Origin of the sequence: Paenibacillus nicotianae, assembly GCF_042681745.1 — a bacterium.
Classification (GTDB): domain Bacteria; phylum Bacillota; class Bacilli; order Paenibacillales; family Paenibacillaceae; genus Saccharibacillus; species Saccharibacillus nicotianae.
In genome coordinates this window covers 173,014-288,356 of sequence record NZ_JBHUGF010000010.1, presented here as the reverse complement: position 1 = coordinate 288,356, position 115,343 = coordinate 173,014, and the positions used below count along the sequence as shown (strand labels likewise).

General features: G+C 38.1%; 101 protein-coding genes, 1 pseudogene and 1 riboswitch (2 of these 103 only partly in view). Of the genes and pseudogenes, 35 read left to right on the top strand and 67 right to left on the bottom strand.

Annotation, left to right across the window (positions count from 1 at the left end; genetic code table 11):
* The 4 genes from ACFSGI_RS05550 to ACFSGI_RS05535 form a co-directional block, all read left to right on the top strand.
* A protein-coding gene (locus ACFSGI_RS05550; RefSeq protein WP_204823187.1) for a right-handed parallel beta-helix repeat-containing protein crosses the window boundary here: on the top strand, positions 1-1,435 show its 3' portion. It extends 1,016 nt beyond the left edge of the window; 1,435 of the gene's 2,451 nt are visible here — the last part of the coding sequence; the start codon falls outside the window, past its left edge; it ends in the stop codon at positions 1,433-1,435.
* Between the two features lie 324 nt (positions 1,436-1,759).
* Positions 1,760-4,075 (top strand): right-handed parallel beta-helix repeat-containing protein, encoded by a 2,316-nt coding sequence (locus ACFSGI_RS05545; RefSeq protein WP_204823186.1) that lies wholly within the window; start codon positions 1,760-1,762, stop codon positions 4,073-4,075.
* Between the two features lie 184 nt (positions 4,076-4,259).
* The gene (locus tag ACFSGI_RS05540; protein WP_204823185.1) at positions 4,260-5,051 is read left to right on the top strand and encodes an SDR family oxidoreductase; all 792 of its coding nucleotides are present in this window, start codon (positions 4,260-4,262) and stop codon (positions 5,049-5,051) included.
* Between the two features lie 232 nt (positions 5,052-5,283).
* Positions 5,284-6,354, top strand: coding sequence for an SDR family oxidoreductase (locus ACFSGI_RS05535; protein ID WP_204823184.1), 1,071 nt, complete (start codon positions 5,284-5,286; stop codon positions 6,352-6,354).
* Between the two features lie 158 nt (positions 6,355-6,512).
* Here the strand turns inward: ACFSGI_RS05535 and ACFSGI_RS05530 are convergent, their stop codons facing one another.
* Entirely contained in the window at positions 6,513-6,881 is a 369-nt protein-coding gene (locus ACFSGI_RS05530; protein WP_379282658.1) for a winged helix-turn-helix transcriptional regulator, read from the bottom strand.
* 189 nt (positions 6,882-7,070) lie between these two features.
* Here ACFSGI_RS05530 and ACFSGI_RS05525 point away from each other — a divergent pair, with 189 nt between their 5' ends.
* The 4 genes from ACFSGI_RS05525 (at position 7,071) to ACFSGI_RS05510 (ending at position 13,656) form a co-directional block, all read left to right on the top strand.
* Positions 7,071-9,380, top strand: coding sequence for a right-handed parallel beta-helix repeat-containing protein (locus ACFSGI_RS05525; RefSeq protein WP_204823183.1), 2,310 nt, complete (start codon positions 7,071-7,073; stop codon positions 9,378-9,380).
* Positions 9,381-9,421: 41 nt separating this feature from the next.
* Complete coding sequence (locus ACFSGI_RS05520; RefSeq protein ID WP_379282656.1) at positions 9,422-9,550, top strand: hypothetical protein; 129 nt, start codon at positions 9,422-9,424, stop codon at positions 9,548-9,550.
* 189 nt (positions 9,551-9,739) lie between these two features.
* Positions 9,740-12,415: a right-handed parallel beta-helix repeat-containing protein gene (locus ACFSGI_RS05515; protein ID WP_204823182.1), complete on the top strand. Its 2,676-nt coding sequence runs from the start codon at positions 9,740-9,742 to the stop codon at positions 12,413-12,415.
* A 266-nt stretch (positions 12,416-12,681) separates the two neighbouring features.
* Positions 12,682-13,656: a ring-cleaving dioxygenase gene (locus ACFSGI_RS05510; protein ID WP_204823181.1), complete on the top strand. Its 975-nt coding sequence runs from the start codon at positions 12,682-12,684 to the stop codon at positions 13,654-13,656.
* A 69-nt stretch (positions 13,657-13,725) separates the two neighbouring features.
* Here the strand turns inward: ACFSGI_RS05510 and ACFSGI_RS05505 are convergent, their stop codons facing one another.
* The 10 genes from ACFSGI_RS05505 to ACFSGI_RS05460 all read right to left on the bottom strand — a co-directional run bounded on the left by ACFSGI_RS05505 (position 13,726) and on the right by ACFSGI_RS05460 (position 27,425).
* The gene (locus ACFSGI_RS05505; RefSeq protein ID WP_204823180.1) at positions 13,726-14,787 is read right to left on the bottom strand and encodes an LLM class flavin-dependent oxidoreductase; all 1,062 of its coding nucleotides are present in this window, start codon (positions 14,785-14,787) and stop codon (positions 13,726-13,728) included.
* Between the two features lie 3 nt (positions 14,788-14,790).
* A complete protein-coding gene (locus ACFSGI_RS05500) occupies positions 14,791-15,363 on the bottom strand; it encodes a GNAT family N-acetyltransferase (protein WP_204823179.1) in 573 nt (190 codons plus the stop codon).
* 130 nt (positions 15,364-15,493) lie between these two features.
* On the bottom strand, positions 15,494-16,084 hold the full coding sequence (locus tag ACFSGI_RS05495; RefSeq protein WP_379282652.1) for a nucleotidyltransferase family protein: 591 nt from the start codon (positions 16,082-16,084) through the stop codon (positions 15,494-15,496).
* Between the two features lie 14 nt (positions 16,085-16,098).
* The gene (locus ACFSGI_RS05490) at positions 16,099-16,920 is read right to left on the bottom strand and encodes an aminoglycoside adenylyltransferase domain-containing protein (protein WP_379282650.1); all 822 of its coding nucleotides are present in this window, start codon (positions 16,918-16,920) and stop codon (positions 16,099-16,101) included.
* Between the two features lie 141 nt (positions 16,921-17,061).
* Complete coding sequence (locus tag ACFSGI_RS05485; RefSeq protein ID WP_379282648.1) at positions 17,062-19,887, bottom strand: S-layer homology domain-containing protein; 2,826 nt, start codon at positions 19,885-19,887, stop codon at positions 17,062-17,064.
* 325 nt (positions 19,888-20,212) lie between these two features.
* On the bottom strand, positions 20,213-21,106 hold the full coding sequence (sdaAA, locus tag ACFSGI_RS05480) for an L-serine ammonia-lyase, iron-sulfur-dependent, subunit alpha (protein ID WP_204823177.1): 894 nt from the start codon (positions 21,104-21,106) through the stop codon (positions 20,213-20,215).
* Between the two features lie 24 nt (positions 21,107-21,130).
* Positions 21,131-21,796, bottom strand: coding sequence for an L-serine ammonia-lyase, iron-sulfur-dependent subunit beta (gene sdaAB / locus ACFSGI_RS05475; RefSeq protein WP_204823176.1), 666 nt, complete (start codon positions 21,794-21,796; stop codon positions 21,131-21,133).
* 161 nt (positions 21,797-21,957) lie between these two features.
* Positions 21,958-22,069: riboswitch (glycine riboswitch) on the bottom strand.
* Positions 22,070-22,285: 216 nt separating this feature from the next.
* Positions 22,286-23,077 carry an SDR family oxidoreductase gene (locus ACFSGI_RS05470; protein WP_204823175.1) on the bottom strand — a complete coding sequence of 264 codons (792 nt, stop codon included), beginning with the start codon at positions 23,075-23,077 and terminating at the stop codon, positions 22,286-22,288.
* A gap of 137 nt (positions 23,078-23,214) precedes the next feature.
* Positions 23,215-26,010: a PAS domain-containing sensor histidine kinase gene (locus ACFSGI_RS05465; protein ID WP_204823174.1), complete on the bottom strand. Its 2,796-nt coding sequence runs from the start codon at positions 26,008-26,010 to the stop codon at positions 23,215-23,217.
* A gap of 32 nt (positions 26,011-26,042) precedes the next feature.
* Positions 26,043-27,425, bottom strand: coding sequence for a sugar phosphate nucleotidyltransferase (locus tag ACFSGI_RS05460; RefSeq protein ID WP_204823173.1), 1,383 nt, complete (start codon positions 27,423-27,425; stop codon positions 26,043-26,045).
* Between the two features lie 356 nt (positions 27,426-27,781).
* On the opposite strand from ACFSGI_RS05460, the gene ACFSGI_RS05455 reads away from it, so the two are divergent.
* Complete coding sequence (locus ACFSGI_RS05455) at positions 27,782-28,477, top strand: response regulator transcription factor (protein WP_204823172.1); 696 nt, start codon at positions 27,782-27,784, stop codon at positions 28,475-28,477.
* A 23-nt stretch (positions 28,478-28,500) separates the two neighbouring features.
* Here ACFSGI_RS05455 and ACFSGI_RS05450 read toward each other — a convergent pair whose 3' ends face one another.
* The 3 genes from ACFSGI_RS05450 to ACFSGI_RS05440 form a co-directional block, all read right to left on the bottom strand.
* Positions 28,501-32,934, bottom strand: a complete 4,434-nt coding sequence (locus ACFSGI_RS05450; RefSeq protein ID WP_204823171.1) for a UbiA prenyltransferase family protein — start codon at positions 32,932-32,934, stop codon at positions 28,501-28,503.
* 82 nt (positions 32,935-33,016) lie between these two features.
* Positions 33,017-34,753 carry an ATP-binding protein gene (locus tag ACFSGI_RS05445; RefSeq protein ID WP_204823170.1) on the bottom strand — a complete coding sequence of 579 codons (1,737 nt, stop codon included), beginning with the start codon at positions 34,751-34,753 and terminating at the stop codon, positions 33,017-33,019.
* Complete coding sequence (locus ACFSGI_RS05440) at positions 34,750-35,199, bottom strand: hypothetical protein (RefSeq protein WP_204823169.1); 450 nt, start codon at positions 35,197-35,199, stop codon at positions 34,750-34,752. The genes ACFSGI_RS05445 and ACFSGI_RS05440 overlap by 4 nt, the downstream gene beginning before the upstream one ends.
* 45 nt (positions 35,200-35,244) lie before the next feature.
* Between ACFSGI_RS05440 and ACFSGI_RS05435 the strand changes: the two genes are divergently transcribed.
* Positions 35,245-35,937, top strand: coding sequence for a response regulator (locus ACFSGI_RS05435; RefSeq protein ID WP_204823168.1), 693 nt, complete (start codon positions 35,245-35,247; stop codon positions 35,935-35,937).
* Here the strand turns inward: ACFSGI_RS05435 and ACFSGI_RS05430 are convergent.
* Genes ACFSGI_RS05430 through ACFSGI_RS05415 form a run of 4 tightly spaced genes read right to left on the bottom strand, consistent with a single transcriptional unit; the run spans position 35,921 to position 40,431 of the window.
* Positions 35,921-36,835 (bottom strand): glycosyltransferase family A protein, encoded by a 915-nt coding sequence (locus ACFSGI_RS05430; RefSeq protein ID WP_204823167.1) that lies wholly within the window; start codon positions 36,833-36,835, stop codon positions 35,921-35,923. The genes ACFSGI_RS05435 and ACFSGI_RS05430 overlap by 17 nt on opposite strands.
* Positions 36,798-38,012 carry a glycosyltransferase family 4 protein gene (locus ACFSGI_RS05425; protein WP_204823166.1) on the bottom strand — a complete coding sequence of 405 codons (1,215 nt, stop codon included), beginning with the start codon at positions 38,010-38,012 and terminating at the stop codon, positions 36,798-36,800. Before ACFSGI_RS05425 ends, ACFSGI_RS05430 begins: the two co-directional genes overlap by 38 nt.
* Positions 38,013-38,024: 12 nt before the next feature.
* Complete coding sequence (locus tag ACFSGI_RS05420) at positions 38,025-39,308, bottom strand: MATE family efflux transporter (protein ID WP_204823165.1); 1,284 nt, start codon at positions 39,306-39,308, stop codon at positions 38,025-38,027.
* A 1-nt stretch (position 39,309) separates the two neighbouring features.
* The gene (locus ACFSGI_RS05415; protein WP_204823164.1) at positions 39,310-40,431 is read right to left on the bottom strand and encodes a glycosyltransferase family 2 protein; all 1,122 of its coding nucleotides are present in this window, start codon (positions 40,429-40,431) and stop codon (positions 39,310-39,312) included.
* A gap of 370 nt (positions 40,432-40,801) precedes the next feature.
* On the opposite strand from ACFSGI_RS05415, the gene ACFSGI_RS05410 reads away from it, so the two are divergent.
* Positions 40,802-41,755 (top strand): DMT family transporter, encoded by a 954-nt coding sequence (locus tag ACFSGI_RS05410; RefSeq protein WP_204823163.1) that lies wholly within the window; start codon positions 40,802-40,804, stop codon positions 41,753-41,755.
* An 8-nt stretch (positions 41,756-41,763) separates the two neighbouring features.
* The gene (locus ACFSGI_RS05405) at positions 41,764-41,886 is read left to right on the top strand and encodes a hypothetical protein (protein WP_379282639.1); all 123 of its coding nucleotides are present in this window, start codon (positions 41,764-41,766) and stop codon (positions 41,884-41,886) included.
* A 250-nt stretch (positions 41,887-42,136) separates the two neighbouring features.
* On the opposite strand, the gene ACFSGI_RS05400 is transcribed toward ACFSGI_RS05405, so the two are convergent.
* Both ACFSGI_RS05400 and ACFSGI_RS05395 read right to left on the bottom strand, forming a co-directional pair.
* A complete protein-coding gene (locus ACFSGI_RS05400; RefSeq protein ID WP_379282637.1) occupies positions 42,137-42,769 on the bottom strand; it encodes a restriction endonuclease in 633 nt (210 codons plus the stop codon).
* Positions 42,770-43,071: 302 nt separating this feature from the next.
* Entirely contained in the window at positions 43,072-43,605 is a 534-nt protein-coding gene (locus ACFSGI_RS05395; RefSeq protein ID WP_204823162.1) for an NAD(P)H-dependent oxidoreductase, read from the bottom strand.
* Between the two features lie 212 nt (positions 43,606-43,817).
* Here ACFSGI_RS05395 and ACFSGI_RS05390 point away from each other — a divergent pair, with 212 nt between their 5' ends.
* The gene (locus ACFSGI_RS05390; RefSeq protein ID WP_204823161.1) at positions 43,818-44,198 is read left to right on the top strand and encodes a winged helix-turn-helix transcriptional regulator; all 381 of its coding nucleotides are present in this window, start codon (positions 43,818-43,820) and stop codon (positions 44,196-44,198) included.
* A 122-nt stretch (positions 44,199-44,320) separates the two neighbouring features.
* Here ACFSGI_RS05390 and ACFSGI_RS05385 read toward each other — a convergent pair whose 3' ends face one another.
* The gene (locus ACFSGI_RS05385) at positions 44,321-46,099 is read right to left on the bottom strand and encodes an acid phosphatase (RefSeq protein ID WP_204823160.1); all 1,779 of its coding nucleotides are present in this window, start codon (positions 46,097-46,099) and stop codon (positions 44,321-44,323) included.
* A 188-nt stretch (positions 46,100-46,287) separates the two neighbouring features.
* On the opposite strand from ACFSGI_RS05385, the gene ACFSGI_RS05380 reads away from it, so the two are divergent.
* The gene (locus tag ACFSGI_RS05380; protein ID WP_204823159.1) at positions 46,288-47,175 is read left to right on the top strand and encodes a sulfurtransferase; all 888 of its coding nucleotides are present in this window, start codon (positions 46,288-46,290) and stop codon (positions 47,173-47,175) included.
* An 81-nt stretch (positions 47,176-47,256) separates the two neighbouring features.
* Here ACFSGI_RS05380 and ACFSGI_RS05375 read toward each other — a convergent pair whose 3' ends face one another.
* The 4 genes from ACFSGI_RS05375 to ACFSGI_RS05360 form a co-directional block, all read right to left on the bottom strand.
* Positions 47,257-48,186: a VanZ family protein gene (locus tag ACFSGI_RS05375; protein ID WP_379282633.1), complete on the bottom strand. Its 930-nt coding sequence runs from the start codon at positions 48,184-48,186 to the stop codon at positions 47,257-47,259.
* Between the two features lie 369 nt (positions 48,187-48,555).
* Positions 48,556-49,020, bottom strand: a complete 465-nt coding sequence (locus tag ACFSGI_RS05370; protein WP_204823157.1) for a hypothetical protein — start codon at positions 49,018-49,020, stop codon at positions 48,556-48,558.
* 149 nt (positions 49,021-49,169) lie between these two features.
* Positions 49,170-49,604 (bottom strand): DoxX family protein, encoded by a 435-nt coding sequence (locus ACFSGI_RS05365; RefSeq protein ID WP_204823156.1) that lies wholly within the window; start codon positions 49,602-49,604, stop codon positions 49,170-49,172.
* A gap of 40 nt (positions 49,605-49,644) precedes the next feature.
* The gene (locus tag ACFSGI_RS05360) at positions 49,645-50,256 is read right to left on the bottom strand and encodes a TetR/AcrR family transcriptional regulator (protein ID WP_204823155.1); all 612 of its coding nucleotides are present in this window, start codon (positions 50,254-50,256) and stop codon (positions 49,645-49,647) included.
* A 285-nt stretch (positions 50,257-50,541) separates the two neighbouring features.
* On the opposite strand from ACFSGI_RS05360, the gene ACFSGI_RS05355 reads away from it, so the two are divergent.
* Entirely contained in the window at positions 50,542-51,756 is a 1,215-nt protein-coding gene (locus ACFSGI_RS05355; protein WP_204823154.1) for an FAD-dependent monooxygenase, read from the top strand.
* A gap of 245 nt (positions 51,757-52,001) precedes the next feature.
* On the opposite strand, the gene ACFSGI_RS05350 is transcribed toward ACFSGI_RS05355, so the two are convergent.
* The 9 genes and pseudogenes from ACFSGI_RS05350 to ACFSGI_RS05310 all read right to left on the bottom strand — a co-directional run bounded on the left by ACFSGI_RS05350 (position 52,002) and on the right by ACFSGI_RS05310 (position 58,082).
* A complete protein-coding gene (locus ACFSGI_RS05350) occupies positions 52,002-52,484 on the bottom strand; it encodes a GNAT family N-acetyltransferase (protein WP_204823153.1) in 483 nt (160 codons plus the stop codon).
* The gene (locus ACFSGI_RS05345; protein WP_204823152.1) at positions 52,485-53,135 is read right to left on the bottom strand and encodes an RNA-binding protein; all 651 of its coding nucleotides are present in this window, start codon (positions 53,133-53,135) and stop codon (positions 52,485-52,487) included.
* 68 nt (positions 53,136-53,203) lie between these two features.
* The gene (locus ACFSGI_RS05340) at positions 53,204-53,989 is read right to left on the bottom strand and encodes a class I SAM-dependent methyltransferase (protein ID WP_204823151.1); all 786 of its coding nucleotides are present in this window, start codon (positions 53,987-53,989) and stop codon (positions 53,204-53,206) included.
* Positions 53,990-54,170: 181 nt separating this feature from the next.
* Entirely contained in the window at positions 54,171-54,674 is a 504-nt protein-coding gene (locus ACFSGI_RS05335) for a hypothetical protein (protein WP_204823150.1), read from the bottom strand.
* 257 nt (positions 54,675-54,931) lie between these two features.
* The gene (locus tag ACFSGI_RS05330) at positions 54,932-55,576 is read right to left on the bottom strand and encodes a FusB/FusC family EF-G-binding protein (protein WP_204823149.1); all 645 of its coding nucleotides are present in this window, start codon (positions 55,574-55,576) and stop codon (positions 54,932-54,934) included.
* 269 nt (positions 55,577-55,845) lie between these two features.
* Positions 55,846-56,376: a DNA topology modulation protein gene (locus tag ACFSGI_RS05325; RefSeq protein WP_204823148.1), complete on the bottom strand. Its 531-nt coding sequence runs from the start codon at positions 56,374-56,376 to the stop codon at positions 55,846-55,848.
* Positions 56,377-56,527: 151 nt separating this feature from the next.
* Positions 56,528-56,942: pseudogene (locus ACFSGI_RS05320) on the bottom strand (shikimate kinase); the annotation flags it as partial.
* A gap of 45 nt (positions 56,943-56,987) precedes the next feature.
* Positions 56,988-57,518 carry a hypothetical protein gene (locus ACFSGI_RS05315; RefSeq protein ID WP_204823147.1) on the bottom strand — a complete coding sequence of 177 codons (531 nt, stop codon included), beginning with the start codon at positions 57,516-57,518 and terminating at the stop codon, positions 56,988-56,990.
* 135 nt (positions 57,519-57,653) lie between these two features.
* Positions 57,654-58,082: an oxidoreductase gene (locus ACFSGI_RS05310; protein WP_204823146.1), complete on the bottom strand. Its 429-nt coding sequence runs from the start codon at positions 58,080-58,082 to the stop codon at positions 57,654-57,656.
* A 155-nt stretch (positions 58,083-58,237) separates the two neighbouring features.
* Between ACFSGI_RS05310 and ACFSGI_RS05305 the strand changes: the two genes are divergently transcribed.
* Positions 58,238-59,002 carry an SDR family oxidoreductase gene (locus tag ACFSGI_RS05305; RefSeq protein WP_204823145.1) on the top strand — a complete coding sequence of 255 codons (765 nt, stop codon included), beginning with the start codon at positions 58,238-58,240 and terminating at the stop codon, positions 59,000-59,002.
* 283 nt (positions 59,003-59,285) lie between these two features.
* Here the strand turns inward: ACFSGI_RS05305 and ACFSGI_RS05300 are convergent, their stop codons facing one another.
* The 5 genes from ACFSGI_RS05300 to ACFSGI_RS05280 all read right to left on the bottom strand — a co-directional run bounded on the left by ACFSGI_RS05300 (position 59,286) and on the right by ACFSGI_RS05280 (position 65,301).
* A complete protein-coding gene (locus tag ACFSGI_RS05300; protein ID WP_204823144.1) occupies positions 59,286-60,314 on the bottom strand; it encodes an NAD(P)/FAD-dependent oxidoreductase in 1,029 nt (342 codons plus the stop codon).
* A gap of 1 nt (position 60,315) precedes the next feature.
* A complete protein-coding gene (locus ACFSGI_RS05295) occupies positions 60,316-61,290 on the bottom strand; it encodes an ABC transporter substrate-binding protein (RefSeq protein ID WP_204823143.1) in 975 nt (324 codons plus the stop codon).
* Positions 61,291-61,401: 111 nt separating this feature from the next.
* The gene (locus ACFSGI_RS05290) at positions 61,402-63,021 is read right to left on the bottom strand and encodes an ABC transporter substrate-binding protein (RefSeq protein WP_204823142.1); all 1,620 of its coding nucleotides are present in this window, start codon (positions 63,019-63,021) and stop codon (positions 61,402-61,404) included.
* 175 nt (positions 63,022-63,196) lie between these two features.
* Positions 63,197-64,051, bottom strand: a complete 855-nt coding sequence (locus ACFSGI_RS05285) for an SDR family oxidoreductase (protein WP_204823141.1) — start codon at positions 64,049-64,051, stop codon at positions 63,197-63,199.
* Between the two features lie 206 nt (positions 64,052-64,257).
* Entirely contained in the window at positions 64,258-65,301 is a 1,044-nt protein-coding gene (locus tag ACFSGI_RS05280; protein ID WP_204823140.1) for a LacI family DNA-binding transcriptional regulator, read from the bottom strand.
* 337 nt (positions 65,302-65,638) lie between these two features.
* Here ACFSGI_RS05280 and ACFSGI_RS05275 point away from each other — a divergent pair, with 337 nt between their 5' ends.
* The 6 genes from ACFSGI_RS05275 to ACFSGI_RS05250 all read left to right on the top strand — a co-directional run bounded on the left by ACFSGI_RS05275 (position 65,639) and on the right by ACFSGI_RS05250 (position 73,889).
* On the top strand, positions 65,639-66,694 hold the full coding sequence (locus ACFSGI_RS05275) for a 2,3-butanediol dehydrogenase (RefSeq protein ID WP_204823139.1): 1,056 nt from the start codon (positions 65,639-65,641) through the stop codon (positions 66,692-66,694).
* 379 nt (positions 66,695-67,073) lie between these two features.
* Positions 67,074-68,372, top strand: coding sequence for a hemolysin family protein (locus ACFSGI_RS05270; protein ID WP_204823138.1), 1,299 nt, complete (start codon positions 67,074-67,076; stop codon positions 68,370-68,372).
* Between the two features lie 75 nt (positions 68,373-68,447).
* Positions 68,448-69,521, top strand: coding sequence for a hemolysin family protein (locus ACFSGI_RS05265; RefSeq protein ID WP_204823137.1), 1,074 nt, complete (start codon positions 68,448-68,450; stop codon positions 69,519-69,521).
* Between the two features lie 167 nt (positions 69,522-69,688).
* Positions 69,689-71,341 (top strand): DUF6138 family protein, encoded by a 1,653-nt coding sequence (locus ACFSGI_RS05260; RefSeq protein ID WP_204823136.1) that lies wholly within the window; start codon positions 69,689-69,691, stop codon positions 71,339-71,341.
* 270 nt (positions 71,342-71,611) lie between these two features.
* Entirely contained in the window at positions 71,612-73,147 is a 1,536-nt protein-coding gene (locus tag ACFSGI_RS05255; RefSeq protein ID WP_204823135.1) for a methyl-accepting chemotaxis protein, read from the top strand.
* A 196-nt stretch (positions 73,148-73,343) separates the two neighbouring features.
* Positions 73,344-73,889: a DUF1697 domain-containing protein gene (locus ACFSGI_RS05250; protein ID WP_204823134.1), complete on the top strand. Its 546-nt coding sequence runs from the start codon at positions 73,344-73,346 to the stop codon at positions 73,887-73,889.
* Between the two features lie 64 nt (positions 73,890-73,953).
* Here the strand turns inward: ACFSGI_RS05250 and ACFSGI_RS05245 are convergent, their stop codons facing one another.
* From ACFSGI_RS05245 to ACFSGI_RS05205, 9 genes are all read right to left on the bottom strand, one after another.
* A complete protein-coding gene (locus tag ACFSGI_RS05245; RefSeq protein ID WP_204823133.1) occupies positions 73,954-75,027 on the bottom strand; it encodes a leucine-rich repeat domain-containing protein in 1,074 nt (357 codons plus the stop codon).
* 16 nt (positions 75,028-75,043) lie between these two features.
* Complete coding sequence (locus ACFSGI_RS05240; RefSeq protein WP_204823132.1) at positions 75,044-75,481, bottom strand: DUF6678 family protein; 438 nt, start codon at positions 75,479-75,481, stop codon at positions 75,044-75,046.
* Between the two features lie 58 nt (positions 75,482-75,539).
* Positions 75,540-76,343 carry a hypothetical protein gene (locus tag ACFSGI_RS05235; RefSeq protein WP_204823131.1) on the bottom strand — a complete coding sequence of 268 codons (804 nt, stop codon included), beginning with the start codon at positions 76,341-76,343 and terminating at the stop codon, positions 75,540-75,542.
* A complete protein-coding gene (locus ACFSGI_RS05230; protein WP_379282622.1) occupies positions 76,336-76,704 on the bottom strand; it encodes a DUF4274 domain-containing protein in 369 nt (122 codons plus the stop codon). Before ACFSGI_RS05230 ends, ACFSGI_RS05235 begins: the two co-directional genes overlap by 8 nt.
* Positions 76,705-76,740: 36 nt before the next feature.
* A complete protein-coding gene (locus tag ACFSGI_RS05225) occupies positions 76,741-77,046 on the bottom strand; it encodes an ankyrin repeat domain-containing protein (RefSeq protein WP_379282620.1) in 306 nt (101 codons plus the stop codon).
* Between the two features lie 66 nt (positions 77,047-77,112).
* Positions 77,113-77,886 carry a hypothetical protein gene (locus tag ACFSGI_RS05220; RefSeq protein ID WP_204823130.1) on the bottom strand — a complete coding sequence of 258 codons (774 nt, stop codon included), beginning with the start codon at positions 77,884-77,886 and terminating at the stop codon, positions 77,113-77,115.
* Positions 77,887-78,062: 176 nt separating this feature from the next.
* The gene (locus ACFSGI_RS05215) at positions 78,063-79,688 is read right to left on the bottom strand and encodes a DUF1593 domain-containing protein (protein ID WP_204823129.1); all 1,626 of its coding nucleotides are present in this window, start codon (positions 79,686-79,688) and stop codon (positions 78,063-78,065) included.
* A gap of 229 nt (positions 79,689-79,917) precedes the next feature.
* Positions 79,918-80,637, bottom strand: coding sequence for a TerC family protein (locus ACFSGI_RS05210; protein WP_379282617.1), 720 nt, complete (start codon positions 80,635-80,637; stop codon positions 79,918-79,920).
* Between the two features lie 513 nt (positions 80,638-81,150).
* A complete protein-coding gene (locus ACFSGI_RS05205) occupies positions 81,151-81,561 on the bottom strand; it encodes a DoxX family protein (protein ID WP_379282615.1) in 411 nt (136 codons plus the stop codon).
* A gap of 216 nt (positions 81,562-81,777) precedes the next feature.
* Here ACFSGI_RS05205 and ACFSGI_RS05200 point away from each other — a divergent pair, with 216 nt between their 5' ends.
* Both ACFSGI_RS05200 and ACFSGI_RS05195 read left to right on the top strand, forming a co-directional pair.
* Complete coding sequence (locus ACFSGI_RS05200) at positions 81,778-82,308, top strand: helix-turn-helix domain-containing protein (protein WP_204823127.1); 531 nt, start codon at positions 81,778-81,780, stop codon at positions 82,306-82,308.
* 160 nt (positions 82,309-82,468) lie between these two features.
* Positions 82,469-83,098, top strand: a complete 630-nt coding sequence (locus tag ACFSGI_RS05195; RefSeq protein ID WP_204823126.1) for a YfbR-like 5'-deoxynucleotidase — start codon at positions 82,469-82,471, stop codon at positions 83,096-83,098.
* 65 nt (positions 83,099-83,163) lie between these two features.
* Here ACFSGI_RS05195 and ACFSGI_RS05190 read toward each other — a convergent pair whose 3' ends face one another.
* The 4 genes from ACFSGI_RS05190 to ACFSGI_RS05175 form a co-directional block, all read right to left on the bottom strand.
* Positions 83,164-83,625: a hypothetical protein gene (locus ACFSGI_RS05190; protein WP_204823125.1), complete on the bottom strand. Its 462-nt coding sequence runs from the start codon at positions 83,623-83,625 to the stop codon at positions 83,164-83,166.
* A 42-nt stretch (positions 83,626-83,667) separates the two neighbouring features.
* Positions 83,668-84,990, bottom strand: a complete 1,323-nt coding sequence (locus tag ACFSGI_RS05185; protein WP_379282612.1) for a PQQ-binding-like beta-propeller repeat protein — start codon at positions 84,988-84,990, stop codon at positions 83,668-83,670.
* 138 nt (positions 84,991-85,128) lie between these two features.
* Entirely contained in the window at positions 85,129-85,431 is a 303-nt protein-coding gene (locus ACFSGI_RS05180; RefSeq protein ID WP_204823123.1) for a hypothetical protein, read from the bottom strand.
* A 178-nt stretch (positions 85,432-85,609) separates the two neighbouring features.
* Positions 85,610-86,251 carry a cell wall hydrolase gene (locus ACFSGI_RS05175; protein ID WP_204823122.1) on the bottom strand — a complete coding sequence of 214 codons (642 nt, stop codon included), beginning with the start codon at positions 86,249-86,251 and terminating at the stop codon, positions 85,610-85,612.
* A 340-nt stretch (positions 86,252-86,591) separates the two neighbouring features.
* Between ACFSGI_RS05175 and ACFSGI_RS05170 the strand changes: the two genes are divergently transcribed.
* Positions 86,592-87,470, top strand: a complete 879-nt coding sequence (locus tag ACFSGI_RS05170) for a PhzF family phenazine biosynthesis protein (RefSeq protein WP_204823121.1) — start codon at positions 86,592-86,594, stop codon at positions 87,468-87,470.
* Here the strand turns inward: ACFSGI_RS05170 and ACFSGI_RS05165 are convergent.
* Complete coding sequence (locus ACFSGI_RS05165; RefSeq protein ID WP_204823120.1) at positions 87,454-88,131, bottom strand: alpha/beta hydrolase; 678 nt, start codon at positions 88,129-88,131, stop codon at positions 87,454-87,456. The genes ACFSGI_RS05170 and ACFSGI_RS05165 overlap by 17 nt on opposite strands.
* A gap of 143 nt (positions 88,132-88,274) precedes the next feature.
* Here ACFSGI_RS05165 and ACFSGI_RS05160 point away from each other — a divergent pair, with 143 nt between their 5' ends.
* The 3 genes from ACFSGI_RS05160 (at position 88,275) to ACFSGI_RS05150 (ending at position 91,448) form a co-directional block, all read left to right on the top strand.
* Entirely contained in the window at positions 88,275-89,063 is a 789-nt protein-coding gene (locus tag ACFSGI_RS05160) for an exodeoxyribonuclease III (protein WP_204823119.1), read from the top strand.
* A 64-nt stretch (positions 89,064-89,127) separates the two neighbouring features.
* Positions 89,128-90,333 carry a PstS family phosphate ABC transporter substrate-binding protein gene (locus ACFSGI_RS05155; RefSeq protein ID WP_204823118.1) on the top strand — a complete coding sequence of 402 codons (1,206 nt, stop codon included), beginning with the start codon at positions 89,128-89,130 and terminating at the stop codon, positions 90,331-90,333.
* A 131-nt stretch (positions 90,334-90,464) separates the two neighbouring features.
* Complete coding sequence (locus tag ACFSGI_RS05150) at positions 90,465-91,448, top strand: iron-hydroxamate ABC transporter substrate-binding protein (protein ID WP_204823117.1); 984 nt, start codon at positions 90,465-90,467, stop codon at positions 91,446-91,448.
* 88 nt (positions 91,449-91,536) lie between these two features.
* On the opposite strand, the gene ACFSGI_RS05145 is transcribed toward ACFSGI_RS05150, so the two are convergent.
* The gene (locus ACFSGI_RS05145; protein ID WP_204823116.1) at positions 91,537-93,018 is read right to left on the bottom strand and encodes a family 43 glycosylhydrolase; all 1,482 of its coding nucleotides are present in this window, start codon (positions 93,016-93,018) and stop codon (positions 91,537-91,539) included.
* A gap of 181 nt (positions 93,019-93,199) precedes the next feature.
* On the opposite strand from ACFSGI_RS05145, the gene ACFSGI_RS05140 reads away from it, so the two are divergent.
* Positions 93,200-94,546, top strand: coding sequence for an amino acid permease (locus tag ACFSGI_RS05140; protein WP_204823115.1), 1,347 nt, complete (start codon positions 93,200-93,202; stop codon positions 94,544-94,546).
* Between the two features lie 70 nt (positions 94,547-94,616).
* Positions 94,617-95,762, top strand: a complete 1,146-nt coding sequence (locus ACFSGI_RS05135; protein ID WP_204823114.1) for a VanZ family protein — start codon at positions 94,617-94,619, stop codon at positions 95,760-95,762.
* A gap of 22 nt (positions 95,763-95,784) precedes the next feature.
* Here the strand turns inward: ACFSGI_RS05135 and ACFSGI_RS05130 are convergent, their stop codons facing one another.
* Entirely contained in the window at positions 95,785-96,594 is an 810-nt protein-coding gene (locus ACFSGI_RS05130; RefSeq protein WP_204823113.1) for a metallophosphoesterase family protein, read from the bottom strand.
* Positions 96,595-96,717: 123 nt separating this feature from the next.
* On the opposite strand from ACFSGI_RS05130, the gene ACFSGI_RS05125 reads away from it, so the two are divergent.
* Positions 96,718-97,476 carry a YdcF family protein gene (locus ACFSGI_RS05125; RefSeq protein WP_204823112.1) on the top strand — a complete coding sequence of 253 codons (759 nt, stop codon included), beginning with the start codon at positions 96,718-96,720 and terminating at the stop codon, positions 97,474-97,476.
* A gap of 86 nt (positions 97,477-97,562) precedes the next feature.
* Here ACFSGI_RS05125 and ACFSGI_RS05120 read toward each other — a convergent pair whose 3' ends face one another.
* From ACFSGI_RS05120 to ACFSGI_RS05110, 3 genes are all read right to left on the bottom strand, one after another.
* Positions 97,563-98,210, bottom strand: a complete 648-nt coding sequence (locus ACFSGI_RS05120) for a nitroreductase family protein (protein ID WP_204823111.1) — start codon at positions 98,208-98,210, stop codon at positions 97,563-97,565.
* Between the two features lie 43 nt (positions 98,211-98,253).
* Positions 98,254-98,676, bottom strand: a complete 423-nt coding sequence (locus ACFSGI_RS05115; RefSeq protein WP_204823110.1) for a MarR family winged helix-turn-helix transcriptional regulator — start codon at positions 98,674-98,676, stop codon at positions 98,254-98,256.
* Between the two features lie 268 nt (positions 98,677-98,944).
* Positions 98,945-100,240, bottom strand: coding sequence for a hypothetical protein (locus ACFSGI_RS05110; RefSeq protein WP_204823109.1), 1,296 nt, complete (start codon positions 100,238-100,240; stop codon positions 98,945-98,947).
* 150 nt (positions 100,241-100,390) lie between these two features.
* Here ACFSGI_RS05110 and ACFSGI_RS05105 point away from each other — a divergent pair, with 150 nt between their 5' ends.
* Complete coding sequence (locus ACFSGI_RS05105) at positions 100,391-101,299, top strand: FUSC family protein (protein ID WP_204823108.1); 909 nt, start codon at positions 100,391-100,393, stop codon at positions 101,297-101,299.
* Between the two features lie 67 nt (positions 101,300-101,366).
* On the opposite strand, the gene aspA is transcribed toward ACFSGI_RS05105, so the two are convergent.
* From aspA to thrC, 5 genes are all read right to left on the bottom strand, one after another.
* A complete protein-coding gene (gene aspA / locus ACFSGI_RS05100; RefSeq protein ID WP_204824911.1) occupies positions 101,367-102,776 on the bottom strand; it encodes an aspartate ammonia-lyase in 1,410 nt (469 codons plus the stop codon).
* A 199-nt stretch (positions 102,777-102,975) separates the two neighbouring features.
* Positions 102,976-104,271, bottom strand: coding sequence for an arsenic transporter (locus ACFSGI_RS05095; RefSeq protein WP_204823107.1), 1,296 nt, complete (start codon positions 104,269-104,271; stop codon positions 102,976-102,978).
* Positions 104,272-104,307: 36 nt separating this feature from the next.
* Positions 104,308-105,624 carry an SMI1/KNR4 family protein gene (locus tag ACFSGI_RS05090; RefSeq protein ID WP_204823106.1) on the bottom strand — a complete coding sequence of 439 codons (1,317 nt, stop codon included), beginning with the start codon at positions 105,622-105,624 and terminating at the stop codon, positions 104,308-104,310.
* A gap of 157 nt (positions 105,625-105,781) precedes the next feature.
* On the bottom strand, positions 105,782-106,195 hold the full coding sequence (locus ACFSGI_RS05085) for an Rrf2 family transcriptional regulator (RefSeq protein WP_204823105.1): 414 nt from the start codon (positions 106,193-106,195) through the stop codon (positions 105,782-105,784).
* 245 nt (positions 106,196-106,440) lie between these two features.
* Entirely contained in the window at positions 106,441-107,841 is a 1,401-nt protein-coding gene (gene thrC, locus ACFSGI_RS05080; RefSeq protein ID WP_204823104.1) for a threonine synthase, read from the bottom strand.
* A gap of 228 nt (positions 107,842-108,069) precedes the next feature.
* Between thrC and ACFSGI_RS05075 the strand changes: the two genes are divergently transcribed.
* Together ACFSGI_RS05075 and ACFSGI_RS05070 are read left to right on the top strand one after the other, a co-directional pair.
* Positions 108,070-109,080 carry a BMP family lipoprotein gene (locus tag ACFSGI_RS05075; protein ID WP_204823103.1) on the top strand — a complete coding sequence of 337 codons (1,011 nt, stop codon included), beginning with the start codon at positions 108,070-108,072 and terminating at the stop codon, positions 109,078-109,080.
* 52 nt (positions 109,081-109,132) lie between these two features.
* Positions 109,133-110,893: a methyl-accepting chemotaxis protein gene (locus ACFSGI_RS05070; RefSeq protein WP_204823102.1), complete on the top strand. Its 1,761-nt coding sequence runs from the start codon at positions 109,133-109,135 to the stop codon at positions 110,891-110,893.
* Positions 110,894-111,010: 117 nt separating this feature from the next.
* Here the strand turns inward: ACFSGI_RS05070 and ACFSGI_RS05065 are convergent, their stop codons facing one another.
* The 4 genes from ACFSGI_RS05065 to ACFSGI_RS05050 form a co-directional block, all read right to left on the bottom strand.
* Entirely contained in the window at positions 111,011-111,868 is an 858-nt protein-coding gene (locus ACFSGI_RS05065; protein WP_204823101.1) for a formate/nitrite transporter family protein, read from the bottom strand.
* Positions 111,869-112,224: 356 nt separating this feature from the next.
* On the bottom strand, positions 112,225-113,244 hold the full coding sequence (moaA, locus tag ACFSGI_RS05060) for a GTP 3',8-cyclase MoaA (protein WP_204823100.1): 1,020 nt from the start codon (positions 113,242-113,244) through the stop codon (positions 112,225-112,227).
* A 67-nt stretch (positions 113,245-113,311) separates the two neighbouring features.
* Positions 113,312-114,139: a formate dehydrogenase accessory sulfurtransferase FdhD gene (fdhD, locus tag ACFSGI_RS05055; protein ID WP_204823099.1), complete on the bottom strand. Its 828-nt coding sequence runs from the start codon at positions 114,137-114,139 to the stop codon at positions 113,312-113,314.
* A 5-nt stretch (positions 114,140-114,144) separates the two neighbouring features.
* Positions 114,145-114,492, bottom strand: a complete 348-nt coding sequence (locus ACFSGI_RS05050) for a Na-translocating system protein MpsC family protein (protein WP_204823098.1) — start codon at positions 114,490-114,492, stop codon at positions 114,145-114,147.
* 501 nt (positions 114,493-114,993) lie between these two features.
* On the opposite strand from ACFSGI_RS05050, the gene fdhF reads away from it, so the two are divergent.
* Positions 114,994-115,343, top strand: the start of a protein-coding gene (fdhF, locus tag ACFSGI_RS05045) for a formate dehydrogenase subunit alpha (RefSeq protein WP_204823097.1). Its footprint extends 2,590 nt past the window's final position; 350 of the gene's 2,940 nt are visible here — the first part of the coding sequence; its start codon is at positions 114,994-114,996; its stop codon lies beyond the right edge, outside the window.

Genomic DNA, 115,343 nt, shown 5'->3' with positions numbered 1-115,343 from the left:
CGATGTCTATACTCCAGCATTTTCGGTTCCAAGTACCAGTGCTACTACGTTCAATGTCACTTCCAATGTATATGGAGTATCGAACGATGATCCTTTTATTCCAGATACAAGTGTTAGCTATCGAGTAGGTACAGGTAAAGAAGAATGGAAAGCTATCAATTATTTAGACGAAATTGATGTTCCTGGCGAATGGGCACTTGATTTTAAAGATGGCAAAATTTATTACTATCCTACAGGTGATCTTACCAAGCAAATTATTACTTTATCTGATAACAAAGCATCCATTATCAAAATGAGTGATGCTTCATATATTCAATGGCTTGGATTTACAGTTGAAGGCGGTATGGGAAACGGAATCGAAATGCAGCGTTCACATCATATGAAAATTGCTGGCAACACAGTCTGTTATGTCACCGGTACAGGAATTGTTGATTACTATGGCAATAACAACCTGATCCAAAGTAATGATGTCTATGAAATTGGAGCAGCAGGGATCTCAATGGGGTACTCTGGAGATCGTACAAATCTAGTCGCAGGTAATTCTAGAATCACCAATAACCATATTTCAAATATCGGCACTTTGATTAGTCTTGAAGGTATCGTTATCCGCGAATCGGTCGGTATTAAGATTGATCATAACTTGATCCATGACACGCCCAAGGCGGCAGTTAAGTATACTTCAGATAACAACTTATTGTTTGAGTATAATGAAATCCACAATACGTCTTTAGTCGAAAGTGATTCAGGTGCTTTTTATACACCACAGGATTGGACTTCTTATGGAAATGTTCTGCGCTACAACTTTATTCATCATAACAAACGCTCTCATGGATTTTATTTTGATGATGGAGATAGCGGTGATGTGGTGAGCAAAAATATTATTCAACAATCTCAGATCGCTTTTATTATGGGCGGTGGACACGACAATCTGGCACAAAATAACCTGATTATCGCTTCCAAAGCCGCAGGGCAGATCGATGATCGCGGAGTTACACGCGGATATACTGCTACAAGTACGTATGCACAGAACTTGATAAGCAAAAACCCAACTTCTGGAGCATGGCTACAATACGGCAAAGATTTGAAAGCTACGTATGGTTATACGACCAATCTATGGGCAGATATTCTTAATCCTGACTGGCATCCTGAATATCCGAATGGTTCTTCGATTTCAGACAATGTATTTGTTCAGACCGGCGCAGTCACTACACCTAAAAAAGGAACATTTACTGTAGCAAACAATGTGATTCTAAATACTATCGCTGATGCTCAATTTTATAATGCCAACACTATGGATTATCGTACAAACAATCCAAGTATTCTTAGTAAATTTACAGATTTGAATACCATTTTCCCACAAATCGGATTAGCGCAAGATGATTACAGAATTCAAGTCGTATCTAGATCAGCTTCAGGCGGAATGAGCAATCACTAAAATGAATAGCTATTTCTAATATATTGTGAATTTTTTATGAATATAGTAGGTATTATCTTTTCTATTATGCTACTTGCGATTCATCTTTTAACCCTATTTCCGGGGATAATTGGTAACTAACCGTCTTAATTATCCCCTTTTTATCAAAAAAAGTCGATTTTTAACTTAAATTAACCAAATTTATCTATAACCATTACAAAATGGGCAAAAGTATCCGACAAAGTATCTAGTGAACCTAATTCGATAATAATAAAAGCAAATATCCACTTCTAATAGATCTGACCTACAGGTAAACCATATTATAGTATGAAGGGATGTTTTATAATGTTTAGAAAGACACCGTTAGCCATGTTAATGGTGATAACTACACTCGTTGTTAGTACTTTGTTATCGCCAAGCTCCGCTTTTGCAGATCGCACAGTTAATGGAAATGTGGTGACCTTGAGTAGTGGAGCCACTACGAATACAGGTCTTAATATCTATGTAGATGGTTCAGTAGCTGCTTCAGGATCTGGTACTAAAGATGCTCCATTCAAAACGATACTTGAAGCCAGAAATGCTATTCGTGCCAAAAAAGGCGTTTTACCAGTAGGAGGAATTACTGTATGGGTCAAGGGCGGCACATACAAATTCACTTCTACACTTGATCTGAATGCTTCCGATTCTGGAGCACCTGGTAAATCAATCGTCTACCGTACGTATCCTGGAGAGAAAGTTATTATTTCTAACGGTACATCTGTAGACCCTACACTCTGGAAACCTTTGAATAGTGAAGCACAAGCAAGAGTAAATCCAAAAATAAGTGCAAGCAAATTGGTTGAACTTGATGTGAAAGCAATGGGACTTACAAATATTAACAGCTTCCCTGGTGGCAATTCATTTTCCGATAAATGGGGCATTATTGATCTGATTGTTGATCATGAACGTCAACCGATCTCTCAATGGCCGAATCCAGGTGAAATGGCGGGTTCCAAGCGTGCAGGTTGGACAACAGCCAATGGTTCTGCTGATGCTAAATCTTTTTACTACGGTGAAAATGGGATCCCAACCGATGGTCAGACCGATGATGAATTGAATGCAGATGGCACGAATCGTTCTGAGCGTTGGGCAGCTTCAGTCAATGCAGGACATGATCTTTATCTTCAAGGCTTCTGGAGAACAGTCTGGAGCCCGGTAACAAGTAAAGTACAAAGTATTGATAATAGCGAAGGAAGTATTTCTTTACTGGATACACCTTCAGGTGGTATGGGTTCTAAATGGAGTAAAGATATTGCTAACTCTAATCCGGTCTACCGTACAGGAGATGGAACAGAAGAATGGCGTGCAGTGAACTATCTTGATGAAATTGATGTTCCTGGTGAATGGGCGCTTGATTTTAAAGATGGTAAAGTATACTACTATCCAGATGGCGATATCAAAACAAAAGATGTTGAGATCGCTGATAATGCTACCCCTATCATCAAAATGTATGCTACTTCTTATCTTCAATTACTAGGCTTTCAATTAGAAGACAGTATGAGTAACGGTATCGAAATGCAAAAAACAAATCATATTACTATAGCAGGAAATACGATTTTGAATGTAAGTGGTGGTGGAATCGTTGATTACTATGGCAGTTATAATTTGATTAAAAGTAATGATATTTATGATACAGGTGAATTTGGAATTAGCTTAGGTTATGCTGGAGATCGCACGACTACTTTTACCAAATCAAACACACGCGTAACAAATAACCATATTCATCATACTGGTCTACTCGCTCATCTTGCAGGTATTATCGTACGTGATTCTAACAATGTATGGATCGATCATAACCTGATTCATGATGTTCCCAAAGATGGTATCCGCTATGTGAACAGTACCAATTTGACGTTTGAATTTAATGAAATTCATAATGCAGCATTAGTAGAAAGTGATACAGGTGCTTTTTATACCGCTCAAGATTGGACTTCATATGGTAACGATCTTCGTTATAACTTTATTCATAACAATGTACGTGCTAACGGATTCTATGTCGATGGTGGCGATGCGGGAGATAACTTCTATAATAATATTATTCAAGGTTCTGATCGTGCGTTCCAATTTAACGGTCATCATAATATTGGACGTAACAATGTCGTGGTCGCTTCTTCCAAAGTACAGATCGAAAACCGTAGCGATGTGCTTACAACCGATGTAGTTGCTAATGCTATTATGACCAAAAGTTACGGTGTAGGTAGTAGCTTTGCAGATGGATTACGTGCCAAAAATCCTTCATCTGGTGCATGGGCAAGCTTTGCAAGTGAACTCAAAACACGTTATGGATATACTGATAATCTGTGGACTGATATCCTCAATGCTAACTGGCATCCAGAATACTCTAACGGTTCTAAATTGGTCGATAATGCTTTGGTTCAAGTGAATAGCATTATCAAACCGAAACTAGGCAATATTACGATTGAGAAAAACAATATTATTCCTAAAGTAGCCGATGCAAGCTTTTTCAATTACAGTCAAATGGATCTACGTACGAACAACAGACAAATTCTCGAAAAATTCCCGAACTTGAATAGCATCTTCCCTCAAATCGGATTGCAACAAGATATGTATCGTATTCGTGTAGTGACTCGTGCTGAGACAGGCGGATTCACCAATCATTAATCTGGATTCACTTTATAAATCATTAGCCGGGCTCTTATAGAGTCCGGTTTTTTGATGTCATGAAAAACCACTATCCCTTCTCTTCTATTTGGATCGATTGATTAGTTGTCAGACTGAACGGGTAAAAGCAATATGAATCCGAACGACACGAAGACGATACAGACTTATACAGGAGGAATTCATCATGTTAGGTAAAAAAACAATTTTTATTACAGGTGCTGGTAGTGGACTTGGTAAAGGTGCTGCTCTAGGACTTGCCAAAAAAGGACATAAAGTGATTGCTTCTGTTGAAATTATTCCTCAAGTTACAGAACTTAGAGAAGAAGCCAAAGCTCAAGGACTTGATATTGAAGTCATCAAATTAGATGTAAACAAACCACTTGACCGTATTCAATTGGAAAAATACGATTTTGATGTATATGTAGCTAATGCAGGTATTGGTGAAGGTGGCCCACTGGCTGAGATTCCAGTTGATAATATCCGCCAAATTTTTGATACAAATGTTTTTAATTCACTAGAAATGGTACAGATCGTAGCACGCCAATTTGTGGCTAAAAAGAAAGGTAAAATTATCTTTGTCAGCTCTATTGCTGGACTTAGTGTAACTCCTTATCTTGGTGCATACTGTGCGTCCAAACATGCTGTAGAAGCGATGGCGCAAGCGCTTAAAGAAGAATTGAAAGAGTTCGGTATTCAAGTTGCTACCATTAACCCTGGCCCATACAAAACAGGCTTCAACGATAATATGTTTGAGCAAAAAGAAAAATGGTACGATGAGAAAACGAACTTTACTAAACGTTCTGATTTGCTAAAAGGTGAAAAAATGCTAGCTCAACAATTCGATCCTCAAGATATGATCGACAAAATGGTAGAAGTCATCGATGCGAAGCACCACCCTTTCCGCAACGTGTATCCTCAGCCATCTGAAGAGCAAGTGAAAGAATACCAAGCTAAAATCTGGGAAGAAACGGTATAACTTTTACCGTACATTTGATCCGGTAAAATACTTTATCCAAAGCACACAGCGCAGGCATAATTACTGCCTCTACTGTGTGCTTTTGCATATCTGCCTGCTGTGTTATCCAGTAGCTAACCGATCACTAAAGTACTTTGAAGTACCTATCGCACTTCAAAGTGCGTACTTCTCAACTGTTGTATTATCCTGCAAGCTAATCATGTAACTTATTATGATTAAAGGAGTGCAACAGATGAATATAGTAACAGATCCTGCTCGTAAAGTAGCGCTGGTAGTAGGTGCGAATGGAGTTATTGGCAGTAATTTAATCAATCATTTATCTACATTACCGGATTGGGAGATTATTGGTTTATCTCGTCGTGGCGGTGTGTCTACAGAGCATATCACTTATGTATCGGTAGACCTTTTTCAGCGTGACGAAATAGATCAAGCTTTACAAGCATTTCCTAATATCACTCATATTTTTTATGCGGCTTATCAAGATCGTCCTACATGGGCAGAATTGGTAGAACCTAATCTGACGATGCTTACGCATATCGTAGAAAGTGTAGAAGCCTGTTCCCCTGCTCTTCAACATGTCAGTCTCATGCAAGGGTATAAAGTATATGGTGCTCATCTAGGCGCATTCAAAACACCTGCACGCGAAGCCGATGCACGTCCAATGCCACCTGAATTTAATATGGCTCAACAACATTATCTGATGAAGCAACAGCAAGGTAAAAGCTGGACATGGTCTGCGCTTCGTCCTTCTGTAGTATGTGGATTTGCTGTAGGTAATCCTATGAATCTAGCGATGGTGATTGCGATCTATGCTACTATTTCCAAAGAACTTCGATTGCCTTTGCGGTTCCCGGGTAAGCGTGGAGCGTATCATAGTATTCTTGAAATGACAGACGCCGGATTGCTTGCCAAAGCTACAGTCTGGGCAGCGACTACCCCTGCTTGTGCGAATCAGGCTTTTAATATTAACAATGGCGATCTGTTCCGTTGGGAAGAGTTATGGCCTACTATTGCTACGTATTTCGATATAGAGACAGCTCCGCCCTTATCTATGAATCTAGAAACGATGATGAAAGACAAAGAAAAATTATGGGATACGATTGTTGCCAAATATGAATTAACTGCTTATACGTATGCAGAGGTATCTTCATGGGCTTTTGGCGATTTTGTATTTTCGTGGGATTATGACTTTTTTGCTGACGGAAGCAAAGCTCGCCGGTTAGGATTTCATGAATACGTGGATACAGAAAAGATGTTTATCGATATTTTTGATGATTTTCGCAAGCGTAAAATTATTGTCTGATCTTGTCGTGTACCACTTATAGAAATAATCGTATATTCCTTTCTTCAAAACAACATTATAAATAAATTACACCATATATGTAGAAATGGATACTTTTCCTCTATATGTATCGTCTATCAAAAGCCGACCTTAGTGATAAGGTTTCGGCTTTTGACGATTTATATCACTTGAGAAGGAGACTCTACAATACGAGCTTGATCGCCATAGTGTCGATGTAGATGAACTTCTCCCCATTTACACATCATATGAAGTAACTCGGTAAGGGTTGTCCCATACTCGGTCAATTCATACTCTACTTTGGGAGGGACAACATTATAAGACGTGCGTAATACGGTACCTGCTTCTTCCAATTCGCGTAACTGCTGGGTCAACACTTTTTGAGTAATCGCCGGGATTAACTTTTTCAATTCACTGGTTCGTTTTTTACCGAACGTCAGATGAAATAAAATAACAGGCTTCCATTTGCCACCGATCACTTCTAATGTTACTTCAACTGCTGTATTATATACTTTCTCTTCGTCTTTCATTATATATCGTCCACCTTTCTTATAGAGTGAGTTCATACCATAACCAAAACAGTTCCTTATAGATCGGCTATGGTCATCTTACTACATTCAATAAGTAGATACACGATATTTGACAGTTGTTAGTGATTCTACCTATACTAATGCCAACTCATTCTATATCAAATCATATATTCATAAGGAGGTGTTCGCTTGAAAGCATCAAGTTCGCGAATAATCCTTTTGGGATTGGTATTATTCGCTGTATTGGCAGGAGTACTCTATTACAGTATTCATACTAAAAAAGAAGCGTATCCGTTAAATAGTGGAGCTGTGAAGGAGTCTGGAGTGAATATTTATATCGCCAAAACAGGCAATGATCAGACTGGAAATGGTAGCAAAACGAAGCCTTATGCCACATTACAACAAGCTCAGAAAAAGATTCGTGCCTATAAAGGTAACCTTCCTCAAGGAGGCATAACGGTCTGGGTCAAGCAAGGGAATTATCTAATGGATTCTAGCTTTCAACTGGATAAAAAAGATTCCGGTACAGCCGCTTCTCCTATTACATACCGTACTTATACAGGGGAACAAGTTACCTTATCTACAGGCAAAACAGTAACGGATTGGCAACCACTCAGTCAGGAAGCTCAAGCTAGAGTTCATCCCAAGATTGATCCCAAGCAGCTAGTAGAATTGGATGTACGCAAATTAGGAATGAAGCATATCAATGGCTTTGCAGGTGGCACTTCATTTACAGAACAATGGGGCATTTTGAATTTATTTGCTAACAATCAAATGCAACCTATTTCCCGCTGGCCGAATACAACAGAAGTCGCTGGTGGACAACGAGCAGGCTGGGCGATTGCTCAAAGCGTTTATAATGCTCAATCTTTTTATTATCAAAAACCAGGTTCAGCCGGCGGTAATATTTTAGATGAAGATGGCACCAATCGCGCCAAACGCTGGCAAAATGCGATCAAAAATGGGCACGCGATCTATTTGCAAGGTTTCTGGCGTACACTTTGGAGTCCAGCCAGTATTCAGATCAGTCAAATCGATCCAGCTCAAAAAACGATTAAGCTTCTTGATACGCCTCAAGGCGGTATGGGTTCCAAATTCAGCGCGATGGTTGCTCCTTCTGCTCTAGCAAGAACAACGAATGAGCAAGATGATAGCAGCAGTGCACCTTCTACTTATCGTGTTGGTGATGGTTCTGAAGAATTTCGAGCGCTTAATCTATTAGAAGAAATTGATACGCCTGGAGAATGGGCGTTAGATTTTAAAGATGGAAAAATCTATTACTATCCTCCTTCTGATATTCATCAATTGCAGACAGTGATTGGTGATCAAGATACACCGATCGTTACGATGGATGGTACATCCTATGTGCAATTTAAAGGCTTTACGTTACAGAACAATATGGGGAATGGCTTTGAAATGAAGAGAAGTCATCATATTACGATTGCAGGCAATAATATTCGTAATGTAAATGGTGGAATCTTAGATGTAGATGGTCATCATAATATGTTCCGTAGTAACAATATTTACGATACAGCAAGCTTTGGGATTAGTCTGAATAGTGCAGGCGATCGAGCTACATTATCATCTGCGAATACACGGATTACCAATAACCATATTCATCATATCGGTAAGCTGATCCATCTTGAAGCGATTATTATTCGAGATTCAGTCGGTGTACGGGTTGATCATAATTTACTGCATGATGTTCCCAAAGATGCGGTTCGCTATGTATTTAGCAATAAGTTGTTACTGGAATACAATGAAGTTCATAATACGTCTCTGATCGAAGGCGATACCGGTGCTTTCTATACCGCTCAAGACTGGTCGTCATATGGAAATGTATTGCGTTATAACTTTATTCACCATAACAAGCGTTCCAATGGTTTTTATGCGGATGGCGGTAGCAGTGGTAATACGTATCAGTACAATATTATTCAAGATACATCACGTGCCTTTTTATTTGAAAATGGGCATCACAATCTAGCGATGAACAATTTATTGATTGATGTACAATCTCTTGAAATTAATGATCGTTCGAGTCAGCTTAATTATAGATTGGATAGTGACAATGCCAATCGTCTGCGAGCACTTCAGCCTTTTACAGGCACATGGAAAAAATATGGTCAGCAACTTGCTGAAAAATACGGATTAAAAGGCAATCTGTGGAGCAGTGTATTAAGTGACAAATGGAATCCTCAATATCCGAATGGCAGTAAGCTCAATCATAATGTGATTGTAGGTACTGGCGGTCAAGTTAAATTACCGAAAAATGGTGATGTCGCAGCCGTAGGTAATACAACGATAAGTAGTACTTCGAACGCAGGATTTTATAATTTAGCGACCCTTGATCTACGCACCAAAAATGCCAAAATATTAGAGAAGTTTCCTGACTTAAATACTATCTTCCCGACGATTGGATTGTACAAAGATGAATATCGCACAAAAGCCTTTAATCGTGCAGATTCAGACGGTCTTTCTAACCATCAATCTACCTCTTAAATCAAAATATAGTTGATATTACTGACTGATCAGTTGTGCTTTTGTACAACGGGTCAGTCACCTTTTTATTTCCAGGTATTGTTGTCGGTGCACTTGACAAGCAATCAATCGGTATGCTCAAATGGTTACAAAAAAGAAACGAAATTATGAATAAATTGAAATTTTATTAAAAAAGTGTGAAAATAGTCTTTGCTAAATATCTATCTGTATTTTATTATATAAAAGCATCCGTTAAATTTACCAAATTATATGTATTTTAGGAGGTGATTAACTAATTAAATCAAAATACTCATCATAGCAGGGATAAATCATCATCCCAACAACATCAATGGATTTTGAAATGGAGGGAATTTATATTTATGAAGAAGTTCCAGAAAATCATATCGCTCACAGCTATGCTTGCTTTAAGTAGTGCGATGGCAGTTCCGTATGCCTCTGCTGACAAAGTAGGTAATCAAGAAGTCATTAATCTTGATAGCGGTGCTGTGACAAAAACTGGTTGGAATCTATATGTGGATACGACCGGAAGCGATACGGATGGGAATGGCACTAAAGAGAAACCATACGCCACCCTGGAAAGAGCACGCGATGCGATTCGCAGTCTGAAAGGCGCCCTCCCCGACTATGGAGTAACGGTATGGGTGAAAGGTGGAGAATATGAATTTGCCAACTTGCAATTTACATCTGAAGATTCTGGTACACCGGATAAACCAATTATTTACCGCACCTATGCAGGTGAACAAGTCACGCTAACCAATGGTATTCGTATTGATGCTTCTGATTGGAAACCGCTTAGTGCAGCAGCCAAAGCGCGTGTTCATCCTGATGTAGATGCCAGTGCCCTTTATCAGTTAGATGTGAAATCACTTGGTCTAAAGCATATCAAACATTTTGAAGGTGGTACTTCATTTACGGAGAAATGGGGCATTATTGATCTGATCTCTAACGGTATTCGTCAACCTATTTCACAATGGCCTAATACGACTGAATCGGTAGATGGACATCGCAAAGGTTGGACGACTGCTAATGGTTCAGCAGATGCCAAATCTTTTTATTATGGTGAAGGTGGTATTCCTGAAAATGGAGATACAACAGATACATTAGATTTAGACGGTACCAATCGAGCCGCACGCTGGCAGAAGTCTTTATCTGAAGGACATGCTCTTTATCTTAAAGGATTTTGGAGAACAGTCTGGAGCCCTTTGACCAGCTCTGTACAATCGATCGATACGAAGCATAATGTGATTACGCTCAAAGATATTCCTGATGGTGGTATGGGTTCCAAATGGAGTGCGGTAGTAACTGACTATGCTTCTGCGACATCTGCAACAGCTAACACATACGGTGATGATTCTCAGGCGGCATCCAGTATGGCTCCTTCTGCTTCAGCTACAAGTGAGCCGGCAGCAGATGATGCTTTACACGATACAGACTCTACCCCGCAATCCTATAAATTGTTTAATGCACAGGGTGAATCTGGATCTGTTCGCTTACAAGAACAACTCACTGAAGATTCTCAATTAACTACAGAAGCAACCGATTCAGAAAATAATCTATCGTTACCTTCTGGCGTTACTGAACATACAGGTAATGATGCAACAGTAACAGAACACAATACGGATTCAGACAAGGTTGCTTCATCTGTCAATAAAGATGTATATCAAACAGCAACAGCGAGTACGTACCTTACACCTAGCTCGTATTCATCCAAAATCAAAGCTCCTTACCGGGTCGGTTCTGGTTCAGAAGAGTGGAAATTGATCAATTATCTGGATGAAATCGATGTTCCAGGTGAATGGTCACTCGACTTCAAAGATGGTCAAATTTATTACTATCCTAAAGGCAGTCTACAAAATCAAACGATTATTGTAGCTGACCAAGAAAATCCAGTCGTATCAATCGATGGAGCTTCTAATCTACAAATGCTAGGATTTACGGTTGAAGGTGGTATGGGTAACGGGATTGAACTTAAAAATACCGACCATATTACAATTGCAGGTAATACTCTTCGTAATCTGGGAAATGGCGGTATTCTCGATGTAGATGGGACAAATAACCTTTTCCAAAGTAATGATATCTACGAAACAGGTGGATTCGGTATTAGTATTAACGATGCAGGAGATCGCAAAACGCTAGAAGCTGCCAATAGTCGTGTCACTAATAACCATATTCATAACGTAGGTGATCTGACTCATCTGGAAGCGATTCTGGTACGTAATTCGGTCGGAGTGAAATTCGATCATAATTTATTACATGATGTTCCTAAAGATGCTGTTCGTTATGTGTACAGCAATAATTTGACCTTTGAGTATAATGAAGTACACAATACGTCCTTGATCGAAGGCGATACCGGAGCATTCTATACTGCTCAAGACTGGGCATCTTATGGTAATGTACTTCAATACAATTTTGTTCATCATAATAAGCGTTCTAATGGATTTTATTCAGATGGTGCAGATAGTGGCGATAATTATCGTTATAATATTGTGCAGGGTTCAACCAAAGGCATTTTGCTCAATGGACATGACAATATCGCTAACAACAATCTAGTGGTCGATTCCAATATGATTCAAGTCGATCAACGGGGCGACAGTAATTCTCATGGTGTGAATAGTATCTATGCCGATCAACTTCGTGAAATGAATCCAACAAGCGGCGTATGGAAAGAATACGGAGCCAAATTACAAAAGATGTATGGGTACGATCATCCGCTATGGAGCAGTATCCTTGATCCGAACTGGCATCCTGAATATCCTAATGGTACAAAAATGAATAACAATGTCATGGTCAACACACCAAATATTGTGGTTCCCAAATTAGGCGACGTAAAAGTAGAAGGTAATCAATTTATCTCTAGTGTTAGCGGTGCAGGATTCTACGATTATAGCAAAATGGACTTACGTACAGACAATAAGACTATTTTAGCGAAATTCCCGAATCTAAATGAAGTTATGCCTAAAATTGGATTGAGCCAAGACGAATATCGCACCAAAGTAGTAACTCGTGCTGAATCTGGTGGATTAACAAATCATTAATTCAATATTCCTTATCTATATTCTTTATCTATTCATCTACACAAGCAGAACCTTTAGATCAGAGAATCATCTCATTGATCTAAAGGTTCTTTTTTATCTACCTATTTCTTTTTTTGTTTACATATTTCTTTTTTACATAGTTACTATATTTTTTTCATGGAAATGACTTGTAATTATTTTTGTCCGTGTTATAATTATCTTAATATTAAGATTTCAAATGTAAAAACATTATAAATAGATATTTCACTTTGAGGAGGATATAAATAATGGAATTATTAGGTATTCATCACGTTTCGATTATGACAGGTAAAGCGGAAAAAAATTACGATTTTTATACTAAAGTTATGGGTATGCGTTTAGTTAAAAAAGGGGTTAATCAAGACGATACTACATCGTATCATCTATTTTATGGAGATGCTGTGGCTTCGCCGGGTACCGAATTGACTTTCTTTGATTTACCGGGTATCGGCCCTAGCTATCAAGGGGTATCCAGTATTTCAGCAACATCATTACGAGTAGCGACAACAGCAGCTTTGCAATACTGGTCTGATCGATTTGATCAATTGAATGTGACGCATGAAGAAATCAAACAACGGGCTGGACGAGATACACTGGCTTTCCAAGACTTTGAAGGTACACGTCTTATTCTTGTAGCAGACAATGGTGAACAAGGTGTCGCTGCTGGAACAGCTTGGGATCAATCTGAAGTACCTGTAGAATACGGGATTCTTGGACTTGGCCCAACGACACTTACTTTAGCTCAACCTGCTTCGACTATCATGATCTTAACTGAAGTGATGGGATTCCGTCATACAGGCTCTTATCCTTCGCTTGCAGGCGATTTTGCAGATATTGAAGTTTACTCTACAGGACAAGGTGGCGCTGGCGCAGAAGTCCATATCGAGACACGTCCTGATCTTCCACATGCACGTCTAGGTCGCGGTGGTGTCCATCATGTGGCTTTCCGTGTACCAAATGAATCAGAATATGATCTATGGTCAGATAAACTGTCCAAATTAGGCATTCCTAATTCAGGCAAAGTAGATCGTCACTATTTCCGCGCTCTGTATTTCCGCGAACCTAATGGCATTTTATTTGAATTATCAACAGACACACCAGGATTCGATATTGATGAGTCTATGGATTCATTAGGTGAAACACTTTCTTTACCTCCTTTCCTTGAAGGCAAACGTGCACAGATTGAAGCTAATCTTCGTCCACTGGTACTGGATGAAGTATAATATCACCAACAGAACCAAACATCATTGAACGATCCATAAATGATAGAATAAATACAAAAAGAGCAACTCTTAGCTGAGCTGCTCTTTTTGTATTTGTTTTTCCCATATTGTACTGGGAATTTCTTTTTTTAATACAGGTGCTACTTCTGTTGCGAATCGTTCGAGCTGTTCTAACTGCTCTGTCTCTGTTAACCCATCGACACTGATACTTAAAGCTTGATGTCCAAATGCTTTGTAATAATCTAGAATCTTCTCGATCACTTGATCAGGGCTTCCAATCAGAGCCGGGCCATTAGAAATATTATCTTCTAAATCTACAAAAGGCGATTGGTTATGCTTGGCAGCATCAGTAGATTGAAAATGATCATAATAAGGACGGTACCGACGAATTGCTTCTTCATTCGTATTTGCTAGATAAAGGCTTCCTGCTCCTGCTCCAACAATAGCTTGAGATGGATCATGACCATAATAAGCTAACCGTTCTCGATAATGATCAATTAATGCTTTATATTTATCCTGTCTATGAAAAGAATTGGATGAAAAAATCGGTTCTCCGTACTTGGCTGCTAATTCTGTAGAAAGTGTACTTGATGCACTTCCATGCCAGATCGGAATCGGAGATTGAAATGGACGCGGTTGACTTGTAAAATCAATCAATGCCGGACGATATTTCCCCTCCCAGTTCACCTTTTCTTGACTCCATAATTGTCGCAACAATTCATATCGTTCTGCTAACGAATCCCACTGTTCTTCTTCAGTAATCCCGAATAATCCATAATGACGCGGATCGTTCCCTTTACCAATAATCAATTCTAAACGTCCATTAGATAAATGATCAAGAGTAGCATAATCTTCTGCCACTCTTACCGGATCAAGCACACTTAATACCGTTACAGTCGTTAACAAACGGATACGTGATGTACGTGCCGCGATAGCAGTTAGTACAATCGCAGGTGAAGAAGACAGGAAAGGTTCTCCATGTCGCTCACCTACACCGTAAGCATCGTAACCTAGACGTTCTGCTAACTCTGCTTGTTGTAGTACATTTTGGAATTTCTGTTGTGCTGTTAAAGTCTCACCTGTTAGCGCATGAGGAAGGTTCGCAATAAGACTGAATACAACAAATTTCATATATTAATTACCTTGAGAAGAAGTTTGTTGAATTTGTTCTGCTTGCTTACGCTCTTGCAAATATGCTTCAAACCGCTCGGGATGAACCACTTTACGCATTAAATGCATAGGGCCTTCTCCTTTGCCTGCATCTCTAGCTCGTATACTTTCATATCCTCTACGCTCATACATAGGCAACAGCCACGGGTGCTTCTCCGCTGTACCGAGTGTCACCGCAGGTGCTCCTACTTCATCACGAATAATATGTTGTTCGACCCAGTTTAACAATTTACTACCTGCGCCGGTTCCTTGTACATTTGGATCAACCGCGAACCACATAATAAACGGCAATCCGGTCTCTGCTGTTAATTCTTTCACTCGTTCAGGATCAGCCAACGTTACTGTAGCAACAATTAATCCATCTTGTTCTAACACATAACATTTATTATGCGTAATATTGTCTTGAATTAATGCTAGATCAGCATGAGCCGCTGGCCATGTTAATCCTAATTCACGAATCGTTACATATGCTTCATAGGTGATATGAAGTACACGCTCTGCATCTTCCAATGTTGCCAAACGATAAATGTCACTCAATTCTGTCACCTCTTTATTCCGACTATATGCATCAGATTATTATATTATAATCTAACATTGATTATACCACTTTTCTAATTGATTTTTTCTATAGGTACTTATGGAGCATATCAATCCTATGTTATAGCGTTTAAGAATCGACAACAGTTAAGCGATCCCATGTATGTTGCCAATTTTTTTGTTGTATTCGCTGTGTATACGTCTCCATATCTCCTCTACCTTGAAGAAAATGTGGATTCACCCGTATATTCATTTCAAACACATCGGTAAGCCCACAAGGAGCAACCAGTATCAACTGATCCTGTTCATCTAATCGAACCCCTAAGGCTGTAGCCGTTTCTGGAAAATAGGATATCGCATCAACAGTAGAATCATAAGGTGCAATCCCATTAACAATATGCATACGTGCTTCATTTTTGACAGACCACGGTAATTCAGGTTGGATACGAGATAGCTGTTGTTCCCACACTTTTTCTGTTTTTTTATCCAGATCAGTAGCATCATAATAGACTACATCGATATCTGTTAGTGGTGTGCGAGGTTCTATCTGATGAAGCTGATCCCAGATTTTTGAACGAACAAATCCAGCACATACCCAACTATCTGGCAGTGACAGACTCCTTACATTGCGCAAAATGTCCATCATCCAACGATCATCTGTAATCCATTTTATAATCGTTTGATACATGAACTGTTCTTGATTGCTAGAGTATGTAGACATATATAGTATCTCCTTTATCCAAATGATTTGAGATCGTCTATCTTTTCGTATGAACGATTCACTTGCTTTTGAATTTCACTTTTCATATACTGAGCAAATTCTTGTAATTGTATCTTAGCGAATTTAGTAGAAGTGTTAACACCTTGATATTGATCAAGGCAAGCTTGAATAAGCTTGGAATAGGTTGCAGGTACATGCGATAATGCCCACTCTCCACCTTCTTGTTTGGAAGAGACTACATTTTCGCTCAGAAAAAATAATATCCGGCATAGATTAAGGGTGTAATATACAGGTGAATCTATAATATCGTCTAATACATGTACAATATCTGCTAAAATGGAGCGAATATAGAACTGAGGATCGATTGGTACAAATACTTCTGTAATTTCTTTACCATACAACGTTAATCCCCGATAATAGGTCACAAAAATATGTGCTGCTATATCGCTATCTGTATATCCTCCGCAAATATAATGCTGATCTGTACGATACTTTTCGCGGTGATAAGCAGAATAATTAAATTCAAATGGAGTCGGATAGATAAAAGGATTCACATCTTTTTGCAATAATATACTCAACTCGAACCCGCTACTATACATTAACTGTTCTTCTAATCTCAAAAGCTTTTGAGCGATCTCTAACTTCACTTGCTGACTGATTACATCTTGCACCACAATTAACAAATCAATATCGCTTTGATCTGGATTGAACCCGCCCATTGCCAGAGAACCATGTAGATAAATACCGATTAGATTATCTGCTAAAGCTATTTTAAATAAATCAACAATGTCGTTAAGCTTATACTTATCATCCGATAGATACGGCTGAGTATTCAATATCGTTTACTCCTTTTTATATATTATGCTACTATCTATATTTCTATGTTCTTCCTTTTCGATGATATCGTCAATCTTAAAGAAATACTGATCAAAAAAAAGCATCCCTAATGATCTAGGAATGCTTTTTGGTATATGATTTTACTGATAATTCACTTCTTCGGTAAAATGAATCTGGTGTAATCGCTCTTGAATCCGTTGAATCTCAGCCGATGTTAGCGGTGCATCAGGCGCAATTTTGTAATTGCGTCCGGTCACATAACTCACTTCTGTATGACTATCAAAAGCATACGGTGTCTGCGGAACAGGCGTTTTGGTATAATCGGTAAAATCGATCACTGACCATGCTTGATCTCCATCTTGTTTACGCAAAATTAGACGCTGATATTGATTCTCTGTCCATAGATAACGAGTATCGGCTGGTGAGTTGTTGTCGTCTATCGCTGTGATATAACCAGATCCTCTAAACATCAGTGTAAATTGCGCTCGATCATTGGTCGATCCTGATTGAGTACGATACGTTTGCCCGAGTTCATTAATCCCTACGATATGCACATTACGTCCTGCTGGAAAATGATCCACAAAGTCTTTCCATCCATTCAGTAAATTATCATGGCGTAACACCCAATTGGTATCGATCACAATAGATAAATAGTTAACAGTGTTCATCATTTGATACGGATTATCTACATATTGCTGTGCTGTATATAGTTGAGGTTCAGCATTTGAATTTTTGACGTACGGATCACCTGGATGAATCGTCCAACGTGAAGACTTTTCAACATAACGTGAACCGATAGGATCGATCGTAACAGGATTCATCAATACAGCCCCGCTATTGTCGACATTGCCCTGTGCAGGCACCAGTGGATTATGCTCATTCGACCAGTAAGGCATCAATGGTGAACCTTCTCCAAATAATTGATTCACATTATACTGTGTAGCTGCCCAACCCATATAGGAAGTAATCTCAAAATGATCTTTGAGCCATGTCACCTGCTCTGGATTAACTGCGAAGCTAGACAAAGAAGTAGGACGATATGCTACGGGAATACTATCGAATACCGAAGGCTGCCCTACTGTACCTGATTCATGCAACTCATTCATAGCATTATAGCGATACATATACAACCACTCATTCATCTCATTGCCCCACTGTGCTAACGTATAATGATTATTGGGATAGCCTGACAAAATGCCAACTTCATCTCCATACAAATCAACATACTGTAATACTTGTTGTAACTGCGGTCGATTGTTTTCTTGAAATACAAAATTATTATCAATCGCCCATGTAATGTGTAAACGAGGATCGATCTGTGCTAGCATACTACGCATTTGTTGCATTTCAGCTAGCGTAGTCGAAGAACCAGCTCCACCCTCTAACATCACCGATACTGCAAAATATTGCTTTTTGCGCTCACCTGGCACTACTTTCAGCTCAAATGCTTTGGTCAGATATACGCTGGTTGAAGGTGACGTGACACTGATCTTGACAGGAACAATACTTCCGACAGGCGGAATATTATGCACATTGATAATATGTCCTTGCTCATCAATAATCCCTGTATCATTTTCAAATCGAATATGCAGATCAGGCGGTAAGTACTCGGGCGCAATCGGTTGACCATAGACATCTTGCAGTACATAACGAATACGCCATGAATCTGAATTTAGTGATACCGATTGATCTAACGTATACGTATCCATATAAACAGAGCGGATAACACGATCCGGCTTAACTTCCGGTTGTTCTACAGGTGGAATCACTGGTGGCGGTGACTTGATAGTGACCATCACCATTGTTTTGATATGAAGATCAAGCTTCGCTTGTGATGATACCAGATGAAGTTGAACCGGAATCAATCCACCTGTTGCAGGAATATGTTCAGGATGAACAATTTTGCCATAGGTATCAAATATATTTAATTCATCTTTAAATTCATACGTAAGATCGGATAATAATTTATCAGGCAAATCAATCTTCTGACCTTGATACCAGAAATAAAATGATAGTCGATATGAATCATACGTTGCCGGATCATTCCACAATACAGGAGCATCGATATTGACACGATCAAATACAAATACAGGCTCAACTGGAGGTGGATTAGGCGTTATCACAGGTGGTACTTCAGGATCAGGTCTGGGATTGTTTTGATTACGGTCTTTGTCTTTAACATTTGCCCGTTTTCCTGTCATTTCAGGTGCTGTTTCTACTTTATCTACTATTGTAGAAGGTGAATTGCCGCCTATCGTCAGTGCAGGTTGAAGGTCTGGCTTTGCTTCTGTATCTGGCTTAGATACAGGCTTTGCTCCTTGTGCTAACAATAGCCTGGCACGCTGGTGTAATTCATCTCCTGATTGCAGTACTCGGTAAGCTACTAATATCGCGGCTTGACGTTGCACAGGCTGTTTTGGTGCAAAAAGATGTTGTTCATTTCCTTGCATTAATCCTAACTGCTCCATCAGCCATACACTGGACTTGGCATAATCGGATATATCTGCTTGATCGGCAAATGTAGCTACGCCTTCTTCAGCTACATTATCGGTTAATCCAAGATAACGAGCATACCAGACAGCTATGTCTTGACGTGTAATCGATTGCTTCACTCCAAATATTTTTTCGCTGATCCCGTTAGTGATTTGATGATGATACAATGCACTAACATACGGAACAGCCCATGGAGATACATCGGTAAAAGGTAATACGGTGTCTGGTTCGGATGTCCAATTCAAGCTTTTGACAAAAACACTTGCCCATTCTTGCCTAGAAATAGAACGTTGTGGCTGAAAGCTGCCATCCTTATAACCTGTAATGACTCCTTGTGCTGATAATGACGTAATTGCATCAAAAGCATACGATTTTTCAATATCCGTAAATGCTTTTGGGCTGGTGGCTGAAACGCTTGTCGCATTAGTACAGAACAGTAATATAATCAGCAAGCAAGCTACATACTGCCTCATGTGTGTTGACCCCACTTTGGATATCATAAGATTATTTAAAGCCTGTTGTTGTAACCAACAAGCTATAACGTTGTATTCACCTCCAAACACATCGCATGAACCTTTATTTCAAAATAAATACAATACTTTAGACCCATTCAAGCATATATTTACTTTTAAAATAGGGTAAAAGTTGAACAACTATACTACTAATTTTTTTACGTATATATCGAATTATACAACAATTTATCGGAATATTAAGGAAAGGATTGAAGAAAAATCGAAAAAAGCCGCTTTATTATAAACGGCTTTTCAGTATTATGCATATAAATGGATAATTTGTTATTTAATTCTTATTTTCTTGTCTACGACGTCTTAGTTCTTCGGTAATTTTACGTCCGGTCGGTGTTTGAGCGAGTCCGCCCCGAGCCGTTTCACGATGTTCACTTGGCATTGAACGTCCGACTTGTAACATTACATCGACCACTTCATCTGATGGAATAGCACTACGTACTCCAGCTAGTCCCATATCTGCCGCTGCTAACGCATTTACTGCACCTAATCCATTACGAACAATACAAGGAATCTCTACTAAGCCTGCTACAGGATCGCAGATTAAGCCAAGTGTATTTTTTAGAGCAAGCCCTACTGCATGCATCGCTTGTTCCGGTGTACCACCTCGCATCTCGACAATCGCTCCGGCTGCCATACCTATCGCTGAACCGACTTCTGCCTGACATCCACCTTCCGCACCAGAGATTGACGAATTGTTAGCAATCACATAACCGATTGCTCCGGCTGCGAACAATCCTTGTACCATATGTGCATCATCCCAACCAAAACGTTCTTGTGAACTGACAAATACGCCTGGAATAATGCCGCATGAACCTGCTGTAGGTGTAGCAATAATCCGCCCCATCGAAGCATTTACTTCGGATACTGCGAGAGCATAAGCCATTGCACGAGTCGCATCGCTACCTGACGATGTATCTCCACTCAACATATAATCATGCACACGACGTGCATCTCCGCCAGTCAGTCCACTTCGTGATACAGTATCTTCTGTAATGCCGCGTTCGACTGCTTCTTTCATAACCTGATAATAGTCTGTCATTTGTTGAATAACTTCTTGCTCGCTTACTCCTGTTTCTTTCACTTGCTCTTCGATCATAAGTGCCGCGATTGTCAGTGAACGTTCTTCACATAACCGGACAATATCTTTCAATGTGCGAAATTGCATATCACACTCTCCTTTGAACTTCGTTTACTTCAAATCAATCACAGCCGCGCGTGTAACATAAGGCAATTGTAAAATCCGGTTCAGCACATGTTGATCCGGTACCGTATCAAGTTCTATCACTGTCATCGCTTCTCCGCTACGTGCTTTGCGATCAACATCCATAAATCCGATATTGAGTTCAGCATCGCTTAGCGTACGTGTAATATCAGCAAGTACCCCTTTACTATCGGTATGTTCTACTGCTAACATCGGATATTGACCGGAACCGCGCACATCGAATCCATTTAATTCATGAATCTCAATATTGCCTCCACCGATCGAAGCTCCTGCCACTTCTGCACGTTCTGTTCCATGTTGTACAATAATACGGACAAAGTTAGGATGCGGATAATTCCCTGTTCCTTTATCAAAAGAAATCGTAATTCCTTGACGGTCTGCTTCTTCTGCTGCATCCGGCAAGCGATCATCATCGGTATCATAATCAAGCAGACCGCCTACTAGAGCAAGGTCTGTTCCATGACCCCAGTACGTCTCAGCAAAAGAACCATACAAAATAATCTGTACATGCTCAGGACATTTACCCAAAAAGTGTCGGGCTGCTCTACCCAAACGAGCTGCTCCTGCTGTATGTGAACTAGACGGCCCTACCATCGCAGGCCCAATAATATTAAATACATTTTTAAACCGCATAACTTCTCTTCTCCCTTATCACTAAAATATGCGCGCACAAAAAAAGACAGTGAATAGCCTGCGCGTGGCCTATTCCTCTGTCCTCGTTACCTGAGAGTTTAGACCGAATACAACAGCTCGGTGGTACTCCTTGGGTGGCTCATATGCTCTCTCCAGAGTTGCATCCAATAGCGGTTCGGGTACCTGAGAGATTCATTAACCATCGCCAAATGATTAAGCTTGCTCCTTCGGTGGTGGATAACATACATCCACAGTCTCTCCCTCTATCTTCATGTGCAGTTATTTAGTTACGTGATTGATCTTGATTCCATTGACGTGAATACGTTCGATATCTTTAGCTTAATTCAGCATACCTGACACTGTCAATTGATAGATTTGAAAAAGAATCAACTTGACGGTAGACACAACAAAATCCTTTCCCGATCTACTCGAAAAAGGATTTTGCTGGATATTTATAGAGCATTTTATCTTATATACTTGTAGATACAACTATCCTCTTAATAGAGATTCAGCGCCATCTACAAATATTTCTGTACCTGTTACATGAGAAGCTTCACTAGATGCTAAAAATAGCACAAGATTTGCGACTTCTTCAATTTTACCTGGTTCACCTTTAAGCGGATGATCGCCTTCAGGGAATTCCATCGGAATCTCTACTTCTTTTAGATCATCACTTGGATACGTATTATCATCGATTTCAGTATCGATCGCTCCCGGACAGATCGCATTGACTCTAATTTTGTAACGAGCCAGTTCCAATGCCGCCATTTTCATAAAAGCCACTTGCGCCGCTTTGGTAGATGCATATGCAGAGAATCCTATATTAGAGAATACACGATTACCATTAATCGAACTTGTAATAATAATACTACCACCATTTTCTTTTAAATGAGGAATAGCATATTTTACAGTCGCAAATGTACCGCGTAAATTAATCTCCATCGTTTGATTCCAATCATCTATTTCCAACGTTTCAATCGGAGCCTTGCTACCATTGATACCAGCGTTAGCAAAAACGATATCCAATTGACCTGCTTCAGAGGCTACTTGCTTCATAGCACTTTCAATCATTTCTGGCTTAGAAATATCACATTCAATCACATATGCTTTACCGCCAGCTTGTTCAATTTCAGCTTTGGTTTTTTCTGCATTTTCAGGAGTACGATCTAACATATATACAACAGCACCTTCTGCTGCAAATCGTATCGCTGATGCTTTACCTATGCCTGATCCGCCACCTGTTACTGCTGCTATTTTACCGGTTAATTTTGTTTCTGCCATGTGGATAAGCCTCCATATTTCAGAATTTGTCTTTTGAAGATAAAGGTTTGGGATCGTTTGGGATCATACTATACCGTTATCTCGTTTCCTATTGTAAGTACCCTAGCAGACAGAGCAGTGAATCAGATGATTGCATATTATTCAGTTTGTTGAATCGAATCATTCTTTTTCGGTTTGGGCAACATTACAGAAAAGACAGAACCTTCATTGGGTCTGGAGACAAAACTCAATTCACCCTGATGATCTTTGACAATCCGCTCTGTAATATATAATCCAAGCCCTGTACCTCTAATTTTGTGTTCAGAAGCCGAACGTGAGCGGAAAAATTTCTGAAAAATACGACTTTGATCTTCCGGTGGAATCCCGATCCCTGTATCTTCTATAGATACAGCAATATGATCTTGTAATTCTTTGATCACAATATGAACCATCGAATCGGATGAAGAGTATTTGAGTGCATTGCTGATTAAATTTCGAAAGACTTGAATCAATCGTTGCTGATCGCCATTAATAAATACTTCATGTAATCCTGCGTGATGAAGGACGATACGGTCTCTTGATTCGGGATTCCATTGATCACAAATACCTTGTAACATTTCGTAAAGCGGAATATATGTCATATGATATTCGGCATAATCAGCTTCGATCCGCTGAATATCTAGAAAATCGTCTATCAAATGAGACAATCGTTGTCCTTCTTGATGAATCGTTTCTATAAATGCATGCCTTTTTTCTATCGACATGTCTTCATAGATCATTAACATTTCGATATAGCCCATCATTGCTGATAAAGGTGTACGTAATTCATGAGAAACAACGCTCATCAATTCATTTTGCATTTGCTTCATATGCTCTTCTTCAGTACGATCTCGAAAAACAAGAATCACACCATGCTCAATCTGTTGTACAGTATCTCTTACAGGTGTTACATAGAGCGACAGAATCTTTTCGTTTTTTAACAAAACGATCTCGCCTTGATTCCATGTATCTTCCCCTTGCAAAAATCGCTCTAACTTTTCGATCCACACAGACGTTCCAGTAGCCAGATAACGTTCGATATCATGCAACAATTGCTCTACCGGATAACCGGTATAATCTTTGATCGGAAATAGCGATAACATCGTTGGATTAATAAATGAAATAACCCCTTGTGAATCGCACATCACAATACCTTCTTGTACCGATTCCAATAAATTACCAGTAATACTTTTTTGCTTTTCGGCGGCGCCTTGTTCTTGTCGCAATCGATCGGTTAGCATTTCCAATTGACGCTCATGTTCATAACGCTCGGCTTGTACTCTTTCTTGTTGTGTCAAGTCATGTATAAAGAACGTCTGAAAAGAAGATTCTTCTGCTAGAATCTCACTGCGTGTTAATTCCACTTGAAAAGTAGTATCATCTGAATGAATCGCTGTGACCGGACAGTTTTTTTCTGCTGCTTGAAAATGATCCAGTATTAATAATTCTGATAACGGCTTGCCGATAACTTGCTCACGTGTATACCCAAACATTTTTTGAGCAGCAGGATTAAACTCTGTTATATTTTGAAGATGATCTGTAGAAATGATGCCATTGATCGCGTATTTAAGAATAGCGCTTTTCTGAGCTTCACTTTCAGCCAGATCAAATGTACGTTCAACGACACGAATTTCTAAATTCTCTTTGTCATGTTGAATTTGCAAAAATTGCTCTTCTAATACCAGAGATACTACTTTGAAATTATCGATCAATGCATGAAACTCTGCAATATTGCTATCAGGCCAATCGATCGGCTTATCTTTACTCAATTTATCGGGAATATTGTTAGATGCTTTGGCTAATTGTAATAACGGTTGGGTAATTTTACGGCTAATAGGCACTGCTAGTAAAATCGCAATTCCAATCACAATTAAAATAGTCATAATACTTTGAATATAAAATATATAAATACGTTCTAAATAAAACGCGGCTGTCAATTTTAAAATTAATCGATAATGATGATCTAGTGGAATATCCATAACAAAGTACGACTCCTGCCATCGCTCGATCAAGGTTAACCGATTTATAGGGAAATGATGAAAAATAGTAGCTCCATCTTTTGTAGTAGAAATGATCAACGATTCATCTATGTTAGATTCTATAAGTTGTTGTGTAGTTTCTCTATTTAGCGTACTATACATCGATTGACCTGACGGGCTGACGACGACTGAATCGATATAAAAGTTTTTTTTATACGTGTTCATTAACGGTTTGGTTTTCCGCATATCTGCCAAACTATGTTGTATATCTTGTTTATACACTTCAGAAGAACGTTCCATATACGAAGAATACAATCCTCGAATATCATAAAATTGTTTATGACTGCTAACTGCTAGTAATAATAACGCTGTAAAGATAACGAAGGCAATTAAATATTTAAAAATAATACGTCCCAATGAAATCGAATAGATCGGCTGATTGCCTATCGCTACCCGACTCATAATACTTTCTAACAAAATAGAAGCGATCAATAAATTAATAATGCTATTAAAACTTTGCTCCAAAAGAATCAATATGATCATTTGAATATTGATAGCTTCCATACGATACTGATAAATAAGGTAAATCAGAGGTAGACCTATACATAACCAAAAAATAACATCGGCTTTGAATAAAACGCCTCTGTTAAATCGTTTGAAATACAAATACAAAAATAAAATCTCCAAACCAAACAAGCCGGTCATAAAAAGATAAGACCCGCCAGATCCAAAAGGTATATTTATAGCGAGTAAAGCAGGCACAGCAAATCGTAATCCATATAACCGGAAAATAATCAGAAGTGCTGCGCTGCCAAGTGCAAAACGTAAATTTAAAGATAAATCCAATTTAAAATAATTGCCTGCTATGCCAAAGATCGTTAAGATGATTGTTCCTATCAAAGGAGATCGGAACCAAAGAAGTATTCTGTATTTCATGACTAACGGTCCTTTCTACCACGGACAGCAGGTTAACCCGAAAGACCTTCTGATAACAAATCATCTGGAGTCACTCCAGGATATTCGTATCTAATGATGTCAGTCTCCGATACAGCTTTGCCTATCTGTGACTCAATAAATTCCAGCTCACCTTCAGAAGCACCAATGCAATGTTTTATCCCTGGTTCTACAACGATGACATCTCCTGGAGAAATCATCGTGATGATTCCATCAAGGCAGATATATCCTATACCTGATATAATCGTCCATACTTCTTTGCGTAATTTATGCTCATGATAACTGATAAAGCGACCGGATGTAATGACTACGCGTTTTGTTACGGTCTCCAGTCCGCCTTCATCTTGACGATGAGAAATAATGGTTTGTTTGCCCCAGAAGCGTTCTTCAAATCGTGGAGCGATTTCTATCTGTCCGACCATCTCTTTAATTCCTGTTGCATCTTCGCGATTGGTGACTAAAATACCGTCAGGTCCTGCTACTACGATAACATTAGGAACATTCCATACACTTACCGGTATATCAAGTTCATTAATAATACGTGTATCTTGAGATAAGGGAGAAATATAACCTGAACCTGTCACATCAAAATCCATTTCACGAATCAATGAATCCCATGTTCCCAAATCTCTCCATTCTCCATGAAAAGGTAATACTGATATATGCTTTGTTTTTTCTACAACCGCTAGATCAAAACTTGTTTTGGGTAATGCTAAATAATGCTTTAACAATTCATTATAGTTAGAGTTCCAACCTTGATGTTCAATATGGTCTAGCAAAAATCCTAAGCGGAATGCGAATACACCACAATTCCACAATGCCCCTTTATGTATTAACGATTGGGCAGTGATCATATCTGGTTTTTCTAAAAAAGAACAAACACCAAAATATTCCTTATCCACCAGTTCAGACATCAATGGTACAATATATCCGTATTTGTCTGAAGGCTCCGTTGGAGATGCACCCATAAGAACCATGTCATCGCCAGACTTCTCCAATATCGATGGAAGCTTACGCAAATGCTCAAAAAATTCGTCACCGGCATAACCGTCTACTGGCATTACTCCTATCATTTCATCACGTGTAGCACCAGCATGATGATATAAATATGAAGCTGCTAAAGCGATTGCCGGAAACGTATCTCTTTGCGCAGGTTCTTCAATAATCGTTGCATCGATACCAATTTGACCGCGAATCAGATCAGCTTGATACCCGCTAGCCGAAAAATAAGCCTGTTCTGACAGACCCGCATCTTGCAACTGTCTCCAGATTCGCTGTAGCATACTTTCAGGCTGACCTTGATAACGAAGAACAGGAAGAAATTGTTTGGGACGATTAACGTTCGATAAAGGCCATAAACGTTTACCTGACCCACCGGACAACAATATCATGCGCATATATGAAACCCTCTTCCGAAAAATGTAGTAAGAACTTTAAAAAACTGTTCATTTTAGCTGTTTCTGCCGAAAATAAATATAGGGAGTCGAATGATACTATAGTCCTATTCCATTTTCTCATGTATATTTTAAGAAAGTTCTCTTTTCCGTATAAAATTTCATGCTAATTGATTCGCATTTTTTTAACATTTGGATTACTTTCATTGTTTTAAACCTGAGATTGCTATGTTTACTTGAAATTCTATTCTTGATCTTTCTATATATTTGCTTAAATATCGTTAGGTTAAGCATGTTATAGAATAGTAAAGGGAGATATTCAACAAGCCTATTATTTTTCATACAGGAGAGTGACAGCGATGTCTATCAAAGTTCTTCTTATTGAAGATGAGAAAAGTCTGGCAGATATGATTGCATTTTTTCTTCAAGAAGAAGGTTACCTTACCGAAATGATTCATGATTCCAAAGATGCTATTCAAAAACTGTTTCATTTCAAACCAGATATTATCGTAACCGATCTTATGCTTCCAGATATGGATGGAAGTGAATTAGTCAGTCAGATCCGCAAACAATCTACCGTACCTGTGTTGATGATATCTGCCAATACGATGCTAAATGAGCGGATCAAGGCACTCGATAACGGTGCTGATGACTTTTTGTGTAAACCATTTAGCCTCAAAGAGCTGGATGCTCGGATCAAAGCATTATTACGGCGCAGTGGTCCGACAATTATCACCGAACCCAAAGTCAATGTATCCAAAGACAAAAAAGGACGCATTTCTGTGAATGATTATCGTCATAGTTTGTTTGTAGAAGAACAAGAAGTTGAAGTGACTCATATCGAATTTGCTATTATGAAAGAACTGTATAATTATCCGGGCAAAGTGTTTACCCGCAATGAATTAATGGATCGTATTAAAGGAGGAGATCGCGCTTATCTGGATCGTACGATTGATGTACATATTTCCAGCTTGCGTAAAAAGATAGAACGCGATCCCAAAAATCCTCAGCATATTCGTACAGTCTGGGGTACAGGATACAAATATGTGATGTAACAGAAATACAGGATTAGATTGTTTTACATTCGCCTTCGCTTTTTCCAGCGTCGATAAGGAAGAATACAAGCGATACCAGCTAGGATCCCTATACCAAACAGTACCCAGCCTATACGGTAAGCAGAAGCTAGAATAATAATAACAGTGCCACTTCCACTACCTTCGGTTATAAAACCAGTGGTCACGCCGTTCACAGCCAGTCTTGCTCGCTGAGTCTCTCCATTCAGGCGCAATTCCCAAAGCGGATTCGGTGATTCAGTTTCACGAATCAGCACTTGATCGTGTTGCGGGTTGTTCAGTACAAAACTTCGTTCCATCGAGTTTTCACGATTAGCTTTGATGGTCGCTTTAAGTGAAGGAACAGTAAAAAATTGATTGATATTTTGACCTTCAAATAACATGAATTGATCGACCATGATCATCGCTTTATACGGAATAATAGAGTAATTTTTGATTTGAAAAGAACCTTTTACTTTCTGATCGGCGTGCGCTAGCATTTGGAACTGCATCATCGCAGTTCCGGCTGGCGCTTTTATAATTTGATCATAGTGATTCCACTTCGTTTTATCCTCTTCTTCCACTTCATTAATATAAGAAGTCTGTAGAATCTGAGAATCAGCGTTCAAAAATACTAATTTCATATGACGCTGTTTGACATGTTGTGAGATCGCATCAAGAGTAACGGAATATTCTTCTAATGGATTAGCTTTCATTTTTTGAGAAGCATAGATATTCCAATCACAAGAATAACTAGGTGCATATTCAATCGACATACCTTGAGCAGATACTACTTTTCGCGTATGACCAGGCTGGATATCTGTCATACATTCGGCTGAATTATTTTGAAGTAAACTTTCGCTCGTCTCTTCACTTGGCAGTACTTTTACTTCATTAGCTTTCATCAAATGAATATCTTGCTCAGTCGTTAAAGAAGGCACCTGACTATCCAATACTAATTTCAATTGATAAGTTCCTTTGGTTAGCAATAGATCATTGAATTGGATACGCCCGTAATTACGAAGTAACCCTGGAATACTTAATTTTTGCTTGGCAAATCCATCTTGATCAGGTAACGTCTCGATCACTGTATTTTTGATATTATTGCTCTCTGCCGATTGAGTATAGGCTTGATCACTTGATATTTGCCGGGAAATAACTTCGCCTGTTTGTTGATTGATCCATTTCATCGTTAAGTTCCCTTGATAACCGGAAGGAATATTGGCTAGAATCGATGCAGAATAGTTGGCTGTTTTGAGAATATCTACTTTTTTCTGCAATGTTCCTTGTTGATAACTGATTCCTCGTCCCATACTTAACAAAGGAAAAGCACGTTCGGTCTGGGTATTGCCTTGTCCTGAAAAATCATTTTCAGCTTCTAATGTAAAAAATAATTTAACTCGTTTGACTGCTTGTTCTACAGGGAACGATAACTTCTCTACTTGATCAGCAGGCACAATCGCCAGTAAGTTGATCGCATTAAATCCTTTTACATTATTAACGGTAATTGCCGAATCTCCTGCGGGAAAATGATGTTCTCCCAGATCGATCCATTCAAACTGATTACTTCCTTCATGTTGAGTAGAAATCTTCACCTGCTTATCAGGCAGTCCAAAGACCAGTTCTCCACCTTGCTTGTTCATAAATATTCTTGCATACACATGCGATGTCTGCTCTTGCTCTAACTTTTTATGCATCGTAAATGTATTTGGCTTACGATATTTCCCTAGATCCAGCAATTGAATATCATGAATCCACCAGTAATTTTTTTGTTCAGGACGCTGCTGTGTTAACAGATCTATCCGCATCCATTTACTGCCTGGCGGTGACACATATTCCCCGTAGAAATTAACACCATTGAAGTTGTTTTCTTCAGAAGGAGCTACTACATAACTCACTCCAAGTTCATCCATATGTTCATCGTAAAATCTCATTTTGACATGCATTTTATTGGTTCCCCGACCGGATGCAGTAATATTGAATTGATACGGATTATTTTCTTTAGCTTCGATCATGCCTGATTTGGCAACTTGCCAGATATTGTTGGCATCACCTTTGATAATTTCTCCATGTAATGTAGGTACATCATTCAATCCTTCCAGAGGATTCGCTTGTACACTGAACATTTGCGGATTATCCGGTGTAAAAAACTTTTCAGTTCGTAATAATGAATCAAAATCGACCACCGTTTTTCCTTCAAGCTTGCTCATCTGATAAGGCTGTACATCTAATTTTTCACTGGCAAAAGTAACCGCTATACCTGCATCCATTTCCATATCAAATGAAAAGTTTTTAATATTTTGCGAAGAAAGATACCAGAGCCAATCATTGGTAGAAGCAAATGTTTTGGACCACTTTAAAAAAGCATTGCCATCTTCGATTGCATCAAATGGGCGTAAATAATCTTCTTCTGGCAATTGCGATAGAAATAGATCATTATACGAAGAAGCTTCCACATAATCGCCTTTGCGAACAGTTTGAATCGTATTAAGCTTAGGATTCAATGTGCTGAACAATACACCGAATTGATTAAAATTAAACCCTGGTTGATGGCTATAACTTTCCAATCGGCTATATCCGTAAGGAGTAACGACTTTGGCAGGCAAAATATTCATATAATCAGGAGCCTGATCCAATTGAAAGATAGAAAAGATCGAATTTTGATACGTTCGCTTCAATCCCGCCTGATCTTCTAACATCGATAATTGAAATTGTTGTCGCTTCTCCTGTCCTTCATATTCGTTATGATAAACAAGCTGATTGATACCAAATGTAGAAAACAATGAACCCATTTTGGAACTCAAACCATTGTCCAACATATACTCCAAAAAGTTCATATAATACGTAATACTCGGATCATTACCTTCATGGTGAAAAATTGTATTTTTGGGCGAAGAATACACTTGAAAATCACCAGTTGCTTTCTGCATCGATGTCTCGCCTTTATTCCAGTAAGGTGTAGCTACACCGTTAAAACTCTGAATCATATTATCTGCTATCGGGAAATATAACGCTTTGCTATCATAACGATCAGGGTCGGTTAACTTGTTCGCCATTTCAGTATATTCTTGAGGCACTGTCACAGGCTTATAATATCCTGCTACAAATTGTGTACGTAAAGGTGTTACATAAATAATCAAACATACAATCACTGCTACAAAAGCAGCATGTTTGATTATTCGCTGTACTTTTGAACTTCCAAACCATTCTAGTAGCTGTATCGTTCCAAACGTTAACAGCACTCCAAAATTCAACGCAATTAGACCGATAAATTTATTGGGATCACGAAATACAGAACCGATTACAGGTGTCTTGGTCACCAAAATTACAAAAAATCCAGCGATCGAAGGAAAAGTAGTTCCGGTAGCAGCAATCAAAAAGAACAACGTCAATAAAGTAAAAATCAAAATAATCGGATTTTTATGTGAACGGGTGATCATCGCATATCCGATAAGCAGTAATAATAATCCACCACCGAGATAAAATACGATCGGTAGGCTGGAAAGTGGAAACATAGGCCACCAGTAACTTAACAAGTAAGCAACATTTTTGAGTGTACTGTTACGACTAAATAACGATAATGTATCTACTACATTGATATTATGTTGTGACGCCTGTGCATCCATTAGAATACTTCCCATATACAGTGACAACCAGTAAAAGCTTAACAAGCCAAAAAAACAGCCAAAAATAAGCCATTTACGTGCAAAATTAAAGTATAAAGGTTTTAAAAATACCCACCCATTCTGTCTATACGTCCATGTTAATTTAATTAATAAAAGAACTGTAAAAAATGCTAAATAGATCATGCCAAAAAAGAAATAGTGAATCGCTGCTGCGCTAATAGTAAATACCGCTGCCAGCATAAAAAGGTCGATCCAATTCCGCTGATATAATTTATGTAGATGATAATGATGAATCTGTTGCTTCTGAAACTTCGGATCAAAGCTACTAAAGAAAAATCGTAATACTAAAGGAAACAGACTATACCCGCACAATAAGTAAATATGTTGAATACGAAAAACAACCCAGGGATTCAGCGCATAAAATAACGCACCAATCACAATCGCAAAAATACGTGTTTTGGTAAAACTAGGCGAATAATACACACTAACTAGCCGCTTAGCAAAAGCATACATCGAAAAAGCAGAGATAAATAATAAACCGGTAATAAACGATTTGAGCAATACCGGCCCACTTTCCCCGAAAGCTAACGATAATAAATAGAAAGGCAAAATATACAAAATACGTGGTGCATTAAATAAAGTAGATGTTGACCAACGTTCATTCCATACCCCTGCAATTTCTTCCAGATAGCGGTGAGAAGTCGCTCCAAACGCAATATCGCTAAAAACAATTTGCCCGGGACTATAAATAGGGAGTAAAAATAACAGGATGGCTGCCAGCATAATCATGACAGCTACGAGATCATAACGATACATTTCGATCCACTTTTTCATACGACAGCCTCCTTTCTACTCCTATATCTAGTCTGCTTATTGATCGTGTTATCTCATTTTACTATGGTAGGATATACCGTAATTAACGTCGTAATTGAATAATCGCTTGTAGTCCGCGATCAGTATTGCGCAATTTGAGTCGTCCACCGATCGTTTTGAGAAATGCATCCATATGATACAGACTGATTGTATCTGCATTGTTATTTTGAGAATAATCTGACTGAAAATAATTCCAGCGCATCTTATCATCAATGCCTCCGCCTGTATCTTCTATCGTAATAACAATTTCTTCTTCTTCCATACGTGAACTGATTTTGAGTGTTTTATTCGGGCGCTTCGATCTTGGCGCAAATACACTTTGCTCATCCATATCTGCGGGGGCTTCATAATGATGTGCCATTGCTTCTACTGCATTTTCGACCAATCCTTGAATGGTACGATATAACATAGCAGACTGAGCAGCGATCGGCGATACAGGCTCTTGCTTGACGATAACTTCAATACCTTTCATATCCAGTGCACGATTCGCCCATTTCAACGATTCTGTAATCACTTCATTCATATCTGCAAAATGGATACCTGCTGCACCGTGCATTTTCTGTTCTAATTCTTCACGCAATTGTTGTACAGATAAAGCAAGTTCTGCAATATAAGCTTCTTGCTTCAATCGTCCCTGGGTAAAATTCTGATTCAGTTCGCGGAAAAATTCAAGTTCAGCTCGTGACGCTGAATCTCCTCGACTGGCAGATGCTTCTAAATTGTCTGCTAAATTATTATAAAATCCTAGCAACTTCAGATCATCTCCACCGGTTAAACGTGTTGTTCGATTCTGTAGTTGTTGTAACTGTTCTTCCATCGATTGCAACATCGGTAAATAATATTTATCTTGTTGCTGTCTTAAATCTTCTTCACGACGTTGATCCCGTACTTGCGTATTGACGGTGTTGTCTTTGATCACCCGTCTACGATAAAAGACCATAACAATCGCCGCAATAAACAAAATCGGTATATAGATCAACAACAGCCGATTTCGGAACTGATTCACATTTTGAACAATATCATTATTCATTCCATGAACAGCGATATATAGAGCATGATCATCATTAATACGACTGAATCCTATCCCGTATTTAAGATTGTTATCTTCTACTATTCCTGTATTACCGTCTAGTAATTTTTTAGTAACTGTTGTAATATCGACTCTACCAATATCTGTAGATGTACGTGATCCTACCACTTTGAATTCTTCATTATAGATTAATGTCTCATAGCGAGTAGGATCAGCTATGATGCGCTGAGTTAACATCGCGGTATCAATCGTACGAACAGCAAATCCGTTTTGATTGGTACCTTTGATCCGGCAGATCATATATTGTACAGGTTGGTTATTTTCTGTAGTAAATCCTGTGATACCACAGCCGTTTTGTAGCGTTTGGATCTGTTTGACAGCGTCTATCATAACTGGATTGTCATGACCACCGATCAGTTCATACTGATTAGTCAGCACATAAAATTCACCTGGATTACGTGTTATTCCATTAGTATAAGATCGTTTGGCATTATCCAATATATTTTTGCCAATCGTGGCTGCTAATTCATTCAGTTCTACTTGCCATGTCTCATACTGGCTATTGATATTAGTGGAAGTCGCTTGCACAATATCTTGCAGACGCGTTTCGCTAATCTCAGTAATCTGTGTCTGATATTCACGAACAGCGAACCATTGAATTGCAAATAGCAATAACGCTGAAATGCCCATAATGACTGTATACAAAATCAGCCGTTGCCATATGGGTCGAATAAAAGCCCAACCTTTCATGACGATTTCTCTCCTTTGCGGTGCTCCAAACTATACAATATCGCTTGCATAAGACATTCCAGTTCAAATGTAACCAATGGCAATCGTGCGCACCACAAGTGCGGCGTTCGGCGTTGCAGTGCTGCAAATCGAACAGCATCTTCAGGTTCTCCGTAGCTAAGAAGCAACAGTTCGCAATGCTTCGCGATATACAGAAGGTCTAATTCTTCTTCCGTATACTCGCGAAGATTCACGATATAAATGTCGTATGATTCATCCATATGTTTGAGTCCACGAGATACTGTTAATGTCAGGTTGGCATGTTGATTTCCTTGATATTGGTGAAATAAACGCATTCCTTTTTCCCATAGTGCATGCTCGGCTGAACTGAATCGTTCACAGAATAAGCGTAATTCGCAAGCAACACTCGTATCTTTCAAAAATGCCAAAATATTGATATTATACATGTAGTTCCTCATTTCTGAACCTATGATTGGAGTTATCCAGAGCTTATGAAAACCCAAAGTATTCTGTTTGTTGACGATAATAAGATGGTATTAACTATTCTTGAACGCTGGTTAGAAGAGGAAAATTTTCACATTCATATGGCTAATAATCCCAAAGAAGCTTTACGGATTATTGAGCAACACCACATCGATGTTGTTGTATCGGATTTGTTAATGCCAGGTATCGATGGGCTTGCTTTTTTAACGATGATGAAAGCAGATTATCCACATGTCGTCCGCATTATTTTATCCGGTCATTTACATACGCAATCGATGCTGGCTGCAATTAACCAAGTAGGGATTTTCAAATTTCTTACCAAACCGCTTGAGCTTACAGACTCGTTGAAGCAGACTTTCTATGAAGCATTACAACAAGCAGAACGCAATCAATTGGCTCACCATGCCGAGCAACAGTTCGCCAATCATTTATCGGCATTTATTATCGATATGATGAAATTAACAGATCAACCGTATGTATTGATCAATCAGGATCATCTGGTTATTGCTAATCATCACTCGATCGCTCCCATGTATGCAGTCGGGCAATCTCTGCTTCATCCAATCCATGATGGTATTCAGCTAGATTCACATTCGTTGTATATTCCTCGGCACGAACTTGAAAATTATCAATCATCGATTTGTAATATCCGCCAATTAACATTTGGAGATACGTTATTGCGTTTTATTTATTTTCATTAATCGGTACTGATCGGGTAGAATGGGAACTGCTACGCAGAATTGCAGTTACCCCGAGCACACTGAGACAAATATACATCCAGATCATTCCGGCTGTTAACAACGGGTGACGTAAATAACGTAGCATGTTAGCGCGTGAATACAATACCGGACGGAAAAAGTACCATCGCTCTAATGCTTTGCGCAATCCTCCTTCTTCTGAAGAAAGAGTACGATCCATCACTGAAAAATAATACGCTTTTTTGCGTAACACGTCACTTAAATACACTTGCTTTTCATCATGATAAATACGTGTACATGTAGCACGACGAATCTCTCCGCCTTCTTCTACATAACGTAATGTCGGTTGAATTTCTTCAAATGCAATTTGATCGGCATTAAATCCGCCTGTTGATTCATAGGCATCAATTCGCCAGAATCTTGCTGCTTCTATCGAACGCTTGCCTAATTGCTCTCCCGCATTATTAATCACATTACGCTCAAATACTTTGACTTTAGAAAAGAAGTTCTGTGCTGTCGAATATGCTTCTTCCGGTACAACCAGCGCACCCACTTCAGGATGTTCCTTCAAAAATAAAGTACATTGACTTACTAGATGGTTCGCCAAAATCATATCAGAATCGATAACAAATATATACTCTGCATTCAATCGCTGTGCTTCCTGAATCGCTGTCACTCGTGCTACGCCACGTTCTCCATGAGGTAACGGTAATACTGTGATCGGAACAATACTTTCTTCGGATAACTGCTGAATCGTCTGAACCGTATTATCGCTAGAACCATCGTCAGCAACAACGATATGCAGAGAAGGATAATCGTGCTGATCGATACAGCTACGCAGACAATCGACTACTGTGTGTTCATTATTGTACGTGGAGAAGAGGATGACGACTTTGTCCATGCTCTTGTGCCTCCTTTACCAGATGGTCGACAAATGTATCGAATGCCGCTCCTGTATGATTAAAGTGGAATTTCAGTGCGTATTCATACGCACGCTTACGCATACCTGCATAATCATCACCGCCCATGGCTGCGCGTTCCATCTGCTCGGATAATCCTTTTACATCGCCATGAAAGCATAGATACCCTGCTTTGCCGAAATCGGTTGCATCAACAAGCCCAGGAGAGTTACTAACGATACTTGGTGTTCCGACCGCCGCCGCTTCTGTGACTGTCAATCCCCATCCTTCACGTAACGATGGAAAGACCAATGCTTGCGCCCGACTCATCAATTCAAGCTTCCGTTCTTCTGAGACAAATCCATGAAAAATCACATCGACTTCAGGATCATTTTCTTTACCATATGTTAATCCATATTGGTTCATAATCGGTAGCAATGCACACTTTACATACTCTTCATTTGTGCGACCGGCGATCCATAATTTAGCCTGCGGAAATTTCTTTTTCAATTCACCAAAAGCTTGAAATACCAGATCAATTCCTTTGTATTTCACAAATCGACCTACATACATAAAAGTAGGCTGTGATTCTTTCGGTAAAAACTGCTCGGGTTGCCAGTGTTCAAATTCGATCCCTTCCGGTAATAAATGAACACGCTTGGCATCAAAACCCAGTTGCAATAAATCATAACGAGTCGACGGTGAGACAGTAATCGTCTGATCTTTTTGTGCTAACTTTAGCATCCACGGCTCTAAAGCATGACCGATATGATTCAGTGGAAAACTAGCATTTTCATACCAGATTTCACGAGTTAATTGATGGATAAAAAAGATACGTTTAGCCGGTTCTACCCAGAATGAAGTAAAAAATTGATGCGTATTGGATTGATTGACCACATAATCAATCTCATTGCGATGTTGACGATAATACCGAATCGCATGACCGATGACACTGTAGATATTACCTTGACGAATATAAGTGACTCCATCGACCTCTTCTTCAGCCGGCAACCCTTCAAATTGAGGAGCAAAATGGATAAACCGATAGCGATTCTGTTGCGAACGTTTTAACATTTCATGAGTAAAAATTTCTGCGCCCCCGCTTTTGGGAGAACGAATATCACGCCATGATAACAGTAGAATAGTGATTTGATCTTTTTTTACATTGATAGAATCCATAATCTTGCTCCTTCAATTCAAAATAGTAGGGTCATGCGACTGAACAGAATTAGAACGAATCGTCTGACGCGGATATAAATACATCCATGCATCGATAATAAAATAAATAGCTAACACACTATATAAGCAAAGTTCAGCATATAAAAAGCTTTGTGGGCTGGTATGCCATGAGCCGAACGAAATCAACAACAATATCGCTCCAGCCAGCATCCCCCACATAAATTTACGCCGACCTATCAATACATGCACATGTACAAAAAAGAGTACAATCGAAAATAACCAGTATACCCAACCGCCAAGTACTAAATATTGTTCTGCCGATTGATAGGTTGCCCCGAATAGTACTGGAATCGATATCGGGAAAATAAATGTTGTTCCGATATATACGCAAATCGCCGCGCAAAACATCAATCCACTATAAATACCGATCAATTGCCGCAATCCTTTTTTGTTGGCACCATTTGCTCCCAATTTGGGTATAAATGCTGCAATCAGACTGTACGAGACATAATAGACAAGTTGACTGTATTTTAGTGCAATCGCATATCCACTGCTTTGTGCAGGAAAATAATGTTGTACTACAATCATATCGATCGAAATAAAAAACAATACGAATAGATTGGTAATCAGGCTATCTGTAAAATCTTGACCGAGTGACTTCCAAATACCTGATAACTGATCGGTAGGTTGAGTTGTAAAAGAATTGCTATACTGGCGGATACTGAATAACCATCCATGAATCAAAGACAATAACATACCTGCACAACTACCTATCAATACCGCTTTTAATGTAAATCCTGAAGCTGCCAGAATAAAAAAGACAGTGAGCTTACCAAGCACTTCAATATAATAATTAATATTGAGTGCTAACATACGTTCTTTGCCTTGCATATCACCACGGGTCATACTCACAATCGTATGCAAGAAAACAAGTATGTAAAGGAGTAATAACGAGCCAGTATCAACACCGAGTATAGAACGCAATACAGGCAAAAGCATCAATAGGATAATACATGAAGCCAGACTTAATATAATCGGTGTTTTGATCAACAGTGACCCTAATGACAATTGCTTGAGCGATAATGTTCGATCTTCTTTTGACACCACTTTGGCAGTTAATAATTGAACCGATAAGCCTAGAACCGACAATAACGCGAACAAAGCTAGCAATGCATTCGCTTGTCCATAAGCAACTCCTGTTAAATACCAGCTAGCCGCAATATGAAAGAAAAAATTGAACCCGTTCAATAACACATTAAAAAAAGGAAAAAAGATAGTACGTATTCGACTGATCATATTAACGCACCCGCCGATCCAGTCGCCAGATATCGATTAAAGATCGCAAAAAGCGAGCTGAATCTTTCCACACTTCAATATGCGAGCCTTCGCGATCTATACATTTGACAGGAATCTGTAACACGCGTAATTGTAATCGTTTGGCAATAAACATCATTTCCAAATCAACGGCTAGCCCAAGCTCTTGTTTTAAATGAGGAAACATTCGCTTTACAGCAACAGAACTCATAATTTTAAGACCTGTCTGTGAATCAATCACACCTGTTGGCAAAAACGGTCTACAAATCTGTCGCTTACAAAAGCTAACTATCGAACGTACCAGTGATCGATTTTCAGCTGTCATATCTTTGGTGCCAATGACTACATCATAGTATCCTTGCCTAACCACATTGATCATTTTGGCAATATCCTCAATAAAAAAGGAATCATCTGCATCCACAAACACATAATAATCAGCTTCAATCGTACGCATCCCTTCTAAATAGGTGCCTGCTTTGCGTGTATTACGCTCTAACTGCTGGGCTTTGAATAGTGGGCTGGCATTACGATTAATACGATTAATTACCATATTTGTCGAATGTTCTAGCGATTCTAAAAGATGCTGTGTTCCATCCAAGCTGCCATCGTCTATCACATAAATAGAACCTTCTACCAGATGACTGCGAATAAACGTTTGTAACCGCTCTGCAAATTTTTTCACATGAATAAACCGCTCTTCTTCGTTGTATACCGACAAAATAAAAGCAATATGCGGACTTTTGGCTGGATATTCGGGATACAATAAACTTTGAATTTCAGAAAGCATTTCTTCACTATGATTATCTTTCCAGTATAATAATCGTAGTCGACCAATGCCTGTAATACGCACGACATGCTGATCACTGACAGGCTGAGAAACATCAGTAATTAACAATAACGCCATTTGTGGAAAATATAGCCTGATCTGATTAGCGGTTTGTACCGTTCGTTCAGGATCTGTATAAGCGATAATACAACAACGTGCCGTCTCATACATTTCCAGTTCATCAGGATGATTACAAAACGATGTTTCGTAGAAATAAATAACATTTTCGTAGTCAATATTTCGGATATGATCCGTAAAAATGGTTATATGCCCATGCATGAAAGTACCCTCCGTTTAGTGCGGATACCTTATTTTGTCTAAAAAGGATTAAAAATGTTTTTACTTTAGTATAAAAGTACTACTTCTATTTTTAATACTTTTTTAATAAAATTACAATAAAACATTGATATAAAAGCATTTTTTCTAAAATAAAAATAAAAATCGACATATTAAGAGTTTTATCTTTAGACCTATTTTTCTTAAAAATTAGAAATAAATGGTTCTTTTTTACTACTACTAAAGATTTTTATTGTGTCAATAGGAAGATTTTCGAGTAATCGTTTCCAGCTTGTAAGCGATAGAGTATAATCATAAAGGCATAATTTTTCAAAATTAAAACAATATTATACTTATATTTAGGAGCGCACCTATGAATCCACATGCAACCTCTAAGAGTCCTGCTATTCCTTTAGAACTTCTTTATGTGATTGGTATTCTGGCTATTTCGTTTTCTTCTATTTTTATTCGCTGGTCAGATGCAGAAGTATCAGTGATCGGGATGTATCGATTGTATTTCACCAATTTACTATTATTACCGCTTGCTATTCGCTATCGAAAAGAACTATTTCAGATCCAACCTAAAACGTGGCTGATGTTAGGCATTTCAGGATTTATGCTTGCTTTGCACTTTTTACTGTGGATGGGTTCACTACGCTTAACGACTGTAGCGAGTTCCACTGTGATCTTGACACTTGAACCGATTATGGTCGTTATTGGCTCCTATTTTCTTTTTCGCACACATACGAATCGATTTATGATTATCGGGATGGGTATGGCTGTTATTGGATCAGTGGCAATCGGTTGGGGTGATTTTGCTCTGTCAGGAACAGCATTACAAGGAGATATTTTATCGTTTCTTGGTACGATTGCAGTTGCTATACATATGCTGATTAGCAAACATATTCGTTCTCATATGGAAGCTTTAATTTATAACTTCTGGGTATTCTTTATTGCAGGTAGTGTTATGGCTCTATACAATCTATTCAATGATATTCCGTTTACCGGGTATGCTGCTAAAGATTGGGGCGTATTCTGGTTACTGGCCATTGTTCCTACCTTATTTGGACATTATTTATTCAACTGGCTTTTGAAATATATGAATGCAGGCGCTGTATCGATGGCAGTATTGGGAGAACCTGTTTTTGCTTCATTGCTTGCTTTCTGGTTACTAGGCGAATCACTTACAGGTATTCAGTTAGGAGCAGGTGTACTGATTTTACTCGGAGTATGGGTATTTATTCGTTTTGGTAAAGACAAGACTGAAGCATTGGTACCGCCTGATCTGATGGCGACAGAGGAAGAAATGGTGGAACGGAAGAACTAAAATCAACTATGATGCGCAAACGATTTGTAATAAATGGAGAGTTCAACACTGCGGGAAAAGAATCGTTCTTATCGTCGCTGTTAAGGATTGATATCTTGATCGACTGCTGGGCAGTCGATATCTGTCCTTAAAGGCGAGCGCTTCGCTCTTTCAGCACGATTCTTTTCCCTCCGTTTCGTGTGGGTTGATCATTTTAAACATTTTTAAAATCTTTAAGAATCTTCAATCTTCAACAAGTATATGAAATTACTAATTCTAAAAGAGTGTTGAGTTTTATTTCTTTAATGTGTTTACTTTTGGCTTCAAAGTAATCTACTTTATTATTAAAGTGAATTAAAACAGATAAAAAAGGCTACTTCCTTATTAGGGAAGATAGCCTTTTTATCTGCTTTTACGGGTGCGCTGAGATTGTCGTTGATTGGTACTTTTTTGCCACGGAGATAATAGAATCACAGGTTCACTTTCAATAATATCCATCGCTTCTTCGTGATCGTTGGATTTGAAATCTTCGATAAGCTGAATCAGATCATTACGATCCAGTAATTTGACGGCATTGACTCCAGCAAGTGTCTCACAAGCTTTGGTAAAATAAGATGAAGTAAGCACAATACATTTGTTTGCTTCATAATAACGCATTGATGAATAAATTTCTTGTACCGCGCTAAGACCAATTTTATTATGTTCTGCATAACATTTGGCCTGTAGCACATTGCGTATTCCTTCTCGATCGGTAAATACCAGATCTGCTCCGAAGTCGCCACTCCCCTGCGTTTTGTATGTATCTTCATATCCCAATTCGGTGAAAAAGCGGTATAAATACCGTTCAAATTCTGACCCTTCCATTTGATCAATATCCTGCATCGTAATACGGTAGGGATCAAGTTGTTGACGGCGTATTCTGGCTCTTCTGCGAGATATACTTTTGATTGTAAGTATGATGATCAACATTATAACTATAGCGATTAGGATATAGATTCCAAACGAATACTGTTCAAACATCTTGTTGATATTCATGATGTGTGGCTCCTCTAATTTATCGTTATCCTGAGTGTAACAAAAAAAGACTTTCCCCGAAATACAAACGTTACACTTGCACGTTTTCGGCTAAAGTCTTTTGCACAAGAAATAGATAAATAGCTATCCACAATAAATAAAAAAGGAGGAACAGAAATCAATAAAAGTAACCCTATCTTGTCATAGGCATAGATTTGTTCTTAATTAAGCTCAAGTAGATCAAATAATATACATATTATATTTTTATCAACAAATCATATTAGTATAAAGCGCCTTTGATTTAGTATTTGTTTGCAATCAGATTAATGCTGATGTTCTACAATATAATCGATATAATCTTTAGCACTTTGATCAATCTGTTGTTCCGTTGCTTGAAACGATGAGCCAAACATCGCGAAATGCGGCAACATAATTCCTCCTACATGTTGCATACTTGCTTGGAATGGAGTGATTAATTGTTCTACAGTAAAAGTGACCGAACCTTCTTTATGATAATTTTCCTGCTTATTCCCAATAGATATCGCTAAACCCATCTTTTTCCCATTAAGCTTATTCCCTTCTGATCCATATGCCCATCCATATAAAAATACATCGTCTAACCACTTTTTAAGTAAAGGTGGATAACTATACCAGTAAAATGGAAATTGTAAAATAATATGATCATGGGCTTCCAGTAATTGTTGCTCCCGAGCCACATCAATATTCCAATCAGGATATTCTTTATATAGCTGATGAATAGTGACTTGATCGGGATGTTGAAGTAATTCCTGATGCCAACGTTGATTGACTTTGGATGTTGCAAGATTAGGGTGCGCTAAGATGATCAATGTTTTCATAAGATATGATTTCCTTTCGTTATGTGAGAATATTGCCATTATGATATAGCTTGACCCAAAAGAAAATACACACAATAAAGTGATGTACTTACTTTAAAGTGTGTATAGACTTTACCGACGATCTGGTGTAACAATAAAGAATCAAGCTTGTTATCAATACGATTCTATAGCTCAATGCTGACAGTAACCTAGCTGAAATGGAGGAAGATCAAATGAAACAATATCATTTAGGTATAGAAGCTACCCTTGAAATAATCGGCGGGAAATGGAAAGCGTTGATCATCTGTTTGTTAATGTTATCAGATACAATGCGTACCAGTGAATTACAACGAAGGATTCAAGGTATTTCGCAAAAAGTACTGATTCAACAACTACGTGAACTGGAACAAGACGGACTGGTAAGCCGATATGTGTATCAGCAAATGCCTCCCAAAGTCGAATACTCTTTAACAGAATACGGTAGAACTGCTAATACTATTGTAGAAATGATGTGTGCATGGGGCACAGAAAATATTAACATCCGTCAGCAACAAGGAGAAGAGATTGAACTGTTAGACGATGAGTTAAAGCAAAATTTTAAATATAGTGTCTAACGATGTCTTGCCATATACGATAAAAAGCACGCTAAAAGCAAAAAGAAAAAGCCATCGATTAGAAGATGACTTTAACCTTATAAACCTACTTATTCTGTTATAAATATGCTTATAAATTCCAATTATTTTTTGCTGACTTTTAATTTTACACTGGTATGACTATAGATCGCTTTGACGCTGTAACCTTTAGGTAAGCCTGTTGTTGTAATAGAAGAGAACTGTCCATGTTGTACAGATTTTTTACTAATCACAATCTTCATACCGTTAGCTGGCACAAAGTTATTCGTAAAGTTCAATTGTAACTTCCCATTATAACTAGCTTTTCCTTTGATTTTCAAAAGATCGGCTTTGCTCTCGATATTCAGTTTCAGTGTGCCTTTAGCGGTTTGTTTGAAGTCACCATCAATTATCCACTTGCCAGCCGTTTGTTCTGCCAGTGTACCTCCTTGATTCGTGAGATTGCCACGTCCAAATGCGGTTGCTGTGGTTCCTTCGAGTGTACCTTGTATAAGTGTTGTATTTCCACTAAATGTGTTTTTACCTTCTAAATAAAGGGTTCCTGTTCCTTTTTTAATCAGACCGCCTTTGCCTGCGATAGCATTACGCCAGTGATCTTCCTGATTGAATCCACCTTTGTACGCATCCATCGTTACGGTAACATTACTCATAAATGCACCATATCCATCGGCTGCGGCAAATAGATTCAACCGTCCCCACCCTTCCGCATCATCCAATACAGGATAACCAGAAGGAATCGCTGTCGTTGCTAATACGGCGCGGCGCTGGTTATCATTTAAATATGGTTGACGCGTCTCTAACAATACCTCTGCCCCTTTCGGTACTGCTACAGGTTGGTCTTTAGCAGACAATTGTGGAAAATGGTATGTTAAGCGCTCGGTGTACATTTTTTGATTTGCTTTGTAATCACTAAAGCGATCTGGTGCTGTTCCGGTTTGTGTCATTAATACTTTTTGCGCTTGTTGGTAGGCTTGCTTTTTCAACTCTTTGTTCGCAGGATCATTCAAAATTGCCGCAGATAAAGCAGTTGCCATTACACGTCCACCCATTACATCAAATGGAGAATGCATCCCTGCTACGATTCGGTTATTTCCAAGTTCAGAAGCACGCGTTAATAGCTCCTGATAACGTTCTGGCATAGCATAAGCCATCGCAAAAGCACTTAAATAGGCTGCATTTGTATGTCCACTTGGGAATCCACCATCAGACGTCGGATCAGACTTAATCTGTGGAACTAATGTTGGAATGACGAGTGCTGGCGAGTCCCAACGGAAAGGACGCTTATAATTGAAAAAGCTTTTGGCTGGATTGCTCGATGAATAATCTCCACGTAACTTATTGACCAGACTTACAACACTTCCTAGACTAGAGTTCGGATCACCGGCATTGTTGCCTTCATCATCATACTTTTGCGTTGTAGCATCTGCGGGAACGTCTGTAATCGTTGTTGTTGCTCCTGCATCTTTGCGATAGATATCTGTCAGTGAACCCAGACCTTCCATCACGCTATAACTCTGGTTACGACGATCATCTAGATAAGCCGCTTGAGCCTGACTTGCTGTACGCTTTTTGGCTATGTCCATGACCATTTGGATATTCTGGTCTAGAATTTTATGATTCACTGCTGTACCAGAATCCCACGTTGTACCCGGTGTCCATAACTTCTCAAATCCAGATAATACCCCGATCACCGGATTCGATGTCACCGACGTATGGTCTTTGGTATTGTTTTTATAATTTTCTACAAAATAACCCCATGCTGGCTTCACAGGAGTCAACACATCTTTAGCTTCTGCTGCATGCGAATAATGTCCACCGACCGTACCTGCTAATACAGATAACGTCAGGGATAGCCCTAGCATTTTAAACTTGGATAATTTCATAATAATGTAAATCCTCCTCAACATTGCGCATCTATGTACTTTCCACATCTTACGGTACTTTTGTTAACGCCATGTCTGCTATTTATATAAAGTTTGTTAAACGTCTTTACTGATTCCAAATAGATACCTGTTGTAATATCATGTACACTATACAAAAAGACATTACAGTATAGAAGGAGCTACATATTATGCAAAATATCGTATCAATGAAATGGCTACTTGCTCGCTTATACGAACCCGATATGGTCATCGTGGATTGCCGTTTTTGGCTCAATGACAAATCTGCGGGAGAGGCGGCTTATCAGGCAGAACATATTCCGGGTGCAGTCTATCTCGATCTGGAAAAAGATTTGTCGGCTCCTGTTACAGCACATGGTGGTCGCCATCCGTTACCGGATGTCGATCAATTCGCACGTACACTTGGCAAAGCAGGAATTAACCAAAATAGTCGTGTCGTAATCTATGACGATAACAAAGGGATGAATGCCGCCAGATTGTGGTGGATGCTTCACTATGTAGGGCATCAGCAAGTGTATGTATTGAACGAAGGATTTACCACTTGGAAAAATGCCAAGTTCCCTGTCACTAGCGATCAACCTGTGGTGATTCCAACGACTTTTGTCGCACGTGTACAACCTGACATGTTAGCAGATGTGGAAGAAGTTCGTCAGGTGTCTCAAGCTTATCGCTCATTCAATCCTACTGATTCGGCTTATGCTGAGAATAAAACGTCTGTACCGATACTTATCGATTCTCGTGAACACAAACGTTATTTGGGACTGGAAGAACCAATTGATCCTAAAGCTGGACATATTCCAGGAGCAGTGAATTATTTCTGGTTAGATACCCGTCATGATAAGGAAGATCGGTATGACGATGTCGAGCAGTTGGAAAAACATTTTGCAGAGCTGGATAAGAATGCTGAGATTATTGTATATTGTGGTTCCGGTGTGTCGGCTTGTCCGAATGTATTGGCGCTCAAAGAAGCGGGATATCAGAATGTGAAGTTGTATAGTGGTAGTTGGAGTGACTGGATTAGTTATGAGGAGAATCCGATTGCGATTGGAAAAGAATAGTAGCATTTTAAAATCATAAAAAAGGAGCAAGCCCAAACCTAGATCAAGGTTCGGACTTGCTCCTTTGCTATTATCTATACTTTATTCCCAGAAATGCTTCATCTCCCGATATCCCACATCCCATGCTTTTTCGTTTCCCTCTATCGTAATGGTAAGCTCGTCCGCTTGTTCGAAATACCAGTCAAATACTTGTGGAGTACGCAATGGATCATCTTTTTCAAAATGGGATAAAAAGATTTGTCTCCCATCCACGGACACACTTATATTTCCTTTCAAATCGTTTTGGTCTGGAATACCGTAGTGCAAATAAAAATAAAAGTCTTTGTCATTAAACTTGTAAGTATATGTTTCTGACTTCTTACCGTTAGTATCGTATACGTTAAATTGAGGAGTGATTTTTTGACCCTTTATTTTGAAAGGAACTAATGTAGTGTTTTTCGATGTGACTCCACTGCTGTTTTCCCATTCGTTTAAAGCAACAAATGATCCCGGATTTTTAGCAATCGCTTTATCGATTCCGACGCCGATTCCCCAGTTCATAATCAATAATAAAAAAATAGAAATGCCTATAGAGAATACGCTTCCCTGAACAGTTTTCGCACGAATGCCAATGCTGTAAGCTACGAACCCGATCACTGCGCCAGATGAGTTTTTCAAAACATCACCTATATCGAAGCTTCCAAGCAAAGTCAAAGCCTGTACGGTTTCAAGCAATAGAATAGACAACATAAACAAAATAATAAATCGGACAAATTTCATCGGATATAATAATGGAATTAAAATGCCAAAAGGAATAAACGCCGCCGTATTTCCTAGACTCACAATATCCATTAACGTTGGGTGTAATAATTCTAACGGATTAGGTAATTTCAAAAAATTATCTGGTACAAAGATAAACGTATAACTATCAGCTACAGAATCGCCTCTGCCGAAAGCAAAAAACATAAAATAAATAATAAAGAGCGTATAAATTATCGTTACAGTAAAAAGAAGCTTACGTTGTTTGGACATCATTATCTCCTTCAGGAAAAACTTTTTTAACAATCTGTATAAAAGACGGACTTTCGTCTTCTTTTGTATACATCTGCTAGAAACCTAGTATTAAATATGTAATCAGCAAAACAAAAATTCTCTTACAATAACAAAAAAGAATTGATCATATATCGTGACCAATCCTTTACATATTTACTATCATATTATTCTTGTTTTCGATTCAGATAAGTATAGATACCCGGCTAAGAGTTATCAGTTACTCCACTGCTTGGTTCCCAAAATTCAATAATCATGACTATATTGTTCAGGAGATTAATAAGATGTTTTGAATACTCTATCCAAGATTTTAATTTTTCAGAAGTTGGATTTCAAGCATGGCTTCTATCGCTAAATCAAAGTATTCTCTTTATGTATAGCTCTACTGGCTTCTATTAATTCATCTTGAGCTTCTAAATATCGTAGTGTTTGTTCAATAATTTCATGGTTGATGTCTTTCACTATAAGTAAATGCCTAATATTAAAACCTAAACAGTCCATTTGCTTTTCAAAATAATCTGCAAGTTTAGAAGGAGTGGTGATCAGACACCATCGCTTACTTCCATCCGAAAACATAAGATCAACTTCTATAAAATCCAATTTCGTTGGATCATTTTCTACCTTCCATTCTTTCAAATAGGGCAATGTGATATCTCCATTTATAAAATGAGCTTTAGCTATCCAAACCAACCTACCATGATTACCAGATATTCTATACTTATCATCATTCTCATTATGCACCATATACTGATTACCTCTTTTAAGTGCATGTTCATATACGCCTACATTACAACAAGTGACGATTGGTTTGTCCATGATATAAATTCACTTCCTTCTGTGGTTCAATATTTTTGATTATTATAGATACTTTAGCACATCACAGAACACTTTGTTTTAGACAGACGTATCGTGCAATGGATGTACAAATTTGCGTATACCCTTTCTCAACCAAATCAAGAAACTCTTTACCCTGCTAATAGCACAACTACAATAAAAAATACTTGTAAAATGCTTCGTAAGAAAAGATTCGGTACAGATTTACCTCCAATCTTCAATTGATTTCGAGAAGCTAGAATGTTTGCTGGAAACATAGCGATAAATAACAGCGCCAATCCAATAGAAGTCACTCGTGATGTAACTGGAAAAATAATTCCGATCGCTCCTACAATTTCAAGAAGTCCCGTAGCAGTCACGATCCAATGTGGACGGTGGAAAACTGCTGGAACCATACGAATCAAGTCTTCTCTTCTAGAACCCCAATGGGCAGAAGCAGTAACTAATAACATCACCGCTACACTTCCTTGGAGTGCAGTATGCCAACCGTCAAAATATGAAAAACCGATCAAACCAAGACCTTTGAATATCAGAAACGATACAATCAACATATAAAAAGGGATCATACCTATCACTCCTTCAAAATAATCTACCAGCATCAAGCCTTTATGCCTTTGGTATTTCTTTAGGCACTTGAAGCATTTCTGTTATCCATTTTGAAAATAGCTGTGCATCAAAAAAGTGCTGTGTATTCGGAATTGAAGCTCGCATGCGTATACCCATCGTCAATAAAACGAACATATCTGCGATTTGATATGAATCGATCGATGGAGATATCACACCATGCTGTTGTCCGATTTCGATCCACTCCTGCGATAAAGCTACAGATTTCTCATAGTATTCTTTCAGTGCTTCTGCGATCATAGGCTGATCTTCCTTACCCAGTAAGTACAAAAGAATCTTGTTCGTTGCATCTTCTGGATTCTCATAAAATGTAATACTTTCTGAGATTCGCTTCATAGGTTCAGTGAAGGACTGTTCTTTCTTATTTACTACGTTTCTAAATTGTCGATTTGTTTCTTCAAGTCGTTCTTGAAGTACCCAGATAAAAAGTTCATCTTTACTTTGTATATAATGAAAAATAGCTCCCTTGGACAACTCTGATCTTTCCATAATGTCTTTCATTGTGATAGAATTACATCCTTTTTCATTGACCAAACTTTTAACAGTATCTAATAACTTTTTTATCGTTTGTTCCCGGCGTTCTTCTTGCTTCAAGTGTAATCCTCCTTCACTGCTAAAAGTTAAATGCAATGTTATTTGATCTCATTATAAAAACAAACCGTCGGTTTGTAAATATTTTTATTTGGCTTATTTACCAAGCTAACCAATATTAATATTAATTATAGTTTCAATCTCCAATCACAGAGGGTAAGGAACATTTAACTGCATCTCTCCACTTTGTACTAAGGGTGAGTTGTGGTTTTTTTATAATTTATGATTGATTTTAACTATGCTAACGTATTCATAATGGCGTATCTACACGTCGAGAGGAGCAACATCATGACGGTTCAAAAAGCGCTGATTTCAGGTGCAAGTATTGCTGGGCTTAGTACAGCGTTCTGGTTGAGCAAAGCAGGTTGGGAAGTTACAGTTATTGAGCGTGCCAGTACTTTTCGTGATGGCGGGCAAAATGTCGATGTACGCGGGGTTGCACGCGAAGTTCTTCAAATGATGGGCTTGGAAGAGCAAGTTCGCAAACAAACGACGACTGAAGAAGGAACTGCATTTGTAAATGAAAAAGGACAAACGGTTGGTGCTTTTCCTGTAGAAGATTCGGATGGAATGACTGCTGAATTGGAAATCCTGCGTGGAGACTTGGCACGTATCATTCTGGATGCGTTACCAGCGCAAGTTCAGGTTCGTTATAGTGATTGGATTGAACACATTGTAGATCACCAAGAACATGTTGAGATCGATCTACATTCAGGCAAAACCGAAATATACGACTTGCTTATTATCGCTGAAGGTGTGCGATCCAGAACGCGGGATAAAGTGTTTGGAGATCGTGTATCTAGACGTGAACTGGGTCTGAATATCGCTTATGGTACGATTGAACGACAAGCTGGGGATGACCGATGGTGGCGTTGGTATACAGCTACAGGTGGTCGCCAAATTTCGCTTCGTCCTGATAATCAGGGAACGATACGTGCGATGCTCGCATTTAAAGATCGTGATCGTAATCTTGCATCTATTCCTTCAGAACAGGCTCGTACAGAACTGAGTACTGTTTTTGCAGGAGCAGGATGGGAAGATCAACGTGTGATTGAAGGATTTGCTACATCACAAGATGTTTATTTTGATTACCTTACACAAATTATGATGTCTACATGGTCGGAAGGCAGAGTATGTGTTACCGGTGATGCGGCATGGTGTGTCACTCCTATCGGTGGAGGTGGATCGTCACTCGCATTGATTGGCGGATATGTTCTTGCGGCATTTCTATCGCAACCTGAATCTAATAAAGCAGAAGGCATACCTATTTGTCTCAACAAGTATGAACAATGGATGCGTCCAATTATCGATAAAGCACAACATTTACCTCCAGGTGCTCCAAATTTCTTTTATCCGCAAACCAAAATCGGCGTTGGCACGATGCAGACATTTATACGGATTGCTAGCTTTGGCCCATTCCGCAAGCTTGCTGCTCGCATCGGTCATGTTGCTCGTACCCAACAACAATTGCCTGATATCAGACTTGTACAGACTACAACATAAGTAATCTTACTCACGAATAGATATACACATAGAAATCCTCACTAGATATATGATCACTTGCTCTTATTCTTGATATACGGATTTTCCTCCTATAAGAGATATAGAAAGTTGCTTTCTTTCTGGTCGATGATAGGAGGAGAATCTATACAACATTGAAGTCTTTACTAATTTATAAGTTGCAATTAAATCTAAATTCATATGTCGCTACAATTTATATAGCAACTCATTCGATATACAAATTAAAATTAAAAATTACTCATAAAGTTTTGTATGACTCTACCTTTTTCTATTCGTTCTGTAAATTTTCCTTTTGTATACTCATTAATTGTTTTATGCCAAAATATCTGAGCCGATGTATTATCTTCAATCTGATAGACTTCCCATCGTCCTTTATGTAAATCAAAAATGCGTGTAGCTACAGCTTTACCGATTCCTTCTTTTCTATATTTTCTAAAAATAAAAAATTCAGCAATAGAATAATAATTTGGCTCTATCGTATCTATATATTTTACTAATACAAACCCTACATGCTTATCTTCTTGTTTAACAATATATGCAAATCTATGATATTCTTCGTTCCAATACTCTTCTAAAGGATATTCATTATATAATCCATCCTCTTCTACATCAAACTTCAAAAACTCTGAAAAATCATATATATAAAATTGCATTAAGTTAGCTAAAATTTCTTTATGTTGTTTTTGTGCTTGAATAATTTCAAAATTCATTCAATATTCTCCTTCATTTGCTTGATGTGTACTAAGCCAATCGATCATAAAGTCAAAAAGTTCTGTAGAATATCTATGGTTATTAGTACAACTTGGTAACTTTCTTCTAATCTTTTCTACATTACCTTCAATATCAACAGATTCGATAAAATGCACTAACCCCGGACAAAACTCATTTAACGCTTTGAAATATCTTAGTTGTGGTTCGATAAATTGTAAATTCATTTCAAACCCTCTTCTTAATCGAGTAGAATCACTTGCTTTTCTGTCTCTTAGATTATGCTCATGAGTATACAGAATAAAATATGTATCCGGGAACCCTAATTTCTTCTGACTTATTAACGGTCGATAAAATCGTTCTACAAAAGCTAAGCTTTGTCCATCAAATAAAGTGAAATCAAAAGACCAGTTGTACCAGAACGGTTGAAATAAATCGATATCGATAATCACTTCTGTATCTGTTTCTTTTTCAATAGCTATATTCCAGCGATCCAGTTGACGCTCAAAAAACCATTCAGGATATTCATGTTCAGGCTTTTCCCACCAACTTGCAACCTCTGGAATATGAAAAGCTTTGTTTGCACTAGCAAGAGCAGATGAAGTAGCTGTCTTTCCGACTGCACTCGCTCCTTCAATACTAATAATAGTCATATAAAATCCTTTCTCTTGTACTCCAGATGATTTCAAGTCATTGAAGATAACCGCCTTAAATACTTATTTTAAAATAGGGAACTGTTACTACGATCTTCCGATTTTCTTGCTTCATATGTAATAATACTCTCTCCATTTTTAGGTGGTGATTTATACTCGTAGTTGGCTGATATTGTGACATCCACAAATCCTATCCTTTCTAATAATAGTTGGAATTCATATATTCCATACCAACTTATAGACAATCGTTGAAGTTCAGTCTGTAACAGGGCTCCATCTTTCCACTTCTCATATTTTAGCAAAGAAATAGTTCGTTGGTTCACTATATCTAATTCAATACGTTTTTCTTCTAACGTAATCACTTCATTTTTGCTATTTTCCCATAAACGCGTTTTCACTGAATGGCTAGTAAAATCGGTCTGTAGTAGTATATCCATTATGATAATACCATCATGTTTTAAATGAGCATAATAACATTTCAATGCATGTATCAGATCTTCTCTCAACTCAATTAATTGAATCGATCCTCCAGGAATAATAATGGTTTCATAAGTTTTATTTAAGTTAAATCTACTCATATTCCTTTCTAATAAAATAGGATTTAGATCTAATTCCTTACATGCTTTTCGACAAGAATCTAGCATGGCTGATGAATAATCTATACCATCGACCTTAAATCCCTTTTGCAATAATGGAATAAGAACTCTTCCAGACCCACAAGCGACTTCAAGCAATTCTTTTTTGTCTATTTGTTGTAGTCTCTCTATATAGTATTTTACGTCCTGATAAGAAAAACCTACAGGCTTACTTATCTCATACACTTCTGTACATAATTCTCCATAGGAATTATACATCGCTTTAACACCTACTTTATATTAAATTGTATTTGGATAGTTTTATTATTACATCTAATATTGAAACAAAAGAGCTGATCTTGCAAGATCAGCTTTTTGAGTTAAATTATCTGTACTGATTATTACTCATTATTAACAATTTAATGCCAATTTTTAAAAGGTGATTCCTAGATACTTTTTATTAGCTAGTCCACTGCTTATAGCCCATCACTGAAAAATTATTATTCGTACTATTCACAACAATACGGAAATTTTTATAATCGTTTTTAGATAATTTTAAATGTTTTTTCTGGATTTTGGAATATGGTTGGAATGGTGTTACAAAGACAGGTTCCCACCCTTTATCTGTCTGAGCTTCTAGACTAAAAATAACGACTTCTTTGTTTTGACCTGCGAAAGGAAACATCGTAAATTGGACATCTGTTATTCCTTCTGCATTGATACCATCCAAAATACGTGGTGTAGAACTAGCCACAAACGTATAAATAATATAATAATCCAGATCAGGTACAGGATCTCCCGGTTGTGGTGGTTCGGGTATAATGATAGGTGCTGCTTGCGCACTGCTAGAAGGTGTTTCTGCAAAAACCGTAGACGATTGACCTGCAAAAGATCCTACAGATACTAGACTTAATGTTAAAGGAATGAACAATAGATTTTTAAAAAAAGGGTTAGTCATTTTCATCATATCTTCCTCTCACTGGTATGATTTTATTTACTTACTGTATATTGCTCTTCTTTTGTGTTTCTTGATCAGCCTCCTTTTCATAGTATTTACATCTAATTAAGCTGTTTAACTAATTTATTTCATCTGAAATATATCATATTTAGAAATAAATGGATATAAAAATAGAAAAATGAACACATTTTATTTCTGATAGACAGTAATAGCCCATAGCAAAAAAAGATCGCTCCAAAGAGCGACCTTTTCTAACACTACTGTTATTTTCCCACCGAGGAAAGAAATTTTTCCAAAGCTGTTGTATCCGCAATATTATGATTACAATCTTCATTATCTACACAAATATACTGACCGACAGAAGCGATATTATCCGGTGATCCACTTGCTTTGATTTTCACATTAAAAAATCCTAGCTCACGATGTCGATTACAAAACATACAAAACCCTTTTTTGTTCGTCGAAGTCATCTGCCCTTCAATCCCAACCATCCGATCTTGATATGGATACACGATATATAGACGATTTGTCGAAATATCTGTCCATCTTAGATACGTCGTATGTGTATAATCAATCGTTTCTAGATCAGGTAGTTTAAGCTTTTTGGCTTTGGGAAAAAGCTTCTGCACCTGCTTCACAGATACTTCTGGAAATGGAATCACATAAGCATCCAGTTCATCTAGATAATGTTCCAGATCATGAGTTGCTTCATAAGTGGATAGCTGTTCTAACAGACTTTTTTGTTCTGGAGTCAAATGTTCAAAAGCTTCTATAATGTTCATAACAGCACTTTCTCTGACCGTTTCTAACACTTTACGATCACCAACGCTACGCATCGTTTTTAACAGAAAGTCTGCCTGTTTTTTAATAAGATTTAATTGATCATTCTGAATAAATGGTGTTTGCATTGCTTTCAGCCCCTTATTTTTATTCTAGCCTTTATAAGGTGCAAAGCCTACGTATACCAAAATACGTGAAAAACCGGGCGATATCATCACATTTTATCGCGCCCTACACAAAGATATGCGCCCCGTTTAGGCTTTGCGTAAGGCCTTTGTAGTGAACGAGCAATCTAGCACTTCTACCAACATTGCCACGGTATGACCCCCAATTCAATAGTATACGAAAAGTATAGCAGTAATTTGAATTTATTGACAAGTTATCATATAGCATTGTTTTAATCTGACTCTTTTTTTACATTACTTAATAATTGCTCTACCAACTCTTCTAATTGCTTCTTATTACGTATAATCATAACTTTTTTATGATTTTTCACTTGCTCCAATTTTTCTAATGTTCTAACTCGATTTCTTTTCTTATAATTCCACACCCATTTTATAAACGCAATATCAAGCTTTTCGGGGCAATCTTTATTAAGATCAGGTCTGGTTCTGCCATGATACTGTATTCTTCGCTTCACAATCCGATACATGCATAACCATCTAGGCATATCCAAAAAGACAATAAAATCGGCTCGCTCGATCCGTATGTCTAATGTTCTGGAGTAATTTCCATCGATAATCCACCGATCGGTAAGCGCAAAATCTGTGACTTTCTGATCCCATGATTCCTGCTCTGTTGCTTGCCAGTTCGCTTGCCAGTAATAACGGTCTAGATGAATAATAGGTAATTGTAATATGTTATGTAACTTTTGCGAAAGAGTCGACTTTCCTGAACCTGAACAACCGATCACTATCACACGATCCATCCTATCACCCCTTTTCTCCTGCAATGCCTTATCGTAAGTTGTTTTTACACAGAGATGAAGCTGTCTCTACAGAAACGATCAAACAAAATATCTAAACAAATAGCAATCAACAGAATCGACCTTAACAGACAGGCTCTTTTAACTAGATAGGCTATGTTAATTTAAACTTTTCGATAATCAGTTCTGTCACTGTATCTGCGGATAGATGAGTGTTTATTGATTCGTACATAATATTGCTCTTGTATCTCACCCGGTAACGAGTTGAGTCGATACATTTGATTCGTTTCAATCAGTTCATTTTCCGACCATTGTGTATCTCGCTTTGTAGGTTTGTGCAATAATCTATGTTCTGTTTTGTTTCTTATTTTGCGTTCTTCTAGATCAGCTTCAAGTTCAACGAAATATACATCTGCCTCTCTAGATCGAAAAAGATTCATAATTTGTTCGATATACTCCCAATCACTTTGCAGATCGAATGCCCATACATATGTAAAAATCAGTCCATCTAGATTACTTTTAGATACTTCTTCAAATATTTCTTGCCTGATCACTTGTACCAACCGCTTGCGGACCAAATATGATTATAAATTTCATAACAATTCTCCTATTCTTCAGGTTTCACTATTACATAGTACACATGCATGACATGTTAAATAAATATCATGATTTTCACACTTGGGATATCCTATTGGAATCGTAGGTCGATCATCACCTTCTTCAATTTCTGTCCACTCTAAATAATTTTTGATGTCAACATGCTCTTGATTAAATACTTCAATCATTGAATAAAACTGCTGTAAACAGCTTATAATGAATTCTTGTTGCGGTTCGTAACTTAGTTTTTCCCAACCTAGTCCGTCGATTGCTTTTAAAATCACTTCTAATATAAACTTTTTTTCTATCAAAAAATGTTCAATCGTCCATGGCATTTCATCAATGTCAAAACTGACTGTTCCTATACCAACAACAGATTGATCTCTTTGTGCTAACCAGATAATCATTTCTTTTTCACGATTAGTTTGAGCTAATATAGAACCACTAATCGATAACACCTCAATAAAAACAGATGTTAAACCATTAGACATACCTATAGATTCAATACTATCATTCAACGCTTGTGGCAACGATATAGAGTTGGACATAGTTGTTCTCCTTTAACTACAGTACTGTAGCCAATTCGTGTATGAACTGATTAAAAGCAATTATTAAATAGCTATTCATTATTTACTTTAATGATTGAATAACCTACTTAACCTATTTTCTCCATAATTTTGTTTTTATCTACTCTTACTTATTAATTGCTTGTATACTTCCCACTCAAAATAAAAAGGGCCAATAGGTATAGTTTTATTATCTGGCTCTAGCTTAAAATCTCTCCATACAATTAAATCCGCTTCTCGTTCTATCAACACAGAGATAAATCCGCATTCTTCATCCCCACACCAGGGACAGACCAATATCGGATATCTATAATATAGATTAGGATGCATCTGTTCTAATAACAAATAATCTAATATTTGTTTTTGATACTCTTCACCTCCCCATCCTAAAGCGGGAATCATATCATATTGTTTCAGCATGTGATAAAGAGATTTGCCATCAATGACAAAATCAATAAATGTCACATTTTTATTTCCTTCTTGCTGAGGATCGAACTCATCGTATCTCTGCGTAATATTTAATTGTAAATGATTGATATTATGCATATATTCTCCTTATTATGTATTCTTTTATTTAGTATATCAGCCATTTTACTAGTTCAACATGCTCTTTTTTGTACAAATAAGAGATAAGAATACTTTTACATCCATTTATTCGATCTCTAATCTTAGCCAAATTTATGAATCAAAGGAGCATAACGATGCAAATGACAGGGAATACAATATTGATTACCGGTGGAAATGCAGGAATTGGGCTTGCTTTTGCAGAGCGTTTTTTGAAGGCAGGCAATAAAGTAATTGTATGTGGACGACGTGAAGAAGTGCTTCAGCAAGCACAAGCACAGTATCCAGAATTAATTACACGTGTATGCGATGTGGAAAAAGAAAGTGAGCGAATCGAGCTATTTGATTGGGTGACTACTCACTATCCAGAAGTCAATGTACTCGTTAATAATGCAGGTATTCAGCAACGCTTAAATGTATTAACAGCAGATGCTAAGAACCATTGGAGCGATTTTAGCAAAGAAATCACGATCAATATTGAAGCACCTGTTCACCTTTCGATATTGTTTGCTTCTTATTTTGTGACTCAACAAAATGCTGCTATTGTTAATGTTACTTCGGGATTAGCTTTTACACCATTTGTGATTGCTCCTATCTATTCAGCAACCAAAGCAGCACTCCATTCCTTTACGATGAGTCTTCGATACCAGTTAGAAGATACATCAATTGAAGTGATCGAAATTGCACCTCCTGCTGTAAATACAGATTTAGGTGGAGCCGGACAACATACTCAAGGCGAGCCACTAGATGCTTTTGCAGATGGTATTTTTGAAGGATTAGCCGCAGGCAAACAAGAAATTGGTTACGGTTCTTCAGTAGATCGCCTACGAATGTCGCGCGATGATATCGATAAGTACACCAAGCAGATGTATGATATGACCAAAGACTTTTTGAAATCATAAAATTTTTACAATCCTAAAAATAGTACAATTACACAATAATCATTCTAATAAAGCCCATACTATTAAATCCAATCATATTTTGTTCTGTATAGTACTCAAAAAAAGAGTCCCTCTGTAGTTTATACAAATGGACTCTTTTTATTTTGTTTTGCTTGTAGTAGTTCTTATTTAATTATAATAATTTATGCGTATTTACATCATTACTTGTATGATATTTTGGATGTATCGTTATTGGGTATACTTATTTCTTAATCAATCATCACGCTACGCTTGCTATGCTAACTTATGAATGAATACTTTTATTTTTTTCATAAAAACGCGCATTGTGAGAAGATACGCCTGCCATATGAGAAGCATCTGGTTCTAGATACAATTTGGCTGCATTGACTGCAAGTACTGCATCATTAAATGCTCCGGCAATCAGTCTGACTTTACTTCCATAAGTGATACAATCTCCTGCTCCAAATACGCCTTGAATATTTGTACGCATACGTGCGTCTACAGATACTCCGTAATCTTCCCGTTCTAGGCCCCATTCCATCAAATTACCGAAATTACGATCGTACCCATGATTGACGATGACTTCATCCACTTCAATATGTTGCAGGTCATCTGTATGCATATGTGCAATTTCTACATATTCGATTTGATCCTTCGCACCATGTAGATGAGCTATTCGATAAGGCGTGTGTACATTGGCAAATGCTTTCATCTGGGCTACAGGTTGTTCGTGTCCTCCAAATTCATCTCTTCGATGAACAACCGTTACCTCTTTCGCTAATCCAGCTAATTCATTTGCCCAATCGACTGCCGAGTCTCCACCACCAGAGATCAATACCCGTTTACCAGCAAAGCGAGAAAGGTCGGTCACTGTATAATGTAAATTAGTAAGCTCATATTGATTCGCTCCCTGAATATCTAGCTTCTGGATCTGAGTCATTCCTCTACCGATACATAATACAATCGTGCGTGTATAATGACGTTCACCGGTTCTGGATGTAAGCATTAATACACCATTTTCAAGACGTTCCAGATGAGCAATTTCCTGACCAAAAACAATTGTAGGTTCAAACGTTTGAGCTTGTTTTTCCAAAGACTGGATAATTTGCTCACACCGGGTAGGCTCAATTCCACCAACATCCCAGACCAACTTTTCAGGATACGTACGCATAAATCCGCCTAATTCATGCTTAGCTTCAATAATCTTAGTACGCATCGCTCGCATGCCACTATAAAATGAAGCATACATGCCTGCCGGGCCGCCACCAATAATCGTAATATCGTAAATATCGAGTGGTTGGGTATTATTCATTTTATTGCACCAACTTTTCGACGATATTATTCATTAGCAATACAGAACCAACAGGGCCTACTCCATGTACAAAATCACTTGTTTTGAGCGGGAAAACATGGTCGTTTTTGACAGCCGTTAGACCTGCCCAGACTTTGTTTTCTTTTAATTTTCTCATTGATTCTGTATTATCATGATCTTTCAAAATCCGATCTTCGACAAAAATATAATCAGGATTCATATCAGGTAAAGCTTCAAGCGATATAGGAGAAAACCAATCGGTCGAGTCTTTAATCGCTTCAGGACTATGTAGACCTAGCGTTTGGTAAAAGAATGCACTACTGTTCGCGGCTTTGGGTCCCATTACACGATAACGTTCTGATTCAACGCGTAAGATCAATACTGTTTTGTCACCAATCGCTTGTTGAATTTGTTCTCTAGCTTGTTTGGCTTTAGCATCGAATGTGGCTAATACCTGTTTAGACACTTCTGTTTTATCGAAAATCGCTGCTAGATCAGGCATGGCTGTTTTCATTTCACTATCTGCATTAATAGCTACAGTTGGTGCAATTTTGGACAACTCTTCATACGTACCTGGTTCCATACCAATACCGATCCCTACGATCAGATCAGGAGACAATGATAATAATTGCTCATAGTTATATTGATATTGCTCAGCTTGAATCATTTGAACATTATTCTTTTTAAAATAAGGAGCACGGTAATCCGGCTCTACTTCAGGCACAAAAATAACCATCTGCGGTGGAACACCCATCTCAATCAAATACTCTGCATAGATTGAACTAAGCACCAATACATTTTTGGGATGCTGTGGAATTGTAACTTCTCCGAAATAATCTTTGACCACTTTTGTAGCGTTATCTTGCTCAGTAGCTTTTGCTGTACTGGCTTCTGTATTGGAACCGCTAGAACAAGCGGATAACAACAAGCTACATATCATAAATAGTATTCCCCAACTTAACAACTTACGCGACATATGTGTATCTCCCCTTATATGATAATGATTATTATTATCATATAGTATCAGACAACATCTTTTCCTGACATGGGGAATCGTGCGTATTGGTTTGAATTATTGTGCACTCTTTTACACATCGCTTGCTAGATGAGTCACAAGTTCATGTAATATCATTTTATATCCTGTGATGCCGCGTCCTTCTACCCACAGACGAGTATCAATATCGAATACATTGTTTTGTTGAACAGCTTTCAACTGTTGCCACACATCACTTTCTAGCAATTTCTGCATACTCTCATCTGTACTGAACTGCTCTATCATTCTTTTCTCAATAAAAAGGTAATCAGGATTGGCTGACAATAACAGCTCTAATGTACAAGGATTGAACCACGACTTACCTTCTTGTAATACTTCGGGTGCACTCAGTTCCAATTGACCATATAGTAACTTTGCCACACCTACAGCATCTACGCCTAGATAACGATACCCGTAAGGCTCTATTCGTAAAATCATTATCGTCTTTTGAGAGTGAATGATAGGCTGTAGTTTTTGTCTGGCGATATCGATCTCTTGTTCTAAATGGATTTGAATCTGCTGTGCTTCTACTTGCTTATGAAATATAGATGCTAGCTGTTGCAGTAAGGTGAGTACATCAATACTCAAATTTGTAATAAAAGGCGCTATTGCACGTAACTGTTGTCTTACCTCTTCTGACCACACGTTACCGATCAATAATTCAGGAAATAGTTGCTTAATCTGGTGCATATCTTGTTCATACTGCGCTATCTCTACAATCTTCACACCATGTTCTTCAAATTGTTGCAATTGATAGGGTGCTAATAGAAGCGGTGTGACCATTACTGCATACGGAACAATACCAAGATTGATCAGCATATCTGCGCAGGTTGCAGAAAGGCATACTATTTTACGAGACGATAGACTTCCTGCATACAGACTTGGAGACACCCCAACAACCTGCTTGAATCGCCGACTAAAATAATGAGTATCTTCAAAACCAGACTTTTTAGCAATTTCTTGCGAGTTGGTCTGTGTAACGATCAATTGCTCTTGCGCCCGATACATACGGAAAGAAGCAAGATAATCAAGTGGTGGCTTCCCATATCTTTCACTAAATTTACGTGAATAATACCAGGGGCTAACTCCGGCAATCTCTGCTAATTGCTTACGGGTAATCACTTGATCATAATGAGTGTGCATATATTCAGCAGAACGGATAATCCCTTGAGTTAGTGTTTGTTGATCATCAGTTATATGCGTATGATCTTGATATATATACTTGAGCAATGTATAGATCACAGATGGATATTTGACCGATAATTCATATTGTAGATCTAAACTATCTTTACTCAACTGCTGACTGATATCAGCGATAACGCCACCTGTTAACTGCACTTTCTGATATGTCCCTTCTACTGGAACAGACCATAGATAAGGATGAAGTGTTGATGTATTTTCAGTCAGAGTATATGTATTAAATTCGATGCACCAACCGGACAGATCAAGTTGACCTCCTTCTAGCACTTCAATTAAGGAGTAGGCTTCGACTGCAATCAATTGACCGAATGATACTTGCATACGTTCACCATTGATTTTCCAGATCGCTTGTCCGTCTATAATAAGAATCAATGCCGGATATATAAAAGAATGTACTGCTCCTACAGACATCCATTGATGTGTTAACGATTGAGTTGATTTCCATTGGACAATCCACTGATTTTGCACTGACATTCCTTATTCCCTCACTATCTTTCGTATAAGCTTACTATTATTTATGATTATTATATGATCTAAGCTCAATCGACTTTTTGTGTATTGTATCATATGCTATCCAAAAATAAGCCTACCTATACAGCAACGTTCACTGTACAAGTAGACTTATTAGTTAATCTATAGGGTGGTTATATTATCCTTGATTCAAAATCTCGCGGAATCCTTCATGAAGCGGTGTATTCGGATGACCCAACACTTTCTGGAAATCTTGACTTTCGACAGCCAGTGAACCTTCGCGAATCGCTGTTTGGATACCTACTACAAAAGGAAGAGCGTCAGCAGGTACGCCTGCTTCTTTCATTACTTGTTCATACGTAGCATCATCTACTTGTTGAACAGGAATATCTTTACCGCTCACTTCTGCCAAGATTGCTGCTAGTTCTTCTTGTGTCAATAGTGGCCCTGATAATTCATAGACTTTATTATTATGACCTTCATTTGTTAACACATTTGCAGCGGCTTCAGCATAATCACGACGAATAGCCCAACCGACTTTGCCTGTTCCAGCAGATGTTAACCAGGGAGCACCTTGTAAAGCAGCTTGAATGGTACCCATTTCATTTTCCAAATACCAGTTGTTACGCAGAATAGCATAATTGATGCCTGAAGCGACCAATGCATCTTCGGTTTGACGATGATCTTCTACCAAAAAGAATGTACTTTCCTGTGCATTCGGTGCACTGGTATACGCGATAAAGCTAACGCCTGCGGCTTTGGCGGCATCGATAGCAGCTTGATGTTCAGCAACACGATTTCCTGGAGATGTAGAAATGATAAGCAATTTATCAATCCCTGCAAAAGCTGAAGGTAACGTTTCAGGACGAGCAAAATCACCTTCTCTAACTTCTACACCTTTGGCGCTCAAATGCTCTGCTTTTTTCGGATCACGTACACTTGCCACGATATCACTAGCAGGAACCGATTGTAATAATTGCTCAACAACAAGTGAACCCAATTGACCTGTAGCTCCGGTAACTAGAATTTTCATAAGTGTAACCTCCATCAAATTTAGAATCGTAGTATGCCTTGTTATCAGCTTGCTTATTCATCATAATCAATAATTGATTTAAATAACATGACATTCAGTGAAATAAAATAATTTTGCTAAAATAGGCTTCAAAATTCATTTTATTTACTTTATGTAAGTTAGTATATTTAAAATACGAAGTTTCGTCAAGTAACTAAATTAAAATATTATTCGTTGTTTTGCGATATATCAGTATGCGAATAATGATGGGAGGCTACACTAGATTCCCGTACGATTAATCTTGGTTCAAATTCTACCCGTTCATACTCTGACAAATTTGATGACTGAATCCGTTTAAGTAGCAATTCTGCGGCTAATCTGCCTACTTCATTCCCCATAATCGATACTGAACTAATTTGCGGTGTTGTTATCGTTGTCCACAAATTGTTATCAATACCTACCACTGCAATATCTTGCGGAACACGCACCCCTAATTCTTTGAAACGATTCACAATACCAATCGCAACCATATCATTCACCGCATAGATCGCATCAGGCATATGTTTTAAATGATAAAAATAATTGGCGGCTTGTCGTCCAGTTTCAAATGTGAAATCTTCGCCAAAATACACGAGTGAAGCATCTACCTGTCTAACCGATTGTTCATACGCTAAATAGCGCTCTTCAATTTTATCTTTCGGTGCACCGGCATAAGCGATTCGGGTACGTCCAATCTGAATAAGATGTTCCATAACCAGCTTGCCTTCTTGTCTGGCGAGACCGACAATATCAGCTTTGAGATCAGGGCTTAATATTTTACTATAATTAATAACCGAGATTGGAATACCTGCTTGATTGATCATACTTTCAAGCGATTTGGGATAAGCCAGTGGCATAATCACTAACCCATCTACATGGAGCTTTTTAATTTCACGTAACGTTTCCAATTCTAATCTGGCATTACCCAGTGTATTAATTTGTACAACCCGATATCCATGTTGCTTGGCGGCTTGCTCTACTGCCCATGCAATATCAGGAATAATAGCGTTGCGAATATCTGGAACAGCCAGAGCTATCTGACGGGTCTGACGGATTTTGAGACTTTGAGCAGATGTATTCGGTGTGAAGCCCATTTCATCAATAATCTGGAGTATTCGTGCTCTAGTCGCTTGGCTGATTCCTGTACTATTATTCAAAGCACGAGATACAGTAGCAATACCTACCCCTGCTTGCTTGGCTACATCTTCGATCGTTACTTTTTTTGAACGCATATATCGATAGTCCTTCCTATTCGGAATCGTTTCCATTATCTTATGAAATATTTCATGATTTACATCCATTATATCATGATGAACACTAGACAAGCTTTATCAGGCTTTGATAGATCATCTTGATGTATGATTTTCGCTGTAAGCATATCTATTATTTGATGAACAATGATATTAGTATGCAAAAAGATCATATTTTTTCAATAATCAGAATCACTTTTTTTAGCTAAATTATTTGACTTTATGTCAATAATGTGACATCATAATTTTCGGAAACGTTTCCTAAATTATTTTATACTTACCTTTGAAATGATATATATATACTAGGGAGATGACTGGAATGCAAGCATTAAGATGGCATGGTGTTAAAGATTTGAGAATAGAAACGATCGAAGAACCACAAGTAACAGCAGGTAAAGTCAAAATCAAAATAGAATGGTGCGGTATTTGCGGTAGCGATCTGCATGAATATGCAGCAGGCCCTATCTTTATTTCTCAAGGAACAAATCATCCGTTAACTCATGAACAAGCGCCTGTTGTTATGGGTCATGAATTTTCGGGACAAGTTGTAGAAGTAGGCGAAGGTGTTACCAAAGTTCAAGCTGGCGACCGCGTAGTCGTAGAACCTATTTTTGCATGTGGCAAATGTACAGCTTGTAAGCAAGGGAAATATAATCTTTGCGAACATATGGGATTTTTAGGGCTTGCCGGCGGTGGTGGCGGTTTCTCTGAATATGTAGCTGCTGATGAACATATGGTTCACAAAATTCCAGATAGTGTGTCCTATGAGCAAGGAGCGCTTGTTGAACCTTCTGCGGTTGCTTTGTATGCTGTTCGTCAAAGTCAATTGAAAGTCGGCGATCGTGCTGTTGTATTTGGTGCAGGTCCTATCGGTCTACTTGTGATTGAAGCACTCAAAGCATCAGGAGCAGCAGAAATCTATGCTGTTGAATTATCAGAGGAACGTCGAAGCACTGCCGAATCATTAGGTGCTATCGGACTTAATCCAGCCGAAGTCGATGTGGTTGCAGAGATTCATCGTCTTACTAATGGCGGTGCAGATGTCGCTTATGAAGTAACAGGTGTTCCTGTTGTGTTAACACAAGCGATTCAATCCACCAAGCTCAGCGGACAGATTATGATTGTTAGTATTTTTGAAAAAGAAGCCCCTATTCACCCGAATCAAATTGTGATGCAAGAACGCAATATAACAGGGATTATCGGCTATCGTGATGTGTTCCCTGCGGTCATTAGTCTAATGAGTCAAGGATACTTTTCATCCGAGAAATTAGTAACCAAACGTATTGCTTTGAATGATATTGTAGAACAAGGATTTGAAGCATTGCTAAAAGAAAAAAATCAAGTCAAAATCATGGTTTCCCCTAACCATTCCTAAATTGATATCGTTATATTTTTTTATTTCTATAGCTTTTATAGGTGTACACACCTTCAATATATAAAGTAGTAAAAGACCTCTTTTTACGGAAAGAGGTCTTTTTGTAATTATTTCTAAAAATGTGGACAAAGTAAGAACCATCACCTTCTACTGTATGCTTGGAGTCAGAACATGATATAATCATAGAAATATCACAAGAGAGGGGGTAGTCCAATTGGGAAGGCGATATTGCAAATGGATCAAGTTGCTCAATTAACAACAAATCATACTGTAATCAAAGTTCTTTGTAGGCTACCTTTTCTATACGGATGTATCACGCAAAAAATGAATAAAGCTTTTTTACACTTCTGGAGGTGAATCCCTTTTTTAAGGGAAATAATTGGACATTATTACGATCATTAATTTACTCATACTTGCTGTCTTAATCGTGTTAACTGCGTTTTTTGTTGCTTCTGAATTTGCTGTGGTTAAGATTCGGATGTCCCGAATCGATCAATTGATTGCAGAAGGTAACAAAAAAGCTCATTTGGCTAAAAAAGTAGCAAGCGATCTAGACTATTACCTTTCTGCTTGTCAGTTAGGAATTACAGTAACAGCACTTGGACTTGGAGCGATCGGTAAACCTGCTGTAGAACGATTAATGTATCCTGTGTTTGATCTGTTGAATGTCTCAGCAGCAACAGCTTCGATTGCTTCGTATGCGATTGCTTTTGCTTTAGTTACCTTTTTGCACGTCGTTATCGGAGAAATGGCTCCCAAAACGCTGGCGATTCAATTTTCGGAAAAATTGACGTTAATGCTTGCTCCTTATTTATACTGGTTCGGTAAAATTATGAACCCGTTTATCTGGGCTTTGAATGGTACTTCGCGCGTGTTGCTTCGCTCTTTTGGTGTCAAGCCAGCAGGTCATGAAGATATTTATTCAGAAAGTGAATTGAAGATTATTATGACTCAAAGTTTTCAAGGTGGCGAGATCAATCAGACCAAGCTAGACTATATGGAAAATGTGTTTTCTTTTGACGAACGTGTCACACGCGATATTATGGTGCCACGTACAGCACTGGTCACACTTGATCTGAATATGACGGAACAACAGATTATTGCTACTCTTGATGAAAATTATTATACACGCTATCCGGTCACTCAATCAGGTGATAAAGACTTGATTCTTGGTGTAGTCAATGTCAAAAAAATGTTGCCTCATATCGTTGCCGGTCGAGAACATCAATTACAACAATTTGTGCGTACTCTTCCTTCTGTACAAGAAGCAACACCTATTCAAGATGCTATGATTCGAATGCAAAAAGAACGTGTGCATATGGCACTGGTTATCGATGAATATGGCGGTACTTCAGGTGTGATTACGATGGAAGATGTATTGGAAGAACTGGTAGGCGAGATTCGAGATGAATTTGATGCGGATGAAGTAGCTGATATTCAATCTATCGATGATACTACTTATTTAATCAATGGACGTACTTTATTAGATGAGCTTGAAAAGCAGTTCGGTATGACTTTTGAAAATGATGAAGAGATCGATACGATCGGTGGTTGGATTCAACATTACAAAGGAACCGATGTACAAGTCGGTGAAGTATTAGAGCAAGATGATTATGTATGGACGGTAACGGAGAAAGACCATTTACAGATCAAACAAGTACGACTTTATCGAGGATAATCGCTAACTATTTTATATGTATTGTTTGCCAAATTATAATCATACGGAGGTGAATCCCTCATCTGAGGGAAGTCATTGGACGGAACAATTGGTTTAAATTTATTTTTAGTAGCTGTGTTTATCGGCTTAACTGCTTTTTTTGTCGGAGCAGAATTTGCTATTTTGAAAGTCAGGATGTCTCGAATCGATCAATTAATTGAAGATGGTAACAAAAAAGCAGTACTCGCTAAAAAAGTAGCACATGATCTCGATTATTATTTATCTGCTTGTCAGTTAGGAATAACGATTACAGCGCTCGTGTTAGGTGCTCTTGGTGAACCGACAGTAGAGAAAATACTGCATCCGGTATTTGATCAGTTACAGGTTCCAGCAGCTCTATCGACTGTGCTTTCGTATGCGATTGCTTTAGCTATTATTACTTTCTTGCATGTGGTTATTGGAGAATTAGCACCCAAAACGTTAGCGATTCAATTTGCTGAAAAAATGACGTTATTGTTAGCTCCTCCACTGTATTGGTTCGGTAAAATTATGTATCCGTTTATCTATATTTTAAATAGTTCGGCAACATTGTTGCTACGTATCTTCGGGATCAAGCCAGCAGGTCATGATTCGGTCTATTCTGAAGAAGAATTACGCTGGATTGTAGATCAGAGTTACGAAAGTGGCGAGATTAACAAAACCGAATTAAGTTATTTACAAAATATATTCACTTTTGATGAGCGGACATTAGAAGAAATTATGATTCCCAAATCTCAAATTGCTACCCTTGCTAAAGAAATGCCTCTTGCCGGGATTATCGAGATATTGGATGAATATGAGTATACTCGTTATCCTGTAATTGACCTTGATAAACCGGAACATTTTATCGGATTTATCAATACCAAAGAATTATTAACAGCAGTCGCCGCAGGTCGCGATTACAAAGTTGCTGATTTTATTCATACGATGCCTCATTTTCCATCGACTTCTTCGGTCAAAGATGTATTGATCAAAATGCAACAAAGTCGTGTGCATATGGCAATCGCTGTTAATGCTTCCGGTCAAACGGTGGGTCTGGTCACGATGGAAGACATTTTAGAAAAAATTGTCGGTGCGATTCGTGATGAAGCGGATACGAGTGATCTTGTATTTGAACCAAAATCGATCTAATTATTATCTATAATCTTGGTACAACAAAAGGTCTCTAGATTGTATAGAGACCTTTTTCTTTATTTATTGATGATATGATGGTGTACAGCATGCTTATCCAACACTGTAAACGGTACATGATATAATAAGCAAATACTAACTAGCCAACTGATCAAGGAGGTTTTACTTTGCATCCACATATTGAACATTTACTATCAGAAACATGGTCACAACTTGAACCGTTATATCTAGCAGAAAAAAAGCGTATCGATGAATTTCCAAGATATAGCGCATTACAAGCAGGATTGCGCGATTATTTCAAAGTCGGTTATCGTAAAGGATCATCCGGTTACAAACAAGGATCATTTTTTATCGAAATCGAAGAACCTTTTTCTTGGAGTGATTCAGCATATACATGGGAAAGCGAAGTCTCTATTGATGCTCTCTCCTCTACGCTGCTACAAGAAGAATATGCACCTGCATTGCAACAACGTCTGCATACTTTATTTATGTCGGATGACTATGGTAGTCACTTTTTCAATTATCGGTTTACACTCTCGTTTGCATTTGAAAATGAACAAGGTGAACCGCTGTATATACATACTGAACAATGGATCAATCCCGGCAAATTACAATCGCTACAACAAGCTTTGAATGATTTTATAGATCGTAAAATCAAGTCTGATCTGCCAGTATTGCCCCACCAACAAGATTTATTCTTTTTCGCTAATCTGATGTTAAATACAGATGTAACGCCAGTCGATGTACAACATATTTCATCGCTATTTGAGCATTTAGATACAAAATTGCATACGTTTCGAGAGTTGTATAGCGAGTGGCAATCGACTTCTACGATGGCATTACGTCACTGGGCGAATGAAATCTTTTTACCGCGTTATTTTGACCAAGAAAGCGAATATAATACAACGTTATACCTCAAATCAGCAGAAACACTTCCTGCTATCGATAAAAATGAATTAGATTTATTGATTTACGCTGCGCTACGTACAGGTAAAAGCGATGCAGATCAACGCAAAACATATCTAGAATATGCAGTTCAGCTACATTCCGATCAAGCCAAACTCTATCTTCAGCAGGGTAGTGGAACGATTGAAAGCGAACGAAAAAATGATCTTTTTCACGGTAAAGCCAATGATATTTTGCAGACGATCGAGATCAAGTTACTTTCAGAAGAGGAATCTAATTATCGTGAAGCATTAACTTATATTTGTGATCTTTTACGTACAGGATTTCCGCATGAATATCAATTGAAATATTCTAGCAAATCCAAAATCTTTTTACCTGTCAAAGGATTAGCTAAATCTCCTTTGCATCGTTTTTTTGCTAATGCATTGCAATATCCAGCATTACATCTATTGATTGCCGAGTATGGAGAACTGGCTATGGAGGAATTTGCCTGGTATAACGACGTAGAACCTGGTGAGAAATCAGTTATGCCAGGAACATACGCTATCTTAGGTCTCGGATTATACAGCACAGAGTATTTCCTTTTGTTAACCCGTTATATGCAAATGGTCGATACAGAACATCAATCGGTACAAGACCATTATGCTGAAGCATTGGTAGAGGCTCATAGGATGGATGCATCACTTGTACCTGTACTTATGTCTATTCTAGTAGCAAGCGGTGAATCGGCTAAACCGATTAAAGGTTGGACAGCATATATGGATCATCCTGAGATCATTTTAGCGTGGGATTACCAGCTTCAGAACGTAGAAGATTACCAACGTGATCAAGTGTTATACCGGTTGTGTGGTAGTGCAGCCAAGCAGAAGTCATTTATACAAAAAGCAGAAAAGCTTCGTTCATCTAAAAACTAAGTTATTCTATAATAAATACTCCTAAAAAGTCTTCTATTTCATGATTATCCCTTGAAATAGAAGGCTTTTGTCTTTTTAATGATTTTTTTCTAACTTAGCTATTTAGCTTTTGCGTATACTATCCGATATACTGTAAGTAGTAGAACTTTTGAACTATAAATATAATGAAAAAGCATACATGAATACTCATTTTTATACATAAAAGTATAAAAGCTTTGGATTACATAGTACTATAGTCGCTACATACTTTATAATAAAGGATGGTTATATATGAGTCGCAATGATGAAATTATCTGGCAAAGAAACAAATTAGTAAGTTATATGTTATGGGCAATTACTGCTATTAGTGCCGCACTAACAGTCCTTGTACCTGATCTACTCTTTTCTACCTTATTATCTGTTCTTGTGACGGGATTAATCACTATCGCTAATATTAGCAAAAAAGGGATTCATACGATTCCATGGGTAGTCACGATTGCGGTAATCGCAAGTGGTATCTATGTTAGTCGAGATACAATAAGTACAGTACAAGGTATTCTAGTAATTGCTCCATTACTATTATATCCAAATAGCAAACACTACAATATTTCATTTGGCGCATTATTAGCCTATTATATTGTCAAATTAATGATGGGTTTACAAGGAGAACCACTTGTATTTTTTAACGATTTAATTAATATTACGATGTTTGTAGTAACAGGTATTATTTTAATTACAGTTTCTCGTATGAACAAACAGTCATTTACAGCTAGTGAACAACGCCGTAATGAAGTAGAACAATCGCAGCTTAAAGTCGAAAATATGTTGCAACATGTAAAAGAAGCTGTCAATGGTCTGACTGTATTTACCGATCAATTTAAGCAAAAAGTGCTAAGTACCGGTTCAATCACGAATGAAGTCACGATGGGATTCAATGAAGTTGCAAAAGGAGTAGAATTTCAAGCAACCAATGTCGCTGAAATCTCTGAATCGTTAGCTATCTCAGATCAACATATTCATGATGTTGCTTCCTATTCATTACAAATGAAAGAAGTATCTGCTCATATGGCAACCAGTACTGCTACAGGTAGTAGTACAATGGAAAGCTTAAATACACAGATGGTTGATCTGTATGAGAAAGTAGATATTACAGCAGAAGATATGAAGAAATTCAGTGAAGAAAGTGCCTCTATGACGGTGATTTTAAATGGAATATCAGATATCGCTCGTCAGACCAACCTATTGGCGCTAAATGCTGCTATCGAATCAGCACGTGCAGGTGAACATGGTAAAGGATTTGCTGTAGTATCTGATGAAGTACGCAAATTAGCAGAGCATTCTGGACAATCTGCTACTGATATTGCTTCAATCTTATCAAGCTTACAACAGCGTACCCATACATTAACCGAACGATTTGATCATATTCGTAGTTCTCTTCAAGAAGGTCGTAATGCTGTACAGACAGCCGCAGAAGTATTCCGTCATGTGAATACCAATTCTCAACAAGTTCTTACACAAGCGACTGATATTGAAAATAGTTCTGCTACAATGAAGCAATCTTCGAACAAAGTGGTGGGAGAAGTTAGCGAAATTTCGAGTCTTACAGAACAATCCAGTGCGGCTACTGAACAAATTCTAGCTAGTATGGAACAACAACATAATCTCACTCAAAATATGGTGTCTAGCTTTGGCGAATTGGAACAACTTATTGTCAGTTTGAACACATTGATATCCGATAGTGATCAAGAGGTAGCACGTACGCCTCTTTCAGCTTCTGTAGACGTTCCGCAATCCACATCTGTCCAGTTAGACAAATTACCAGTTTAATCTGTTATAGCTTCCAGCAAGAGCGTGTACTTTCTTTGATAAAAAGAAGTACATGCTTTTTTTTAGATACATTTTATTCTATATAACTAGAAGTGTCTTTATGTATCACTATTTAACTATTCTCTTGTAACCTTGAGATAACAAGTTACACTATATGTATATTACGATGACCATTTGAATAAAAGGAGCATATCTGATGATCTATATTGCATTGCTACGTGGTATTAATGTAGGTGGTAACAATAAAATCAATATGAAAGCACTCCAAACAACATTTGAACAAGCAGGAATGAGCCATGTTACTACCTATATCAATTCTGGCAATATTATCTTTTCCCACGCTACACTTACTCATCATGAACTGTCCGAGTTACTACAACAAGCTATAGCCAAAGACTTTCATCTACAAATTAAAGTGATGATTCGAGATATCATACAAATTCAAACGGTCGTAGAGCATTTACCTGAATCGTGGAGTAATGATGATCAGATGAAAAGTGATGTCTTTTTTCTCTGGGACGAGATCGATGATGAGTCTATAGTAGAGAAGCTTCCTCTCAAAGCTGGTATAGGTACATTAATATACATACCGGGCGCGGTTCTATTCGCTGTTAGTCGCGGAGATGCTGCCCGAAGTCAGATGAACAAATTGGTAAGTTCCAAATTGTATCCGCTGATGACGATTCGCAATGTAAATACTACCCGCAAAATCCTAGAGTTAATGCAGGCAGTCCAAGAATAACATTATCGTCTACTTCGCTCATCCGCTGATAGAACCTTATGATTCATCATACTTATCTACTTTACTAAGATTCATAAGGAAAAGCAGACCACCAATTTTCATGATGTTGATCACGTTCGTTTAACACATTCTTTTTATCATATTGATGTAACAATTGATCAAATGTAGCCATTTTTTTAGGATTTTTCAAATGAGCATATGCTCTTTGGAGTGAAGAGTTACGCATAAGTGGTGTATAAGATGCCACTTCCATTTCCCATGCTTCGCGATGAACAAATTCAATTAGCACTGGAGCATGTTCAAGCGTCTCCAGACTTTTCAACTTTTTCATGCTGACTAATTCGACTTTTCTTAATTTATTTAACTCTGTGAATATAGGGAGTTCAGTAATATGAGGTAATCCTTCTAAATATAGATACTGTAAGCCATACATCGAAGAGATCGGTTCAATATCATCTAACCCTTTAATTTGGGATAAACGTAAATATTGAATACCGGTCATCTTTTTCAATGCATTCAGATTTCTTGTACCACCCCATATGATGCTAAGAAACAATAACCGATCAAGGTTAGTTACAAAATCCAAATCAGATACTGAAATAGAATGTAATCCTAACCGTTCCAATGTTGTTAATTGCCCGATCACTTCAATATGCTTATGATGACCATAAATAACCAAATCGGTTAAATGAGTAAAGCGTTCTAACACTTGCAGATCAGGTTTGCGAGAAGCTGTTTTACCTAGTGTTAACTTTTCCAGATCAACAGGTATTTGGGCTAAGATATCGAATTGATCAAGCTGGTCTATACGGATATGAAGTTGCTTCAATTGTTGAAGTGTCGCTATCGAATCGATATGAGCTATGTCTCCTGTACATTCAATCGATAACTTATGTACGTCTGGCATTTGTTCGAGAAATTGAAGATCGCATACCTCATCATAGAATCCATATACCCGCAATATAATATCCGAACGCTCAGCAAATAGTAGATCATTTAGTGCTGCATAGGTATCTGCAACTAATGAATGATTATATTGAATAGTATGGAGTTCAGACATGTGTTGAAGTTGCTTTAATTCTGCGGTAGTTAATTCTGTTGTTACTTCAATCACACCTTCTCGAATAGTGCTATACATCGATATTCACCTCAGATTAGTAGTCAAGTTGTTCATATTCTGTTGCTGTTGCATAACCATATATCCAGTAATCATGCTCTTTATGGATATATGGAATACGGAGCCTTTGTAATAGATTGACCCATTCGTCTTCAATACTTAACACATTCGGTGCTGTATACTTGCCTGTATGTTCAAGTAAACGAGGTTTCACTCGCACCCATTCGATATTGTACCAAGCAAAACTCAAGCTTTCCCAATCTCCTAGATAAAAAACATCTTGCTCAAATTCTAATGGAGAAGGTTCAGCATCCAGTATATATTTACTCTGAAATGCAGGCGCAAAAGCAAGTTCACGATAAATAGCTTCTTCCAAACTGTTCCATTTTGTATTATTCATCACTGAAGTCAGTGAGCGTTGTTCTACTTCTGCGATTATTTTTTGCTTATGCCGTTGCTGTGGATCATCTCTCATATCGAGATTCCTCCTTGTTGTTTAGAAATCATTTTCTATCTTGTCACCAATCGTTCCCTTATAGATATTCACCGAAATAATAAGTTAATGCAGAAGAAGAGTACCGATCGTCGCCTTGCCATATCGCAACCGAATTAAAGTCACCAGAACCGCCGCGTAATTTGCGTGGTGTATCCAAAGGAACCAACAAGCCAGCGTATCCCCATATTTCCATAAGCACATCACGTTCATGTTTATTAGCTGGAAAAAGGTCTTTCCATCTTTTTTCTAATTTGCGTGCTCCTTCATTTTCGTCACATTCTTCTATAGCTTGAATCATCTGCTTGAGAATCTGTACATCTTCTGGTGCAACATTGATTGTTGAAGGGGATTGCTCTGTAAATAATTTTAGATCTAACCAGCAATACAGCAAATGATTCAGACGAATACCACCCCACTTGATCCGCTCAAAATTCAATATATTGATATCTTCATTAGTATACTGATCATTTGACATCAATCGATTAAAATTACAATCTCCGCAACTGCTTGTATTCGCATGCACAGCACGTCTTTCTTCATAAGTATGTAGCGGCAAATGGACGGTTAGTGCCCAGCTAGATAATATACTGCGCCATTGAATTTGACGTGTAGACAGACTATGTAAAAAAGCTTGTACTACCTGCTCTTTCGTAATCACCTCTTGATGCCAGCGATAAATATCTTGAACAATAGCATCATGAGTAATCGATAACCGATCAAACATCGTTCCCTGACTTTTGGCATATTCAAAATCTTCACCTGTAAAAGTCTGAGGCGCTGATTTCCATCCTTGTGCTGACCAATACGTTTCCATCAAAATCTTTTTCGCTTTTTTATCCATTGTGTTCTCCTTTACATTCATGATCTAATAATAAAGCCAATTCTTTCCAACGCGGGTATTCTTCATTTTCAGCTAGCTCCTGATCCCCTTTGGCTAGCCAGTAGTCTGCTTCTAGTAATTCGTACATATCTAACTTGGTAATAGGCAGACATAACGGATGCTTAGCAACTGCCAACATCGGTTCTGGGCCATCATCCCAATTGTATTGATGGACTACAGCATGCAATATCACAGAAGAATCCAATTGTTCTATTCGTCTATATACTACCGCCATATCTTCTTCATACACAATAGCATCAAGTTGTTGCTCCTCTTGTTCAAGCAAAACAGATCGTACTGATCCTAGTGTATCCAATAACATATCAGCAATACCAGTATGCTGTTGACGTGCAAAATGCTATGGTGTAAATAAAATCCCCTGCTCTGAATCTAACTTTGCCCCTGCTGCAATCAGCGCAGTTATAGCAGCATTTTGTTTGAATTTAATTGCTTTTTTTAGAGCGGTATGTCCAAGTCTATCTTCTATTTCCAAATCAGGTTGTTGTTCTAATAGTAGTTGAATAGTATCCAAAGATGAGCGATTGGTGATTAACAACATCAGTGGAGTTCGACCGCGTTCATCTTGTTGATTGATATCTAACGTCTGTACGGCTTGACGAAGCTGATCTATATCTTGAAGTTTTATTATCTCTTGCCAATTCAATATAATCATCCTCCTTTTGTTTAACAAAGTATTTCTACGATATATAACATGTAATAGTGTAACGATTTATAGTACCACTGAATTGACAGCAGCTTGAGCGCATTGCAATAGCGCTGTATATAACTGTCCAGAAAGATCACGATATTGTTGCTCTAACTGATGACTATATGCGCTATTCGCCGGGTCATCATTCCATGATCCCATTCCTCCGAATACCCATGCTTTGTACACAGCATTCAACAGAAGATACGCTTCTTTGTCATAGATTTCTGGCAATTCAAAAACAAGCTTAGGTGCATTGGGGGAACCTTGTAATATCGCTATCGCAGGATCAAAAAACTGCTGTTGCCAGAATGTCTGATCAATCTGTTCTGCAAAAATAGAGAGTTGTTGTAGTACCTGTTGTAAATGAGCTATGTATTCGCTCAATGGCTTAAAAGCATGTTGCTCCTGCTTGCTTATCTCATAAGGTTCTCCTGTATATGCTACGTCCCATGTGACTTTAGCAGGGAGCCGATGAACTTGCCAGTTCGGTCTCCATACGATATCAAGTGCAGTACCAATCGTTCTTACGCCTATCGGCTTACCTCCACCTACGAAGCCACTACTTTGCCAGGATGAAGATGGGGCCTGGCTACTAACTAACATCAAGCGCTGATACCCTGCTTCTCGTAAATAATCTAGCCATTTGATCCATGTCCAGCTTTGCTCCTGATCCTTGAATTGAATACTTATACTTTCATGTTGGGTCAGTTCGGGATGAGTAGCATCCATTCCTCGTATTAAATAGGCATTGCCTAATGCTGTAATCAATAATTGTTGATGCAATTCACCATTCATATAGAACCTCCTTCGATGGTTAATACTTTTAAAGTTATTATATATAGATTTGGCGATCGTAAAAAAGTATATCCGTCTGGTTCATTGATCTGTGTACTAAAACTGTTGGAAAAGTATATTATCGCATAGAATAAGCCCACAATAAATGCGGGCTTGGTTCCTCTTATACAATCGAACTATTGAATAGTAATAATCACACGCTGATAATGCTTGAGCTGATGTTTTCCATCATCTTGTACTTCAGCAATGATATGAATCGTGTCCCCTGATTGGGCATCTGTTGGGACAGTAAATTGTACAGTATTCGTATCTTGACCTGTTAAAGCAATCGTATCTACTTGCTCCCCTTTGGCTAATTGTTGATGCAATCCAAGCTGTAGATCGCCTGCCATATTCTTTTCTACTTTTTCCGGTGTTCCTTTGAAGTCTTGATACGTATCGGCTTCAAAATATCTCCACCATTTGTAGGTCAATTCATCGCCGTCAGGGTCTGCTCCTTCAGCATGTAACGTAATATCTTGCCCTGGCGTAGCTGTAAGGTCTAATCCTTCTTTAATCGTTAAAGTAGGATTATGATTCGCATCTGCATATTGATCTGCTATCGCCCAATCGGCACGAGCTGCAAAATCATTTTGAATATCATCAAACCAACGCATTAATGAATATTCAGCTTCATATTGCTTGGTGTAGATATCGTAATCAAGAACCGTATTACGGTACAACGTATCACTCACCTGTCCAAATCTTCCACCCCATCCTCCATAGCTAGGGTCTTCCATACTGCGTAGACCATTATCGATCAGATAAAAGAATGAAGGCGAATCACCTTCGGATATAAAATCATACTTTTTATATTGTGGATTTTTAGCGAGATATTCTGCACTACCACGTTGTTCTTCTGCAACTTCTCCATCGATCATTTTGCCATCGCCCATCAGTGCATACATATCCAGTAATTTACCATGATTCTTTTGAATATGTTCTACATTCCATGCGCCCTGCAATTTATCATTGACTTCATCCGTATGCATTTTCCACGCATACGCAAAATGCCAGAAATTTGATTGATCATTGATAATGCGGATATGTGGCCAGTGTTTGGCTATATAATTGTTATAGCTATCATCTTGATCCAAAATGATATATAGAACTAATTTATCGCTCACTTTTTTCTGAATATCTGTCCACTCCGCTGTATCTTTGTATTGTTCTTCGATCGATTGAAGTGCTCTGGCGGTTGTATTCGTTCCACCCCATGTCTGTACATACAGATCACGATTATCATCGTCTAAAAATAACTGTTTTAGAAAAGTAGAACCTTCGGTTACTTTTTTCATTTCGCCTTTATCTGAAATATTACCAATCTTGGTCACACTGCGAATATAGTCAGGTGTAGGATAACCTTCTGCCTGTTTGCTTAAATTCGGATAAATCTCTTCATAAGCATCTGTCATATCTGATATCCACTGTGTTCCTGTCCAGCGAAAAGGCTTGATCCCTGCTTGTGTATCTCCTGCATAATGATACACAGAACTGGTTAATACGATACCTTCGAGATCCATTTCGTTGGCATATAATAAAAAGCGAATCACCGAGTTCATATCATCCACTTCACCATCTGTAGTGATAACTGTTCGAGCTTTAGTCACTTTATTGGTAGCAGGTGTAGTTACTGTAGCCTGTGTATCAGATGTTATCTGCTGAGTGGTGTCGGTTTGAGGTTGGGCTTGATTACAAGCTGTTAATGTCCATACACATAGTAGACTCATTATTCCTATTTTGATCCATGTTACTGTTTTCATGATTGTTCCCCTTTTCTAATTTCTATCAGATCCAATGACTAAGAACGAAAAAAAACCTAAATACATGTCTCCCCCAATGTGGATGGGCGGTACATATACTTAGGTTTTGCCTGCATAATCAGTCACAATCCGTACCCGTACAATAGCATGTTCATTTCTAAATGTAAACGGTTTATATCTTGGAATATAAAAAAAGCTCCTTCGCCATTATGACAAAGGAGCTTTTTTATTATACTTTTGCTTTGCTGACTTTGATACGGTTGATTACAAATGTAATCGCAAATACAACCACCAAAAGAACAAAGAATGTAGCATGTCCCATATGATAAATGCCTGCTGTATCTAGAATCATTTTGAGTCCGATAATAGCGATAAGTACAAATGCTGCATTTTCAAGTTCAGGAATTTTATCCATCAACTTCAGAATAAATCCAGCGACTAGACGCATCATCAAGATACCCAATAATCCACCCGCAATCAGAATCCACGGGTTAGGCGATACTGCAAATGCTGCTAAAATAGAATCGATAGAGAATGCGATATCCATCATTTCTACAGTAATAATTGTACGAACAAAAAGACTCATACCTGTTTTGGCAAGTAATTTCTGTAGACCGCCTTCTTCTTCACTTTCATCATCGCCATCTTTACTTTTGAATTTATCCCAAAAGTGTTTAAAGGCGATCCAGAGAAGATACGCGGCACCGATATATTTAACCCATGCGATCTGCACAAGATAAATACCGACTCCAATAGCGATAATACGGAAAATGTACGCTCCCCACAAACCATACAATAGCGCTTTTTTACGCTGATGTGCAGGTAGTTTGTTAACGATAGCTGCTAATACTAATGCGTTATCCGCAGATAGCAGACCTTCGATAATAACAAGGGACAAAATAAATCCCCAGCCTACAGGTGTTGCGAATGCTTCTAAAAATGTACTCATTTCAAACAAATGACTATACGTCATTACCGCACAACCCTCTCTCTTTTTCTGGTATTGTCAAAAAATCAGATGAAGAAAATATTTTTCTTCTATCTAGTACACCATATTGTATTTATTGCTCCTATAAACTCATAAATATACTACATATTTCCTTGTTGTCAATCTGTCAATATGAACAATCCTATTATACAAATCGTATCATCCAAGTATAAAAAAATGAATATATTACGCGATAATTTGAAGCACAACAAATACCGTCTAAGCTTACTTGATATCGATCTGATTGTTTTTACATATAAGAAATGCAACTTTTTGAATAATACGTTAGAGATAGGAAATGGTTTCTTTTTTATTTCAAAAAGAATCAATATCTTTTTGTTCTAAGGCTATGTAGACGTATAGGAGCTAAAACACATAATAAAACCTCTATACTTATACAGATGTATAAACATAGAGGTTAGAAGATACAGACTATAATATTGCTAGAAATCCTATAATGATGCTAGTAATCGATTAACGGTTAGTTGCTGACTTTTTAAATAATAATCCATCCACTGACCAGCTTCTTGTATTCGCTACAGCCAGATAAAGTGCAATCACGATATAAGTAATATCTAATTCGTATCCTGCCATTTGACCATTGCCCATTAGACCAGCAGATAACTTCGCTGTAAAAATAGCCCCTAGCAAAATAATAATAAATACGATAGAGACATAACGTGTTAACAGACCAATAATCAACATAATACCACCGACTACTTCGATTGTACCTACAACATAAGCCATAAATCCTGGAATACCTAGACTTTCAAAAAATCCGGCTACATTTCCAAATCCCATTTGTACTTTGCTAATACCATGTGCCAGGAACAAAATTCCCAATACCACTCTCATAATTGTTGTAACGACGTTAATTTTCATCATTAATAGCTCCTTTTTATTTCTGATTAGTTACTTTTAATCTGTAACTTTTATTTTGTAACTATAAAGCAATATAAACAACTCTGTCAACAAAAATATTATTATTACAAATAAAATATTTCTATAACTAATAAAAATATTCGGTTTCTAGTTGCTACGGCTTATTACTTGTTGTTACAATAATGCGTAATAGACTGTGAAGAAATGTGAGGAATTTGTATGAATATAGGAGCTATGATTCGGTCGATTCGTAAGCGTAAAAATATAACGATTGCTGAAATATGCAAAGAAACCGGACTATCACAAGGATTTATGAGTCAGGTAGAGACTAACAAAACATCTCCTTCGATCAATACACTCGAACATATAGCACAGACGCTTCAAGTACCTTTAAGCTATTTACTATTACAGCAAGAAGAACGCATGCAAGTAATTCGTAAAGAAGAACGTGAATTGACTTCAAGCGGCCCCCACCAACTTAAAGTCTCTCATCTTGGCAATACGTCGAATATGCGAATGATGCTGGTAGAAGTTCCTCCAGGAGCGTCTACAGGAGAATTGCCGACGGCACACAAAGGAGAAGAAGTTCATCTAGTCGTTAAAGGACATATTTATGCGGAACAAGGGGAAGATCAATTTGAATTACATGAAGGTGATTCGTTCAGTTGGAATGCTTCTGTGCCTCATCGGGTGAAAAATATCGGGGAAGATACGGCTGTAGTCTTAATTTCAGTATATAAAGAAAATTAAAAGAAAAGTTATTTCATACAGCGTTAATACCGTATTAACATATGAAGTCTATCATTTAACTTATCAATACTATTGCTGAATATTTACATTGTTTTGTGAAAGGCATGTAAGTGTTCAACAAAATCTACTACGTTGATGTAGCTAAAGGATGACAACTATTATGGGAATTCATGCGTATTTTCGGTCGTTGAATGAACTGGAACGTATTATTCGTTGCCCGGGTAAATTTAAGTTTGAAGAACACAGTGTATCTGCTCATTCGTGGAAAGTGGTTCAATATGCCAAAACTTTAGCAGATATCGAAGAAAAACATGGTGTGACCGTTGATTGGAAAAAGTTATACGAGATTACCAGTAGTCATGATTATGGTGAAATCTTTATTGGCGATATCAAAACACCGGTAAAACATTCTTCAATGGAACTGCGTAAATTGATTCAACAAGTTGAAGAAGGCATGGTACAGCATTTTATCGAGGAACATATTCCTGAAGAATTCAAAGCGATATTCCGTCAGCAATTACGTGAAGGCAAAGACGAATCGGTTGAAGGTTTGATTTTGGAAATGGCTGATAAAATGGATCAGGTCTATGAAGCTTTTGCAGAATTACAACGTGGCAATACGGAAAAAGAATTTATCGTGATGTATCGCAATGCACTGGTCAAAATCAAGCATATCGACTTACATTGTGTTGATTATTTTCTAAATGAGATTTTGCCGGATATGGTGAATGAAGAATCATTATCTCCGATCGATATCAAACGCATTACAGAAGAAGCACTGGCACTATAATCCAGCACTTCCCCCTGCTCTCTTACTTGTATGAGAGTTTTTTGCGTTGTATACATATAACAGTATTAAGCATAAGTGATACTTATTGAAGAACTGGCAGAACGAGGATCATAAGAAGACTGAATTCTTCCATATGCTACCTTGTACTCAATATAAGGGTAAGGCTTCCACCGTCGCACATCTGGTTGACGCTGTAGTTCCTTATTCAGAAAAGCATCATGTTGTTGCTTGCGTTGTAACTCTTTTTCTTCTGTCCAATCGTCCCACGATTGACCGTATTTTGCGTCCGAGACGCTCATTATCACCATATTCAATACTGAACTTTGGAATAACAGAGATAACGAAAATAGCTGAGAACTGATCGGTACATTTTGAAACGTGTACCATACATAACCATTTTGCATATCTCGAATTTCTGTAAAATACTCGCTATACCATTGAGATGCTAACAATTGTTCTAAAGAAAGGGTTGGATATATCGCTCGTTCTTGATCTATATCCAATTCTCCTAATATCCAATCGCTCATGAATATACTCCTTTCTTTATAGTCTGTACATTTTCATTTCTATTACCAGCGTAACGGTTGTTGATTTTTCCAGAGAATCCAGCGACTTTGCTCACGAATCGGTGCTGTTCCGATCGTATACTCATCTCTAGATCCACTTTGCAAATCAATCCAATGTGCCATGCCACCATAGGTGCCTACTACTAACCACTTCTCATCAGGAGATACCACAATACCTACAATCGTACTGCCTACAAAATAACGCCATATCTCTTGTCCATTATGATCGATCATACGCAAGTATCCATAAGCATCGCCTACAATATTGCCAGATTGCAATGAAGCTCCCGCATAGACACGCATTTCTTGATCCATAAGTGGTAATTCGTCCTCTTCGTTGATCACATCTTTTTGGATATCGGTAAGATCTACTTTGATCGTTGCTCCATTGTAAAAATGACAAGCATTGTACCAGACACTCTGATTATCTTGTGTAAATAAACTGTAATGCGGATAACTGGAAGCTGGCTCAAATTTGTGGATTTTCTGCGTATACGTATCTAGCAAATAATGTTCACTCATCTGACTACCGTAAGCAATCCAGCGACTATCTGACGAGACTGCTCCATGCGCCATATCCACTGATATCGTAGTATAATCCTCGCCGTACGACTCCATCTCTTCTATTTCAGGATATAACAGATGTACCTGTTCTCCTTCGATCATATAAATACCATATCCACTGACTATTAACACTTTGGTTCCTGAAGCAAATGGAATAATATCGATTAGACTTTCTACAGGGTATACACAATCAGCTAGCGATTCCCAGCGTGCTAATTTCTTTTTAAGGGTCTGCTGAATATGTTCCCAGCTAAAATAAGCCGTATGATCTCCATTCAAAGCAAGATCGGGGTTATGTACTACACTAATCCCTGCTGTCGTGACTTTTGCTATATACTGCTGATCTGAAGACATTCCTAGTCGCAGGATATTGGGAATCTCGATCAATTGTTCGCTATTGGCTACATACAATTTGGTATGCTCTCGTGTATTACCTGCTTGTACGACCACATAATCTTGAATAAATCCGATTGGACATACCGGTTGCAACTGTTCTTCAAAATAAGGCGTGATCGGTGAAGATGCTGGTGGAACCTGTTCATGTAGACGCTCTATATCATCAGCCTGATTGGCTGCTATAATCATTTGCATAATATCCTGCGCGAATAACGGACGTTTATCTTCTTCCGGTTCCTCTTGAGGTTCCTGCCAATCGCTTGCTATCCCTATCCGTACAAATTCATTGATAGCATGTGCATATGTTTTCCCTTCTTGTCGCCACTGTGATGCTACTTCTGGTTGTAACCAATCCATACTGCTCATCTCTCTTTCTATTCATAATCTTAGTATTATCTCAAAGTTTTACTCAAAATAAAAATAGCCCTAACTATAATTAGGGCTGGACTATACAATACCAGTCTTTACTAGCTCACATATCAAGTCTGAGATATGCTGTTATATTTACTTAAAATATAGTTTGGAAGACGTGGAAGATTCTTTGAATGCTTGAATAAACAAAGAAGGATCGTCACGAATCATATATGAAAATACACCTTTACGCGTATGCAAATAAAAGAAACCTTCCCCATCGCTAAATGTGCGATAAGACATATCAAACACATCCAAAATAGCAAATTCTCTTCGGTGGGTGGTTACTCGATCTTGATATAAAACAAGCATTCGTTCATCGATCCAATGCTGTTGTTCTTGACCGTCGATTTTGCGTTCTACTTTGTAATAAGGTTGTACCGCAATTTGATTCATTTCACCCCTCCTTGCCAATCTCATACCAGCTTATGATATCTATTACCCAAAGTACTCCAAATGATCAGTCGATTGTGTGATGAAATAATAAAATATAGTAAACAAAAAGCCGCTTTGCTTTCCTGTACTGACAGAATGAGCAAAACGACTATACGATCATTTGATGAATAATATTGAATTAGTTGGTAAATGTATGTTGACCTAAAGAAATGACTTTAGGACGCGCAATACTCCAGCTTGATGTCGCAATCTTAGGATTGTAATAGTACAGCGAACCGTTAGTCGGATCAACCCCATTTAATGCTTGTCTTGCTGCATCATAAGCCATCTGATTCGGCTTCATACCGTACTGTCCATCTTGAACAGCAGTAAATTGACCTGGTTGTAAAATAACAGCAGAGATCGAATTAGGGAATTGATTAGATTGTACACGATTCAGCACTACTGCGCCTACCGCTACTTGTCCGCGGAAAGATTCACCACGAGCTTCAGCATAAATAATTTTAGCTAGCATATTGAGTGAATGATTGCTCACTTTGCCAGATGGGTTGAGTTTGGCTAATGTAGCAGGGCCAGCGACTCCATCTGCAACTAGACCATGATCTCTTTGGAAATTTTGAACGGCTTTGCTGGTAATTTGACCGTAATAACCGGTAACGCCAACATGAAAATATCCGCGTGAAGCCAGTTGCTCCTGTACCTGACTTACATGTTCATTTTGCATACCTTGTGTCAGCATCAATGCATGGGCTGGCGTAGCCACCGTAGCTGTACCGAACAAACATGCACAAGATATAAGAAGAGCGGGTAATTTTTTCATCTTTTGAGATAACCTCCACTTTGATTTTCTGACCGGTTCTATATGCCGGGCTGTCCATCCGAGAGACGTTGATCCGCCTGAATCGAATATACACGCTCCAAACGGAGAATGTAACGCACTAAAGGAGTGGGACTAAGCTGTATTAAAGCATCGGTAGGATTCTAGCATATATTTCTGTGAATAGCAATTTAGTTGCCAAAAAGATGACTGCAAACAATATAAATACTACGATTTGAACTTCTGCTATTACCTTATTACAGTCAAATTTACTCCTTGAATCACTTTGCCTTCATGATATACTGTTGTGTATCTTTTTCGAGATAAAGAAAGGGGAAAGAAAATGGATATTCAAGTATACACGTTAGATGCTTTTTCTTATCAACAACAAGGCGGTAATCCAGCAGGTGTTGTGTTAGAAGCAGGTCATTTATCGACTGCACAAATGCAACATATCGCTTATCAATTGGGATTTTCTGAGACTGCTTTTATTCTACCTTCTACTATCACTGATTATCGGATACGCTATTTTACACCTAATCATGAAGTCGATTTGTGCGGACACGCTACGATTGCTAGCTTTTATTTGATGGCAACCCAGAATCGTATTCATGCAGGTCATTATAATATAGAAACGTTGGCTGGCATACTGGATGTGCATATCGAAGCCGATCACCATGTTTTTTTAACACAGCCATTACCTCAATTTGATATCGAAATCAATCGGCAAGAAATTGCAGATTCTTTAGGAATATCTATAGATGAATTAAGCGTAGATGCGCCTGTACAGATCGTTTCTACCGGATTACGTGATATTATCGTTCCTATTCGTTCATTACATACATTACAACGTCTAACACCTGACTTTGACCGGATTAAACATATTTCTCAAAAGTATCAGGTTGTCGGATATCATCTATTTACACTAGATACCCGTAGTGATGCTATTGCACAATGTCGCAATTTCGCTCCTCTATATGATATTCCCGAAGAAAGTGCTACCGGAACATCAACAGGGGCATTACTATGTTATCTGCATCAATATAATCTTATTCCATCTACATCCACTTCACCATTTGTATTTGAACAAGGATATACTATGAACTTGCCTTCACGCTTGCTAACCACAATAGAACTGCACGCTGACGGCTCTATCAAACAGGTACAAGTTGGAGGTCTAGCAACCAATATTCAGCAACAAATCATCACTCTGGATCTATAAATGAATGCGTATCTATCCAGACTTGAACAGCTTCAAAAAACTCGCTTTTATACTCTGCGTAACAGACCAAATGTCCGCTGTTAGGTACAATGATCACTCTGGTATCAGGTGTGCCTAGATGCTCTACCAGATAAGCAGCACTTTTCATTTTGACAAGATGATCTTGATCTCCCTGTACAATTAGTGCAGGGATTTTGATATGAGGATAAATCGCAAATGATTCATGAACAATACGATAAAATTCACGTGTGGCTCGCGAAGGTACTACAAACAAATTACGAATATATGCTTTCACCATCGGCCATTGATATAGTGTTCGAATAATCTGCTGTGGATTCAATGGAAAAACAGGCGCAGATAACATCGTCAATGAGTCAATCTGATTCGGATATTTCACAACCAAATGAGCAGCAATTAATGCTCCTGTTGAAAAGCCAATCAGATGTATTTTAGAATATGTAGTTAGCAATTGCTTTAATTGAGTCTCAGCACTATGGATCCAATCGTAACGAGTAGCATTTCTAAGCTCAGCTTTACTGCCACCATGCCCTTGTAACGTAAACATTTTGACAATATACCCTTGTGCTTGTAAATAGTCAGCTAACGGAGATACTTCATATTCTCCTCCTGTGAACCCATGAATAAGCAAACATACTTTCACAATAAGCTCCTTTGAGGTTGATTAATATAATTATTGATTCCTATACATATTGTAAAATGCGCTTATCATCTCAAGCGCTAGATTCTTATCATAACTGGTTATGGTACACTATGAAAAGTCTGACAAAGGAGAATAAGTAACTTATGAAATTAATATCTTGGAATGTAAATGGATTGCGTGCGGCAGTAAAAAAAGGATTTAACGAGTATTTTGACCAGATGGATGCTGATATTTTCTGTATTCAAGAATCCAAATTGCAAGCCGGTCAGATTGAACTTGATCATGGCGATCGGTATCAACAGTACTGGAATTATGCTGTCAAAAAAGGATACTCTGGCACAGCTATTTTTACCAAAATCGAACCACTTTCTGTTCATTATGGACTGGAAGAAAATTTTGAAGAAGAAGGTCGAATGATCACACTAGAATTTCAACACTTTTATCTTGTAAATGTGTATACTCCCAACGCCAAACGTGATCTGACACGACTTCCATATCGTTTAGAATGGGAAGATCGGTTTCGCCAATATGTACAGCAATTGGATCAGGTAAAGCCGGTTATCATTTGCGGTGATCTTAATGTGGCTCATCTGGATATCGATGTCAAAAACGCCAAGTCTAATCATGGTAATTCAGGTTTTACTACTGAAGAACGCGGCAAAATGACTGAATTATTAAATGCTGGTTTTATCGATACGTTCCGTTATTTTTATCCAGATACTACTGATGTATATAGCTGGTGGTCATATATGTCCAAAGTGCGTGAGCGTAATATCGGCTGGCGGATTGATTATTTTCTAGCTTCCAAACGTCTAGTTCCTTATCTGGCGGATGCTTCGATTGATCATCAGATTATGGGTAGTGATCATTGTCCGATTATTTTGCAAATTCATGATATTACAGATGTACCGTTAAGTGCTCCAGTACAATAATTACTGACTCGGAAATGGATCATAATCATGAAATGGTGAGTATTACTGTGAAGGAGGATTACGGTTGAAAAGAGACAAGGTTGATCATTTTTTTGCAAGCTTTGGAGCTATTTTAGCGATACTGTTTCTAGCCGCGCTAGCATTGATAGGTGTTGCACTATTTAGCAATATGCAAAAGTTTTATATTCCTTTTATTTTGGTGATTGTAGGTCTTATGATTGTCGCTGTGATTCTTAGCAATATTCAGTCTATTGCTCGTCATCGCTTTTTTCCCCTATCGGTTAAGCTTTGTCTGGGATTATTTGTGGTGATTGCTATCGGGTATCATATAGATCGTGCTTATGATCATCATCTGATTGTGAGTGAACAAGATGTAAATGTAGATGATTATCGTCCATTTGCAGATCATAGCAAAGTGGCAACACTGGATAGTCCGTCTACGTATACATTGTCTGCTCAAGATCAATTACCGGTGCTTGATGGTGCTACTGCTCTGTATCCGCTCTACTCTGCATTTGTCAAAGCAGTCTACCCTGCGCAAGATTATGAGCCTGACGATGCCAAAAGTATTGTTCGTATTACAGGCACAGGCAAAGCCTATCAGCGCTTAATCAATCACAATGTAGATATGATTTTCGCTGCTGCTCCATCCAAACAACAGCAGAAGGCAGCTCAAGCTAAAGGATTACAATTGAATATGCAACCGATTGGACGAGAAGCTTTTGTATTTTTTGTACATAAAAATAATCCTGTACATAGTCTGACTTCGACACAGATCAAGCAAATATATACGGGTGAGATTACTAACTGGAAACAAGTAGGTGGAAATGACGATCCCATTCGAGCATTTCAACGTCCTGAAGATAGTGGAAGTCAAGCGATGTTACGACGCTGGATGGGCGATCAGCAACCTATGACTCCGATTGTTGATGATGTGGCTTCCGGGATGGGTGGTATTATTGAACAGACCGCAGATTATCGTAATTACAAAAATGCCATAGGTTATTCGTTTCACTATTTTGCAACACAAATGAATGCCAATGATGATATTCGTTTACTTGCTATCGATGGCGTATATCCAGATGTAGCATCGATTCGGAATAAACAGTATCCGATTATTACTCCTTTTTATGCGATTACGACTTCGTCCAATCGTAAAACAGATACAACGTCTTCTGTTCATCCTAATATTCAACCTTTTTTAAATTGGATCTTATCCGAGCAAGGGCAACAATTAGTGAAAAAGACAGGCTATTTTCCGATTCGATAATTATTTTATGATTATATTTTGAAGAAATATACAGGTTCTCTCTATTTTTCATTGTGATGATGTGCTTTTAAAGCTATACTAGCGGTGAGGATGATAATCATTGTCAACAACTTGGTGGAGGGAACACACATATGAATCGAAAGACTGCTTACTCGGCAACATCTATTTTATTATTAAGTCTGGTATTACTATTAAGTGCTTGTTCTTCAAGCACATCGACCACAGCACCAGCAACAAATACTGAAAGCACAGCAACTACAGTACCCACTGCGACAGAACGGACATTAACAGATGCTATCGGTAACAAAGTAACCGTACCTGCTAATCCACAACGTATACTGGCTTCATATCTGGAAGATCCTCTGGTTGCTCTAGGTGTTACACCTGTAGCTCAATGGGCGATTGGTGACGGAAATACTCAAGGTTATTTGCAAAAGCAATTAGCTAACGTTCCTCCGATTGATTCTACACTTCCTTATGAAGCTGTATTGAATACCAATCCTGATCTTATTTTAATGGATAGCGCTGAAATGGTAGCTGGCGATAAATATGCACAATACAATCAGATTGCCCCTACATATGTAGTCGGCAAAGCGCAAAACAATGATTGGCGACAAGAGTTACTAACGATTGGCGATGTACTTGGCAAAAGCGATCAAGCCAAAAAAGTATTAGCTGATTACGAGACCAAAGCCAAATCCGCTAAAGAACAATTGCAACAGCAAATCGGTAACGAATCGGCTGCCGCTCTATGGGTAACTGGCAAAAGTATTTATGTAGTAAGTCGTAACTTATCCAGCGGAGATGTACTTTACAACGATCTAGGCTTAAAAGCTCCAGCAGTTGTAGAGGAAATTTCCAAATCAGGCGAAGCCAACTGGCAAACTATTGCTTTGGAAAAGTTAACTGATCTCGATGCTGATTATTTATTTTTGATTAACAGTACAGAAAAATCTAAAGAAGAAATCACTAGCCCTGCTGTATGGCAAAACATTCCTGCTGTTAAAAAAGGACATGTATACGACTTTAGTGCTGATTCTAGCTGGTTATATACAGGTGCTATTGCTAATGGTCAAATGATTGATGACATTCTTGCTAGTGTACTTAAAAAATAAAAAAGAAGAAGCAGATTCAATCTGCTTCTTCTTTTTTATTCTAATTTCACCCGGCATTTATAATACTAAACGTCTACCTTATATAAGCTTAATTGACTCGTTCAAAAATCCACTGCTGAATTGTATTATTCAGGTCGCTCCATTGTTTTACATCGCCACCATCGTCTAGACTTCCATTAGTTACATCTAATAGTTTGCCACTATTTCTATTTTTAATTTCAAAATATTGATTCTGTGTCGGATTAAAGCTCCACTGTTGGCTGGTTGCTCCTGTAGAAGCAAATTGAGCAACATCTGCTCCATCTGCTGTACTTGCTCCAGTCACTCCTGCTAATCGTCCACTATGACTGGCTCGCAAGTTGAAAAATCCACCGGATACTGGATCAAGTGCCCATCGTTGATCTCCTGTGCCATTATATGTCCATTGCAGAATATTAGCGCCTTCTGCGGTAGAAGCATTCAATACTGCTAATACTTTACTGCTATTTTTATTTTTGATACGGTATAAAATATCGCCTGTACCTTCACCGGAAGGACGAGTAATCGCTGTAGCGGGATTGACTGGTGATCCCAACACAGGTGTATCTCCATTCCAGCTTATTTTCTGAATACGAGTTGTTCGCTGTTCCGCACATCCTTGACCAGCCCCATCATTAGCATGATACACGATCCAATCTTCTTTACCATCAGGTGATTTGACAAAACTGTTATGTCCCGGCCCAAAAACAGTGCTTGTTTTCTGGAAAACAGGGGTAGCACTTTTCGTCCAATTGCTAGCAACTGTCAGGTCTGAATTAAGATTGGCACTAAGTAATCCCAACTTGTAGTCGTCTGTCCAGCAACCACTTGCTGAAAATGTCATATTCACTTTGGAACCATGCGTGATAAAAGCAGGTGCTTCGTTTACCGTTCCACCGGATGTCTCCCATGCGTACGTAGGGCTAGAAATGATAGTCGCTTTACCTTGAATCGCTGTTGGGCTGCTCATTTTGGCAATAGCAATCTGTTGCGGTTGATTCGGAGCGATCTGTGACCATGCGATATATAATTGTCCATTGATATTGGCAACCGTATGATCGATAGACCACCAATCATTGGTATCTTTTAATTTAATCGGTGCAGACCATGTACCTTGTAATGGATTAGCACTGGTATTTTTGATCACCCACATTCGCTGATTCGGTGTACCTGTTTCACTACTTCCTGCTGAAAAGTATAGATACCATGCACCATTAATATAATTTAATTCAGGTGCCCAAATATTGCTAGAGTAACAATTAGCACCTGTACAATTGGCTGTTGATTTAGTAAATACTGTTTTACGTTCTCCATTGCCTATTCCGCTTAATGAAGAAGAACGAGTAATATCGATTTTGTCCCAATTCTGCGATGTATGCACAAAATAATAATATCCATCGGTATGCTTCATCACAAATGGATCGGCTGATGAATACGGTGCTACTGGATTGATAAACGTTGTTGATGCTGCTTGTGTTGGTCTCGGTACCATAGTTAACGCCAGTAAGACCAAAACCAATACAGAAGCTAAATAAATGTTTTTATTTATCATTAATATCCCTCCTTATTATTCAATCTTTTATATTGTAAGCGTTATCATTTGATCGCACAATATAAGGATATCGCACTCTACATTTAAATTCATTTCTCATGCTCACATTCTGGTGTAATATAGATAGTCTGAACGAACGATATATATAGAGTGTGTGTATTTATGGAGGAGGATTGGAACGTTGAACGTCAAAGAAGAAGCTTCATTACAGAAAAAATTACGTCCACGTCATATTACATTTATGGCTATGGGTGGCGTGATTGGAACAGGGATTTTTAAAGGGAGTTCTGAAACGATAGGGTTAGCAGGCCCCGGAGTCATTTTCACCTACATTTTTGCAGGGATATTACTGTTAGTGGTGATGGGTGCTATTGCTGAAATGGCTACCGTTTATCCTAATATGAATATGAAAGATTTTATCCGTAAAGCTTTTGGCGAACGATTATCTTTTATTGTCGGCTGGCTGTACTGCTTTATGTGGTTATCGGTCTGTGTCATAGAAGTGATTGCTGCGGGTAGCTTTCTTCAGTACTGGATGCCAGACGTGCCACTCTGGGTACTAAGTCTAGCCAGTGCTGTGTTTATTTTGCTAATTAATACGATGAGTGTTGGCAATCTAGGAGAAGTCGAATTCTGGCTGGCAGGAATCAAAATTGGCATGATTATTATTTTTATCGTTCTCGGAGGTTTACTATTATTCGGTATTATTCCTAGTGATCCTACACCTTACTTTAGTAATTTTACAGCTCATGGTGGATTTTTCCCTAATGGCTGGACAGCGATTATATCTGCGCTACTGGTCGTCATGTTCTCTTATGGTGGATCTGAACTGATTGGACTCACATTAACCGAGACAGAAAATGCAGATAAAATTTTACCTAAAGTCGTCAAAAGTTTTATTTTGCGTGTCGTTTTATTTTATACGTTACCTATTCTTGTCATCTGTGGATTGATCCCCTGGAACCAACTTAGTGATCAGACCAGTCCGTTTGTACAAGTACTATCTTCTACTGGATTACAAGGTGCAGCTCATATTATGAACTTTATTCTGATTACGGCTGTATTGTCTGCTGCCAACTCCGGGATCTACGGAGCAACGCGGATGTTACATTCACTGGCTACCAATAATGAAGCACCCAAAGCACTTGCCAAAACATCTGCTAAAGGAGTACCGATCAATAGTCTGATTTTGTGTGCTGTTGTTCTTTTAGGTGGCTCTATGCTTGCTTATGTAGCGCAGGATCAAGTATTCGGTATTTTGCTTGCTGTACCTGGATTTGTTGTATTGTTAGTATGGATTAGTATCTGTCTATCTCAGTTAAAGTTAAGACGTTCTTATCCGACTCCACCTACATTCCGTATCTGGGGCTACCCTTATATCACTGGGATTACTACTCTATGTCTTATGATTATTGCGGTATTATTTATATTTGATGCAAATAATCGAATCAGTATTGGAGCTTGCTTGATCTTCCTAGCTTTCCTGATTGTATGGTCTATCTTTAAGTTCCGCAAATCTGCTCATTAAATAGAATGAAGTAACATATAAAGGTACTTTAGGCTACAAATACAATTTTTTGCTGGCAGGTGTCATACTAATGTATCAAGCTTATCTGTTTCCAATTGCGTATGCTTTTATTGCATTTCCATTTGTAGCGGCTCTATTTACATTGCCATTTCTAATTGTACAGTATCGCAAATATGGTTATATTCACAAAGTACGTGCGATTACGCTTTATTTGTTGTTACTGTATCTAATGAATGCTTTTTTTCTAGTAATTTTACCGTTACCTTCTTCACGTCATAATCCAGCACTGGCTAACGGCGATCTACAATTGTTGCCATTGCAATTTGTATATGACTTTTTGAAAGAAACCTCGGTTTCATTTAAGCATCCTTCTACGTACTGGCATATGTTTGTGGAGCGCGCTTTTTTACAAGTAATCTTTAATATTTTTCTGACGATACCGTTTGGGATGTTTTTGCGTTATTACTTTAGAGTGCGTTGGGGTAGTGGATTAATCTTATCGTTTCTATTATCGCTCTTTTTCGAGACCACTCAATTGACCGGGATCTATGGTATTTATGATCATGCGTATCGGATATTCGATATTGATGATTTATTATGTAATACGCTAGGCGGTATGCTTGGATTTATGATTGCGGAGTGGATTGCGAAGCGTCTACCACGTATTGAACATCTAGATTTGCATATAGATCGCTCCAGTAAACGTGTATCATATACCCGCCGCGCTGTCGCTTTTATGATTGATCTATTCTTCTGGTATACATTGATGATCTTGCTTACACTTAATGATGTTCCGATTCCTTTTTGGATATCTAGTGGGATCTACTATATTCTTATTCCTTATTGGACAAATGGAATCACTGTAGGCAAATGGATCGTCCGTATTTATGTAAGTAGTACGAATCCTGATCATCCAAGCATATCTTTGAAGTCTTTAACGATTCGTTATGGGTTGTTATATTGGGTGTTTCTGGGACTCAATAATATCCTTAGCGATACCATCGTATTGCCGGATATTCATACCTTTTGGCGTGCGTTATGTAGTCTACTTTTATTTGTAATCGATATTAGTTTTTTTATGCACGTAATGTCTTGTTTTTTCCGCAAAGGATCGTTGTTATTTTATGAAAAGCTCAGTCATACCAAACATCGTATTCAATGGCCAGAGTTAGAACCGTCTGCTTTGGAGACCAAGCAAGGTTCATCAATTTCATAATAAAGTAAAGATAGCAAAGTATTTAGGAAGGTCTCGTCCAAATAAATACTTTGCTATCTGCATTTAATACCTGTGTCTGATTACTTAATGTAATTAAAGATTGTTCCCAATAAGAATGACCACAACATACAAGGGTAGGAGATGCTTGTTCTAGCAATTGACGAATAAGAGGTGAACCTTCTAATTTTAATATAGGGTCATCTGGCGATTGATGCAGTAATAATAGATCTAGTTGTTGGGCAAGAATATATTTTAATGCTTTGGTATAATCAATTTCTGTCAAACGATTGGGACGATCAGTTCTACCTATAATTCCTCCAAGACCTGCGATCTTCAATCCATGTATATCCACCCATTTTACAATTCCCAAATGATGTAGATTAGGCTGATCCTGTAGCCAGCTATAATCTTCTGATGACAATAAATCATGATTACCATCTATGCCTACTACCCAGCCAAATGGTTGTTGAAAAGCTTGCCATACAGATAACGAATTACCACTTGCACCTCTTTTTTTCAAATCGGTATACAAATCGCCACACAACAAAACACCTGTACGCTCTAATGAAAGATGCGGATATTCGACTTCTAATAGGAGCTGTATGTATTCAGGTAAGACTGTACCGAGTAATACCGAATCTTGAGTATTTTCGTTTAGAATAACTCCTTGCAAATCTGATGCAATCACTAAAGCATCTATTGTTGAAGGTAAACCAACTATTTCTCCATGATATAAAGGGATGTATTGCTCGATGGTTTGCCCTCTTTTACCTATCGTTTTATAAGCAACTTGTTCTAAAGGATAAGATTGAATCTGACCCAAAGTTAACATCTTTCTCCTCCTTACAAAAGAGTTATTTTATATGTTCAATACAACCGTGATACAATACATTTAATTATAACAAATTGTAAACAGTATTATAAGATATATAATAAAGAAGGCGGTTGATCGGTTTTGATTTACATTATTAAATTTCTATATAGCTTTGTTCTTCCTCCCGGGCTATTTCTTGTATTGCTGTTCGGTATTGTGGTCTGGTTATGGAAAAGTCAGTTCAATGTAGCCATGGTATTACTAGCTATTACAGTATTGCTATACATATCTTCGATTAGTATCGTTAGTAATTTCCTGATAGGTAGTCTGGAAAGTCAGTATCCACAGCCTGAAGTCTCTTCGCTTACTGGTGATGTTATCGTTGTACTAGGTGCTGGAGCTTCTAAAGGTACACCGGATATCGATGGTACAGGTAATATGTATGGTTCTGCTGGTAACCGTCTGATCACAGCCGCACGTCTACACCGGATTACAGGTTTACCGATTTTATTTTCAGGTGGACAGGTGTTTTCAGATAGTGGTAACGAAGCCGATATTGCCAAGCGTCAGCTATTAGGAATGGGTGTAGAAGAAAGTAAATTAATGGTCGAAAATCGCTCGCTCAATACTGCGCAGAATGCTAACAATACGGCTGTGATTTTGAAAGAGAAAGGATTATCGCATCCGATTCTAGTCACTTCTGGATTCCATCTGCCACGCTCTGTTATGCAGTTCAAGCGTGTAGGATTAACGGTTCAACCTTTCCCAACAGATTATTGGGTCAGTCAGCCTTCATCGATGTATTTTAGCAAATTTTATCCATCAGCCAGTGCCATGTCTTCGACAGCTACAGCAATCAAAGAATATTTAGGCATGTTAGCGGTGAAAATCAAAAACTAGCAAAAAACCTCCTTGCGCAACATTTGTGCTCAGGAGGTTTTTTGCTTTATCTGTTATTTATACGATCATATCTACGTTGTAGATGATTATTTCCACTCTGCTACTTTCTCTACAGGCAGACGACCTGAACCATGACCTTCGCTGTCTGCTTTACCGATAGACAACAACATTACAGGTACATAACGATCTTTTTCCATACCAAAAGCTTCAGCGATTTTAGCTTTGTCATATCCACCGATAGCATTAGTGTCATAACCATGAGCACGAGCAACTAACATCAATTGCATCGCTACCAGACCGCTATCGATCAAAGCGATATCTTTACGGGCAGCATCCGAAATATTTTCATAATATGCTTTAGCAAACGGAAGTTGTTGATCTCTTACATCAGCAGGCATATGACCTGCTTCTACAGCAGCATTGAAGATTTCATCTGCATTTTCTTCATGACGAAGATCACCGAAAATCGCAATAACCGCAGCAGATGTTTCTACTTGACGTTGGTTAAACATAGCAAGTGGCAACAATGTAGCTTTTGCTTCATCACTTTCGATAACAAGGAAACGCCAAGGTTGCAAGTTGATTGAAGATGGTGCGCGTGTAGCTTCTGCTAAAATTTCAGTCATTTCTTCACGACTGATTTTTACAGACGGATCATATTTTTTAATAGAACGACGCTCTAAAGCAATTTTGTTAAAGTCATTTGTTTTTGTAATTTGGTTTACAGTATTCATGGGAAAACTCCTTTAAATGTAAGTTATAATAGTATGTTAATCTTTACATCTCACTCATATTTTGATTGAGACGACGCAACATATCTAATAATTGCTCTTGTTCTTGCTCTTCAAAATTCTGAAGCATATCTCCAAGAAATTGTTCTTTTTCTTTGGTGTATGCTAGAATTTTTTGCCGACCTTCGGCGGTTAGCTGTACCAGTGTAAAACGATTGTCTTCTGGACTCATGCGACGTGTCACCATTCCCGATATTTCCAATTGCTTCAAATGTCGAGTGACAGCTGCACTATCGATACCAAGTGTTTTTTGCAAAGAAGTCTGACTGATCTCTTCTACTTGATAAAGTTGATGCAACAATTGTAGACGTGACGCACTAATGCCAGCACATCGTTCAAATACACTACTGATCTGGCGATGTAGCCCTTGCAACTGGTTAAAAATATCTTCAGACGATGAATGAAGCACAGCGTCCCTCCTTGTCCAAAACCAACCATTTGTACCAATAGGCTATCAAATAGCATGTTCTCAATTCAATTACTTCTTATTAATTGACCCATCAACTATTGAGCACTCAACTAATATAACATATTGTACATATGCTTGTAAATACCATTCTAGAAATTAAATTGTGTGAAATAATAAGTCGTTGTGTAGTGCATAACAAAACCGATGTAAGTTGAATACTCACATCGGTCGCCTTCAATTCTATCTAAATGATTTGGTTATATACTGATTACTTTCCTTTAATATCAGAAGCTTTGACTTTCAAAATCTTACCTGCGGATTCAGAGACAGGCTTGGTGTCTGTTCCCAATCCAAAGTAGAAATCACCATTCAATTCTTCAAATGACTTGGCGTACGTATCTTGTTTGAATTGTAAGATTTGAGTCCATGTCTTCAAGTTTTTGGTCATATAGACACGATTGATATAAGAACCATCCGCTTGCTTCGTATAGGTTAATACATACGTCTTATTAGGACGTGTGATAATATCAGTAGGCAATGCTCCTGCATCTGCGAACGTTACGGTGCGTGCAGGATCGTTTATATTTTTAGTGACGATTAGCGCTTTAGGAGCTAATTGAGCATCGTTGTATACATCGCCTACAATATAAGCAAGTTGCTTTTTAAAAACAACTGTTTTGCCCATTTTCATATATGGCGTTTTGCCTGCTGTTTGTACATAGGTCATACCAGGTAGCAAGTTAGCGCCGGACACCTGTTGTTGAGTTACGTTAAAGTTTTTATCGATTGCTAAAATATGGGTCTGATCTTTCCAAATATTATTATTCGGCATCAAGATAGCGGCTGTATACAATACGCCTTTAAATTCAAAAAATTTGTATGCTCTTGTACCGATGCCTTTGATCTGTGCTAACTCTTTCCAGTTGGCTCCATTATCATCTGAAATCAATACTTTTGGCGCACTGTCTGTACCGATAGCTGCCAGTAATTTACCATGATAATAAGCCATATCATACACATGGATACCATCCGGTAAATTGCGATACTTGGTCCATTGATCTCCATCTAATGTGTAAAAGTTACCAAAGTTCCATTCTTCACTTTTGGAATCGTTACCGGGAATATAAAGTTTGCCTTTGAGAATTTTGAACGTATCGATCTGTTCTTCGTTTGTGGCATCTTCTGTACTTTTTTTACCTGTTTTGGGATCCGTATATGTGACTTTTTGCGTTACAAATTGACTGGTCTGGGGATTATAATAGACAATAGGAATCGGCCCTGCATTCGGTGAAGGCTGTGCATTACTACTATTGCCATGACCCAGATAAATTTTGCCATCAAATACTTGCATATCCCACACGTTACGCGCATAAGCAGGTGTTGAGAACGGTTGACCTAGCAATTGTAATTTGGATGTAACATCGGTGCTCTGGTCTGCTTGGCTACTGGCGGCGCTTACTATCTGTGTTGTAGCTGGTAAAGACAATGAACTGCCACTCACTAATAGTCCTGCACATGCTGTACAGATTAAAGAGAATTGTACGATTTTCTTTTTGGTACTCATTATATTCCTCCACTCAGTTAGTAAACTATAAATTTTTAATAACCCCTATTTACAGGTATTAAAGCATATCAGAGTATACGGGTATCTAACCTCCTCACGAATATATGATGTATAATGCTCGACAATGTAGAAAGGAATCACAGAAATCTTATGAAATTTTTAGTAGGCATGCGTAACCTCAAAACAGCACTAGCTGTTTTTATTTGCATTATTATCTCACAACTTCTGCAACTAGAGTATCCTTTCTATGCAGTGATTGCAACTATCATTGCTATGGAGAACTCGGTCACCAATTCGTATACGGTCGGCAAAAACCGAATGATGGGTACGTTGGTGGGAGCAGCTATCGGTTTTATTTTCGCCTGGATCGATCCACATAGCGCCCTTTTTTCAGCAATTGGGATCGTTATCGTTATTTATATTTGTAACTTGCTTCACTGGAACAAATCGATATCGATTGCAAGTATTGTATTTCTGGCGATTATGTTGAACTTACGTCCTGGAGAGAGCCCTTTTTTGTACGGGATGCATCGTGTAGCAGATACGTTGATCGGGATTGGTGTAGCTGTTATCGTCAACTATCTTGTGTTCCCACCGGATCATGAACGATTAATGGAACAAATGCGTAGTGTCTTACGCAAACATTTAACAAAGTTAGCTCATGAATTACTGCGTGAAGGTGGAAATATCCATATCAGTCCGCTCAAAAAAGATATGGCGAATCTAGAAAAAGCTTATGAAACGTACGCTTCTGAATTTCATCTCAAAAAGAACAAACAGAAAATGTTAGAACATCTGGAACAAGAAATTGATGTGTATCATAATACGTATTCTCATATGCGTATGATTCGTCTGCTGACCGATGAGTTACCTACCCATCATCATTGGGATCTTCCTGAGCAACATCATAGTCATCTGATGGCTCAATTGCCACTGGATCTATCTTCCCAGCAGATTATTTACAATTATCATGTAAGTTGTATTTTGCAAGAAATGAGTACACTCGGGCTACTGATTCCTGCTCAAATTGCTCAACCATTTACAGAATCGTCCACATAAAATAAGCGATGCTCTCCTCCTATTGTCAGGAAAAAGCATCGCTTATTTGTTTTATATAACAATCCTATTATTCTTTGTGTAACAATTGCTCGCCTGCAATACCCGGCTCTGTCATTTGATATGGATCAAGAATAATATTCAATTCTTCTTCTGTCAGCACGTTATACAGCAAGCACAGTTCACGTACAGGCTTACCTGTCTGAATCGCTTCACGAGCAATCCGCGATACCACTTCATATCCTAGATGCGGATTTAGCGCTGTAATCATACCTACACTGCGTTCTACATATTCACGACAACGGTCTACATTTGCTTGAATACCATCCACACAATGCAGACGGAACACAGTGAATCCTTGCTTCATAATTTCCAGCGATTGCAATAAATTATAGACCAATACTGGCTCCATCACGTTCAGTTCCAATTGACCTGCTTCTGAAGCCAGACAGATCGTGTGATCATTACCAATCACTTGAAATGCGATCTGATTGACTACTTCGCACATAACTGGATTTACTTTACCCGGCATAATAGAAGAACCCGGTTGACGCGCTGGCAATACCAATTCGCCCAGACCTGCATAAGGGCCGGAAGCCATCAAGCGAATATCGTTCGCCACTTTGGACATATTCATCATACAGATTTTAAGTGCAGCCGATACTTCTGTATACGCATCCGTATTTTGAGTTGCGTCTACCAGATGATCAGATGCAACTACTGGAAATCCACTGATATCAGCCAGTATTTCAGCGACACGCACAATATAACGTGGATCAGCATTAAGCCCTGTACCAACCGCAGTTGCGCCCATATTGATATGAAGTAAGTTTTCTTTAGTTGCTTCTACACGACGAATATCCCGTCCTAGTACACGAGCATACGATTGAAATTCTTGCCCCAAGCGAATCGGTACAGCATCTTGTAAATGAGTACGTCCCATTTTGATTACTGTATCAAATTCGTCTGCTTTCACTTGAAAAGATTGTTGCAGTTCACGCATCGCCACAAGCAATTGTTCGATCATTGATAATGTAGCGATATGAATTGCTGTTGGAAAAGCGTCATTGGTCGATTGTGCCATATTTACGTGATTATTCGGGCTGATATCGACATAACTGCCTTTTTCTTTGCCCATAATTTCTAATGCACGATTAGCAATCACTTCATTAGTATTCATATTAATCGATGTACCTGCTCCACCTTGAATCGGATCAACGATAAATTGATCTTGCCACTGTCCGGCAATAATCTCTTCAGCCGCTTGTACCATCGCTTCCCCTTTGGGACCATATAGACGCGACAATTCCATATTTGCAATCGCCGCTCCTTTTTTAACAATTGCCATAGCTCGGATCAATTCAGGATGTAACCGTTGCCCGGTAATTGGAAAGTTTTCGACTGCCCGCATCGTCTGAATACCATAATAAGCTTCATCTGGCACTTGTTTCGTACCCAAAAAGTCTTTTTCTATTCTCACCATTCATTCCTCCGACTGTTTGCCTTTTGTTAAAAACGTCATAGTTGTTCTACATTGACTATTATATGCTTCCATTATAATATACGCCACTACATTCAATCCTTATTTTGTAAACGTTTACAATTAGAGAATAAATAAAACAGCACTGTTTCTTTGAAAGAAACGGCACTGTTTGGAAATCAAGATATTTAGATTTGAATTACACTACCAATAACCACAGATACAATCCAAACAATGTAATAAATAACGTTGGAATAGTCAAAATAATTCCGATTTTGAAATACGTTCCCCACGAGATTTTGATTCCTTTGGTTGCTAACACATGTAACCATAACAAGGTAGCTAAAGAACCAATCGGCGTGATCTTAGGACCGAGATCGGAACCAATCACATTGGCATACACCAGTGCTTCACGAATCGGCTCTGAGGTAACCGTTGCTTTGACTGCTAACGCATTAATCAATACAGTCGGTAAATTATTCATCACTGATGATATAATCGCTGCAATAAATCCCATACCCATAGTAGCTGCAAACATTCCATGATCCGCTATCTTCTGGATAAGGATTGCTAACAGATCGGTTAAGCCTGCATTACGTAGCCCGTAGACAACTACATACATCCCGATAGAGAAAAATACGATCGACCAGGGAGCATTTTTGAGTACTTCTTTGACAGGTACAATCGGACTTTTACGTGCCAAGATCAAGAAGATAATCACGATAACCCCAGCAACAATAGAGACTGGAATTTTCAAAAATTCACTCACAAAATATCCGATTAACAGGACGATCAGTACAATCCATGATAATCGAAACATCCGTACATCTTTAATCGCATCCATAGGTGGTTTTAAATGAGTACTTTCAAACGTACGAGGAATACTTTTGCGAAAATAAAGATACAATACCCCGATACTTGCAACCAGTGCAAATAGATTAGGCACAATCATATGCCCTGCATATTGCATAAATGTAATTCCAAAATAATCAGCAGACACAATATTTACAAGATTACTCACAACCAGTGGTAGTGACGTTGTATCTGCTATAAATCCGCCTGCAATAATAAATGGAAAAACTTTACGTTCATCCAGATTCAAAGCACGTACCATCGCTAGTACAATCGGTGTTAAGATTAACGCAGCTCCATCATTTGCAAATAATCCAGATACAATCGCTCCCAGAATCCCTACATAGATAAACATCCGTACACCATTACCGCGTGAGATATGAGCGACATGTAGCGCTGCCCACTCAAACAAACCGACGCGGTCTAAAATGAGTGAAATCAAAATAATACCTACAAAAGCTAGTGTAGCATTCCAGACGATCATCGTAACATCCCAGACATCATGCAAACTAACCACACCCAAAAGAAGCGCAAGTACTGCTCCTCCGCAAGCAGACCAACCAATCGATAGATTTCGTGGTTGCCAGATCACAAATGTTAATGTGACCACAAAAATAAGACACGATAATATAACCAAAACCACGTAGTTAGCCTCCACTGTACATCATTCTTTATCTCATTATTCAAGCTGATATTGCTCCAATACATGTAAAGCTTCTGCAATAATTCGTTTTTCTTTTTTGATTACTGCTTTATTCATAACTTGTTCTAATAATACACGCACACTTTCTATTTGTTCAACTGTGTGAAAAGTTGACTTCAAATCGGTTTGTTTACCTAGAGCTGAAATCGCAATTTGTTGATGTACATTACTGCTTTGTAGCCACTCATTGTAATCTTCACTTTGCGGGCAAGAAGCTGCAAACAGATCGTCCCAACCATCATAAGGGAAATTTACTCGATCTTTGATCCAATGAATCACTTTACGACTGTGAAAATTCTTCAGCCCTGTGTTAGCTTCATATCCGTTGAGTTTGCGCCCTTTTTCCTTTTCTTTTTCTACAATCTTTTTCCATATCCGTTCTAGTCCTTCATCTTCTGGCAAACAGATCGCTGTAAGATACGCTAGAATATATGAATTTATACGTTGCTCTTCGGGTAAATCCCATAACTCACGTACCCAGTCGGCTGCATGATGACGGTTAATGAAGCCTGTATATTCAAGCAAACCATTTTTGATCGATTGATTATGTTCGGTATGAATCCGTTCAAGCCATGCTTGTAATACATCATCTGGCTGATACGCTGAGAAGGCTTGAATTATCGTATCGTCTACTCCATTCAATTCGGTATAACGAATCAATTGATGAAGATTTTGCTGTGCTTCTTCTAATGTAAAATAAAGATAATCATGAATCCATTGCTTCCATTTCTTTGAGGATTGACTATATAGATTCAGACCACAATTATCGATAAACGGCGTGTATTGCCATTCTTCTGCACCGATCCCGCTTAATTCTGTAACTTTATTTAAAAAGTCGGTTATCGATACAGCTAAAATACGAAATTCGCCTGTTTCATGACCCCAATGAAATACCATAGGACGTTGAGGATTACTATACAAATCTAAAAGCAGTTCGTCTCCGTTACCTGCATGATAAAAACATAGATAACGCTTCTGATCGATTTGCTCATCGTCTCCAAAGTCTGAAAAATCGATACTTTCGATATTCCAACCCACATCTCCTGACAAATCAAAAGCGGCTGTCTGTGGATAAGCAATCTGCCAGTATACAACGACTTGTTTACCACCGTCTTGCAACAGACTTCTCAATTCTTCTGGCAAAGTGATTTCTAACTGGTGCTCTATATCCGTAATTTCTTGATCAGTAGCCGGTTCTTCCCACAGTAATGCTGTGTCTGCTCCTTTCTGCTTCAACTGATGCAGTAATTGCTTCCATTGTTGTTGCCATTCGATTAGATTCTGTTGCAGCATTACTATGTCATCCTTCCCACAAAAAAACATTTAATTTTATCATTATGCTTACAAATAATCTGTAACATATACAGCTTCTTTTTAGTACCCATTTTAATATAGGCTTAACGCAAACAAAAGATCGCAGGTTATAAGTCTGCGATCTAACATGTATCACCTATGAGGAGTGAGATGCCATAATTTCAGAATGGATAGAGACATCGATCAACTTTTTGTTTTTGAGATACTCTTCCATCTGACCTTCTGCTTCAACCATAACCCGCTGAATAGCACACTGATCATTGTTATTTAAGCAACCGGTAAACAAAGAATTCACACCTTCTATCGCATGAATCACTTCCAAAAATGAAATATCTTCACGCTTACGCTTGAGTCGATAACCCCCATTTGCACCTGACGCGGATTCGATCAATCCGGCTTTAACCAATTTGGTCAAGATCTTGGACAAATACGTAGGTGATACCGAAAATGTTTCAGCGATTTGCTGAACACCCAGTGATTTGTTCACTTCATTTTGAACAAGATATACCATCGTATGCAGTGCATAATTGGTTGCTTTTGAAAATTTCATAAAGACACCTGCTTCCAGTGTTTAGCATCATCGATTCATTACGTTACGCTTAATTGCTGATAATCCATATAATCAAGATGTATGATGTCTTTTATTTTAACGAACGAAAGAAATACCGTCAATCTGTTCACTTATGTGTATATAGCAAAAACACCCTCTACCTCTATACCGATAACAATAGATTATATTGTTATGAAGATATAGAGGATATAAGGATGCGATAGAACGCTAGAATATACGGTTCATTACTTTAATGTATAAAATGCTTCTAATTGACGTACAATCTCTGTTGTATCATGCTCAACAACTTCCTGATATTGAGGTTTGGAGAATAACTCTTTGATCTGTTCAGGGAACTCTTGCTCAATTTCACACAGGATAATCGCTTCATCAAATTTAGCAGGATGAGCAGTAGCTAATGTGATACAGATTTCATCATCGCCCTGATACTTCTCGTAAGCTGTAATCCCACAAGCAGTATGAGGATCAAGTAGATAATCATGATCACCTTTGTATTTCACAATCGTATCCAGACATTCCTGATTGGAAGCGCCATAGGCTGCGAAGTCACTTTGCACTTTGGCAAGATCGTCACCTGTCATTACGATTTGTCCTTCACTTTTTAGCGTATTCATATATTCAGATACTTTCGCTGTATCTTCACCTACAAAATAATAAAGATAACGTTCAAAATTACTAGCGACTTGAATATCCATGGAAGGACTGTACGTACTTCTAAAATCACCAGGCTTATACTCGCCTGTCTGAACAAAGCGCTCTAAAATATTGTTTTCATTCGTAGCAATAATCAACTTGTTAATCGGTAAGCCCATTTTTTGAGCCAAAAATCCTGAAAAGATATTACCAAAGTTGCCTGATGGCACACTGAAGTTGATTTTTTTCAATTGATGTTGTCCTTGATCGATATGCAAGTAAGCATAGAAGTAATACACCGTCTGTGCTAGAATCCGCAAAAAGTTAATCGAGTTGATCGCACGTAGATGATATTCTTTTTTAAATGCAAGATCCCCGAATAGCTCTTTAATAATTTTCTGGCAATCATCAAAATTACCTTTCACAGATAAGTTCAATACATTTTGATCATCTACAGTGGTCATTTGCAATTCTTGTACACGACTTACTTTCTCATGTGGATGCAGTATACAGATCTTAATTCCTTCTTTACCGCGTACCCCTTGAATCGCAGCCGCACCGGTATCGCCAGAAGTCGCTCCCAAAATATGAATAATTTCGTTTTGCTTTTTGGATACATATGAATAAAATTCACCCATAAATTGCAATGCAACATCTTTAAAAGCAAATGTAGGGCCATGGAATAATTCCATAATATAAAGAGATTCATCTATCTTAGTAATCGGTGTTACTTCAGGATGACGGAAATTTGCATAACTACGAGTCGCTAAATCTTTCAAATCCTCTGCTGGAATCTCATCATTTGTATAATAAGAAAATATAGTAAGGAATAAATCTACATAACTTAGACTTTTCCATTCATTTAACGTCTCAGGAGCAATCACCGGAATATGCTCGGGTACCATTAGACCGCCATCATCAGCAAGTCCCATTAATACAGTGTCAATAAATCCTTTTGGTTCTACTTGTCCTCTAGTACTGATATACTTCATGCTTCTCCTCCAGTAATAACGAATTCGTATTTTTATTGTCTATCATACCCTGTCACAGTGTCGCATCCAAGCATTAATTTCAAAAAACGTATTTTCTACCTAAATAATATTTTAAATTTTAAATTTTAGGTTGTTGCCAATAAAATTTTATAAACGAACTTCTATTATCAACCGATATAAGAAAGGTAGTTATTTATTTTGGGATTAGAGGGGAATAGGAGAAGTATGATGAGAAAAAAAACATTTCTATCTGGATTTACTGCTTTGATCGCAATCATGTTTTTACTAAGTGCTTGCTCTTCTCAGCAAGCAACCACAGAAGCGGCAACAGCCACCAACAAAACTAAAGTAGGTATCGTCCTATCTGATATCGGATTAGGCGACCAATCTTATAGTGACGCTGCTTTTCGCGGATTGATCAAAGCAAGAAATGAAGAAAGTATTATATTTGATTATAAAGAAATTTCTCAGACCAAAACGTATGATGAAGCTTTTAACCAATTAACGAAAGAAAATAACGATGTTATTATCGGACTTGGTTACATCATGAAAGACAGTCTAGAGAAAGCAGCTAAAGCTAATCCCAACAAACAATTTATTATTGTGGACGAGACATCAGAATTGCCTAACGTGGCATCGATCACTTTTAAAGAAGAAGAAGGTAGTTTTTTGGCTGGTGCTGTAGCTGCTATGGCAAGTAAATCAAATCGTATTGGCTTTATCGGTGGTGTTGAATCTCCATTGCTCCACAAATTCCAATCTGGATTTGAACAAGGAGCTCGCTCTATCCATTCTGATATTTCTTTTGTAACAAATTATACAGGTGATTTTGGTAATCCAGCTTTGGGTTCCAAAGCAGCTAAAGATATGATTGAAAATGATAATGTCGATGTTATCTATACCGTTGCTGGATTGACCGGCGTAGGTGCTTTGCAAGAAGCCCAGACGCAAGGTAAATATGCTATTGGTGTGGATAGTGATCAATTTTTTGTCGCTGAAAAAGCAGTACTTACTTCAATGATCAAAAATGTCGATGTTGCTCTTTATAGCGCATTACAATCTTTTGCCAAAAACAATCATACTTTTAAAGATAAAGATATGGTATTTGGTCTAACCGATGATGGTGTAGGCTTAACCGATATTCATGTGATTCAGTTAACCGCAGAACAACAAAAACAATTAGAAGAATTAAAGCAAAAATTGATTTCAGGCGAGATCAAAATCGATTTGAATTCTTAATTAATGAGTACAATATAGCTCCTTAATTTCAAGTAACTACGTGGAGGAACTTATGAAAATACAAGGTAAATTAGTATTAAATGCAATGATTTCGCTAATTGCTTCTTTAATTCTTGTCGCATATATCATTTTCCAATTACTCAATATCAATTCACAAAATAATAATCTTGTACCAGCGATGTTAAATGTCAAACAGCTAGACGGCAATATGGTACAGACCGGACAAGCTCTGGCTAACTTCTCCTTTACGATGTCAGCTAGTAACAAGTCGATTGTAAATACGCAATTACAGCAGACACAAGCTACTATAGATACACTCTCTAACGGGATGTTACAGACCCCTGATGAGCAACAACGTCTAGCGGCGATTGTCACCAAATTTAAAGAATTAAGCGATACTTCACAACAAGCATTAACCAATGATGATAGTGCAGAAGCGAAGCGTCAAAGTATTCGTATCGAAGGCGTTCAAAATGATATTTATATTTTGAATGAAATTACGCAAACACGTTATAACGAATATACCAAAGATTTAACACACAGTATTGATTTAACCTGGCAAATTGCTTTAGTCGGTGCTATTTTCTTATTGATTGCTGTTGGGGTATTCAATACATGGACTGCTCGCAAATTTGCACGTCGTACTCAACAATTAAATGTAGCCGCGCAACGTATTGCAGATGGAGACCTTACGATCAAGTTAGCTGAGACTAAAGGTAAAGATGAACTGGATGATCTGAATCGTTCTTTCCATATTATGATTGATAACTTGCGTAGTATCGTGACTTCGATCGATCAAGCAGGAGTTCGTGTCGATAATATGGCTCAAGATATTGATCGTAGCAATGATGTAATGCAAGAAATTGTGAATCAAGTTGCAACTTCTACTGAAGAGTTAGCAATCGGTAGTCAGAAGATTGCGGAAGACCTGAGCACAACCGTTATGGTTGTCGATGATATGCAACAGAAATTTTCATCCAATCTAGAGACTACCACTGAATCTGCGGCTTATAGTGAAGAAGCGATTCAAGCGATTGAGCAAGGTAGCCTTGTAATGAAGCAACAATTGCAATTAGTAGCTAACAATCGTTCGGCAATGGCTGAAGTAGAAAAAACAGTCTCTGAACTCGAAAAAAATGCAGAGCAAATTACGGATATGACCAAGTTAGTCTCTGAAATTGCGTCGCAAACGAATTTGCTTTCTCTTAATGCTTCAATCGAAGCCGCTCGTGCAGGTGAAGCAGGAAAAGGGTTTGCTGTAGTTGCAGATGAAGTGAAAAAGTTAGCTTCTCAATCTGTTACAGCCGTACAACAAATCTTCGCTGCTGTTGAAGGTATTACAGTTGCAATGAACAAAGTAAAATCTTCTGTAGCTCAAAGTATTGATCTATTCCAAGAGCAAGAACATGCGACCAGTTCTACCGATGCTTCATTTGCAGCGATCAGTCAAAAAGTAGGACAGATTGCCGAGCATGTAAGTAAACTCGCTACAGATATGAAAGTTTCTCAAGATATGAGTAATCAAGTGCATCAAGCGATCGAAAATATCAGTGCTATTACTGAACAATCTGCGGCAGGTAGCGAAGAAATTACAGCTTCTACTGTAGAACAACAACGTTCGTTCTTAGAATCCAGCGAAAAAGTGAAAATGCTTCGTCAGATTCGTGAAGAGATGCAACATGAACTGAATCGTTTTCAAATTGATATGAGTGCTGATGAATCAACTACTACTGATACATCAAATAAGGTTGAACCTATGATTCAGCCTTCACCAACGGATTCGACTGCACACAATGAGAAAACGTCTGCTTAATCAGTATATGATTGTATACTATTCTGTTACGTAATAGATTCACATCACAAAAAAGAAGCATGACCGTATATACGCGGTTATGCTTCTTTTTTTGATCTATAGACTATAATGTTGCTATCAGTGCTTGATATGAACAGCCGATCCATTCAATCCTTGCTCATGATAGTTGTTTGTATCACTAACTGCTTCTGGAGATACACCAGCTTCTACTGTATATCGATATGCTCCAAAATACGCAACAGCAACAAAGATAGCTCCCCCTACCAAATTCCCTAAAAAGACAGGTACAAAATTTTCTACATACTGTGTCCACGTAATATCTGAGCCTGCAAAAATAGCTGCTGGAATTACAAACATATTGGCAATAACGTGCTGAAATCCGATAGCAACAAACGCCATAATCGGGAACCAGATTCCGATAAATTTACCGATTGAATCTTTACTACCATAAGCCAGCCAGACTGCCAAACAGACCAACCAGTTACAACCAATCGCGGATACAAAAGCTTCGCCAAAACCTTCACTCACTTTGGCATGAGCAATAGCAAGTGTTTTCGCTAAAAAATCGCCTTCAGTTAAACCTACTACATGTCCAAAAAAGTAAGCTACTGCAATTGCACCGATAAAATTAGATAGCAACACCAGTACCCAATTCACGACTACTTGAGATAATGTAATCTTTTTGGCAAACCATGACATCGCCATAACCATCATATTGCCTGTTAATAGCTCAGCCCCTGCAAGAATCGTTAACATTAGACCTACAGGAAACACTGCTGCTCCAAAAAATCCAGCGATCGAACCTAATTCTTTGGGTGCTGTCCCGATAACACGTATATCTGCCAAAAATCCAAGCGAAATAAAAGCGCCTCCAAGAAAACCTAAAATAAGGACTGTCCAGAACGGTAATCTTGATTTTTTCAGACCATTTTCAGCAGTGATATTCATAATTTCTTGCGGGGTGTAAAAAGACATTGTAAACCCTCCATGTTCATCGTGGTTGTGACTGATCGTCGTTATCATCAACAGTAAAAAACGCCAAAAAACCACCATTAACAATGCTCTAATACACCTCTTGGATATAGCTAAAAAAGAGGATAGAGAATAATTAATGCTGGTTAATGCCCTTACAGACTCCTATAAGGATACCAATCAACTTTGCTACTTAGGTTTAAAGCAAAAACATCATATGAGTCTGCTTCAAACAATAATTGCTACTGCTCATTAAGATTAATCTCGGCTTGGAAATTTGTCAATACTGTGACAATCAAAATTTTTCAATATACAATTCTGCTGCATTGTTAGACAAAAAAATAGAAGGGTTGCCCCTTCTATCCTCCAATATGCGACATTTCTACTTTCGGACCATTAGGATCATTTTTGTCAGATGCTAATCCTCGTTCTAACGAATATTGATCTTTGCGATTCGTCCATACCGCTTGTATATAATCAGCAATCTGTTCATCACTACGATCAGAACGTAACCAATCTCTTAGATCATGACCTTTGGTTGCAAATAAACAGGTATATAATTTGCCTTCTGCTGATAATCTTGCTCGTGTACAAGAAGAGCAGAATGCTTCTGTTACCGAAGAAATAAAGCCTACTTCTCCGATACCGTCTGCAAATTGATAACGTGTAGCAACTTCCCCGTCATAATTTGGCGCAATCGGTTGAAGAGGGAAATGTTCTCCGATCCGATCCAGTAATTCTTGCTTACTGACCACATGCTGACGATTCCACCCGTTACTATTGCCTACATCCATATATTCAACCATTCGCAGAATATGACCTTTTTGCCGGAAATAATCGACCATCGGGACAACCGCATTTTCGTTGAATCCTTTTTGTACTACCATATTCACTTTGACTTGCAATCCCGCTTCTGCCGCCGCATCAATTCCATCCAGTACAGGCTGAACACGACTGCGTCCTCCATTCATCTGCAAAAACATATCGTCTTCCAGACTATCCAGGCTCACTGTCACACGATGAAGTCCAGCTTGACGTAAGCTTACAGCCATCCGGGACAATAGACTTCCATTGGTCGTTAACGATATATCTTCTGCATCTAATCGAGATAGACGCTCTATAATATTAGGCAAGTCTTTACGCAGTAAAGGTTCTCCGCCGGTAATTCGTAATTTTTTAGCTCCTAGCGATACAAATATCTTAGCAATTCTACCGATCTCTTCCTCTGTCAGTACGCTTTCTTTAGGTAAAAAAGAATAATCCTTACCAAAAATTTCTTCGGGCATACAATATCGACAACGGAAGTTACAGCGGTCTGTGACAGAGATGCGTAAGTCTCTTAATATACGATTATGCTGATCTTTTGAAGTCATAGACACCTCTCCATTCCTCACTTATACCGTGTTGCAACGACTTCGAACTGTATATTTATTTTTCGGTTTCATACTAGAGTATCATAGAATCTGGTGATATGTCCTGACATTCCAAAATTCTTTGTGAATGTGTATATACATTGCATGAATCTCCACGAATAAAACCAACTGTGGTTATCCCTAAATGATCGGCTAACTCTAATGCTAATCCTGTAGGTGCAGATTTAGATAAAATAACTTCACAGCCAATTTTAGATACTTTAGTCAAAATCTCCGAAGAAATTCTCCCGCTAAACACAATAATTTTACCTTCCAAACTTAAATGTTGCTTTAAGCACCAGCCATAGATTTTGTCCAGCGCATTATGACGACCAATATCGCTTCTGGCTACAATAATGCCATCAGGGTCACATAAAGCAGCGGTATGCACACCACCGGTATGTTGAAATAATTCTGCGCTGTGTTGTACTTCATCCATCAGCCGAAAACAATCTTCAAACGACAACGTGACATTCACCGTATCCATTACTTTGGCTGTACGAGCATCGTTAAAAAACACAAATCCTTGCCGGCTTGTCCCGCAACAAGAAGTAATATAACGTTTGGTAAACAACTGACGATGTTGAGGCTTCCAGCGATCTGTACGTACATGTACAAATCCTTCTTCAGGCTGTACCCATAATTCTTGAATATCGTCGTACTGTTTAATAACTCCTTCAGATGCTAGAAATCCGACAGTCATATCTTCAATATATTCAGGCGTACAGACCAACGTAACAAATTCTTCGCCATTTACTTTTACTGTAATCGGTTGTTCGCGAACGACTTGATCTGTGATCGTAGTCACTTGCCCGCGCCGATAACGTACAATCGTACGATCTTGTTGCAATTCTAAATCCATCTGCCTCATCCTTGCTCAATATTTTTTTCAAACACAAATACAGAGATGGCAAAATCATCTTCCACCTTAATATCGGTAAACAAATGCTGTAATTTAGAACCGCATAATTCTTCCATACCATCTGGAACATGCTGATCATATAGTCCTTGAACCATCTGGGTACGTGCGCGGTGTACCATTTCTTTGCCTTCAGGAGTAAGTGCAATAAATTTTTCAGTCGGTGTAAAATTACCCCACATTTTAGTAATCGCCATATTATCGACAAAAGTAGTATGAATCCGTTCAGGCCCTTTGCCAAATGTATCTTTACGCACTTTACGTACGATTTCATTGAAAGTTGTTTCTTTTTTCATCGATAAACCTCCTTGCTTTGATGTTTTGATCATACACCTCATTTTGTAGATTTCAACTATATTAAGCTAGCATATCGTGTTAATTGTGTCTTGAAATTTCACAAAAGAAGAGTATAATTTAGAGTATTCACATTTTCGTCATAATATAATGGGATTGGTCAGTTAGTATGTCATTGCTAAACGATTACTCCACTTTAAAAGTGCTACCTGAAAAGAGGTAGTGATTTTAAGGTGGAGTTTTTTTATGCTCTTTTTATTTTATCCTTTATATGTATTTTATAGATAATAATACTTATAAAAGAAATAAAAGTATAAATATTATACTACAAGTATCCGTTAACCATTATATTATGCGCTAATGCTATGCAAAATTTTGTCCACCTCTAGAAGTACCATATTTTGTTTCACAAAAATCACTTTTGATTTCACTAGAAGAAGCCGCATTTATATTACCAAATGCTTACAACTAGAAATACAACTGTTAAATAAAGGAGTATCTGCATGAGCGAACAACGAATCAAAATTACTATTAATGGACAATCTTATGAAGCAGGTTCAGGATTAAGCGTTCTGAATGTGATCAATCTGGCTCAAATAGAGCATCCGCAAATCTGTTATGTTCCTGAAGTAGATCCGATTCAGACTTGTGATACATGTATTGTTGAAATCGATGGCAAATTAGCACGCGCCTGTTCGACGATCATTACAGAAGGCATGAGTGTACAGACTGATTCTGTATCTGCCAAAGCCGCACAAACAGAAGGTATGGATCGTTTGCTTGAGAATCATATGCTGTACTGTACAGTGTGTGACAATAATAATGGCAATTGCAAATTACACAATACAGTCGA

Excerpts from the sequence above, each read along its gene's own strand:
- ACFSGI_RS05545 (WP_204823186.1), top strand. The coding sequence starts at position 1,760 with ATGTTTAGAAAGACACCGTTAGCCATGTTAATGGTGATAACTACACTC.
- ACFSGI_RS05540 (WP_204823185.1), top strand. The coding sequence starts at position 4,260 with ATGTTAGGTAAAAAAACAATTTTTATTACAGGTGCTGGTAGTGGACTT.
- ACFSGI_RS05535 (WP_204823184.1), top strand. The coding sequence starts at position 5,284 with ATGAATATAGTAACAGATCCTGCTCGTAAAGTAGCGCTGGTAGTAGGT.
- ACFSGI_RS05530 (WP_379282658.1), bottom strand. The coding sequence starts at position 6,881 with ATGAAAGACGAAGAGAAAGTATATAATACAGCAGTTGAAGTAACATTA.
- ACFSGI_RS05515 (WP_204823182.1), top strand. The coding sequence starts at position 9,740 with ATGAAGAAGTTCCAGAAAATCATATCGCTCACAGCTATGCTTGCTTTA.
- ACFSGI_RS05510 (WP_204823181.1), top strand. The coding sequence starts at position 12,682 with ATGGAATTATTAGGTATTCATCACGTTTCGATTATGACAGGTAAAGCG.
- ACFSGI_RS05505 (WP_204823180.1), bottom strand. The coding sequence starts at position 14,787 with ATGAAATTTGTTGTATTCAGTCTTATTGCGAACCTTCCTCATGCGCTA.
- ACFSGI_RS05495 (WP_379282652.1), bottom strand. The coding sequence starts at position 16,084 with ATGTCTACATACTCTAGCAATCAAGAACAGTTCATGTATCAAACGATT.
- ACFSGI_RS05485 (WP_379282648.1), bottom strand. The coding sequence starts at position 19,887 with ATGAGGCAGTATGTAGCTTGCTTGCTGATTATATTACTGTTCTGTACT.
- sdaAA (WP_204823177.1), bottom strand. The coding sequence starts at position 21,106 with ATGCAATTTCGCACATTGAAAGATATTGTCCGGTTATGTGAAGAACGT.
- sdaAB (WP_204823176.1), bottom strand. The coding sequence starts at position 21,796 with ATGCGGTTTAAAAATGTATTTAATATTATTGGGCCTGCGATGGTAGGG.
- ACFSGI_RS05470 (WP_204823175.1), bottom strand. The coding sequence starts at position 23,077 with ATGGCAGAAACAAAATTAACCGGTAAAATAGCAGCAGTAACAGGTGGC.
- ACFSGI_RS05465 (WP_204823174.1), bottom strand. The coding sequence starts at position 26,010 with ATGAAATACAGAATACTTCTTTGGTTCCGATCTCCTTTGATAGGAACA.
- ACFSGI_RS05460 (WP_204823173.1), bottom strand. The coding sequence starts at position 27,425 with ATGCGCATGATATTGTTGTCCGGTGGGTCAGGTAAACGTTTATGGCCT.
- ACFSGI_RS05455 (WP_204823172.1), top strand. The coding sequence starts at position 27,782 with ATGTCTATCAAAGTTCTTCTTATTGAAGATGAGAAAAGTCTGGCAGAT.
- ACFSGI_RS05450 (WP_204823171.1), bottom strand. The coding sequence starts at position 32,934 with ATGAAAAAGTGGATCGAAATGTATCGTTATGATCTCGTAGCTGTCATG.
- ACFSGI_RS05445 (WP_204823170.1), bottom strand. The coding sequence starts at position 34,753 with ATGAAAGGTTGGGCTTTTATTCGACCCATATGGCAACGGCTGATTTTG.
- ACFSGI_RS05440 (WP_204823169.1), bottom strand. The coding sequence starts at position 35,199 with ATGTATAATATCAATATTTTGGCATTTTTGAAAGATACGAGTGTTGCT.
- ACFSGI_RS05435 (WP_204823168.1), top strand. The coding sequence starts at position 35,245 with ATGAAAACCCAAAGTATTCTGTTTGTTGACGATAATAAGATGGTATTA.
- ACFSGI_RS05430 (WP_204823167.1), bottom strand. The coding sequence starts at position 36,835 with ATGGACAAAGTCGTCATCCTCTTCTCCACGTACAATAATGAACACACA.
- ACFSGI_RS05425 (WP_204823166.1), bottom strand. The coding sequence starts at position 38,012 with ATGGATTCTATCAATGTAAAAAAAGATCAAATCACTATTCTACTGTTA.
- ACFSGI_RS05420 (WP_204823165.1), bottom strand. The coding sequence starts at position 39,308 with ATGATCAGTCGAATACGTACTATCTTTTTTCCTTTTTTTAATGTGTTA.
- ACFSGI_RS05415 (WP_204823164.1), bottom strand. The coding sequence starts at position 40,431 with ATGCATGGGCATATAACCATTTTTACGGATCATATCCGAAATATTGAC.
- ACFSGI_RS05410 (WP_204823163.1), top strand. The coding sequence starts at position 40,802 with ATGAATCCACATGCAACCTCTAAGAGTCCTGCTATTCCTTTAGAACTT.
- ACFSGI_RS05405 (WP_379282639.1), top strand. The coding sequence starts at position 41,764 with ATGATGCGCAAACGATTTGTAATAAATGGAGAGTTCAACACTGCGGGA.
- ACFSGI_RS05400 (WP_379282637.1), bottom strand. The coding sequence starts at position 42,769 with ATGAATATCAACAAGATGTTTGAACAGTATTCGTTTGGAATCTATATC.
- ACFSGI_RS05395 (WP_204823162.1), bottom strand. The coding sequence starts at position 43,605 with ATGAAAACATTGATCATCTTAGCGCACCCTAATCTTGCAACATCCAAA.
- ACFSGI_RS05390 (WP_204823161.1), top strand. The coding sequence starts at position 43,818 with ATGAAACAATATCATTTAGGTATAGAAGCTACCCTTGAAATAATCGGC.
- ACFSGI_RS05385 (WP_204823160.1), bottom strand. The coding sequence starts at position 46,099 with ATGAAATTATCCAAGTTTAAAATGCTAGGGCTATCCCTGACGTTATCT.
- ACFSGI_RS05380 (WP_204823159.1), top strand. The coding sequence starts at position 46,288 with ATGCAAAATATCGTATCAATGAAATGGCTACTTGCTCGCTTATACGAA.
- ACFSGI_RS05375 (WP_379282633.1), bottom strand. The coding sequence starts at position 48,186 with ATGTCCAAACAACGTAAGCTTCTTTTTACTGTAACGATAATTTATACG.
- ACFSGI_RS05370 (WP_204823157.1), bottom strand. The coding sequence starts at position 49,020 with ATGGACAAACCAATCGTCACTTGTTGTAATGTAGGCGTATATGAACAT.
- ACFSGI_RS05365 (WP_204823156.1), bottom strand. The coding sequence starts at position 49,604 with ATGATCCCTTTTTATATGTTGATTGTATCGTTTCTGATATTCAAAGGT.
- ACFSGI_RS05355 (WP_204823154.1), top strand. The coding sequence starts at position 50,542 with ATGACGGTTCAAAAAGCGCTGATTTCAGGTGCAAGTATTGCTGGGCTT.
- ACFSGI_RS05350 (WP_204823153.1), bottom strand. The coding sequence starts at position 52,484 with ATGAATTTTGAAATTATTCAAGCACAAAAACAACATAAAGAAATTTTA.
- ACFSGI_RS05345 (WP_204823152.1), bottom strand. The coding sequence starts at position 53,135 with ATGACTATTATTAGTATTGAAGGAGCGAGTGCAGTCGGAAAGACAGCT.
- ACFSGI_RS05340 (WP_204823151.1), bottom strand. The coding sequence starts at position 53,989 with ATGTATAATTCCTATGGAGAATTATGTACAGAAGTGTATGAGATAAGT.
- ACFSGI_RS05335 (WP_204823150.1), bottom strand. The coding sequence starts at position 54,674 with ATGAAAATGACTAACCCTTTTTTTAAAAATCTATTGTTCATTCCTTTA.
- ACFSGI_RS05330 (WP_204823149.1), bottom strand. The coding sequence starts at position 55,576 with ATGCAAACACCATTTATTCAGAATGATCAATTAAATCTTATTAAAAAA.
- ACFSGI_RS05325 (WP_204823148.1), bottom strand. The coding sequence starts at position 56,376 with ATGGATCGTGTGATAGTGATCGGTTGTTCAGGTTCAGGAAAGTCGACT.
- ACFSGI_RS05315 (WP_204823147.1), bottom strand. The coding sequence starts at position 57,518 with ATGTCCAACTCTATATCGTTGCCACAAGCGTTGAATGATAGTATTGAA.
- ACFSGI_RS05310 (WP_204823146.1), bottom strand. The coding sequence starts at position 58,082 with ATGCATAATATCAATCATTTACAATTAAATATTACGCAGAGATACGAT.
- ACFSGI_RS05305 (WP_204823145.1), top strand. The coding sequence starts at position 58,238 with ATGCAAATGACAGGGAATACAATATTGATTACCGGTGGAAATGCAGGA.
- ACFSGI_RS05300 (WP_204823144.1), bottom strand. The coding sequence starts at position 60,314 with ATGAATAATACCCAACCACTCGATATTTACGATATTACGATTATTGGT.
- ACFSGI_RS05295 (WP_204823143.1), bottom strand. The coding sequence starts at position 61,290 with ATGTCGCGTAAGTTGTTAAGTTGGGGAATACTATTTATGATATGTAGC.
- ACFSGI_RS05290 (WP_204823142.1), bottom strand. The coding sequence starts at position 63,021 with ATGTCAGTGCAAAATCAGTGGATTGTCCAATGGAAATCAACTCAATCG.
- ACFSGI_RS05285 (WP_204823141.1), bottom strand. The coding sequence starts at position 64,051 with ATGAAAATTCTAGTTACCGGAGCTACAGGTCAATTGGGTTCACTTGTT.
- ACFSGI_RS05280 (WP_204823140.1), bottom strand. The coding sequence starts at position 65,301 with ATGCGTTCAAAAAAAGTAACGATCGAAGATGTAGCCAAGCAAGCAGGG.
- ACFSGI_RS05275 (WP_204823139.1), top strand. The coding sequence starts at position 65,639 with ATGCAAGCATTAAGATGGCATGGTGTTAAAGATTTGAGAATAGAAACG.
- ACFSGI_RS05255 (WP_204823135.1), top strand. The coding sequence starts at position 71,612 with ATGAGTCGCAATGATGAAATTATCTGGCAAAGAAACAAATTAGTAAGT.
- ACFSGI_RS05250 (WP_204823134.1), top strand. The coding sequence starts at position 73,344 with ATGATCTATATTGCATTGCTACGTGGTATTAATGTAGGTGGTAACAAT.
- ACFSGI_RS05245 (WP_204823133.1), bottom strand. The coding sequence starts at position 75,027 with ATGTATAGCACTATTCGAGAAGGTGTGATTGAAGTAACAACAGAATTA.
- ACFSGI_RS05240 (WP_204823132.1), bottom strand. The coding sequence starts at position 75,481 with ATGAGAGATGATCCACAGCAACGGCATAAGCAAAAAATAATCGCAGAA.
- ACFSGI_RS05235 (WP_204823131.1), bottom strand. The coding sequence starts at position 76,343 with ATGGATAAAAAAGCGAAAAAGATTTTGATGGAAACGTATTGGTCAGCA.
- ACFSGI_RS05230 (WP_379282622.1), bottom strand. The coding sequence starts at position 76,704 with ATGTTATTGGATACACTAGGATCAGTACGATCTGTTTTGCTTGAACAA.
- ACFSGI_RS05220 (WP_204823130.1), bottom strand. The coding sequence starts at position 77,886 with ATGAATGGTGAATTGCATCAACAATTATTGATTACAGCATTAGGCAAT.
- ACFSGI_RS05215 (WP_204823129.1), bottom strand. The coding sequence starts at position 79,688 with ATGAAAACAGTAACATGGATCAAAATAGGAATAATGAGTCTACTATGT.
- ACFSGI_RS05210 (WP_379282617.1), bottom strand. The coding sequence starts at position 80,637 with ATGAGTACATTTTTAGAAGCATTCGCAACACCTGTAGGCTGGGGATTT.
- ACFSGI_RS05205 (WP_379282615.1), bottom strand. The coding sequence starts at position 81,561 with ATGATGAAAATTAACGTCGTTACAACAATTATGAGAGTGGTATTGGGA.
- ACFSGI_RS05200 (WP_204823127.1), top strand. The coding sequence starts at position 81,778 with ATGAATATAGGAGCTATGATTCGGTCGATTCGTAAGCGTAAAAATATA.
- ACFSGI_RS05195 (WP_204823126.1), top strand. The coding sequence starts at position 82,469 with ATGGGAATTCATGCGTATTTTCGGTCGTTGAATGAACTGGAACGTATT.
- ACFSGI_RS05190 (WP_204823125.1), bottom strand. The coding sequence starts at position 83,625 with ATGAGCGATTGGATATTAGGAGAATTGGATATAGATCAAGAACGAGCG.
- ACFSGI_RS05185 (WP_379282612.1), bottom strand. The coding sequence starts at position 84,990 with ATGAGCAGTATGGATTGGTTACAACCAGAAGTAGCATCACAGTGGCGA.
- ACFSGI_RS05180 (WP_204823123.1), bottom strand. The coding sequence starts at position 85,431 with ATGAATCAAATTGCGGTACAACCTTATTACAAAGTAGAACGCAAAATC.
- ACFSGI_RS05175 (WP_204823122.1), bottom strand. The coding sequence starts at position 86,251 with ATGAAAAAATTACCCGCTCTTCTTATATCTTGTGCATGTTTGTTCGGT.
- ACFSGI_RS05170 (WP_204823121.1), top strand. The coding sequence starts at position 86,592 with ATGGATATTCAAGTATACACGTTAGATGCTTTTTCTTATCAACAACAA.
- ACFSGI_RS05160 (WP_204823119.1), top strand. The coding sequence starts at position 88,275 with ATGAAATTAATATCTTGGAATGTAAATGGATTGCGTGCGGCAGTAAAA.
- ACFSGI_RS05150 (WP_204823117.1), top strand. The coding sequence starts at position 90,465 with ATGAATCGAAAGACTGCTTACTCGGCAACATCTATTTTATTATTAAGT.
- ACFSGI_RS05145 (WP_204823116.1), bottom strand. The coding sequence starts at position 93,018 with ATGATAAATAAAAACATTTATTTAGCTTCTGTATTGGTTTTGGTCTTA.
- ACFSGI_RS05135 (WP_204823114.1), top strand. The coding sequence starts at position 94,617 with ATGTATCAAGCTTATCTGTTTCCAATTGCGTATGCTTTTATTGCATTT.
- ACFSGI_RS05130 (WP_204823113.1), bottom strand. The coding sequence starts at position 96,594 with ATGTTAACTTTGGGTCAGATTCAATCTTATCCTTTAGAACAAGTTGCT.
- ACFSGI_RS05120 (WP_204823111.1), bottom strand. The coding sequence starts at position 98,210 with ATGAATACTGTAAACCAAATTACAAAAACAAATGACTTTAACAAAATT.
- ACFSGI_RS05110 (WP_204823109.1), bottom strand. The coding sequence starts at position 100,240 with ATGAGTACCAAAAAGAAAATCGTACAATTCTCTTTAATCTGTACAGCA.
- ACFSGI_RS05105 (WP_204823108.1), top strand. The coding sequence starts at position 100,391 with ATGAAATTTTTAGTAGGCATGCGTAACCTCAAAACAGCACTAGCTGTT.
- ACFSGI_RS05090 (WP_204823106.1), bottom strand. The coding sequence starts at position 105,624 with ATGCTGCAACAGAATCTAATCGAATGGCAACAACAATGGAAGCAATTA.
- ACFSGI_RS05085 (WP_204823105.1), bottom strand. The coding sequence starts at position 106,195 with ATGAAATTTTCAAAAGCAACCAATTATGCACTGCATACGATGGTATAT.
- thrC (WP_204823104.1), bottom strand. The coding sequence starts at position 107,841 with ATGAAGTATATCAGTACTAGAGGACAAGTAGAACCAAAAGGATTTATT.
- ACFSGI_RS05075 (WP_204823103.1), top strand. The coding sequence starts at position 108,070 with ATGAGAAAAAAAACATTTCTATCTGGATTTACTGCTTTGATCGCAATC.
- ACFSGI_RS05070 (WP_204823102.1), top strand. The coding sequence starts at position 109,133 with ATGAAAATACAAGGTAAATTAGTATTAAATGCAATGATTTCGCTAATT.
- ACFSGI_RS05065 (WP_204823101.1), bottom strand. The coding sequence starts at position 111,868 with ATGTCTTTTTACACCCCGCAAGAAATTATGAATATCACTGCTGAAAAT.
- fdhD (WP_204823099.1), bottom strand. The coding sequence starts at position 114,139 with ATGGATTTAGAATTGCAACAAGATCGTACGATTGTACGTTATCGGCGC.
- ACFSGI_RS05050 (WP_204823098.1), bottom strand. The coding sequence starts at position 114,492 with ATGAAAAAAGAAACAACTTTCAATGAAATCGTACGTAAAGTGCGTAAA.